Here is a 114,733-nt window from a genome sequence, read left to right on the forward strand (position 1 = left end):
TGTAAATAAAATCGCTACCGCGCTCTTGTTTTTGACGTTGCACAAACTCGCGCATACTATAACGATCTCCTTGATGATGACCGTATTCTTTTAAATACTCCCCTTTTAGCCAAGTACTATCAAAAAGCTGATAGCCATGTTCAACTTGGATTGCCTTAGATAGTTCAGACTTACCCGAACCGGGCAAACCAACAACTGCAATAATTGGAAACTCGTTCATAATAAATTATATAATATGTCAATAATCTATTCTGGTCAATTTCAAAGTTCGCTTAGAATTTGGCCTTTGGCAATAAATCGAAGAATCTCTTTGAAGTAATCGTAGGTATTATCAGGAAGTGACTGTTCATTAAACCAACCTATCTGCGTACACTTGTCTGGCTCGGCATTTACTACCTCGCCTTGCCAATTGGTGATTTCATAAAATAAGTCCAGTCGGTCTTCGTCAGAATCATCTACTAATCTATGCGAGACATGAACAAGGGTGATGTCGTCTTTGTTGACGCTTACACCGACTTCTTCTTGTAACTCGCGAACAACGGCATCGCTAAAATGTTCGTCTTTTTCAACATGGCCTGACGGAACAATATATTCGTTGTCTTTATAGCCAGTATTTTGACGCAGCAACATAGGAAATGTACCGTCTTCGCGCCGTAAAATCATATACACAGCAGCTATATGTGAGTGTCGTTTTGTCATTCTAATCTCGTTTCTAACTTAAACTATTTAGTTCTGTGCCTATATCACTTGGGCCTAAATTATCTAGACCGTTTTGATGAGAACTGCCTACCTGCTGTCTTCTTTCTCGGCGATTTTGTTGTTCCATGCCCACAGCCGCACTAAGCGCTCGTAAATCTCCGTCCGACAAATCTGGCACTGCCTCTATCGCGTCTGAAACCGACAGTATGTTTTTGTTTTGTGGTTCACCCATATTGCTTGAATTGTAGCAAAGCCCACAACCGCATAGCCAGGGTTTTTTTATATATGCCCTGCACCCAAAACAAATAGCTTTTTCCGCAGCTGTTATTCAATTATAATTAAGCTAAGCAATCATCCTCCGGGCCCTGTGCGCTTTTAAAACAAGCTTTAGTTTGTCTGTTTACGATAGTTCTAGCGGCGGACGGCCACGCTATCTACCAGCAAGCTCTTTTCTAAAAAATCCGTTCACCTCTACCAATCAATTCCTTGGAGCTTGTTTTAATGGATCCGACAATAGTTATTAATGAACGTGTTGATGTGATCGCCCTGTACCGTAAGGGCGGTGATATCAGTGCGCTCGCGTTCCCAGCCAAAATGCGCTACAACGGCCAAGATATAGTTTTTACGAAACTCGGCATGCGCCACCCTACAAGCAAAGGCAAGCGCATGATTCATGTGTTTGACGTGTCAGACGGAGTAAACGACTACCGCCTAGAATTTGATGCCGAAAACCTAACCTGGACGCTGGTAGCTATGATCGGGGGTGCATAGCTATGACACAACTTGATCTTAATACCGAAAAGCCAGCCGTAATGTGGATTGATTTAAATAGCGCGTTTGCCAGCGCCGAACAGCAAGCCCATCCGTCACTACGCGGTAAGCCCATGGGCGTGACCAATCGGCTGTCTAAAGAATGTTGCGTAATCGCTGCCTCATACGAAGCTAAGGCTTTGGGCATAAAAGTTGGTGTGCGTCGCAGTGAAGCGCTGGCTTTGTGTCCTGAATTTATTATGCTCGAAACCGACCCGCCCAAGTACCACAACGTCTATAAAAAATTACTTAACATCCTGCTCGATTATTCGCCTCATGTAAAAATGAAAAGTATCGATGAAGGTATTATTGATTTCCATGGCATGGAGAGCTTCAACAAAGGCCAGTCGCTTCAAGACATTGGCCATGAAATTAAACAGCGTGTGTACCGCGAAATTGGCGACTACACTCGCATAAATGTTGGTATTGCACCCAACAGGTTTTTAGCTAAAACTGCCGCTGGTCTACATAAACCAGACGGGCTTGATACCATTGACCACACTAATTTATTAGACGTCTACGGCCAGCTTGAATTGCAGGACCTAAATGGCATTGCCGACGGTTACGGCAGTCGGCTGCGTGCCTACGGAATCACTACGCCCTTGCAATTTTTAAATGCTCCTCAAAACCTTCTGCAAAAACGAGTATTTAAAAGTATTAATGGCCTGCACTGGTATCGTCGTCTGCGTGGCTATGAAGTTGACGACTACGACACGAACCTTGGCATGATTGGCCGGCAATGGGTGGTGGGAAATGTCACAAATAACGAAACGTACCTGCGCTCTTGTTTACATTTCTTAACCGAAACTACCGGCATGAAACTGCGGTTCAGAAACGTAGAGGCTCGTGGTGTTTGCGTCTGGCTGGCCTTTAATAATGGTGAGAGTTTTTACGACAAAAAAACCTATAAAACCACCTGTTATTCCAACCAAGACATTTGGCTAAGGGTATTGCGATTATTTGAAAAGCGCCCCACTCATCTTAAGGTGCGCACCATGGGGTTGTATTTGTATAATTTAGAGCCCTCTACGCGCAGTCAATTGAGCTTGTTCGAAGAGGACGCTAAAAAGGAATTTTTAACCAAAGCCGTCGATGAAATTAATGATTTTTACGGCACGTTCACGGTGTTTTCAGCCGACACGTTAACTGGTACCAAACATATTAAACAAAAAATACCGTTTGGCGGAACAGAGTATTTTAACTTACTACTAAAACGACAGTAATTGGACGCATTTTGCTAAACTGTGGGCATGCAAATACATTTTGATTCATACTCGGATGACTTTAAAACTAAATTACAACAATGGGCGCCTGAATGCTGGAGCGAGCTTAGACAAATACTGCCTCAGCTTCCAGAAAATATTACGTTTCATTTTAATAATCAGTTTTTGATCGAAAGCATTGGAGTAGGCGGATTTGCACTCAGTGATAATGAAATAGTCCTCGCTGCTGCAGTCGACAAACCGTTTGAAGAATTACAAAAAGAGCTACGAGCAACAATATTTCATGAAGGTTATCACCTGGCCCAAGGCTTTATTGGTAGCGACAAAGACTATGACATGACAGCCTTGCAAAACGGAGTATGGGAAGGTGCCGCTACGGTATTTGAACGAGAGTTTGCGGGCGTGGACCATGTATGGGGCAAATACGACGATGAATTTGTGAAACTATGGCTGCCGCAGGTAATTAGCCTTGGGACTAACTGGCACGAGACTGCGGCGAAATGGAAGTTTTGGGACCCAGAAACTAATACGTCGAATATTTTATACAGACTTGGCACCTCTATTGTCGATGAAGCTATCAAAAAATCTGGCCTAAGCATATGTGAACTGGTTGATAAAAGTGCTCAAGAAATAATTGATATTTCTAAGGTAAACACCTGATATACTCAAATAGAATATGAAAATAAATTTCGATAATCGATATACCCGTTTGTTTGTTTTATGGCTTTGCGGTGTGGCAATTTTGATGATTCCTTTGTTTTACATCGGCAAAACTATTGATGCACCGATACTTGGTCTACTTGGTTTTTCTGCACTTGTTTCGGGCATTGCTGTAAACTGGATATCGTGGAAAATATTCTAAAATAACGTCTGTATATATGAAACGTTCTGTGCGAAAACTAATTCAAAAAACCAAACATATAACCGCTACTCATTTTCATTTATTGGTCGTATTTTTGTTCCGTCAGTAAATAGTGAACTAAATTTTGTATAATACGTACATAAAGAGGTGTTTTATATGGCGAAAAAACGTAACAAAAAATACCAAGGCAAAGATGCCAAGCTTGAAAAGCCAAAAATTGTGCGATACAAGGTTGAAGACAAATCTAAGTTTCAACGATGGAAAGAAGACAACAAGCCTGAGTTAATTTTACGTGCAGTGCAGTTGGGCGGTATCGGGTTGTTAGGGTTGGTTATTTGGGGTCTTGTTTCGTTGATTTTTTAGCTGCCCCAGCTGCCGCTAAGCTAAACCTAAATCCGAACGTCGAGCCTTTTCCTTCGGTAGACTCGTAAATCATTGATCCACCTTGGTCTTTGATGACTTTTTGTGCCATGTATAGCCCTAGTCCCGTGCCATCAGGTCGGGCACTTTTGGCATTTTCTGCACGATAAAATTTTGTAAACAATTTGTCTTTGGCGTCTTCCGGTACACCGATTCCATTGTCTGTTACTTTAAATTCAAAGCTGTCTTCATTTAAAATTAACTCTACCTCAACACGCCCCTCTGCCGGTGTGTAGTAAATTGCATTGTCGATCAAATTCATAATTACCTGCCTGGTTTTGGTTTCGTCTAGTTGCGCATCAGGGAAGCGGTCTGGGGTGCGCACAGTTAATGCCTGGCTTTTAGCCTCGGCTGCACGCTGCAACTGCTCTACCTCACTCTTAATAACCTTCGCAAGGTTTACTGTTGTTTTTTCGATGATAAATTTACCAGTAGCAATTCGTGAAACATTTAAAAGGTCGGCTATTAAATACACCATTCTCTCTGAACTAGTGTAGGCGAGCTCAATAATATTCTGTTGTTTTTCTTGTAGAGCCCCGAAGTCACCTTCTTGCAGCATCGAAAGATAGCCCTTTATAGTCGTCAAAGGGGTTCTGAGTTGATGTGAAGCCATAGAAATAAAGTCGTCTTTGGCTTGGTCGAGCTCTTTAAGTTTTAGATTCTTTAAACGAAGCTCCTGAGTGGCTTTTTCTATTTTTAGCTCAAGTGTTTTTGTGAATTGTTTTATTTCTTCATAGCGCAGAGAGTTCTGCAATGCGATCGCTATCTCATCGCTAATAATATCGATAATTTGTAGGTCGCGAGCGCTAAAAGCATTGCCGCTTTTTTTATCACCAAAAATCAATAACCCTAATATGTTATTGTCTTGGTCCTTTAGCTTAGAAACAACAGCTACATCAGCTTGAATGAATGCATGCTTAATGCCGTTGACTTGATCCTCGATAAGATCAAGTTCAACTACTTTTTGCTGGTCGGTAAGAAACGTTTTTAAAAGGCCCTGACTTTCGGCATCTGGCTTCACCGCCCGCAAAGGATACTGCTCTAATTCTAAAAACCTAAGCTTTAACTGCGATTTCACCAGATCTATAACACCACGCTTTAACTCAACTACATCAAGTGACGAAACTAAGATATCATTCAATTTGTCGAACAGCTCTTGAGTGTCATAGGCGTCCTGATAGAAAAGTCTATTCGTACACTTATCGAAGAAAGAGCGCAGAGGCTGGAAAATTACAGCGCTTATAACAGCAAGTGCACCGTAGAGAATGTGGGGTGTTCTTGCAGTGTCATTAGCGTCAAAGAATAGGCTACCCAGAATAATCACTACAGCGATGTAGCCACCAAGCAACGTCACTAACAGCAAAGCATATGCAATTGACCTCGCTACAATTGCTCGGATTTCAAGCAAGCGATGCTTAATGATGGCGTATGCGGCAAAACTCGTAAATATAAGGGTGAAGCCGGGCCCAAAATTTATGAAGAAGGTAGTATTAAATATTAGAACTGCAATCAGATTTGTGGCTAGAATTGCACTAAGAGACAGCACTATGCCGAGCAATAAATAGCGCAGTTGCAGGCGGGTCAGTCCTCGGGATTTTCTGAATTTACTAAATAATTTAAACGAGCCAAAGCCGATTAGTACCACTGTTTGTAGAAGAAAAAGCACTATGCCAGGACCGGGAATTGGCGATACTGTCTCGGTATTTGTAGCATCAATGCCGCTAAAAACCAGCGGCGTTAATGTCAGGATCGACACAAAAACTGTAAAATACAGAGCCCATTTATACTTAAACGATGTGGCGGTAGTTTTATCCGGGAAAACACTCAATGTAAAAAAAGCCATAAAGTTCAGCCAGGCTGCAGAAAACATTACTATCCGAATAGTCGTAATTTGACTAAAAATTTCGAGAGACTGAACGGATAAGTAATTTGCGATGGACCATGCGGCGAATGCAATTGTAAGTCCAAAAAAAGATTTGTTAGTTACACTGCGTGGGTTCTTTATGAAAACACCGTAGCCTAGTATTAGGTTTACGAAAGCAGCTATAAAAAGTGATACAAGTTGTATGGTCATGCTTATGGTTCTTCCCAGTTATCATAGCATGCTGATATGCTAATAGCGTGACTGAAAAAATTGAAAAACTTATACAACTCGCGCGTCTTGCTCCATCGGTGCATAACACTCAACCGTGGCGCGTATTGGTCAAGGATAATACTTTGAATGTATCCGTTCATGAGCCAAGTGTCTTAGATCACGGAGACCCGACGCTACGGGAGCTGTGGTTAAGTGTTGGTTGTTTTATGTACTGTTTAGAGCAAATTAGCCCAGAATGCGGCCTCCAACTCACGCCGCTGGAAACACAAACTAGCAACCTAAGTTCTGTAGTTTGCACCTACACAATCAAGCAAATTGAGCCCACCGCACCGAAGATAAGCATACTATTGCAAACCCGCCGTAGTGATCGACGTTTATATGCCAAAGATCCACTTTCGAAAAAAAATAAATCTTTACTACAATCGCTTATTTGCCCTGAAGGCACGGCTGTTTCAGTCGTGGATGATAAAGTCATTCTCGCTAAAGCTGCTAGCCTTACAGCCACCGGACTTAGAATGGCCTTTTCCATGCCTGACTTTCGAAAAGAACTGTCAGATTTAATTATCGCTACTAATAGTCGGCAAAATACCGGCCTCTACTACTACGCCCTCAACCGTACTAGAGTAGGTGGGTGGATGGAAAAGCTCTCTATCCGAACAGGGATCAATACCCAAAAACTCGTCCAAAATGACTATGATCGAATCCTCAACAGTTCGGCTTTGGTGTTTATTTTAAGTGATGGTGACACCCCGAAATATTGGACTTCAGCCGGCAAGACATATATGGCAGCTAGTATCAAAATAGAGGATCTCGGTCTCGCCCAGTCAACTACAGCTGCACTGGTAGAAGCTGGAGATTTACATGAAGAAATTGAAAATTTGATCGGAACCAAAAATCGAATTCAGGCAGTAATTCGTATAGGAACACCTCGACATAACGGTAGACCTAAAAGGACTCCTCGTTTAAGTGTCAGCGAAATTTCTACATAGAATCAAGTGTGTCCTGGACCAGCTTAGTGTGTTTCTTGTGCTCTTTTCTATTCTTGCGCGAAGTAGCACCTGCGAGGAGTAGATCATCGAGATTGATCGAATACCTTCCAGTTTTTAGTGGTTGCCCAAGACAGATCATGCGGACAGCGTAAGCAAGAACGCCACCAGCTCGTATAGCTGTCACCCCAAGCTGTGGCTGAGTTACAAGTTTAGTGCCAATTTTGAGTAATGACTGCTGCATTCGGAGTGGTACATTTTTTGTATTGATAATACTGGTTGCGAACTTTAACCATTCGCGCTGTGTCATGTCTTTTCTTTCAAGCACTTTCTCAATATCACCAGCAAGGCCATGAAATAGCGGTAGATTTTCGTCAGTATCGAATCGTTCAACATCTAGCATAACTGAATCACCTAAATCAGTTACCATAAGCACAGGAATGCCTCGGCGACGAGCCTCAATACGCAAACGAATTTTTGTCTCTAAATCATCTACCTCATCGACAACCACATCTAAACTCCATGGATCTTCGAAAAATGATTTGAGATTTTTTTCTGTAATGCTTGGGTAAATAATAAGCTCTTGGTATGGATTCATTTCATAGAGTTGTCGCGCAATCACTTTTGACTTAACTTCTCCAATATCATGGACAGCGGCACGAATGCGATTAAGATTAGAACCACTAATAACAGCCCCATCTGCAATTTTAAGCTTATTAGATGTACCTTCGATAGCAATTGAGGTTGCCGCATTGCTGCCAACACTCATTCCCAGACACCCTACGCGGATATCGCTGAGTTGTTTCTGTTCATCTTGAGTTATTAAGTCCTTGTTTCTAATTGTCCTCATTTCGCCAAATAGTTCTTTGTTTAAAATATGTATGAGCTTCCCATTCCATGGAAAATACACCCAACTACCTTTTTTCCAGGAATCGACGCCATCATAGTGCTTATCGACATATTCTTTAACTGATGCTCGTTTCACTTGGATATTCGCTCGATAAACCTGAGGATTTCTACTGATCACAAGCTCTGCAAGCTGCTCATCGTAGTTATCATGAATAGATGTTATAGGCGTGGATGCCACAAATTTTAACAACTTTTTTTGATTTGCTTTGTCTGACACATCAAAGACGATCGGCTCACATGATGAAGTGTTTAAGGCTGATGCTGCAGCCTTTTGCAGCTCAGACGGCCATTCTTGATAATAATCAGTTTGAGTTATTTTTTGACTACCCACTACTACTCACCTCTCTTTAGCCAGCTATGTTTCACTGTACCGGAAAAAAAATCCGAATCACCATACGGTTTTAAAATAATATGCAGGTCAGCTTTATTACCGATCGCAGTTCTTAATTTCCTATATTCAGCATTTAGTTCTACTAACCGATCAGTAACTGCACGCTTAATTAAAACCGATGTTGATTCGTTAGGGGTAGAATTCGGGGCTAGCTCTACGACCACCTCTAAGTATTGATCTTGTTGAGGTGTGGTTTTTGTTATCATGCTAAATTTTCCGGTGGTTTGCCGTGCAATTGTATTGTCGAGCAAACCAGCTTTTATATTTTCTGGGTAAATATTGACTGCATAGATAGTAGCTGTAAAGTCTTTTCGGCCATTAATTGTTACATAAGGAAGATCTGACCAATCTTGAATATGACGCGGACTAATTTCGTTGAGTCGTGGCCCTAGCTCGGTCGCTAGCTCTTCGAAGTCAGTAAAAACCTTTCCTTTATCATGAATATTGTATCGAATAAGCGGAATTCCAGAATTAGTCGTAAACACTAATTCTTCGTTCACCTCCTCTATAAAACGCTTCTGGGGGTAAAAATTTACTAATGTCGGTTGAATATCAGTGCCGAATACTTGTCTGCTTGTCTGTAAGTCACTTGCAACTGCTTGTCGAATGTTTACCGACAACGGTGTTTCGTGCCCGATAATCGCCGCATCTGCGGTGCCATATATATTCACACTAAACTTTTGGATATTAGTTGCTCCAACCAGCTCTGCCATATGCGATCTCCAGTCTTCACTAAAGGATTCACCTGCAAATAAAAATTTTATTACATGATCGGTCCACTGTATGTGTTCTTGACCTTCCAAAACAATATCTCGAACAAACGGTGGATAACCAGCAATAATTATCTGGTCAAAGTTGTGCGCTAATTTACTAATTGCGCGGATTGCATCTTTTTTGTCGATCCCAGGAGTGATAACCATAAGGTCATTGGAGTTTTTTTCTGCTATTTTCATTGCTGAAAATAAAGTAAAAGATCCAGCAATCCACGTTCCCATTGAAAAACAAATTACAACCAGAGTACTTTTTTGATGAATATCTAGTATTTTTGTAAAGATCTGCTCATGAATCTCGGCTCCCTCTGCATGATGCTCCGCTCCACGTGGCCAAAAAAACGGCTCCCCTGAAGAACCCGAACTAACAGATATTATTTGGTTAGTGAAAAGCTCACCGTTCCAGCACAAATCTTTTAAAGGATATTGGCGTAAATAATTATCTTTATCAACTGGTGGGACGTTTTTGAAATCTTTAAATGTCTTAATTTTTTGCGGGACTATACTCTCCCTTGAAAGAAAATCTTTGTATGCGGGTATATTGTGGGCCGCTTTGTGGAATAACTCGACGGCCTTGGCGGAAGCGATTGTATAACGTGTATTTGTTTTCATGCCAGTGTTAAACTTATGTTTAAAGTATAGTAAAAACTAGCACAATACAATTAAAGCTATATAATCAAAGCTATAATTATGACTAAAATCGCTATAATCGAAGATGATATCGCAATAGTGCAGATGTATTTAATGAAGTTCGAGTCCGAAGGGTTCGAAGTCTATACGGCTGGCGATGGCGAACAAGGTTTAACGCTTATAAAAGACAAAAAACCAGATATTGTTTTGCTGGACCTTATGATGCCAGTTATGCGCGGTGACGAAATGCTGAGCCAGCTCCGAGCAGAAGACTGGGGCAAGGATGTTCCGGTGATCGTCCTTACGAATATGGGCGAAAGTGAAGCACCTGATTCAATCAAGAAAAACGGCGTATCTGGGTTTATTGTTAAGGCCCATATGACCCCTAAAGAGGTAGCAAATCTCGTTAAAGAAAAACTAAATATTACCTAGTATGGCAGACGATAAAGTTCAAAAACTTGAAAACTCTTCACCTGGCGGACTGAAAGGCTTGATCGGTTTGATACTGCTTGGGATTTTTGTCTTTATAATTTATTTTGCTTTTGTAAGTTCAAACGAACTACCGGCGGAAGAGTCACTAACACGTAGCCAGGCAGAAATCGCAGCAATCGCCGAGTTCAAAGAACTAACTACTGAAGAAACCACTGCCACTATAGAAACAAGCGAAGAACAGACCTGGCCAGATGGTTGTCTTGGACTGCCAGATGTTGACCAGATATGTACCCAGGCGCTGGTTGAGGGATACAGGATAACAGTAGTAAGCGATGAACATACAGCAGTATTTAGAACTAATTTAACTGGCTCAAACATAGCGCTGGAGTCCTTCGACGAAGCAAACTAATGGAACTTGCGTTTCTGCGAAAAAGCCAAGAAGCCGAGTCAATTTGGAGTTTCTATTTTACAAAACCGCCGGCGCTGCAATTTGAAGCTGGTGATTACGTAGACGTAGAGATCGAAACCAGCTCAGTCCTTGGCGACCGTCGGTGGCTAACCATATCGTCTAGTCCAACCGCCGACCATATTCGGTTTAGTCTTAAAGTTCCGGTTTCTACAAGCGAATTTAAGCGTGCATTAATGAACCTCAAAAAAGACGACACCATTCAGGTATCGCCGCCAATTGGTACCTTCCATCTACCTAGACGTAAAGACGCACCGATTGTTTGGGTAGCCGGCGGCATTGGTATAACCCCATTTTTATCACAATCCCAATGGTTAATTGACACTAATCAAAATCGAACTATTGAATGCCTTTATGTAGCAAAACCGAACGAACATGTTTTTGTCGATCAGTTAGTTAAAGTTAGTGAATTGACAACTACCACAGAACGACCAGCGCAGTTAGACCACCTTTATACTAATCTAGTAAACAAACAAATATTTTTAAGCGGACCCCAGCCATTTTGCATGCATTACTATGATCAGCTCCAAAAAATGGGGCTATCTCGGCAGCAATTACACCTTGATTATTTTCCAGGTTACCAAACTATCTAACTTGGTATACTAAGCGAATGAACATTGCAGTATTACGCGGCGGCCACCATAGCGAGCACGACGTTTCTATCAAATCTGGACAGACAATCATAGATGCTTTAGTAAGCAACAACACTGTCATCGATGTAGTTATTTCAAAAGATCTCAAAAGCTGGAATATTGATAATCAAAAACTCAGCGCCACTGAAGCCCTGCAACTGTTAACAAAGCAATGCGACATAGTCGTGCCAGTGCTTCATGGGCCATTCGGAGAAGACGGCACCATTCAAGGGGCGCTGGAGGCTGCTGGTTTGCCATATATCGGCTCTGGTGTACGGGCGAGCGCAATCGCCATGGACAAATTCACCACTAACCATATGTTTTCTAGCTTAAACGAATTTAATATCCCAGATTTCTGCGCCATCAATGCCGCCGATCCATTAGGATCGTATCAAAATAGTATGGAGTCGATTGGGTTTCCATTAGTACTTAAGCCAGCACGCGGTGGCTCTTCGTTTGAGACCCAGTTTGTAAATACTGCTGCCGAGGCTGCGGAATTTTTGAAAGACGCCAAAAGTGATTTTTTTATTGCGCAAAAAGCAATTAGTGGCATGGAATTAACCTGTGGAGTTGTAGAAATTAGCGGCAAAGTAACAGCCCTCGAGGTCATTGAAATTGTTCCGCCACATGGGTCGTTTTTTGACTACGATGCAAAATATACGCCAGGGGCAAGCCAAGAAATAATCCCCGCTCGTATAGAAAAAAACACTGCAAACAGTGTTAAGCAACTGTCAGTAGCTGCTCACAAATATCTTGGCTGCAGCGGCATCACCAGGAGTGATTTTATTGTCGATGACCAGGACGTCGTGTGGTACTTAGAAACAAACACAGCTCCAGGTATGACGGCAACTAGCTTGGTGCCCCAAGAACTTGCATATGCAAACATTGAGCTAGCTGACACAGTACAACAACTATGCGCTGAAAGGTTGGCACAATGAAAAATAAATTTAATACATTGATTACCTACGTGCTTCGCACTCTTGCTCGTTCGCTGCTAAAAAAGCACTCCCCTAAAGTAATTGCCATAACCGGCAGTGTCGGAAAAACCAGTACTAAGCGTGCAGTCGCTGCGGTAGTCGAGCAAACCTACAGAACGCAGTACCACAGCGGGAACTACAACACGTCCATTGGTTTACCTTTAGCAATTTATGAGATCGAACTGCCTAAAAATATTTTTAACCCGTTGGCCTGGGTATCGGTGCTAGCGCGTATGGTTATTAAACGATTCACTTGGCGCTACCCGTATGAGTTATTAGTCTTAGAATATGGTATCGACACAGTTGGCGAAATGGACTTTTACTTAGGCATAGCAAAACCAGACATTGGCGTAGTAACGGCTATTCAGGGTGCCCACTTAGGGGCGGGCCTCGGTGATATAGACACAGTCTATGTAGAAAAAACAAAACTCGCCAAAGCCGCCAAGGTTGCCATTGCAAACGGCGATGATAAACGACTGCAAACAACCCTACTCAAAGAACTACCGCAACTAGTTTTATATGGGCAAAACTCCGCCGCTACATACCCTGCTCACTTCTCTCAAGACTCGTCTGGCTATCTAGTAATAACGTTTGAGTCGGCAATAACAGTAAAAACTCAGTTTGTTGGTATGCATAGCGGTAGCGCGTTTGCAGCCGCTTGGTCTGTTGGTCGAGAGCTGGGCATTGATGAAACAATTATGGCGACGGCTCTAGAAAATCTACAACCTTACAGTGGTCGCATGAACCTGTTGACTGGCAAAAAATCGAGCATTATTCTGGACGACTCGTACAACAACGTCAGTGTGACTGCCGCAAAAACAGCAATAGATTCCCTGGTCGCCTTCCCGGCAACTAAGAGCGGTCGAAAAATTGTAGTTTTTGGCATGATGAATGAAATGGGTCAGGCTTCGGCCGCAAATCACAAAGAACTCGCCCGCTATCTTGTTAGCCAATTAAAAAATAAGTCGCTTGATCAAGTGCTACTGTTAGGTGATCATCCAAAGAAATATATGCTGCCAATACTTGCCCAGTACGACTCCTCAACCAAAGCATTCTTGTCACCGTACGAGCTCGGTAATTTCTTGAGTCATACATTAAAAAAAGGCGATGTGGTATTGATTAAGGGCAGTCAAAATGGAGTGTTTTCAGAAGAAGTAACCGCCCTGCTCCTTAAAAACGAATCGGACCGATCAAAGCTAGTGCGTCAAACTGCCCAATGGCAAAAAATAAAACACCAACAGTTTTCTTAATGGCGCTCTAATGCCTCGTATTTACTTATAAGGATTTCGCCAAGCTCGCCTAGAACTTTCTGCCATTGAGCCATATCAAGCTCTCTCACAGATTCATCAACGGCATTGTTGTATGCTTCGTTTACTTCTTCGATTGTTTTTGCATTGCGCAAGTCTGATGCATAACGCGCATACGGCGACCAGTATAATTCGTCATTCATAGATTAATGACAATATGGTAAATGAAAATATTAGTCAATAAATTCTGCAGTTTTTAAAACATTCTCGAATAACGAGCACACGGTTAACGGCCCGAGCCCGCCCTTAGCAGGTGTAATTGTTAAGTCATCTCGCAGCAAGGCTGTTTGTTCAATGTCGCCCACTAGTTTGCCTTTTTCGCCAGCTACACCGGCGTCAACCACAACCGTACCAGACTGTATCCAAGCATTTTTTATTAATTCAGGTTGCCCAGTAGCTGAAATTATTACTTCAGCAGCCTCTACTTCGGCCTGTAAATTTTTGGTGCTCTCATCCACTCGCACGACGTGTAAGCCAGATGATTCTAGCGCATCTGCGACTGGTCGGCCAACTAATCGCCCCTGACCGACAACAACAATTGATTTCCCAGCTAGATTGACGTTGTAGCCAGCCAAAAGCCATAGAATTGCATTCGCGGTTGCTGACTCGTAGCTACTTGCAGGATTTAAGCCGTCAACATCTTTTTTAGGCTCAACGGCACTCAGCAAAACATCTGTTTGCGTAGAGTCCGCTAGCGGTAACTGAATAATTATCGCATCTGTTGCTAAGTCACTATTGAGTTGTTTTATGACTTTTTCCGCTTGGTTTTGCTCTATGTCATATATCTCAACCTCTACGCCAATATCACTGCCGTAGCGTTTTTTTAAATTTACGTATGTTTCAATAGTTGGGTCATCGCTGGTTTTAACAATTGCCAATCGAGGGGATCGTTTATGTTCAGCAAAAAACCGACGCGTCTGCTTAGCGTGGCGTTCTTTAATAAAACCCGCTAGTTCAGACCCGTTTAGTTGTTTTCCTTTTTTACTGATTTCAAATCCTTTACTGCAGTTATCTACATTGTTTCGTATCTACGATAGCACAATATTTCTGACCGTATCGCCGCTAGGTACGGCGTCGAGGACCTCTTACATTATTTTCGACTGAAACTAAGGCATTACGCACTCGTGCTTGATCGCTAATAAATTTCTTACCTTCTTCTAGAAGTATTTCAGTAAGGTCAGGGTCGTCTTCATCAAGATATAGTAATGACGAAACCAATATCTCAGCAGCATGCTTGAATGGGTCGCTCAGACTATAAAGAAAATTAACCCTATCTGTCATGCGTGGATGCCTGTCTCGCACATGGGGAATTCGCATTACATCACCTTGGTCGCAGATGCGGTTTAGCGCCAGTACAATAAGACGACGTTGCTCATGCGCTTGCTTGCCGGAAAATCTAGCATCTTTAATATGGGCTTTTGCTAGCTGCTCGATGTCCTCTAATGTAAATTCATTCTGTTCAAATGGCAGGGTATTGATAGCTTCTCTGACGGCAGTGCTAATGGCTCCACTCGAAGGGTGGACTTCCAATGACGAGCCTGTACGTAGGTATTTTCTTGGTGGCATTGGTTTTTTTGTTAGCACTCCTTTACGAACAAGAAAGTCAAAGTCTTGAGCGGACGCAGAGTCCTTGCTGGACTCATCTGGTTCAACAGCTTCAACTTTAGCAATACCTTCTTTATAGCGGTCTGTAAGCAGTTCTGCATACAGTCCTATCCGGCGCATGGCCACTCCGCTAGTACTTGTACCTAAAAAATCTTTATTAGATATTCCAGAGATTTCTGCTGTCCGCAGCATTAACGCTGCGACAGCACTCGCCTTTGCAAGATCTGCCGAGGGTTGTTTTTGAACTGATTGAAGACCTTCTTCACTACCGCTAACTGCGGCTAGGCCCAGTTCTGCTGCGCGTCGATAAAACGAAAGAACTGTCTCTGGTTTTGGTATATATCCATCATAGCCTTCCCCCACCACTGCTTTGTATCTTTCAATGGTTTCAGAAGCAATGTAACTTGCTCCAGAATCGTCAGCCAACATTAACCAGAAAATAGGTTTGTGTTCACCGCCTGTAAATAACTCAACTCTCTCTCTAGTGCCGGTATTTTCAGGCATAGGTAACTCGGGAATATTCTTCACTAAACTAGAACCTATATTTGTCATATTATATATTATATTGTAAAAGTGAGTTATTTGCATAACTTCTTACACAATTTCATACATTCTGCTAGTATATTTTCACGCACCCGTAGCTCAGCTGGATAGAGCGCCTGTCTTCGGAACAGGAGGTCATAGGTTCGAATCCTATCGGGTGTACCATATTGCAAGTCGTCAATCGAGACGACTTTTTTTAATGGTTATACCTAGATCACACTTAACCCGTCATGGGAGTAAACTAAATAAACTGCAGTTTCAATTTTTTACTACGTTTTTACCCCGCTTATAATTCACGCTAACTGTAGTATGATTACTACTACCGTGAAGCGATATCTTAATAAACTGGTTAAACTATTAACCGACACCTACCGTGACCCTCGATTTATTATTACGAGTTTATTTGCGCTCGTTGGGTTTTTAATAACTACTGCACAGGTTGTAGAAGCTGATGAACTCGATAATTTTGAGAAGTATATATTTGAACTGATCAACCAACTGGGCGATGGGTTATATTCATTTTTTTATATAATTACTCAGTTTGGCTCATTATTATCACTAGTGGTCTGGGCGGCTGCTATAGCTTTTTATTTTAGAAAACGAGCAGCGCTAGCCGCTGTTGTATCAGGTTTTTTAGGTTGGCTAATCGCAAAGCCTTTAAAAGCGTATATCGGGCGAGCCAGACCAGGCGAAATTCTTGACAGCTTGAATATCTTTACAGATGAAAAATTTAGTGGATTGGGATACCCTTCGGGTCACGCCACCTTATCTGCCGCTGTTGCAACAGCAGTTTTTTTGTACCTTAAGCCAAAAAATCGCAAGTACTTGCTTATATTTGTAGCGCTAATCGGCATAAGCCGAGTTTATCTCGGTGGCCACTTCCCTCGTGACATTATAGGTGGCTGGTTCCTTGGTGTTCTCGCAGGCTGTATTGGTTCATTTTTAATCGGCAGCTCTAGAGACGCTGCCTCTAACAAGTACATCAAAAATGTATTAAATAAGAATGGTATAAAGGCTGCAGCAATTAAAGAGTTCAGCGGGGATGCTCGTGGGTCAAGACCTATTTTTATTACACTTGAAGATAAAACTAAACTGTTTGGCAAAATAGTAACTAGCCAAGAGCAGGCTGCCGACTGGTTGTTTAAAACGTTTCGTTTTTTTAAATACAAGAACTTCAAAGACGAGGACCCCTACCTTAACCCAAAACGACACACCGAACATGAAGCGTTCGTAGCAGAATGGGCTCGTAAATTTGGCGTCAACACACCTCAAGTTATTAAGATCGTTCATGTCAAAGATAGCCAGTGGTTATTAGTACAAGACATGGTAGACGCTGAGCCACTCGACAAGCAAAAAAAAGTAAGTCAAAAAACTTTAGAGCAAACCTGGCGACAAATTTTAAAACTTCATGATGCAGATATTGCTCACCGTGATTTACGAGCAAGCAACGTACTTGTCGATAAAGACAAGCAGCCATGGATTATAGACTTTGGTTTTGCAGAAGTGGCTGGTGATGAGATGAGGAAAAGAGTTGATATTGCCGAATTCTTAACAACCACCAGTATGCTATTTGGTGTTAAAAAATCTCTTGCTGCTGCTCTGGCAGTTTTAGAGAAACAAAAACTGCAAGAAGCTGCTCCGTATGTTCAGCCGGCAGCTCTCAGTGGAGCCACTACTAGTGCTATTAAAAACGACAAGCAAACTTTCGAGCAACTACAAACTGCCTTAAAAGACATGCATGATAATCAGGAAGTTTTTGAACATCAAGCCCTATTACGAATAACAAAGAAACAAATTATAAACCTGGCCTTGGTCGCAGTGTTATTCTTCATAATTATTCCTCAATTTAATGTATTTAAAGACTCGTTCGCATCGCTATCTGATATAAATTTTATTTACATACCAGCGGTCATAGTAGCTTCCATGACAACATATATCTTTGCAGCAGGCACCATAACTACCATTCCCTCTGTACCTGTTAGCTACCGCAAGGCAGTTATGGCGCAGTTGGCCGGTTCGTATGCAAGTAAGTTAGCGCCTCGTGGGCTTGGTTCGAGTGCGGTTAATTTACAATTTTTGCGCAAACAAGGCATGTCGCTGTCGCGTGCTACGTCTGTTATGCTAACCGACAAATTTCTTGGCTTCTTGCTGTTTGTTATTCCGTTTGGTTCGGTTGTAGTAATTAGCGGTCAATCATCACTTTCACAGCTACTACCGGATATGAAAACGTACTACGTTTATATAGCGCTGGGGATAATTTTGGCCGGCATTACTGTATTGGTCGCAAAACGAACCTGGCAAGAAAAAATTATTCAATCGCTAAAAAAGAGCTACTTTGAAATAAAGCAACTTGCCTATAGACCGCGATCGTTGCTGCTTGCTGCTTTATTTTCTCTCGGGGTAACGGTAAGCTACCTCCTCACTTTATATTTGTGTTTCACAGCATTACAAGTCGACATATCGATACTACAAATAATCGTCACGTATGCTGCCGCTACCTTCGCGAGTTCGGTCACACCGACGCCAGGTGGCTTAGGTGGTTTCGAAGCTGGATTAATTGCAGCAATGGTAAGTTTTGGCGTGGAACAGTCTGCGGCTTACTCGGTGGCTATCCTCTATCGTTTAGCTACCTTTTGGCTACCTATTCCTTTAGCTCTAGCCGCTTTTAAGTTTGCTAGGTCTAAAGACATTATTTGACCTTTTTATAGGTTCTCTTGAGATGTTTCATAATTTTAATCTCAATAAAACTAAAAAATTTGTCAATCCCCGTTACTGGTCCAAATTTTTCAACTGCTAAAGTTGTCATGCCTGCCTTGTTAGCTCCGTAAATGTCTTGAATGAATCTGTCGCCTACCATAATGAGTTCCGACGGAGTGTACCCTGTTTCAGCTTCAGATCGCCGGTAATAGGCGGGGAGAGGTTTTCCTTTAAGTCCTTCGGGCTGCATGGCGCCCTGAGCGCCGAGAGCCTTAACTATTACTGACACGTCTTTCGACTTCGGCCTGTTCGTGGCAACGAAAAAAGGCAATGGTTGGTTTTTCAAGGCTTCAAACACCCAGTCTTCAACAGTTTCGGTTCCGTAATGAACGACAGTGTGGTCAAGGTCTACTAGAAAGGCTTTGATGCCGGTTGACTGTAAATACGTAAAATCTACCTTCGAAATATTCTCTGCAATGTAATCTGGGAGTAGATTATTGGATCTCTTGCTGCTGGGTTTTTTGTACATGTTGTGGGTGGTGACCTTTCGTAACGCATATCTCTTGACTGTATAAATAATATCAGCTGTATAGAGCGCCTGTCTTGAGCAACTGTTAAGGCCATAGGGGCGAAATGACTAAAAATCACTTCGCAAGCCTGCCTGGCGGTAGGCAGGGAAATTTTCTTCTAAAAGCTGGTTTTCAATAATGAAATTTAGGGTGAGACGAGCCAGTGGCTCGTTGCAAGGAGACTTTCTTCATCAAATTTTGTTTGATAGAAGGAAATCGCGGGCTCGCAGGATGTGAGTGCAGAATGTGACCGAATCCTATCGGGTGTACCACAAAGTTATCATGAGTGAGACGACTTTTTTAATTTGCGATATGATTTGATCAGAAACACAAACCACAACGCAATATATACTGACATTTATCCCAAGTAAAAATATATAATCTTGACTTTTAATCCAAAAAACTAGTGCTATTATATAAACATGATAAGAGCCCTAGTCGGTGTTTTCACCGTAATAATTGGTGTAGTAGCGTTATGTGTCTACTTATACCAACCAGCTGGGGTGCCCGCTCAGATTGGAATCCTGCAAATCGACGACCAGTATGGATGGGAGAAAATAACCGGCCAAGGCAACCATAGCGAAGTTGGTAAACTGATTCACAGCAAAGCAGTTCTTGACTATGACTACGGCGAATCCGTTCGGACTGATCCTTCTGGTGATTTTGCATTAATTAGCGAAATACCGGTCGAAGGCGAAAACGGCTATACGGCACGTGTGTATGAATTTGACGACAATATTGAATTAGTTGTAAACGTTGACAGTGTAGATACTCGACTGGATGTACTGCCCCGGACCCTCTACGCTTTTGGTCATTGCGAAGACGCACAGTGCAAACAAGCAATTATTACGCTGGCAACCAACTTAAAAGAGATCTAAAAAGTAAAACGCCAGCTTGTTGTTTCGTTCCAAAAGGAACGGGTAAGCTGGCGTAGGCCCAAGAATTTCCCGGGGCTTAAATTTGAACGATTGAACTACATCACTTCCTTTCGATCGTATATCGACTCTAGCAAGGCTCGCCGTTGGGGCGAGTGCAGGGTGCCGGAGCAGCGCCGCAACCTCCGAGGGCACAATCGCCCGTCGAACAGCCGCGTGGGTTTGAATGTGGCCCGTACAGTCCGTATACTTCCTGCGCCGTATCAGTACGCGTTGCTGCACCAACCGTCAGGATCCACATCGAATCAGGGTTAGAACTTCCAGCTTGAATGTGGTAGTAAATGTCGAGCGTTGCCTCTGGCGATATCTCGTTACCGAGTATATCGATGCGGCGAGCTCCACTTGCGATCAAGTCGCGCTCCATGTCTTCCGACACGTCAAAGGTGCCTGAAGCTGGACCGTCCTCGTAGGTCAGCATCCAGACCTGGCAACCGGTAGCCTGGTAGTTGGTCAAGCTCGCATAGTCTGGCCCGGAGTTGTCCTGGCCTCCATGGAGGTTCACGACAACGTGCGACGGCACGTAGGACTCGATGCTCGGATCAGATCCGAAGCCAACGAGCTTGCCGTCGTCATCGTCCCTGCAAAGCAAGCTCTGGTCGAACTCGCAGTAGTAGTAATCGCCGTCGATGGCGTTGGCCGCCCCAGCGTTACCCCAAAGGGCAAGGAACACCAGAGACAACACAACCAAGATCGGAATGAAGTAGTTCCTGTAAACGTTCAACATGTTACCTCCTAAAGGTAAAGTGAATGAGAATTTCCCATTCAATAAACATGCTGACATTAAATTAACACGATTATGCTTATTTGTCAATATAAGTATATAATCGGTAATCTGTTTATTGACAATAAAAAGAGCAGACTAGCTGTCTTTATTCATTATCCACCTCACATCTTTTGGATAATAACGATTACACCCAATCCGCTCATGTCTATTTTACCAAGCCGTTATATAAAATCAACAACGCTTGTGGATAACTGCTTTGCTAGACTAGAGTAATGAACGTCCATTTTATATGCCGCGGTAATGCATTTCGAAGCTTTATTGCCGAGACTTACCTTCGGTCTTTGCAATTGCCAGACGTATCAGTTTCGTCGTCTGGTACCATCGCCGCCGACTACAAGCAGCCCAACGAAAAGTATCATGCACTTGTTGTGGCAGAGCTCGAAACCCTAGGCTACTCAGACTTTATTAACCCCAAATGGGCCAAAACAACAACCCAAGCCATGCTTGATACCGCAGACATATGCATTTTAGTTAATAGCATTGTTTTAGAAGAATTACACGGCAAACACTTTGCGGTCAGCAATTACCACGTTTGGGATATTGACGATTACGACGAGGGGGCGAACCGCACCGACCAGTCGCGAACACATTTGTCGGTCATTAAAAAAACAATTCCCAAAATCATTCAAAGAGTTGATGATTTTGTAGCAGATCAGCTTTAAAGACTACAAGCTAAAACGCTCTGAATGTATTCGTGAGTCTGGAATTCCTGCCTGTCGCAATCCGTTTTCGACTGTATTCATCATCACTGGTGGCCCGCAAATAAAATATTGAGCTTTTTTAAAAGTTTTACCGGTTTGCTTTTTTATGAGCTCTGTCTTTATGTAGCCCTGCTCGTAGTTGGTGCTTTCTTCGTCGCTCAACACATGAGTAAGATTTGCTATATTTTTTTCGAGCACATCCTTAAATGCAATGTCGTTTAGTGTTCTGTTGCCATAGAATAAATAGTCGATTTTACCCTGTTTTGCCCACCGTAAAAACGGCGTAATACCTATACCACCAGCCACTACCACAACCGGCCTGCGAGTGTTGGCTATTTCGGTAGTAAAAACTCCGTACGGACCATCAATAAACACCTTATCACCTACTGCAAGCTCGCTATGCAACTGCCGGGTCCAATCACCCGAGGCTTTTATTGAAAAACTTAACTGTTTGGTTTGTTTGTTAACATGCGACACAGTAAATGGATGCGCTTGACCAAAGCGCTTAGCCTGCAAGTATGCAAATTGCCCGTTATTTGGCGTGATGTTCTTGCCGTTAGGCTGTAGTGTGACCAGTTTTACGTCGTTGCTTATTGACTTAATGTCTACCACTTTGTGCGAATGCTTAAGTAAGCCAGCCCAGCGTGCAATGCGCATAATTACGATACTCAAGAACGTAAAAATCATTAGGCTACGCATGTAGGTAACAGACTCATAAATCTGATGACTCGTGCCAATGATATTGCTATGCAGGATGGCGAGCAAAAATATTGGGTAGGCAATAAAATGAAGTCGCTTCCACCAATCCCAACTAAATTTTTTACGAAAAATGGCACTTGTCAGCCACAGGCCGAAAGTTAAATAAAAAGCGATGGCGCCGTATTTTACGCCAAGCGAAAATCCACTAAAACTGCGGTCGGTAATGAGCGTTATTCCGTGAACTGCTAAAACTAATATGTAGTGAGTAACAAGTAGAAAAAACCCATATATTCCCATGAATTTATGAATTTTATTGATCCCAACAAGATCGACGCTTACGTATTTAGTTATAAAACGATTACCCAGAACTATCTGCCACCAGATCAAAAGCAGCGACATATACCCAAAAAATAACGCCAGACTATACTTCTCCAGCCCAAAAATAGGAACAAACGGCAAAACCGAAACAGCTATGAGTGCAATAATCTTTTTCACTACAAATACTATAGCCTACTCTGATTATTGATTTATAATGCTTTTGGTTGTATAATATATGTATGAAAGAAGCGCGCTTTTCAAGCTTAGAAGCTGACACCCTGTACGACACAGGCATTAAGCACATGGAAGACGTTGATCGTTCTTTAGAAGAAGCGATAACTGCAGCCAATAATATGCCTGCAATAAGTGCCGTCCTAGAAGCTGTCAGCAACTCGAAGCATCCGTCTGAAAAAATCGTAGCATTCCCTACATCTGAATACACTCTAATAGACGGTTTTTTTGAAAGTACAGACGAACGGGTTGAGAGGGTTAAAATACTCAAAAGCATAAGCAACCCTGACGATTCAATTACGCTTACTCCTGGCAGTTGCGCATTAAACCCTTATGAGTACATGGTTAATGGTATTGAAAGCATACTGCAGCGCGGTGAAACCGCTCATCAGGAAGAAACTGCGACTAGACTAGTTAGCGTCTATGGTCCACGGATCGACCCGTCAAAACTAGGAAACTTGCATTACAGAGGTGAAGGTGACAAAGATTTAAAAAATATCTACTTGGTTTTTAGTGGTGGCTACTTGGTTGAACCAGTAAAAAACACAGAAAGTCCAGAAATGAGAAAACTAAGAATTGCTATGCTGCGAGCTGCTGAAGAAGAGAGAGCCCAACAACAGAGCGTGAGTGAGACTACATTGAAATTGTTCTAAGCTTGCCACAACAGAGGTAAAATGATAGGATTTTCAAAGTTAATATTGCTTTTCCTAGTTTTTTAAACCAAGGAGCTTACCTGCATACAGCACAAGTGACTGTTTAAGAAACTGAGAGAAGGAATAGTGATAGGCTGAAGCTTTTTAAAACTAAAAACTAAAGCCGATAACATATTCCGACGAGGGCCAGTAGCTCAGCTGGTTAGAGCACCTGCCTCTTAAGCAGGGTGTCGAGGGTTCGAGTCCCTCCTGGCCCTCCAATTAGACAGCCCCACTTTCATGTGGGGTTTTCTAATTGAATAGCTAGGGGGAATCGAAACCAAGACACACTTGGTGTTGAGGGTGAAGATTGCCGGTGGCAATCTGCAAGGGAATCTTCACCGAGCAACTAGTTGCTCAAGCAGAAGTTCCGGGCCCGCAGAATGTGGGCGAGTCCCTCCCTGCCTAAATTTGGCTGGATCAACCTTCCCTTAGTGGAACTTAAGTCATATCTGTTAGACTTCTTGAATGCTACTTGATATAACTATCCGCTCTAAAGCTTTTGGTCCAGAGGAACTGTATTCAGACCTGTCTGTGAGTATTGAGTCTGGTGAAAAAGTTGGCTTAGTGGGTCGCAACGGCGTAGGAAAATCTACCTTGCTAGACATAATTTCTGGTCAGGATTTGGACTATGACGGTGATGTGATGATAGGTAAAAATATTATTATGATCAGCTCCCGCCAAGAACATCACGATCATGCAAATATGGTTGTTCTAGAATATATCCTTGGTGATTTACCGGAATACAAAAAACTTAAACATATACTCGACACCTACCCAGAAACTATGGGCGATAGTAACAAAAAAATGCACGAATACTCGGAGTCGATCGAACGCTTTACCACACTGGGCTATTTTGAAATTGAAAATTCAATAGAACGTATTATTGATGTTTATCAGTTGCCGAACGATATTTTGCAAAGAAAAATGGACAGCCTAAGTGGCGGTCAGCTAAGGCTGGTTGAACTAACCAAAGTCCAGGCTGCTAATGCTCATTTAGCGTTAATTGACGAGCCAACCAACCACATGGACTATGTCGCCAAAGAAGATTTTATCAAGTGGCTGCAGGCGTTTTCGGGTGCGGCGTTTATTATTACTCACGACCGCGATGTGCTTGGGGCGGTAGATAGAATTATTGAAATCATCGACGGCAAAGCGCAGTCATTTAGCGGAAATTACGACAAATACTTAAAAATTAACAGCGACCGCATGAGCGGCGCGGTAAACGAGTATGAAATAACCAAAGCCCGCATACGAAGAACCAAAGACGACATTGTCCGCTACCGCAGATTAAAAGAACGCGCTCGTAACCCCGGTACAATACGACGGTTTAAAGGATTGGAAGAAAAAGCTGTCAAAGAGTTGTCTGATCTAGAAGCTCTAGATAAACCGAGCTTTTGGATAGACCAAGGCTCCACGCAAAACCTTAGCACCAAATTACAATCTGCCTACCAGGAGCATAAAGCTAAAACAATTACGTTGCGAATAAAATCAAAAACCGACAGCGAACGAAAACTATTGAGCATTGATCAGCTCAGCCTCGGCTACGACTCTGCCCTGTTTACGCCTGTAACATTCGAGATTTATAGTGGTGGCAGGATCGAGCTGAAAGGCAGAAACGGTATCGGCAAAACAACGCTAGTTTCTGCAATTATTAATCATTTACAGGGTGAACAAATCCAGTCTAGCGTTTTTAGCGGCACCATAGATATTGATAATGCTGTGCCAATCGGAGTGTATTCTCAGACATTTGACGACAAATATCTTGACCGTAGCTTAAGTCAAGCCATAGAGGCCGTGCACCGTGAAAAAAATATAGACATAAACGACCAAAAAATACGTGGCATAATGAGTGATTTTTTATTTAACCCTGCAGCAGATAAGGACAAGAAAGTTCGGCTTTTGAGCGGCGGCCAAAAAGCTCGATTGCAACTAATTGCTATGCTTGCCAACGAACCACAAATTATATTTTTAGACGAACCGACCAATCACCTTGATCTACCAAGTATCGAAGAACTTGAGACAGCATTAAAGCAATATCGTGGGGCTATCGTGTATGTGAGTCATGACAGCCGTTTTGTAAACGCTATTGGCGGAACCACGGTTGAGCTGAGCCCTGCTACTCAATAATTTCCTGAGTAACTAATTAAAAACCATACCTCTGTGCTATTTACGGACAGCAAGCCTGCTGGTCTATACCTAATTTGATACAATCAATAACGTGAATGCAATTGAAATAAAAAATGTCAGCCTACAAATTGATGCCGATTTTATCCTCAACAACATTGAGGTTGTAATAAAAAAAGGTAAAATTACTGGCTTACTTGGACCCTCGGGTGCCGGTAAGACAACTCTCTATAAATCAATCCTCGGACTGCGTAAAATTACGTCTGGAGATATTCAGGTATTTGGAAAAACCAGCGGCGACAAGAGCCTACACGAAAATGTTGGCTATATGACTCAGTCTCCGTCGATATACTTTGACTTAACGGTAGCTGAAAATCTTAAATATTTTTCGCAAATAAGCGGTGCTCCAAAGGGTCAAATTAATGAACTTATTGACGTTGTTGGCTTAGGTCATCGAAAACACACAGTCATAAAAAATCTATCAGGCGGAGAAAAAACGCGCGTTTCATTGATTACTGCCATGCTTGGTGATCCTGACATTCTGCTGTTAGACGAGCCCACGGTAGGGCTCGACCCAGTACTACGAGAAACATTATGGTCACTATTTAAAGACTACGTAAAAAATGGGAAGACGATAGTAGTAACCAGTCACATTATGGACGAGGCTGATAATTGTGACGATATTATCTTTATTCGTGACGGAGAGCTTATTGCTCATGGGTCAAAAAAAGATATCTTGAAACTAGGTCATGCCAAAAGCATGGAAAAGGCTTTCTTGCATTTAGCCCGTGGGGAGAATAAACAATGAATTCACGGCTAATTCTGCATACAGCGTCACGAGTATTGCAACAATTAAGACACGACCGACGATCGGTCGCGCTTGTTATGTTTGTGCCGACACTGTTGCTTGTGATTCTCAATTACGTGTTTTATGATAACTTCGCTTTATATAACTCTGTAGCTCCTCTGCTACTAGGCTTAGTTCCGTTTACAATAATGTTTATCATCACGTCTGTTGCCATGCTGCGAGAACGAACAAGCGGAACACTAGAGCGATTGCTTGTTTCTAAGTTGAGTCGGTTAGACATTATTCTGGGGTACGCCGTAGCTTTTGCCTTGCTGGCATTTTTGCAGTCAGCGCTTGCATCGTTTGTTGTGTTGTTCTTATTTAATGTCGTGGTTGCGGGTGATGTTGCAGTTTTACTGCTTATAGCCGTAATTTCAGGTATTACTGGGATGGCCTTAGGTTTATTTTTTAGTGCCTTTGCTAAAAATGAATTCCAAGCCGTTCAATTCATGCCAGCATTTGTGCTACCGCAATACTTAGCCTGTGGTTTATTTATTGCTAGAGACCAAATGGTCGATGCATTGTACTACGCCTCTAACTTCATGCCTTTGTCTTACATCGTAGAAGCCATGCGATCAATTCAACTTAGCGAGTCCATGACAGGAGAGCTAGCTAAAGACATGATAATACTCTTTAGTTTTACCATTGTGTCTCTAATTGCTGGTGCCCTGACGCTGCGGACTGATTAAGTTTTCATGCTAGTTTATAAACGGCCTGACTAAGCAGTTAGTCCTGATTCTCAGCCGCTAGCTTAATATCTTCTAGATCTTTTTGGATGGTCTTTTTTAGACTTCCTTTTAACATCCAGCCTGTTAGGGCGTTCATAACTTTGGCCCCTAACGAAACTGCTTCGCCTTCAAAGAATTGAGTTAATTGCGTTTCATCGCCGTGCTTGCTTACGCTCAGGCCAGATTGATAAATAGAGCCGTGGCTTTCGGCACGAGTTCGATACGATTCCCCGTCAACGACATCTGTAATCCACATCACTTCAGTTGCTTCTTTGCCCCATAGTTTTCGGGTTTCTTTCCATTTAAAATCCACGAGCCCACTTTTTGGCGTTTTTAGAACTTCAATTTTTTCAATGGCACTAATATGTTGAGCTGAATTTTTAATATCGGTAATAATTCCCCAAACCCTATCAACTGGTGCGTCTATGTCGATGCTAACTTCTACTCTCACGGCTATACTCCTAATTCTTAGGTTAAAGTATACGCTAGTATTTTTGGGCATTGATGAGTCAGCCATACGTAAGGAGTTACAGATAGCAAAAACAGTCCATAGTTTGGCAGTGCAGTAACAATAAGCGTATTATTTATATAAACAATAAGGAGATCTTTAAATGAGCGATAAAAATTTTGACTTCGATAAAACTGTAGAAAGCATTAAAAAAGACAGAAACTTAATGCTATTAGTGGGAGGCGCTGCGGCATTAATTGTGGGGTTGTTCTTGCCATGGGCTTCTGCCAGTGCTGGGTTTATATCGTTTAGCGTAAATGGGTTCGACGCCAATGGCGCTCTTCCACTTATCCTTGCAGCCCTAGCCGTAGTTGCAGGGTTGAACCTTATGAACCAAAAAACTAAAACCATGTGGGCAGTTGCACTTGGTGCGTCTGCGCTTGCATTACTAATGGTGCTGGTTGACTGGCCAAGCGACGACGGCCTCGGGGTAGTCAGTATTGGTGTTGGCTATTACTTGAGCCTTGCTGGTTCATTAGCAATGACTGCAGGGAGCGGAATGAAGTTTAAAGAACTGCAAGACTCAAAATCTACACCATCAAATAAAAAATAAGGCTATACTAGTACGCGTATGAATATACGCAAAAATGTAGAGTTAGCTCCATATACTTCTTTTGATGTTGGCGGACCAGCCGAACAGCTTATAGAACTAAGTAGTAGCGATCAAATAAAAAACTTGGACTCAGGTTCTATTGCGACTGTGCTAGGTTTTGGGGCCAATGTATTAATTTCTGATAATGGACTACTGGGTTTAACAGTGATCCTAAAGAATGCACAGTGCAAACCAACTGTAAAAAACCAGACCATCCTTACCGTCGACGCAGCCTGTAACTGGGATAGTTTTGTAACATATGCCATAGAAAATGGTTTATGGGGTGTAGAGCTTATGAGCGGCATTCCAGGTGGAGTAGGTGCCGCAGTCGCTGGCAATATTGCCGCCTATGGCCAGGCGGTAGCCGACTGCTTAGTTTCGGTTACGGTATACGACTACGCAACAAACAAAACTAAAACTCTGCACACAGCGGATTTGGGCTTGAGTTATCGTCATTCTAATTTTCACACCCAAGATTTTTCGACTCTGATAATTTTAGACGCAACGTTTAAACTAAGTCATGAAAAAACAACCGACCTTAACTATGCTGGCGCCCTGGCGGTTGCCACTGAATCTGGCCAAGACACAAATAGTTTGCTGGCGCGGCGCCATATTATTATGGAAACTCGGCGCCGAGCTGGCTCCCTACTTGAGCCAAATGGCCTTAAAACAGCTGGGTCGTTTTTTAAAAACCCTGTTGTTTCTGTCGATCAGGCCGACACCTTAATTAGCTTTGACGAAACCGGCAGAACTAAAGATCAAATTAATAAAATGAATCAACAGCACGGCGGCAGCGCTTTGCGAGTTTCTGCTGCCCACGTCCTGCTGGCAGCTGGATTCAAACGCGGTCAAACGTGGGGATCGGTGCGTTTGCATCCAAGTCATGTATTAAAAATCGAAAATACCGGCCAGGCTACCGCTCAAGACATAAAAAACGTCGCTGATGAAATTATAAATACTGTTAAAACTAAGCTCGACATTACCATTGAACCAGAGGTGCGATTTTTAGGAGATTTTAAATGACCGGCGAACCAGATCCATTTGCGCTAATTGTAGAGAGCTTAGACGATGTTGCGCCGGAGGACGCAGCCGCTGAAACTTTAGTTCCAATTTTTAGACGTAATGCTCATGCAGCCTGGAAATTGTGTGAATACGCTCACGAAATAGAGCGCGGTGTTCAGGATTCACTGATTTTTGAAGCACTCGATGCTGCTATTAGCGCTAATACAAAACAGCTGATCGACGACATAAGTACTACACAGAGAATTCTAGGTTCATTTGATCATTCTGCAGCTTTACCAACTATTTTGGCTAGGATGTATGGCGAAGACAACTACCCTGTTATTGCTCCCCTTAATTCTCGTACAGCCGCACTAACACTGGTTGCTACTCAGCGCTCAATCTTGCTACCTCAACAACCCCATGGCCACCTTGCACAAGTTCTAGCTGACTACCACCAAGCTTTAGAGGAAAAAGCCATCCAGGCAAGAAAAACATATTTTCATGCCAGTGTTGACCCAGACCAGCACTTTGGCGCTATCAGCGCTGATATTGTAGAGGCTACTATTGCAGAATTTAGAGCCCGAATACCAACCAGCGACTAGCTGTCGCTTGGTAGGCTAAATTGCTTACAGAATTCTTTTACTTCTAAATGGATCGACGCCAGTTTTTTGTCGTCAGAATAATTATCTAATGCTCGCTTCATCCAGTCGGCTATTTGTTCCATGTGTTCTTCTTTCATGCCACGACTGGTAAGTGCTGGTGTGCCGAGGCGAATACCACTTGGTCTAAATGGCGGGTTTGGGTCTTCGGGGATGGCATTTTTATTAAGAGTTAAGCCAATTTTATCTAAAGCTTGTTCGGCTACACCGCCGTGCATGTCAAAGCTTGCTTGAACGTCAGCCAAAATTAAATGGTTGTCGGTGCCATTGGTTACTAATTTAAACCCACGATTCATTAACTCGTCTGCAAGTTTTTTAGCGTTAACAACAACTTGCTTTGCATACTGCTTAAATTCTGGCTGCATTGCTTCACCCAAGGCAACAGCTTTAGCCATGGTGTTGTTCATATGCGGACCACCTTGTAAGCCAGGGAAAATACTTCTATCAATTAGTGTCGGAAGGTTGTCTTTGGTGTGCTCAGGTTTTTTAAGAGGATTGCCAACTGTTCCTTTGCTTAAAATCATGCCACCGCGCGGCCCGCGCAGTGTCTTGTGGGTAGTGGTAGTCACAACGTGAAAGCCATGATCAAACGGATTAGCAGACACACCGCCCGCAATTAATCCAGCTATATGCGCTACATCGGCCATTGCTACTGCATCAACTTCGGCAGCGATTTCAGCAAACTTGGCATAGTCTAGTTCTCGCGGGTAGGCGCTAAAGCCAGCTAACAAAATTTTAGGTTTATGTTTATGCGCTAATTCCCGTACTTGATCAAAATCGATCTCGCCGGTTTCGATGTCTTTAATTTTGTAACGTACAAAATTAAAAATCTTTGCCATGTAGGTTACCGGGTGCCCATGGGTCAAATGGCCGCCGTGGCCTAAATCCATACCAAGTACGGTGTCGCCAGGCTTAAGCCACGCAAAATAGACTGCAATGTTGGCTGGCGCACCAGAGTGCGGTTGCACATTAGCATGGTCGGCTTTAAAAAGTTCTTTTGCTCTGTCGATGGCAAGCTGCTCAAGCGGGTCGGTAAATTCTTGGCCGCCATAATACCGTTTTCCTGGGTATCCTTCGCTGTATTTATTAGTAAATTCGCTGCCCAGCGCATCTAGCACAGCACGAGACACGTAATTTTCTGAAGGAATTAATTCCAATCCTTCTCGCTGCCGCTGAACCTCTTTTTTTAGTAAATCGAACACATTCTCATCCATAGTAAACTCCCTCGTTTGTATACAATACTTTTTAAAATAGATGAATGGAACTACAACATACCGCTAATTTTAGCACCTAATTGCGCTACTAATCTTTATGTTATATAATAAAGCTTATGTCAGAGCACCTAAGCAATGCCGAAACTACCAGAGAAGAATCAATGGGATTTTTAATTACTCAAATCAAAGAGACGGTTGGACTACCAACCGGCAGATACTACGATGTAATTTCACTTGATTCGACAGAACGCTGCATTATGTCTCACGAGAACGGTACTTTTAAGTACAAGGTAACCTCCATTCTTGACGAAGACTCTGAAGCCAGTCCGCATATTGTTTCTGCTTACTTTATCGATGCCACCACGCCTCGACCTTATATTGAAACTGAGGGCCACAAACTAACAACACTCGATCAGCTGAGCCCAGCTGACTTTAATTTATTGTCAGACGGATTGAAGCTTCTCGTCAGAGCCGCTAAAGAAAAAGCAGCTATGGCCGAAGAACCAGAGAAATCACCACCAAGCAATCCAGGGCGCATAAGCAAGCTGGCTAAGAAGATACGCGGGATGTTTGTTTACTAAATAAATCATAAACGATATAATATTGGTATGAAAACATCCGATATAGCTGCTTCAATTCGAAAAATTAGAAAAAGCCAAAAACTAACCCAAGCTGAATTTGCCGAGAAACTAGGCACCAGTCAGAGTGCCGTTACTCGAATGGAGCAAGGAAAACAAAACTTTAGCTTAGAAATGCTTGATCGCATTAGCGAGGTATTGGGCAAGGAACTAATTTCCCTGTCAGACGGTTCGACAAACTTTGTGATTGAAGGCGGCAATAAGCTCAAAGGCGCTATTACGGTTAATACGTCCAAGAACGCTGCAGTTGGATTAATGTGTGCCGCTCTGCTTAACAAAGGCCAAACTACTCTAAAAAATGCCCCTAAAATTGAAGAAGTCTACCGCATAATTGAGGTGCTTGAAAGCATTGGTGTTGAGATTGAGTGGGTTAATCACGACCTCACTATCAAACCGCCACGACGCCTAAAGATCGATCAAATGGATAAAAAGGCTGCCAGCCGAACCCGAACAATTATTATGTTTTTAGCACCACTAATGCACGCTATGCGTGAATTTACCATACCGGCGCCAGGTGGCTGCGACTTAGGAAGTCGAACGATAATGCCGCATATATATGCACTGGAGAATTTTGGTCTTGAAGTTAGTGAAAACAGAGGTAATTTTCACTGCACCGTACGCCGAAAAAAACCAAAACAGGTGATTTTGTACGAACCAGGCGATACGGTTACTGAAAATGCAATAATGGCTGCGGCACTAACTGAAGGCACGACAACTCTTAAATACATTAGCGCTAACTATATGGGTCAAGATGTCTGCGCATTCTTGCAGGCCTGCGGAGTACGTATCGACGGCATAGGCTCAACCACGCTTACTATCCACGGCGTTAAAGAAATAAATAAAGATATAGAATTCCACATTGGCGAAGACCCGATTGAAGCAATGACGTTCATTGCGGCTGGAGTTTTAACAGAATCAACATTAACTATCAAACGAGCGCCGATCGAATTCGTTGAAAAAGAACTGTATATTTTAGAAAAAATGGGTCTTAAATACTCGATCGACAAAGAATACAAATCAAAAAATAAGGTTATGAAATTAGCCGACATAACCGTTCGACCGTCAAAGTTATATGCCTCACCAGTCAAGCTACATTCTATTCCCTATCCTGGCGTTAACATGGACAATCTGCCGTTTATGGCGTTAATAGCAGCTACAGCTCACGGACGTACACTCGTACATGACTGGAGCTACGAAAACCGCGCAATTTACTTTACTGAGCTCAACAAGCTTGGGGCAAGTTTCGACCTTGCCGACCAACACCGAGTGTTTGTGACAGGGCCGACCAAATGGGAACCAGCCCACATAGCCTCACCACCAGCACTTCGTCCGAGTATGATGATATTCTTAGCCATGCTCGCGGCTCCTGGTAAGTCAATTCTTCGAAATGTCTACTCAATTAACCGAGGATATGCCGATCTTGCCAATCGACTTAATGCAGTTGGTGCCAAGATATCGATGACATAGGCTGATTTTAGTCTGATATACTGTAGTTACAAAAACTACAACACATGAAAACAATTGCAGAATACATTTTTATAGGGCTACTGTTTTTAACATACCCCACCCAATCGACCGATATACTTCTGCCGGTATCACCACCCGGAGAGCCAGCCAACACAGAACGCCAACAAATTCTAGAAGAAAATTCACAAAAAAACGCCGACGACGCAGACAATTCGACGTCGAAATCTACCACTGAAAACTCATCGCCAAGCACTAACAGCTCAGATTCAACAGCTCTACAGCCTGACGCCGAGACCGAACGAATTGTCGGCAATACCATAGTTACCGATGACGGAAAAGAATACCCACTTGTAACCTATAAACCCCTGTTAGCACCCAACGACCCAAACTACAATCAGTGGTGGGTGCAAAACATTAATATGGACGAGGCCTGGGATACTCCAGTAGGATCAAACCAAACGCTGCTAGCGATTATCGACACTGGCTATGCCTTGGCTCACGAAGAATTTTCAGGACGATGGTTTGCCAATAGCGGTGAGTCGGGTCTGGTAGCCAGCGAAAACCCGAGTGATTTAAATTGCAGCGATCAAACACTGCCACTAACAGAAGCCTGCAATAACATCGACGACGATGGCGATGGCATAAGTGACAATGAACCAGCTCTTACAACAACCTTCGAAAACCCAAGTTTCCTCAACTGTAGTGACCAATTTCTTACGCTCGATAAATCATGTAACTTAATCGACGATGACGGCAATGGCTATGTTGATGACTACAGGGGTTGGGACTTCATTAACCACGACCGTTCTGTCCAAGCTGGCGAAATGAACCCAGACGGGTCTGGCACCCACCATGGTAGCTACGTTGCAGGGGTAGCAGCTGCAACTGGCAACAATAATGTTGGTATGGCCGGTGCGGACTGGAATTCGCAAATTCTACCCCTACAAGCGCTGGATGATAATAAATTCGGGCATACTCTAAGCGTCGCTCGATCGATTCGCTACGCCGCTGACATGGGCGCAGACGTGATATCAATTAGTCTTGGTGCTACCGTCAATGATAGTTATCTACGGGCAGCTGTTGCATACGCAATTGAGGCTGGTAGCATTATTGTCGCAGCCAGCGGCAACGATTCGTGCGACTGTATTAACTACCCCGCTAATTTCCCAGAAGTCGTGGCAGTCGGTGCTTCAACAGCGTCTAACCAACGGGCAAGCTTTAGTAACTGGGGGGCCAATCTCGATGTTGTGGCGCCAGGTGTAAGCATCTACACAACCGATTGGTCAGTCGGTGACCCTACAAGCGACTACGCCACCGTAAGTGGTACAAGCCTATCTACGCCAATCGTTGCCGGACTACTCAGCCGAATGCGAAGCTACCAACCCGAAGCCAGTGCTCAGCAAATGATTGCAGCCCTGCAAGAACAAAATAATAAGCTCACTATACCAAGCAGCCAGTCACGCGATGACACATTTGGGTTTGGAAAAATAGTCGCTGATGCAGCTATGCAACGCGTGGCTAGTGTTCTTAATTTAGAGCAAAAAACTGGATTTGATAGCGTTAGTTATGGGTCAAATTACCGACCGATTGGCACAAACGAATTTGCCTATGACTGCACGCCAGACGGTCGACAACCCACATCGCCAATTTATACGCTAACTAAAAATACAATCCGGCTCTTTACCACCAGTGAGGTAGAGCGTGCCGAGCTTGAGGATGATGGCTACAGCTCGAGTCTGCTTGCCTATACCTGTCTCACCCTTCCTGACGACACCGTGACCACTAAGAGATCTATTAATCCGCATAAAGAATTTTTTAATAGTAATTACAAAGACTAAAAGAATTTTTAGTCGAACTTTATTCGCCCCATGCTCGGGCTGTTGAATCTATTATTTCTACTTCTTTTTCTGGCCCTGGCTAAGCTGGCGCGCGTTATTGCGGCAGGATCGCCGGTAGCTTGTTGTTCATCTTTTTGTGTTTGTTCTGCATCTATTTGACCTTCTAGTTTAGCTAAATCCACAATAGTTAACGCTGCGTTTAGGACTTGGTTGAATTTTTTATACCCAAGCATCTTTAACGTTTGTTCAGCTAATTGAGAGCTAGGAAGGATTAATTTCATGAAACGACCATTAGGCTCTTCGTCAGAAGACCGATCTCTAAAATCATGCACGACATGGTTGGCTCCTGCAAATTGCGGTATTACAGTCGCTGTAGCCACTGTAATTTCAGTTTGAAATTTTCTCACTGAGGGAGAAGTAACAGCGACAGCCGCGAAAGCGCGGCGAGCTGCATATGCTTCTTCTGTGCCGGGATCAGGGTTCTCTGTGTTATAGCGTCCTGTAAGTTGCTCATCGAGCTCGCAGGCTAGCAATGACACTTTTCCAGCTAAATTATAGTGCCCTATAAACGGATGGTCAGGGCTAATTATTTCGCCATAGGCGTCAAAATGCGCCCCTTTAGATTCTTCTCTGTCTTCAATAAGTGCGTACGTTTCTTCTAGGTCATCGCCAAAGAGCATGCGTCCGAAATCATAAACGTTAGGAAATTGAGTTGAGGTAAGTACTGGACCAGTCGTAAAAGGACTTCCGTCTCGTAATCTATCTAGTTCAGAACTAAAGGCTGTTCTGGGTAAATCGGGTAATTCCCCGATAAGATTCCGTGGCATATGTGCTGTCCTCCGTTGCTAATACTTCAACTATATAATTATTATCTATAACTTTCAAAATTCTAAAACAGCTACCGTAAAAATACTAATGTAAACGTAGAGCCTTTATTTACTTCGCTATTAACTTTGATTTTTCCATTTTGCTGATTCATAAGCCGCTTGGCCAGCGATAAACCTAAGCCAAAACCTTCAACATGCTGATCACTTCTAGATTGATCGGCACGATAAAAAGTATCAAAAATATGTTGCTGATCGACAGCTTTAATGCCAATACCATTGTCTATAACTGATATTTCTAAACTGTGTTTGTGCTCTGACGCATCCACAGCAACTTCGCTTCCAGAAACAGAATACTTAACTGCATTGTCGAGCAGAATCACCAAGGCTTCTTCGGCAGAGAAACTGTCACCCTTGAATATAAAATCGGTATCTCTTAGTTGTTTTATAGTGATCTGTTTAGCCGTAGCTTGTATAGCAACGCGCTCAACCGCTTTGCGAATAACCTGCGTAGACAATAATTCTTGATTTTCGGTCATTTTGTCAGCCCGTGTCAGTTGCAATAAGGCCTCGGATAAATCACGTAGTGTGGCTACCTCTTCGAGGTTGCTTGTTAAAAGTTCCTTTGCCTGTGCAGCGGTCAACTTTTTTTCACGCAAGGCAACTTCAATTTCAGACTGCATGATGGCCAGAGGAGTCCTAAGCTCGTGGCTGGCATCAGAGACAAACCTACCTTGTGCTTCGTGCGCTTGCTCAATAGGCCTTAGAGTTCGGCGTGCCAAATAATAACTCGCAGCTCCGCCTGCCACGATGATCCCGATATTTACCACTACAAGTTGCCTGCGCAAAGTGCTTTTTGCACTATTTGCCTGTTCGGTCAGAATTTCCTGCAACTCTAGTGAGTCAATCCGGTTGAAACGACCAGCAATTTGCTCTGGTGCGTTTATTCGTCGATCAAACTGCGTAGATGAAATATTAAAAACTACCAAACTAAAGCCGATAGAAATACCGATTAGAATTGCTAAATAAATAGCGGTTAGTTTAATGGTTGCTGAATGAAACATGGTTACTCTTCTATTGTATACCCGTGGCCACGTACGGTCTTGATTAGCTGAATGTTATAGTTTTTATCAATTTTTTTACGAATAGAATTAATAAACGCTTCGACAGTATTTGGCAGTACATCGGCATCAAAGTCCCAAACGTGGTTAAGTAATGTTTCTTTGGAAACGACCTTCCCTTTATTGCGAAGTAAATATTCAAGCACGTTAAACTCTTTTTTAGTTAAGTCGATAACCTGATTGTTGTAGGTAGTGGTTTTTTTATACGAATCAAGCACAACACCTCGAGCGCTAAGAGCGGTTGCTTGTGGACTGTCTGGTCTTCGCAATAGTGCGTAAACACGAGCCAAAAGCTCGTCAAACGAAAACGGTTTAACTAAATAGTCATCTGCACCACTATTTAAGCCTTCAACGCGCGCTTCAACCTGACTTTTTGCAGTTAGCATTATGCACGGTGTTGTTCGTTGGTTCTCGCGCAACCAACGAACGATATCTAAACCGTCGCCGCCGGGCATCATTCTGTCAAGAATAATTAAGTCGTGTTCGCTACCTGCAACCATCTGTAAGCCTGACTCGTAGTCTCTTGCCACCTCAACAACAAACCTATCTTGCTCGAGCCCTCGCTTGAGGCTTCGCGCTAACTTAAACTGATCTTCTACAACTAAAATTTTCATGTGGTTCTCATTAATATTAGCAATCCCCGGACTAATCCGAGGATTGCTAATAGGTTTCTTGGTTACCTAAGACTCGTCTACTGCTCCGTCCATTGAGCCAGGGCCGCCAAAGCCGCCACGTCGGCCGCGTCCTCGTCGACCTTCTCCATCTTCAGGCTTTAGCTCGTCAAACGGAATATCGCTATTCTCTTCTTTAAAGGCCTGCTGTGCTTCACGCAGAGCTTCGTGAGCTTCGCGACGCTGGTCTTCATCTTCGATATCTTTTAGGGCTTCACGCGCCACTTGCTGCTCGCTCCTGAAGTCGAGTAGCGTATTTTTTTGCTCTTCTGTTATGGTTCCTGCTTCAACCGCTTCTTCAAGATGCGTCGCATAGGCTGCTTCGCGCTCTGCTTGTCGTTCTTCGCTAACTTCATCTTGAGTTGCTTCTATTAAGCTTTGAATCTTTGTTTGGTCGAGGTTATATTCTTCAGCTATTTTTTCACTTAATGTCGCTGCCAACGTTTCGCCGCTTTGAGCCGACACGCCAGCTACAGTTGCAAGACCAAATGTCCCGACAAATCCAGCTGCTAATAATGATCGTTTAATTACCATTTTATTCTCCTTTTAGTTACTTCCCACACGTGGTGGTAGCTATTACTTTAGGTTTGCAAACTGAAAAAAAGCTGAAGATTAGAATTTTATTATTTGTAACAGTAGTAATAGGCTGTTAAAATGAGTGCGATTCGAAATTTTTCGAACCATGCCACAGACGTGGCTGTTTGAAGGATTTAGAAGCAAGAATAACGGAAGGCTAAAGTTATTTTGATACATCAAAATACGACAGTCTGTAGTTCACTCTGAAGCGGCGGCCGTAGTTCAATGGTTAGAACGTCGGTTTGTGGTACCGGATACGAGGGTTCAATTCCCTTCGGCCGCCCCATATATTTTTTACACGCTAAAGAATGTGTTTTTATGCTTATTTTTCATATAGTAGCCGGCGCAACATCGATCATTTGCTATATGTTCGCGGTAATTAGATCATCTACAAATGTGCGATTAGCAAATTCTGCGCTGCTTATGACTGTGCTGAGCGGGCTGGGTCTTGCTGTCTCGTCAAACAGCATTCTAAAAAGCTGTGTTCGATTAAGCGTCTACCTAGCAATTATTGGATTTCTGCATATACTGCGTCTTCATCAAATCAAAGTTTCATCAGAAAAAAATTCTAATTTAGTTTAATCAATTACTGAAATCATTGTATATTATTGAAACGGCACCCATGCCCCGGTAGCTCAGTGGATTAGAGCGACGGGCTTCTATCCCGCAGGTCGGGGGTTCGAATCCCTCCCGGGGTGCCAAATAAAAAACTGGCCGGTTAGGTCAGTTTTTTATTTGGTCAATCTGGCGATCGATTCGAACCCGTGAAGGCGTAATATGCCAGCGGCATGTTACGTAATCTTTGCTTGGCCGACGAGCGTTTAGAATCTAGTAGATTCTAAACTAGCCGAGGAGCAAAACATGAAAACGAATCCTCTACCTAACGGCAAACTAGCCCCGGGCTACCAAACAATCTGCTAAAATACCACTAACGCTTAGGAGGGAAAATGAACGACGATCAAGTCGATACATCTAAATCATTAGACGAGTTATTAGGTGAATCAGAAAATGAGGACCACCAAGACAAAAAAAGCGAGAGCACGCCCCCGAAAAAACCACAAAAAAAATCAATGAATAAAAAGATTATTGCACTGATCGCTGTAGTCATACTGTTACTTGGCGCGGGTTATGCGTACATGCGAACAGGTAACAATCAAGAAACAAGCGATGCAGAAACTACAGAGACTGACCAGTCAGATAGCAGTGATGCAGAGCCTTCTGCAGACCAAGTTGAATCACCATTTCTGTCGTATTCAACGGTCGATAGCTACTCTGCCCTTAACCAAGATGGCACCAGTGAAACTTTGTTTGATATTGCTTCCAACCACATTGTGCTTGATACCAGTGGCGCTCAAGTTGCAGTAGCTCAGTTAAATGCAAATGAATACGATATTATTGGAGTTGAATTTTACGAAGGAAGCGAAGAAACAATAAGCTTCACTATCGATGAGTCAATCAGCGCAAGCTTCACTGTGGTAGATTTTGAATCGCAGACTTTAATTGGACTAGTTTTTGATATTGATGGGATAAGTATCAAAAGATTCAGTGAAGTAAATACAAGCGGAGAGACACTATACAGCATGGCTCCAGCAGGAGGAGATTTACCACTCGCACCCATCCTTGCGCAGAACGGCTCAGTCTTAGCGCAACGACATACGTGTTTTGATTGTGATGGTCCGCAACTTGGTGAGATATGGGAGATTACCGATCAACAGACTGAACCAAAACAATTATTTAAAGTTCCAAATTCTGAAATTTTTACAGCCATCGACATTGATCTCACCGCTGCGAAGGAGACTATTTATTTAACAGTAAGTGATGGACCGTTCTTTGGTGATATTGACTCGAGCGTTGCGGAGATTTCTCCAGAAAACTTTATATTTAAAATATATTCTTACGACATAGATTCGGGTGAATCAAAAGAAGTCTACTCAGTCACCGGTCCGTATACTCATGTAGCTGGAGAATCAACTAATAACAACGAGATCTTAATTTCTATCGCACAACTAAGTGAAGTAGAGAATCCTGACGAAATACGTTACACAGGCCGATCAAACTATGACGCGCCTGTTATCAATCGGCTCAACACGTCAACCCAAACCGTACGCCCGCTAAACCTTACCCTGCGTAAACTTATAAGTGGAACTACGGTTAGCGAAGCTCTATCTATTGGAGAGCAGCTTTACTTTGCTTTATCCAATCCGTCTTCGAGCAATACCGAGAAAATTCTATACAGACTAGACCTGGGTGAAACAGGCTCTGGGCAGATTGAAGATATTACAACTGGCTCATCATCAAATCGCCACAAGCTACCACAGCTCTTCCCTACTTCATTGCAATAAAAAAACGCCCAACAAGGCGCTTGCATTTGGTGCGGGATACCGGAATCGAACCGGTGTCTCCTGCTTGGAAGGCAGGCATACTAGCCGCTGTACTAATCCCGCATGTTTGCTGATTATAGCAAACTATTTGCTAAGTTATAACACCTTCGAGCACAGACCCAAGCCCGAATGAAATAATCGCTGCAGCAAGCCCAAGCCCTAAAGTTTCCAGCGTAGATTTTATTTTATCAATATGAGTTACCACGGCTCGTAAATAACCAATACCAGCAAAGGCGATAAGCGTTAAAGTAATTGAGTAATTTAGAGCAGCGTTACTGTCCGACAAGCCAAGACTAAATATATAGTCGACAATATAAACACTAAGCGGCACAAATCCAACTAATACAAATGATATAAATGTCGCTATTGATGCCTCGATAGGTGATTCGTATTCTTTGGCCTCATCGCTATTTTTCGCTTCAAGCTCTTGGTCTGCCTTATCACTTAAGTAGGCTCCGACTGCCATAGAAAAAGCATCAGCAAAAACATTAGCTAGCCCCAAAATTAGTATTACTTTTGCGCTAAAATTAGCACCTGCAGCACCGGTTACAATTGCAAAAGTTGTAACGGCTCCGTCCATGCCTCCATAGACAAATTCTCGTAAGTTGTTTTCAATTCGTTTAATCATAGAGACAAGTATAACAGCATGATTTGGATATATTGATAGATAGAATGCAGAATATAGTTTTAGCACAACCATTAACAGTAGTAATCACGATTTACAGCAACTGCTTTTGAGGATATAATTAAGCAAATTCATTGGGGGCATATGCGTTACGCATCTGTATTTGCAACAATTCTAATTATCTGGGTGGCGATAGTAATTATCGCCGCTATTGCTAATGACACCGAAACCACCTATCGACTGTACCAACTCACGACAGGCTTCATCCTTATCATGTTCATATTTGGCTTCAATCGCAGGAAATAACCCCGCAATATGGCACGTAGACGGCGGTTCCGCACCACTATAAAAACTGTATCCAAGATTATGTATCATGGCTTTAAGGGTGACGAGCAAAGCATGAACGGCGCAATCTTAGACGGGTTCTCGGACCTTGGAGGTGTCTATGTTAAATTCCTACAAATACTGAGCATGAAAAGCGATTTTTTCGTTGGCGTCGACCAAACTAAACTACTCGCAGTCTTCGATAATGTTGAGGTTGATGAACTTGATAAAGACTTTATTTTACAGTTTGAGCTAAAAGAAAATATTCAACATTTTAAGCATATTGACCCGGAGCCATTCGCGGCTGGCTCATTTGGTCAGGTTTACAAAGCCGAATTAACCGATGGTAGTAAGGTAGCAATAAAAATTCTTCGTCCGAGTCTTATGCAAAACCTAAAGTTCGACCTACGGCTACTTAATTTTTTCACCGGCCTTATTAAGTTTGTTATTCCAAGCGCTGTGTACGATGTTAATGAGGTGTACAAGGACTTCAAAAAAATTGTTAAACAAGAAACAAACTATTTTAAAGAAGCCGACAATGCCTTGTATTTTTTTGAACGCTACAAGGATCATCCACATATTGATATTCCTTACACCTATAAACACCTCAGTAGTAAATATGTTTTAACGCAGAGTTTTTTAGATGGCATACCTTTTACTAAGCTGATTGATTTAAAAAACAACGGCGTCAATGTTGAAGAACTAGTACAGTCAAAATATGGCTGCGACCTTGCGTTTTTAGTAAGAATGTTCGGCGAAGAAATTCTGCGCAGCGTACTAACAGCCGACTTTATTCAAGGTGATCCGCACCCCGGAAATGTGATTTTGTTACCAAATAATAAAATTGGCATTATGGATTTTGGAATCACTGCTCCGCCGCCAGCCGACCGCAAAGCCTTTGTGGCAATTATCGAAAACTACATCGACATGTTTTATGGTCGCGCGGATATGGGTAAGTTTTTCATGGATGCTCTGCGTTTTTACGTTAGCGACCTCTACCGAGCACTTACAACATTGCACCGAATGTACGAAAAAGACGAGTCTCGCGACGTCAACATAAAACAAGAGGTAAAAAACGTCGCCAACAAAGCTTTCGAAGAAACTAAGGACCGAGTCGACGTTAAGCAAATGCTCATGAAAGGCCAAATATCATCACTATTTGATAAAACCCTAAACGAAGACAACCGCTTTGGCATAAAAGCTAACTTTGATGGAGCAGTTATGTTGCGAGCCGCCGCAACATACATGAGTATTATCGAGGGTCTTGGCTACCGCGAAGAAATGCTTCCGAGTGTATTTGAAGATGTCCTAAAAGGTATCAAGAAAGACGGCGTGGAGATAACCGGTGTCTCAGAAACCATGCAAGTTGACCGGGCAGTCGAAATTGTCAGTAACTGGATCGAAGATATAACCGAACGGGATCCATTTTTATTTCGTGATTTAATTATAAAAATGAGAAGGAGGCTCAGTGTTTAGTGAAATTATTCTGTTCGTAAAACACCCGTACGCCGCTGGCGTTATTGCAGTTCAATGGATCGCAAGCACAATCCTGTTCGCACTCGACCGCGACCTACCAATAATCCGTATTGTAATGTTTAACATGGCTACTAGTTTTATTGTTGCCATGTTTGGCTTTCGTAGTAAGCGCTAGGCTACCACAGCTCTGGAGTTTGCCAGACATCAGGATCGTACTCTACAGGCAGACAGTATGGCACCCGATAGGATTCTTCGAAATGGTAGCCCATAGTTGCTGCTACTAAAGGAGCGTGCGCCACTAGTAAAACATCGTCCGCTTCTCGGGTAGTCATGCTATCCATGTCTAGTTCAACTTCTGCTTCTTCGAGGATGGTCGATAGCATATCCTCGAAACTGCCACAGCCTTCTGGGTGATTACCATATGCATTAAGTTTTTTATTCCGCATAAAATGTTCCGCATCTAGATTGAGTTTTTCCGCTACAATCTCGCCTGTCTCTGTTGCTCTTGGAGCACTCGATGCAATTAAAATTATACCTCTCCCGAGTTTAGTTTTGATCGTATCCGCAGCAACTTCAGCTTGTCGTTTGCCTTCAGGTGTTAATCTTTCTGGATCATGTTCATATTTTCCGTGCCGCATTACAAATAACATAATGGTATCCCTCTTTTTTATATAAATAATAATCAAGGGAAAACCTGCTCTTTGCAAGCATGTGCTTTATGCTTATATTTATTGTTCTATGTTTGGATTTCGTAGTAAGCGCTAGGTGTTGCAATTTTAATATCTAACAACTAACTGTCAAATATGCTCAAAATACGATTTTATAAACTGCTTTATGCTCTCACCGTGTAACTCAGAATAATCAATTGTATGGTAACTTACCCATTTGACGGCAAGTACGTCATCGCCAATTTCGAACTCATTTATTTCGTCGGCTAACGTAACGATAAAACAAGAATCGAGTATTGGGTAGGTTACGCCTTCGTACTCGTACGTTGTATGAGCGCTGCCAAAATACTTCAATCGAGCTACGGCTACACCAAGCTCTTCGTTCAATTCACGCTTTAAGCCTAGTTCAATAGTTTCATTTAAATCAAGAAAGCCCCCAGGTAAATCCCACATTTCTTTGCCGGGTTCATATTTGCGCTGCGCAAGTAAGATCTGCTTGTTGCCGTCTTCGATTATGGCCGCAGCAGTCGGCTTAGGGTTTAAATAAACGCTTTGTCCTGTTACAGAATCTTTAAAATGTCCATCTGCTTGTGGAATAAGCTGATTGCCTGTATACGGACTGTAGTGAAATTGAAACGGGTTATTCATTTAAAGCATTATAGCGTGCATTAGAAATTAATTATTAGCTTTTTGCGCTTGCAGCGTTGCGCGATAATACAGCACAAAAATCATCGAAGATGTAAATAACGATATCGCCATCCCGATAAGTACCAGCATGCTTCCAGAACTAATAAACAGATTGTAGAAAGTGTGAAGCAATACTGCGGCCATGAAACTGGCTGCCAACTGCCATGCTTTGTGGCTACCAAAGGTGTATTTAGCAAAACTGTACCCAGCAATAGCGGTTGTGCCGGCATGCAAAAATAGAACGAACACAAGCCGCAACAGCACAATACCCGTCCCGCCGTAGCTCAGGCCGTAAAAGAATGTTTCAAAAACTCCAAACGCCAACCCTGCTAACGCGAAGTAAATCACCCCGTCGATAACATCGTTAAAATAAGACTTACCATATATATGCAACGCCATTGGAATAAACTTCAGCAATTCTTCAGACAGCGCAAAAAAGAAAATATAACTTAGGCCTTGTATAGAAATATCGATAAATAAAGCCTCTTCCGAGCTAGCAAAGCCAAGAGCTCGCGCTATTATCTCGTTTGCTGGCCCTGCTAAAAGCAATACGAGCAAGCCGATTATTATCGCTTCTCGGACCGCTTTTTTTGGCTCTCTGCCAGTGGAGTCATTGTCTAGCAAAAACTTCGCGACCCAATATGACGGGGCAAGCAACAGGAACAGAAAGAAAGTCACAAACTAACCTTTAGTTGAAATTAAAGGAATCTATAATTTCGTTAATCTCTACGACATCAGCGTCAAGATCGTCGGCAACACCTACAAACACCACAGCCATTTTGCCGTCATTTAGCATAAACACATCCGCATACAAACTAATTTCGGTATCGTCAGTTGTATCAGTAGCTTGCATTTCCATCGACAATTTAATTTGCTCGGTGCTGAATTCGTCGATTGTGACTGTAGGATCGCCCTTAAGTTCGACGTTGTTGTTTGAAGTAAATCCGCCTACAAAGCCTTCGACAAAGCTGTCAATCAACTGCTCTTCGTCCTCACCCGATTCTTTTAATATGGTAATTGTGCCTTCGGGGTACACATTTTCTTCAGTTGCTACCATAACAGCTGCCGCTTTAAACCCAACAGCAGATTCTTTGGTGTAGTAAACTTGGGTGCCTTCTTCTTCACGCTCCCAACCAATTGGAACCTCTACCGAATAAGTATCTTCGGTAATAACTTCACGGTTAGCTAGATCTATGCCACCCATTTGGCCAATAACAAAGAAAGCTAACCCACCAATAACCGAAACACTCACTACCGCTAAAATTGCTTTTGTTATAGATTTCTTAAGCTTGGCTGGGTCTTGGTTTGGCTGATCAGCGTTCTGAACAGGTGTAAATGTTTGTGGGGGTGGGGTTTGAGGAGGTTGATCCGGTTGAGCTGGTTGTACGGGTGCTGCCTGGGTAGGCTCGACAGGCGCCGCAGATTGCTCTGCAGGTGGTGCCGCTGCTGGTGGTTGAGCTGCTTCCGGTGTAGTTGAACTCGGCTGCACTGGCTGGCCTGGCGCCGGCTGAGTAGTTTGCTGTTCAGGCTGTGCTGGCTGAACTGGTTGTGCCGCTTGTACTGGCTGTGTCTCTGGTGGCGTAGCTGGTTCTGGGCTTGGCGATGCGTCCGTCGGCGGATTAGTTTGTGGTTGATTGTCGTCCATAAGGGTACTTTCTGTTTATGTAATTTAGTCTAACTATACCGCACAAGCTAAAAATCAATAAAAAATTAGTCTAACATCGCCCACAGAGCACTCTTATGACCAGCAAAATTTGCCGATGAGTAGCTTGTTAATTCAACGATCATGCTTGGTATGCCTTTGTTGTCGACCGTCCACTCCTCGAAACTTCCGGTAACGTTGTAGTTAAAAGTAGACTGCGAGCTTTGACCAGTGGTGTTTCTGTAACCAGCTAGTTTAGCGTAGGTAGCGGCATAGGTTTCAGAAATATTCCCGACGTCGCCAATTACGACCCCGCCAACCGCGTGGAATGACAACAATAACCGTGGATTCATCTTTTCTACATAACTAGCTAATGCTTGTGCAGCTGGCTCGCTTAGCGGCTCTGTGCCGCCAGCGCCTTTCAGTATGCCGTTTTTACTTTCGGTGTCCGCCTGCCAATCTGCAGTCGGGAAATTACGGTTGAGGTCAACATTTGCCGAGTTATTGCGCGTGCCCGCAGCAAGGCCGTCTGCGTTTACATTAGGCACAATAACTACTCTTTTACCGCTATATCGACTTGGGTTAGCCTCTAGTTCATTCACCCACAAATCAAGTATTTTTCTAGAGCTACTTTCGTTACCATGCAGTCCGCCCACAAACATAGTTACGGGACCAGAGTTGCCAAAGCTATACGACAAAATAGAGCGGCCTTGTCGAGTGCTGCCGATCGTACTGACACTGTGGCAGGTCGTGCGGCCTGTAAAACTCCAGTCTTCAGTAGCTGCTATACCGTATTTGCTCACTATTCCCGGCTTTACTGTAATGGTAAATTGCTGACATTTTGGTAGGCTACGCAACTTCACGGTGGCTTGAGTGGCGTTCTTTTTATTAATAGTAGCAGTGCCACCACTAAACGAAATAAGGTCGCTTAACGCTACGTCATCACTAAGCTCTTGGTCAAATGTAAGGATAATAGTTTCATTAGAACCGACCTTAATGGTGCTGGCGCTAACACTCGCTACCGCAGGACCGCCAGACAACGTAAACCGTACTTGATATGGTTCTGCTAACGAACTGCCGTCCAAAGATTCTGCTTCAACAAGCCTAATAATGTAGTCGCTGTTACGTGTTAATTCTTCGCTGGGGGTAATAATAGCTTTGGTGTCTTTGTAGGTTAGGCTGCCTTTTACGGCCGTCTCTTCGTCGCCATCGACTTGCATTAAATAGGCCTCAGCTGCATGCAGCTCTTTATCAGTTTCAACTGTAAAGTTAGCTGGTTTATCATAAATTATTTGACCTTCGGAAACTGACGAACCGATAACTGCTATGGCTGGTAGGGTTTCGAGCTCGCCTTCGCTGACTCTTACTTTTTGCCCCGAAAAACCACGCAGTAATTTGTAGTCATATTCCGCGCCTTGATCGAGGCTAAGCGTTGAGACATCACACACCACAGCTGACGACGTTGGCGTACATTCAGTTGCTTTGTCATCGACCACGATTTCATATTCATGCAAGTTGTCGGTTTGGCTAAGCGGTATTTTTATAGTCTTTTTGGTTGGAATTGGTTTTTTAAAAACAGACAAATTTGCCTGTGGTAGCCCAGGCACTTCAACTGCGAAGTTTTTTTGCGCAAAAAAGCCGCCCCACGGAGCACTCGCCACTGTGCTCGTACCAGGTTTTGGTGCTTGTTTAGGGCTTACGCATGTTTCGCTTGAAAAAATCGGGATACTTCCCAGCTGCTTATATTCACCATGGGTTACTTCAAAATAATCATCGTCAACTGTTTCATGGATAGTCGGAAAAAGCGTAAACTTTTCAATACAGTTACCGCCTGCATAGCTAAAATCAATTGTTTTTGCAGGTAAAAATATAACTAAATAGATACTCACAGCACATACTGCTGCAAACACTACGTACACCAACATAGGCAAGTCGGCAGCCCAAAAATAGGCGTCCTTTATTTTTTGTCTCACAACGTTTTCGTTTTTAAGTGTTAAACATTAGTATTTTAGCATTATCAATGTTTTGTAGCAAAATGATAAAAATTCATAATTGAGCCGGGGGTGAGAGCCTGCCTGCCGCAGGTAGGGACTTGGTCGGGGTGAGAGGACTTGGTCACGTTCCGCGACCCCGAAACTTCACGTTTAAAAACTAGTTTTTAACGGAAGGTTTCCTTGCGAAATGACATTTAGTCATTTCTCACCTCCGACTCACTCCGTGAGTTAGGAGTCACAAGTCTTCTCAAGCATTAAAAAAACTGCCCAAATGGACAGTTTTTTTAATGGTCGGGGTGAGAGGACTTGAACCTCCGACCTCACGGTCCCAAACCGCGCGCGCTAGCCAACTGCGCCACACCCCGATAAACAGAGGTTATTTTACATTTTAAACGATCATATTACAAGAAAAGCGTTAAAGACTAGTTTTTTGATCTTTCAATGAGACTTGTTAAACCGCCCATTACAGCTTGCTGCTCTAAGTCTTCGTCTGGTTTTTCGTAGTAGCTTTCTGCTACTGCCAAACATTGATCAAGTAGGTTTATGAGTTTGTTAAACATATTCTCATCAATGGACTCAATTGGGTAGCGCCTATCAGAACTCAATGCTTCCTGTGTTTGATCTCCTACAAATTGAAGGCCAATTCCCTCTTCCCAGATTGGAAATAAGCTATATTTACCCGATTTAAGATCCCCTTTGAATATATCTTTAGCCGTCGGTATTTCAACGAAATCTACATCAAATTCTTCCTCAAGATCCACCGTGCCCTCATTAATAGTGTATCGCTCTAAGCATGCTGTCCAGCCGTCAAATCTAGAGATTTTTTGTGAACCCTTTTCTTTAGTTTGCTGAAAAAGAGTTATGAAAATCTCCTCATCTGAGTCCGACCAAATAACAACGTCTAGATGAAATTCTTCATGTCGTAAGGTGTCTGGGTTTGGCACAGGGCTATTAAACTTTTCTATAATGTGCACTACACGAGCGCTTTCAAAATCGAGAGAATCAGAGGCCCATAGGGCGGCCTCGCTCGCCACACCAACATCATCGCTTAAAAGGTGAGCAAAATCGTCAAAAAGTGCGCCAATTCGGGCCTTTCTCGCCATCGGCTGAGTGTCCTCTTCAAATTGCTCCTTGGCATAGCCCTCAGCTAATAGTGCGTTTACCCAGTCGTCTGCAGTACTTTCACTCATTAGGTAGAGTAAATCATCATTTTGTTCAAATTCTGACCAAGACCGAGGCTGCATTCATCTCCCATGCCCACCGCTTTTACTTTAACTTTTACTTCGCGTATTCGATTGCTCGGGTTTCGCGGATTACGTTCACCTTGATTGTACCAGGGTAGCTTAAGGTAGATTCGATTTTGTTTGCCACGTCGCGGGCTAGGCGGATTGCGCTTAGGTCGTCGATGCTTTCTGGGCGGACAAATACTCGAATTTCGCGTCCTGCGCTAATGGCGTAGCTTTTTTGTATACCGTCAAAACTGTTAGCAACGTTTTCAAGCTCTTTCATTCGCTTCACAAAGTCTTCTGCAGAAATATTGCGCGCGCCTGGTCGAGCGGCTGAGATAGCGTCAACTACCCGAATAATCATTGCTTCTGGTGTCGCGGCCTCAACGTCATCGTGGTGAGCGTGAATAGCGTGAACAATTTCTTCTTTCATGCCAGCTTTTTGAGCGAGGTCTGCTCCAATGTGGTGGTGCTTACCTTCAATTTTATGAGTAACAGCTTTACCAATGTCATGTAGCAAGGCGGCTGTTTTGGTAATTTGAATATCGGCTCCAATTTCACCAGCTATCATTCCAGCTAAGTGAGACATTTCGGTGCTGTGCTTAAGTACATTTTGACCGTAACTAGTGCGGAACTTCAATTCACCAAGTAGACGCTTAATGTCTTTTGGCAAGCTCGGTACACCAACTTCACGCATGGCGTCTGTGGCTGCTTGTTCAATTTCTTTATCAAGTTGTTTGCCGGCTTTTTCGACAACTTCTTCGATGCGTCCGGGATGTACTCGCCCATCTTTAATCAATGTTTCCATAACAATCCGTCCAACTTGTCGACGGATAGGATCGAAACAACTCAATACGACAACACCAGGGGTTTCGTCAACCATAACGTCAACACCAGTTAAACGCTGAATGGCTTGAATATTACGGCCTTCTTTGCCAATTATTCGGCCTTTCATGTCGTCAGGAAGTGGTACAGCAACAATTGTTCGCTCTGCTGTCACATCACTGGCTAGCCGTTCCATGGCGGTTAAAATAGCTTTTTGAGCTGTTTCTTCGGCGTCCTCGACAGCTGTTTCTTTAAGCTTTTCAGTAAGACTGACTAAGTCGTCTTTAATGGTTTTTTCGGTCATCTTCATTAGCTTTTCAGCAGCGTCAGCTTTTTTAAGCTTCGCTATTTTTTCAAGCTGCTCTAGTTGTCGGTCTTTAATTTCGTGGATCTTGCCTTTTAAGTCTTCTAGCTCTTCTTCGGTTTTGCGTAACGACTCTTGCCGTTTATCGACTTCTTCTAGCTTTTTTTCTAGTGATTCTTCGCGTTTTACTACGCGCTTTTCTGTTTCGGCCAACTCGTGGCGTAACTCTTTTTGCTCTTTGCGAGTTTCGTCAGCAATTTTATTAGCTTCTTCTTTTGCTTTTAACACAATGTCTGCAGCTTCGTTTTTTGCTTTCGAGAGCTTTTCGTCAGCTCTTTTTTCTACGTCACCAATTTTTCGTTTTGTTAATACACCTGAACCACCAAAGCCAATACCAATACCAGCCAAAGCGGCAATAATTGCAGCTACTTCCATAGAAGTACTTCTCCCTTTTTTGTTGCAGGACCACAATCTAAACTGTTGTAACGTGCTTTACCGCGTGAGGGTTTAAGCAAATACTATCCGGGCCGATTGCTCCCACAACACCTAAATGTTGTTTTCTCTCAAGGAATAAATCCTTGCAATAATTGTACGCTGATTGTGTTTGAAGGGCAAAGACGATGTTTTTACCTGAATTCAGCAAGCTGCCGTTTGCATTCATTTCCACCATTTTGAGTGATCAAAACGGTGGAGCCAAAAGATCACCCTGTTCACATCTCTTGATATACTCACTGCTTGTTTAACAACAGCCTGTGGAATGGCTAAAGCCAGTCTGAAAGTTATCTATAAGAGTCTCAGACACGTCCTCGGCTTAATTGTTGTTAAGCCAAGCATTCCTATTCAGGATCTGCTCAAAAGGGATTGGCGAGCGAAGCTCGCTGGGTCTGGGCATAAAAGACAGCTTTTCCTGATTAGATGTTGTAATTCAAATTGTGTGAACCTTAACCTGCCTACCGGCAGGCAGGCGAGTGAAGTGTGCTTCCCAAGAAAACTTATTTTCTAGGTTTGGTAATATTCGCTTCCCCGCCATACACTGGCAAAACTACTTTTTGATTTTCGCCACTTTTAAGTTTTTCTATTCCCTGAGCAAACCAAATGTCACCTGCGGCTGCGACCACTGGAACGTCGAGCGAATAGCTTAGGGTGTTTGCAAGTGTCACGCCAATTCTCAACCCAGTAAAACTACCCGGCCCTTCAAACGCGACTATGCCTTCAATTTGGTCAAACTTACTGTTGGCTGCGTCGAACAATTCATCAAGCTTATAAAAAATAGTGCTCGATAATTGCTTGTGGCCTTCCCATTCTACTTTTTGTATGTCATCGCCGATTTGTAGCCACAGCTCTGCTTGGGGTTTGTCTGTGCGAATTCCTAAGATATTCATGGTTGTTTATCGAAATTTATAAAATGCAATATTCGATCATTTTCTGATGTGGCGGTAATTTCTATCTTCTTTGTGTTAGCCGGCAATACCTCTCGTACCGAATCAGCCCATTCTATAAGCACTACATCGCCATCTTGTATGGCTTCGGTAAGTTCGTCTTGCATAATTCCCGCATTGTCTAGCCGATGAAAATCGTAATGACGAATTAAATAATCAGAGCACTGGTACTGCCTCTCGACAGTAAAGCTTGGGCTTTGTACGTCATCGGTACTGCCAGCACCAGCCGCAATTCCTCGAACTAGCTGGGTCTTCCCCGCCCCTAGATCGCCAACCAACTCAATAACATCACCAGGAACTAAAACCTTAGCTATCTTTTCGCCGACCTGAAACGTAATTTCGGGCCCGATGGAACGTACTTGAAATGTCACGCCTGAACTCATATAAACCATAGAATAACGTGCCAACACCTGCGGCTGCAACTACTGATAGATTCGCACTCTCAATTGGTATAGCAGCTGGTTGCGCTAGCGGGTTGCTGGAACTAACAGTCAGCCCAGATTCAGAAGACTGATTATTGGCAGCCTGCTCTTGGGCAATTTTGTCTTGCTTAGTCTGCAATACATTTTTGGCCGCTGGCGTAGGCTTTGCCGTCCACTGCCATTTACTACCTATAAAAGCCCACGCTAAGCCATCCTCGGCTTTTGAATATTCACCAGCCGTGCTCTTGCTGTCGCCATTTGGATCGAGCAACTGTGCCTGACCGCCGCTATTGCCAAGGCTCATTTTGCTGTCAGCAGAAAAAATAGCTACGTACTGGCCAGGTTGCAAAATAATGTCATCAAGCGTTTGTGTTGTGGCCAAAGATTTACCGGTTTTTAACTTGTAGTCTTTAACGTTTACAGCAAATGTATTTGGGTTATACAGTTCTACAAATTCATCGTTTTTGTCTAGCAGCGGACTGGCAGGGTTTGGCAGCAGCTCGGTAATTACCACTTTGGCATAGCTGCGTTTTTTCGGTGTTTGCGAAGAAGATGATGCACTGGCGACGCTGGCTGTGTCTTCATGTGGCGATAAGTTCTGCTGGCCAGGTGTTACCCGGTTCGTAAAAACATAGGTAGTGCCAATTTTCGACCAACTTTCACCAATGGGAGCTTTTTCGTACGCAACCAACTCTGAAACTATTGAACCGTCGGGTGCCAGCACTTGAGCTTTGCCACCAGAGTTAGCGAGCACCAAACCACTGTCGCGTGATTCAAACGCAATATAGCTTTTAGCCGGCAAAACTATGTCGGTAATTTCAAATCTGTACTGTAATTTCGACCCTGTTTGAATTACATAGCCATCTAAATCAATTTCAAGAGCGCTAGGATTATACAATTCCACAAATTCATCGTCGGCATCTGTTTGCGGGCTTTTGGGATCGATAAATAATTCTGAAATTTCTACACTCAAATAGTCTTGATCGTTGCCTGTTCCCTCGTCGGGCAATGGCTGTTCTTCTGGGTCTGGTTCTTCGACTGGCTCAGCCTCTTCTACACTGGGAGTACGAGTAGGCGTCGGGTCGTCCGACACTTCAAAATCAAGGGAGTTGTCATTAGTGTCTATAAACAGCCCGTCTTCATCAACGATTCGCTTTAAACTTTGGCCAGCTGCTGGCTCGGTTGCTGGCACAGTCTCTGGGCTGTCAGCTGCAACACCGTAGCCAAGTACATCATGAACCTTTTCTTCTTCGCTCAGTTCCCCGGTGTCGGTGTCTTCAACTTCAACAAGCTGAATAAGTCGTATGTGTCCGGCGCTCGCTGCCAGGCCACTATTAAATTCAAAATCAAATTCTTCTGGCTCAAGATTTAGTTCTTCGGTCGCCAATAACACAAATCCTCGGGGCTGTGCTTCAAATTCATCAAATGTCAATTTGGTCTGCCATTGTTCGCCAGTAGCAGACTTATACTGGACCTTCCAGTCGGTTAGGTCTATTGGATAGTCGTTAGGATTATAAAGTTCTATAAATTCTGCTTTAGAGTCATCGGTGCTGGCGGAGAAAATTTCAGTTATGAGTAGATTTTTTTGTTCATCTACGGCACTCAAAGGCACACCCACCAGCAAAACGCACAATATGGTTACTACCCTCCACGTAATACGCACTAAATCTATATAATCACGACGCTGTTAACTTCCAAAGCATGAGCAAAATATTTTGTTGTTCGCTACACTGTTAGTATGCTGATTTTAAATACACAACTTTTGCCACGGAGCATTATTAGTATTCATGCAAGTTCGCCCGTAGCATTTGCCAAACACGTCGTTATTAATCCCCATAACTTAACAATATCGGGCTTTTTTGTGGACTACGCCCGCCTTGCTGGGCAACACCCGGTTTTAATTAGCCAAGATATTCGACAAATTACTCCAAAGTCGTTTGTGATTAACCATGAAGAAGACATAACGCCCGTGGAAGAACTTATACGGTTTTCAAAGGTGGCAGAACTTAACTACGAACTACTGGGTAAAGAAGTCCGAACAGAGTCAAAAAAGAAAGTCGGCAGCGTAGACGAGTACGTTATTCAAGCTGATGGCATGGTCATTTACAACCTGCACGTTAACAAGCCTGTCTGGAAAAGCCTCACTGGTGGTGCTCGTATTATTAACCGTAGTCAAATAGTCGAAGTAACTGACAGCACTATTATTGTTAAAGACGCTGTCATAACTGAAAAACAAGTTGCGCCACAAGCTATTCCTGCGAGCTAGCATCCTCCAGCGCCTTTTTAACATCGCCGTAACTAAAACCATTCCGACACAAATATGCAATTAGCTTTGTGTCGTCTTGATAGCGTTTTTGTTTACGTTTGCTGATAATAATTCGTTTTAAACTAGTTGATTCTTGGTTAAGTTCGTCTAAAACTCGCTCAATAACAGAACCTTCAATGCCTTTTTGTTTCAGTTCAAAAAACAACTTACGTCGCGAAGTTGGCTTAAAGTCATTGCGGTCAACCACCCACGATCGGGCAAAATCTTCGTCATTTAAATATTTCAAGTCCAGAAGTTTGCGGATAATCAGCTCACTATCTTCTGCTGCGGCGTCCTTGCGCATTAAATAGTCACGCATTTCTTTTATGCTGCGTTTTCGTCGCGCTAAGTAATCGAGAGCTTTGGCATACAGTTTGCCATAATCGGATTGTTTTTTAAGCTCGTCGATACGCTGAGGGCTGATCGTGTCGCCAATTTTTAAGTTGCTGTCCTGCCACTGCGATATCGTTAACGAAAAAGAATAGCTGCCGTCTATAAAAAATGAAGCCCGATTTTTGTCTTTTTGTTGTTGCTTGATATTTGTAATCTTCACATTTATATACTACAGTATGAAATCTATGAATTTAGCAGATGAAAAAGCAGACAAAGCCGGCTGTTTAAGGCACGAAGAAGAATTATGCTTATTAGACGCTGAAGCAGCTGAATGGTGTGGTGAGGCAGAACTAGTTTGGTGTGGCAAGGATAAGCAACAAAGCCCCGGAGCATTTTTGACTGAGATTATAGTCGATAAAGACGAAGAGCTGAGAGCAAAGGGCTGGCACCACACCGACATCGCTGACCTACTTTAGGCAGTGCTAGCTTCGCGAATTTTCTTTTCGATTGTAGCCATATCTTTAGGGTGATCAGCCAGCCACTGTTTCGCAGCTTCCTTGCCCTGGCCAATCTTTTGATCGTTGTAGTCAAACCATGCACCAGCTTTCCCAATAATGTCGCATTTGACACCTAAATCCACTATATCGCCAGTTTTTGAAATGCCTTGGTTATACATTATGTCGAATTCAGCAATTTTAAACGGTGGGGCAATTTTATTTTTTACCACTTTAACTTTTGTTCGATTTCCTATTACTTCATCGCCAGATTTAATTTGGCCAATACGCCTGATATCTAGCCGGACAGAGCTATAAAATTTTAGTGCGTTGCCGCCGGTTGTGGTTTCTGGATTACCGAACATGACGCCGATTTTCATTCGTATTTGGTTAATGAATATAACCGTACAATTTGTGCGATTAATTACACCTGTTAATTTACGCAGCGCTTGGCTCATAAGACGAGCTTGCAAGCCCATGTGACTGTCACCCATTTCGCCTTCAATTTCTGCTCGTGGCACTAATGCGGCAACAGAGTCGATCACCACAAGGTCAACGGCATTAGACCGCACTAATGTCTCGGCGATTTCCAAAGCTTGTTCGCCAGTATCAGGTTGCGAAATAAGTAAATTGTCGAGGTCAACGCCAATTTTTTTAGCGTATTCAGGGTCAAGGGCGTGTTCGGCGTCAACAAATGCAGCTGTGCCACCTTGTTTTTGAATTTCGGCAACAGCGTGCAAGGTTAGTGTGGTTTTACCAGAACTTTCTGGGCCGTAAATTTCGATAATCCTCCCCCGTGGCAAGCCACTGCCAAGTGCAAGGTCAATGCTTAAACTGCCACTTGAAAACGTTTCAACATTTTTAGCAGTATTTTCACCTAAATTCATAATAGAACCACTGCCAAATTGCTTTTCGATCTGCTCCATCGCCAGCTTTAGTGCTTGTTTTTTACCGTCGTTTGATCCACCCTTGTCAGCCTTTGCCGCCATGTACCCCTCGCTTTCTTGATTACTCTAGTATACAAACAAATATTGACTAAATAAAATACAGATTATCTAAAGTGATTATGCTTATAGGTAGAAAAACTAAAGATGGAAAGCTATAATACAGCTAATGATTAAAAATAGACATGGGTGGCGCAGCGAATGAGAATCCCTGATGCAATGGTGCAGCAGCTACTGCTGGAGGCCAAAAAAACCACAACCGACCAGATTGACGAGCTGGCTAAGCTTGGCAAACAACAAAATAAACCACTGCAAGATATGGTTATCGAAAAGCAGGTCATTAATGAAGCTGAGCTGGCTCAGCTCTACTCCAAAGAAATCGACGTATCCTTTATTGACCTGAGCGAACTAAAAATCGACAAAGAAATTTTAAAGCAAATTCCAGAACGAATTGCTAAAGAGTACCGAGCTGTTTTATTTGAAGTAAAAGGCGACACAAAAAAACTAGCCCTCGCCGATCCAGACGACTTACAAGCAATCGATTTTTTAACCAAACAACTTGGTGGCAATATCGAAATTTATCTTGCGACCAACAAAGACGTGTCGGTCGCGCTCGATGACTACAAAGGCAGTCTTTCCAGCGAATTAAGCTCTGTTGTTACTGGTGAAGGTGACGAAGAAGAGGCAGTAAAAGAAGCTGTTAAAGAAGAAGATTTAGCCGAAGACTCGCCAATAGCCCAAACCGTAAACTTAATTATTGAATACGCTATTAAAGCCAAGGCCTCCGACATTCATATTGAACCACGCGAGCAATTTGTGCAGGTGCGCTATCGGGTCGACGGCGTTTTGCGTGAGGCCAATAAGCTGCCGCGTAAAGTAATGGCCGCATTAGTGTCACGTATAAAAATCCTGGCTAACTTAAAGATCGACGAACACCGTGCTCCCCAAGACGGCCGATTTAAAATTTCACTTGGTGAAGCCATTTATGCAATGCGGGTGTCTACCCTGCCAGTAGTTGACGGCGAAAAAGTTGTTATGCGTATTTTAGACGAAACCACACAGGCTCTTAGCCTTGAAGAGCTCGGCTTTTGGGGTGTGAGCCTAAAAAACATTCACGATGCAATAAGCCAACCACATGGCATTATGCTAGTGACCGGCCCGACTGGATCTGGTAAGTCGACTACTTTGTTCTCGGTACTAAACCTGCTTAATAACCCTGGTGTTAATATTTCTACCATCGAAGACCCAGTTGAATACCGCATTCCGGGTGTTAACCAAACTCAAGTAAACGTAAAAGCTGGCATGACTTTCGCAGGTGGTTTGCGGGCGCTACTGCGACAAGACCCAAACGTTATCATGATCGGTGAGATCCGTGATGGCGAAACAGCTGATCTAGCTATACAAGCTGCTCTAACTGGCCACTTAGTGTTTGCCACTCTGCACACCAACAACGCTGCAACGGCTATCCCGCGGCTTCTGGACATGGGTGCAGAGCCATTTTTGATAGCTTCTACCGTACGAGCGGTGATTGGTCAGCGACTTGTACGTCGCCTTAGTCCCGAAGCACGCGAAAGCTATCACCCAACTCAAGCCGAATTAAAAGACATAAAAGATAATTTTGAAATTAAAGAGGCGATCGCTCAAGTTAAACAAGCCGAAAAGATTAAAATCGACAAAGAGGAGCTTGAAAAAGAGTCCAAAAAAGTCATAAAACCCGTTAATGCTGACGTTAAAGACAAAAGTATCATGGATAAAATTAAAGAAGATCCGAATATACTAGATCGGTCTGCGGCTGAAGCCGTGGCTGAAAAAGCTGTTAAAGAGGCGGTTAAAAAGCAAGAAGAAAAAGAGTCCAAGCCGAACGACACAAAAGATGACGATGAGGCTGAAAAAATTCAAACTTCTGAAAGCAAGCTAACGCTGTGGCGAGTTAAAGAAGGTGCTGAAGGCACTGGCTATAAAGGTCGAGTAGGAATTTATGAAGTTCTATCAATTTCCCAAAAAGTTCAACAGTTGATTTCTGCTCGAGCAACCGCCGACGAAATTCAAGACCAGGCTATTAAAGAAGGCATGATGACCATGCAGCAAGACGGATTTGTTAAAGCTATGCAAGGTCGAACCACTGTCGAAGAAATCCTAAGAGTGACACGAGAATAATATGGCTAAGTTTGAATACACCGCAAAATCAGCCGAAGGCCAAGTTAGTAAGGGTGTTATTGAGGCCAGCGACCGAGCGGCCGCCCAAAAGGTATTAGTAGACCGTAAGCTTGAAATGCTGCTTTTAAAAGAAGCTGAGAAACAATCTGCGCTTAACAAGTTTTTAAACTTCAATCTGTCTGACCCAAAAGTAAAACTTCAAGATAAAGTCGTCTTTACCCGGCAACTTGCTACCATGATAAACGCTGGAGTGCCACTTGCACGTTCTCTGTCTACGCTGTCGGCTCAAACTGACTCCAAAGCCCTAAAAATCTACCTGCCAAATATCGTCAAAGACGTCGAAGGCGGGTCAACCTTTGCCGACGCGTTGGCTAAATATCCTAAAGTGTTTAATGACATCTACGTAAACATGGTCCGTGCTGGTGAAGCTGGTGGTATTTTAGATTCTATTTTGGAGCGATTGGCAGAACAGCAAGAAAAAGACGCTGAGATCAAAGGTAAGCTCAAGAGTGCTATGACCTACCCAGGGGTGATATTAAGCATTACTATAATTGCATTTTTATTCCTAATGACTACTGTTGTACCTAAAATCGGCAATATTATTCAAGACTTAGCTGGTGAGGACTACACCCCGCCTGTCTATACAAAAGTTATGTTAGGCATTAGTGACTTTTTAGTTAATTACGGCATAAAATCTTTACCGTTTATAGCCATTGGAACAGTCTTACTTATACGCTTTATCCGTAGCCCCAAAGGCAAGCCACTGTTTCATAAATTTTTACTAAAAATCCCACTGATAAATAAGATTCTTATTAAAGTTGCCTTGGCCCGGTTTGCGCGTATATTTAGTTCGCTAAATGCGGCTGGCGTGAATATTCTTGAATCGCTCCATACTACTGGTGCGGCGGTTGGAAACTTAGCCATTAAAGAGAAGATCGACGCTGCTGCCGAGGCAGTAAAAAGCGGTAAACCACTCAGCGAACCGCTTAGTAAAGACCCAATGTTTCCACCAATTCTGGCGCAAATGATAGCTGTTGGCGAAGAATCTGGAGATATCGATACTATTTTGCAGAAATTAGCCAGCTTTTACGAACAAGAGGTGGACCAAGTTGCTGACGCCCTTACGTCCATATTGGAGCCGCTAATGATCGTTGTTTTAGGTGGAATCATTGGCATGATCGCCTTATCGGTCTTTGGCCCAATTAGCTCAATTACTCAATCAATTGGTGGTTAGGTAGTTGACCCCTTAACCGCTTATGCTTATAATTCCGTATAGATACGGCAAATAACGTATTCTTTATCAACAAATAAATAAATGAGGAGGGTGGACTCTCAATGAAAGTCTCATCACTACGAAAACAACAAGGTTTCACAATTATCGAACTTTTGATCGTAATTGTTGTAATCGGTATCCTAGCTGGTCTAGTGCTTAACGCTTTTGGAAATATCCAAGAACGAGCACGTGACACAGAACGACAAAATGACATTAACGCGTTGCACACAGCTCTTGAGTTGTACTACGCAGACAACGGGTACTACCCAGCTGCATTGTCTGACTTAAATGTTAACGCTGAAAGCTTAGAAGGTCCAAACGCAGAAACCTACAACTTTGCAACAACTGCTAGCTGTACAACACTTGCAGGTAACTGTGCAGAGTACACGCTTAACGCGACTATGGAAACCGACCAAGACGACGACGGTGACGTTGACGCAAGCGACGTGTTTGCTCGCGACAGTCTAAACGGAAACCCAGGCTCTCTATAACATAGAGTTGTCTGAGTCAGTAAAAAACCTCCTCTAAACCAGGAGGTTTTTTTAATTTAACTTATGCTTATGATACTGATATAATTCATGTATAACTTGCGTGGGCAAAAAATAAAAAATGAATACACCGTTATTTTATAAAAATAAACCAATCTTTGGCATGGATATTGGGCATAGTACGCTCAAAGTCGTTCAATTAACTAAAAATTCAGATTCATCTTTGCTGGTTCAAGGTTATGGATTTAATAATTTTTCTGGTTCGGCGATCGAGAATGGCATTATTACCGACCCAAGCGAAGTTGCTCAGGCAGCGTACAGCTTACTTACAGAGAAAGTCGTGGGTGGCATTACCACGAACCGTGTGGTCTCAGCTATACCGGTGTCAAAAACCTTTACGCGAGTACTTACTTTGCCGGCTGCTAGCGAAGACCAACTTGATGAAGCTGTAAAACTTGAAGTTGAACAATACGTCCCAGTACCAATTGACGACTTATATATCGACTACAAAATTACCTACCGAGACACGTCCAAAAAAGACGAAGAGCTTGAAATACTTATGGTAGCCGCACCAAAATTAATTGTAGACAGCTATATGGACTTATATGAAATGTTGGGATTGGAAGTCGCAGCCATCGAAACCAGCCTTATATCTTCGGTCCGTGGAGTAAAAAATTCGTTCAATAAAAAACCCGATCCAAAAAAAGGTAAATCAAAGTCTAAAAAAACCAAAACTCAAGCAACTTTACTAATCGACTTTGGAGCAAAATCCAGTGACTTGAGCATATTCGACAATACCATCCGAGTTACAGGCACTATACAAAAAGGCGGTGACGATATAACAAAAGCTATTGCCGACACCCTGAAACTTACCGAACGACAGGCTCATACTCTAAAAAGTCGACATGGCTTAAGTGATAGCAAGCATCAAAAGAAAATAAATGACGCCGCTAAGCCAGTATTGGCAGAGCTTGGCCGTGAAATTCGTAAGATGAAGCGTTATTACGAAGGACGCGCAACTGACGAAGGAGAGATTTCCCAATTAATTATTCTTGGTGGTGGCGCCAATCTACCAGGTTTGCCAGAATTTCTAAATAAAGAAACAGGGATAGAAACTAGCGTTTGTAACACCTGGAACAATGCTGATTTTGGCCGACTCCAAGAGCCGCATCGGCTCGAAACAACTATGTACACCACAGCCTTTGGGTTGGCGTTGGCCCAAATTAAGGGAGAATTGCGATGATAAATTTGCTCCCTCCAGATTACAAAGAACAAATAAAATATAGTCGCTATAACATTACTATGGTCGGATATGTAGTATTGGTGTTCTTAGTAGGTTTGGCTATGTCGGCAATATTATTTGGCTCTAGCCTTATCGCACAAAAACAACTAAATGACCTCGATGCCCAAATTACTGATCAACAGCAGCTTATAAACAACTTCGACGCTGTCCTGCAAGAAGCCAAAGAACTCGATGCTAAAATCGAAAAAGCCGGTGAAGTCATTGCTAACGAGAGTAATTTTATTGGCTTCTTAGAAGAACTGGAGGGTGTTATCCCTGACTTTGCTCGTATTGCTTCGATTAGCTTAAGCCATGCGTCTCAAACAACCGGACCGGATGCACCTGAAGAAGATTTATTGCAGTTGACTATGGCTGTGTCTAGCCGAGACCAAGTAGCTACCTTGCAAAAGACACTCGAAACTATGCAGCGCGTTGAGTCGATTGACGTTCAAGCCGTGCGACAAGACGAAAATGACACATCACAGTTCACAGTTGATATGTTATTAAAGCTAACGTCTCGTCCAGGTGAAAGACTGGAGGTAGCTGAATGAGACCTAAGGCACTTTTCGTAATCCTTTGTTTCGCACTGGTCGCTAGCACGCTTGCTGCCGGTAGCATTTATTACTTTGTTCAAAATGATCTCGAGTCTAACCTTGAGCTAATCCGAGAAAAAACCGCCGAGCTCGACACAATTGATGAAAAAGCTCGACTTCTAAATGACACAAAAATTGAACTGCAAACCCTTAAAGATCAGAATATAGATCAAAAAATTTCAACCATACTTCCTGATGTAAAGAATCAACCTCAGGCAATTCAAAATTTATATTCTATATTCGATCAAAACAAAATTGAGCTTACAGGAATTACGTTTGAAAGCACCGAAGATGAGCCAAACAATACCTCCCAGTCGACTGCGACCGATGTTACCGGTGTTCTCTCGCTGCCAGTTGAACTAACCTTCAATCCAGAAATGTCATATTCAAAAGCTAAAAATCTTATAAAAGATCTCCAGCAGTCGAGCCGACATTTGAGCATTTCGGAAATGCAGCTTACGCCAAATTTGGATTCTGGTAATGTACTGGTATCGATTAGTGTCGACATCCACTTCGAAGCCGAAGTAGCAGGAGCAACATCAGAATTGTCGCGCGAAGAAGTCCTTAAGCAGATTGAAGAAGGCAACCAACAATAATGAAAAAATATCTCGAAAAACTTTTACCACTCCTCCAAGCTTTATTGAAACTGAAGGTCATTATCCTTAGCTTAATTGTGTTTATTATACTTAGCTTAACGATTACGCAGGCCCAAAAAGTTGGTGATAGCATGCTTGACCGTGAATTAATCGACAAGAAGAGACTTGAAATTCAAGCCAATAAAGTAGAGTTCGATCAGGAAACGATTGATATCATCTACCAGCGCGTTAAAGAAGCTAATTTAGAAGCTCAGCCTGTAGACGATTCAACAAGCAACCCATTCTTTTACAACTAAATAACGTCGATGCCGTATTTTTTAATGAATTTTTCGTGCGCCTCGTTAATTTGTTTGGCTGCTACAACTGGGTCTTTAGCCAGGCGAAAAGCAAAATTTGCGGTTTCTCCAGCTGTTTCAACTTGAATCGTTCCAAAGTTAAATACTGACGCAAAAAAGCCCCGCTTAATTGCGGTTACATCTTGAACTTTTTCTAAACTTAATTGCGATACTGCTGAGCTAAACAAGCTGGTTTGCAATATTTGCACCAAGTTTTCTGACGTGACTATTAATTCGTTTGTCCGATATATTCTTGCGGCAATGTAGGTGCCAATTGCTACTAACACTGACACAGCAAAGACAACCATTAAAAACATAGCCCCTTTAAAAAAATCCGGGAAATCAGCACCAAGACCACTGCTGCGTGCAAGCAATGCAATTCCAATTAAAAGAGCTATGATAAATACCCCTGATCCATAAATTGGTATAAGACCAACTGGGTGACGCCGAACTTCAAAGTCAACTGTTTCGCTTGGGTCAATATTTAATATTGTGGATCTCATAATGGTAGTGCTTACTAGTAGTTTTAGTTATACTCTAATTAGTATACACATTATTATGCTTAAAGATGACAACGGCTTCACCCTAACTGAACTTATAGTTGCAATCGTGGTTGCGGTTATTTTGCTGACTGTTGCTAGTAATGCAATTATCAATCTAAATCGACTTAGCGCCCGATCAAGAGCCTTAGCGATTGCAAATGCTGCTGCCGAAAACAAGACCGAGGAAATTCGGAGTATTGGCTATTTGAATCTGGATAGCGCTGGGGACGGCACTTTCAGTATAGACACCAGTGACCTCCCTGATGAGTTAATAAATCCAGTGGCAAGCTACACGGTGTCCACACCTGAGACCGGCCTGAAACAAGTCGAGATTAACCTTGCATATGATGTAAATGGCGACACAGAAAACCTCAACTACACCACGTACATATCGGAGCTTGGCGTTGGACAATAACGACAGCACTCACCAAGCTGGCTTTACTATTTCAGAGCTACTGGTAGCTCTGGTGGTGACGAGTGTAGTGATCGTAGCGATATTTCAGCTTTTTACGAGTTATTTTGGCGCAACCTTAAACAATGGTGCTCAGGTTAATCTAACTAATGAATCGCAAACTATTCTTAGAAAAATCGTTGAAGAAATACGGACAGGTTCAGCCATCCGTCAACAAAATTTAGTCCCTGACAGTAATGCACCAGGAGGCAATTGGCAAACATCTGAATCAGATGTAGTAATCATAATTGCTACCCCGACAATGAATGCCGATGGTGATTTTATAATCGACCCAAACACCGGCTCACCATACCAAACAGAGTATGTGTATTTTGTAGAAGACACCACGCTTTTCAGAAGAACGTTAGTGCCAGGCGGTGCATCCAGCAGCTCTCCTGCCGAAGAAACAAGCTGCCCTGAAGCTGTTAGTTCACCAAGTTGTCCGCCCGATCAAGTCATTACGTCCCATTATGCAGCAATGAATTTCGACTTCTTTGACCAGAACAACGACGAGACGCCATCTCCGAGCTTAGCTCGTTCGTTAGTAATCAATATTACTCTACAAAGAAGCGGATTTGGTGAACCACGAACGGCCGAAAACCAAATACGAATGACATTAAGAAACAACGAGGATTTTTGATGCCACACACCCTACATAACACGACCGAAAAAGGCTTTATTCTTCCGAGTATTGTCGTTCTTATTACGTTCTTAATTGTGGTGGCTGCATCGTTTTTGCAGCTTGCTTCAAGTAGTTATTCTACTGCTATTGCTGATAAAACCATCGTCCTCGCCCAATTAGCAGCAGACGGAGGCATTGACTATTCAATGAACAAAATCAGCCAAGACCCAACCTGGCTTGGAACCGATGGTTTGGATGCAGATACCGATCCTGACGAAATAGAGCTCCACAATGACGGAACGTTTAGAACCACCTTCACTTCGCAAGTGTACAACCCTGCAGTTGATGAAAAATACTTTGAAATTACCGGCCGTTCCTACCGGCTAAGCGACAATAGCTTGCAAGCTACTCGCAGTTTTAGGGTTGACCTAAGCCCCGTTGTCTTCGGTGATGCCTCTATCATTACTGGCAATGGTGGCTTGGTTATGGACAACAGCTCAAAAGTAGTTGCTGGAAGTGTATTTATTAACGGCACCTTAACCATGAACAATAGTTCGCAAATTGGGCTTAGCGTTAATCCTGTCAGTGTAGAAGTAGCTCATTTCTCATGCCCAAACCCACCCGATGCAACATACCCACAACAATGTGCAGATGGTGAAAACGGTGAACCCATTACTATGAATAACTCAGCCCATATATACGGTGATGTCCGGGCCACAAACCAAACAGACGGATCTGGCATGAGTGATGGCGGCCTGGTTCCAAACCAGACAGTCGCAGACAGAGAGTTACCGCCCCACGAGCGAGATACCCAAATAGCGGCTATTACTACCGAGCGCTCTGGCAACGATGCCTCGTGCACCAGTAACAACGGAGTGGAAATCTGGGAAGCTAATACAAAAATCAATGGCAATGTTACTGTTTCAAAAAAATGCACAGTAATTATCGAGGGCGATATTTGGATAACAGGCGATTTCACGATGCGTAATCAAGGGAAAATTATTGTTGACGATCTAGTATCAACTACTCCCTACATCATGATCGATGGTGACGACATAGATTTTATGAATAGCACAGAAATTATAGCCAACAACTTCGATGTAGGAGCTAATATCATTGGCTACTACAGTACTGCTCCTTGTTCACCAGACTGTAGTAACGTCACTGGCCCAGATTTTGAATCCTCTAAAGACCTCGAAACTATTACGATCAATAATTCTCTGAGCGCGCCAAATACCTTGTTTTATGCTCGATGGACAAAACTTACTGTTTTTAACAGTGGGTCAATTGGCGCACTAGTTGGACAGACAATTCATCTTAGAAACTCAGCTGCTGTCACTTTTGGTACAGACATAAGTGGTACTGGTACTCAAATATGGGTAATCCGGACCTATAAGCGTATTTAAAGTAAAGAATTTTGCCCGTCATCAGATTGATCTGATTGCTGTTGTCCGCTTAAGCTATCTATAATTGGTCGGTTTAGGTGCTTATATGCCTTGTGAGTGACTTGTCTTCCTCGGGGTGTTCGCTGCAGCATACCGATTTGCATTAAAAATGGCTCATAAAAGTCTTCAATTGTTGAACGCTCGTCGGCGGTCAGCGCAGCAATCGTGTCGAGTCCAACAGGCTTCATGCCGTAGTTATCAATAATTGCTTCCAACACACGCCGATCGGCTGGGTCTAAGCCAAGCTCATCAACTTCAAGCAGGTTTAAACCATCGACGGCAACCTGATGGGTTATAATTCCCTGCCCTTCAACCTGAGCATAGTCGCGCGTTCGTTTAAGCAGCCTATTCGCGATTCTCGGCGTTAGGCGAGCTCGTTGAGCTAAAATTACTGCTGCTTCTCTAGCCAGCTCCACCTCTAAAATTCCGGCCGCTCGTTGAATGATTTGTACCATTTCCGCAATTTCGTAAAATTCTAAGCGGTGCACTATGCCAAACCTATCACGGAGCGGTGCGCTAAGCGCTCCGGCACGGGTCGTTGCTCCAATTACCGTAAACTTAGGCAGATCTAATCGCAAACTTCGAGCTGACGGCCCCTTACCGAGCATAATGTCCAATTTAAAATCTTCCATTGCCGAATATAAAACTTCTTCCACGGTACGATTTAGCCGATGTATTTCATCTATAAACAGGATGTCGTTTTCCTGTAGATTCGTCAGCATACTAGCCAAATCACCAGCTCGTTCAATGGCCGGACCGCTGGTTGCTTTTAGCTGAACACCCATTTCGTTAGCTATCACCCAAGCCATGGTCGTCTTGCCTAGACCCGGTGGGCCAAACAACAAAACATGGTCAACGGCATCACCACGTTGCTTAGCAGCTTTTATAGCCAGTTGAAGGTTTTTCTTTAGTCGTTCTTGGCCAATATAGCTCGCAAAATCTTGCGGCCGCAGACTGTTTTCTACAGCGACTTCTTCGTTGTCTTCTGGTTCGTCGCTGGTGGCATTAACTATTCTGTCGATACTCATGCTAGCTCCTTCAAAGCCGCTCGTATTCGGGCCTCGGTACCTTCAGCGTCAACATTAGCTAGGGCTTGCAAGGCCTGCTGAGAACTATAGCCAAGTGCGATCAACGCTTGCAGCGCTTCGTCGTTTCCTTGCGAGTTCCCCATTGTAGCTTTTTCGTACAAGACATCTTGGCCTAATTTATCGCGCAACTCTACAACAACACGCTCGGCGGTTTTTTTGCCAACTCCGCTGGCGCCAGAAATGTAGGCATTATTACCGCTCGCAATAGCTTGCTTGATTGAGGCAACAGGACCTAAGTCAAGGATAGCTAACCCTGCTTTTGGGCCAATTCCGTTAATACTAATTAAATCTTCGAACAAATTAAGGGCATCGGTGCTGCTAAACCCATATAAATCATGCGCTTTTTCTTGTATATGCTCGTAAATAAACACCTCAAGTGATTGGGCAAGTTTAATGTGATCAAGGTCTTCTCGGCTGACATGCACGCCGTAACCAACCCCATTAACATTAATGGTAACTTTTGATTTTCCAACAAAAACAACAGAGCCTGAAAGATACGAAATCATGCCCAAAGTATAACAAATATACACTTTTTAACGATCGTAAAAATTTGTATACTCTAATCATGTCAACGCGAGCAGCAGACCAAGCCAGTGCTCAAATCCTAAAAACATGCCTTCAGCTATTAAAAGATGCTGGTGGCTTAAGCCGAGACACGTTAAAAAACACCCTCACAAAACTCGATTTTGACCTATCTAACCGTCTCGTTAATTTACGCGTAAATTCTGTAATTTTGCGGGCTCGATCATCGCAGTTTATCGAAGAAGAAAATGGTCAATTAACGGTAACCTCTGCCGGTGTACTGCAGCTACAAAAACTAATACGGATCACTGACTTTAAGTTTCTTAAAAGCCAGCCATGGGACAATAAATGGAGGCTACTAAGTTACGATGTTCCAGAAACCGAACGTCAACTTCGCAATGAACTACGTGCCCTTATTAAGCAAGCGGACTTTACTTTATTGCAGCGAAGTCTATGGATTACGCCGTACGCCTGCGAAAAACTCTTAGAAGATTTACTAGACAACTACCCAGATTACGTACAGCTATTTATCGTCAGCTCCATTAAGGGCGACATGAATTTTAGCGCAAATTTCAAAAACTACATCGACTAACTATACAAAAATTAACGATCGTAAAATTTTGTATAGTCCGAGCGCTGCACCGGTATTGATAATTCAGCGACTGGTTAATTTAGATTGTAAATCCGTGAGTTAGGGCTACGGCTAGGCCATCGGCTGCGTCGTCGGGTCGAGGAATGTCTTTTAGTTTCAACAGAGTTTTTACCATTTCTTGAACTTGAATTTTTTCCGCCTTACCATAACCGGTCATAGCCTGTTTAATCTGCAGCGGTGTGTACTCTGCTATCTGTAAATTCGCTTTGGCAGCGGCAAGTAAAACAACTCCACGGGCTTCGCTTACTGTCATTGCTGTCGTTATATTTGTGTTAAAAAATAGCTTTTCGATCGCCAGGGTGCTTGGTGTATGCTCTTGAATTAATTCCGTTACACAATCAAAAATAATTTGCAGTCGCTCGCCTTGGGGCTGATGGGCTTTGGTTCGAATCACTCCTGCATCAAGCATTTTTGGCTTAGCTTTAATAACTTCGATCACGCCAAAACCAGTTATACCGGTGCCTGGATCTATGCCGAGGATTTTCATTAAATTACGTATTTTCGCCAGTCAACACTACTAGCAATTCTTATGTTGTTCAAATCTTTTAGATTCACCCATTCCGGAAATTTAGCATATTCCTTTTCGTCCTCATCAAAACCATCAACTGAAAGTTCACCACCGACGTAATTGCATTTGCAATAAATCATTAACGAATGAAATGGAGGGCTGCCTGGTTTATGAGGTTTATAGAAACTAGTTTCAAAACCAACAAAACTCTGAAACGTGGCCTCTATACCGGTTTCTTCTTTTACTTCTCGCTCTACAGCTTGAATGTGGGTTTCGCCAAGCTCAATCCCGCCGCCTGGCAAGTCGTAACCTTCAAATTGAGGCGAAAGCAAAATCTTTCCCTCATGAATTACAATGCCATAAATTGACGGCCTAAACTCTAGGTCTGTTGAATCTACTTTATGCTGTTTGCCGTTGACGTCCTTAGCGATTACTTTCATTAGGCTATGTCAAAATTAGTATAAGTCTCGACAACATCATCAAGCTCATCAAGTGCGTCCATAAGCTTCATCACTTTTTGTTGTTTTTCTTCGTCGTCAATTAGCATTGTTGCTTTTGGTTCGTAGCTGGCAGTGGCATCGGTCACGGTAAAGCCTTCGGATTTTAGAGTGTCTCGCACTTTGCCAAGATCTTGGAGCTCGGTGTACACAATCCATGAGTCGTCAGAGTCAGCAATGTCGCTTGCGCCTGCTTCAATTGCCGTTAATTGGTCGCTGTCGTCATCGCCAGTCTTTTTGATTGTTATTACACCTTTTCTGTCGAATAAATAGCTAACGGCGCCACTTTCGGCCAAATTACCGCCGTTTTTGGTAAAGGCAGTTTTTACAAATGTAAGTGTACGGTTAGTGTTATCGGTTGCGCATTCGATCAACACAGCCACACCTGCGGGGCCGTAGCCTTCATACATTACTTCTTCTACTTGGGCTCCGCCAAGTTCGCCGGCACCACGTTTAATAGCCCGCTCAATATTAGCGTTTGGCATATTTGATTGTTTGGCTTTTTCAATTGCAAGCGCCAGTGTCGGGTTCATGTCGGGGTCTTTGCCGCCAGACTTAACAGCAATTGCTATGCCGTTACCGAGCTTAGTAAATATAGCGCCGCGCTTAGCGTCGTTAGCGCCTTTGTCTCGTTTGATTTTTGCCCATTTAGAATGTCCAGCCATGCAAATTAGTATAAAGGTGAAAGGTCAAAGGTGAAAGGCTTACCTACTCAATCACTTCGCTGGCGTTTAGTTGGCTACCAGATTTTTTATAAAGAATTAAAATGACACCCAGGATTGATGCATAAACACCAATCATGCCAACTGTCGATAAATTAATGGTTACCAGCGCATAAGGAATTTGCGCTAACAATGTCACCAGCGAAGTTATGAGTTCTAAAATAAATCGAGCTGGCCAAGCAAACCAACCAGCGAGTGGGGTTATGAGCCAACCGCTAAGACCGGCAATAAATGTCAAAAGCATGGCCAACGGAATTAACGGCAAAATAATCGCATTGGCCAAAATTGCAATTAACGAAAATTCTCCAAAAATAGCGCCAATTAGCGGCATAGTTAATAACTGGGCGCATGATGTTTCAAGCACTATTTGCATAATTGTGTTTGGTTTTTTGTCGCCGTACAGGCGTTTTGTAACCAGTGGCGCCAATATAAGCACGCCAATAAATGCCAGAAACGACAGCCACCAACCAAGATCACTCCATAAAAATTGCGGATTTAACCCAGCTGTGATTGCGCCGGACAATAACAGCAGCATAGTCGGGCTGACTTTTCGCCCCCAATACCACGCCAGCAAGGCCAGACTGGTCACCACCCCAGCACGAGCAATTGACGGACTTATACCTGTTATGGCGATAAAACTAATAATTAACGCAAAAGAGCCACTGACAGCCCAGTACTTAGAAAATTTTGCCAAGCTACGCCGCATCAAACGCACTAAAATAGTAAGGTTGTAACCACTAACCGCAACAATATGAGTTAGCCCCGTAACACTAAGTGCACTCAATAAATCATCTGGCAGCAAGGTTCTGCCACCAACTAAAAAACCGAGGCCTAAACTGCTCTCGGGTTCTGGTAATGAGCTGTACGTGCCGGCAAAAAAGTTCTTACGAACTGAGTTTATTGGGCTGTCTGTTCTGGCTAGAACATCTACTTGTGCAAACGAAATATCAGCATTATCGCTTCCATAGCCCGATTTAATCGTGCCGCGCACCTGCACCCTGTCGCCGCGCTGTAGACTCGTTATACCAAAACCAGAAACTTCTACCCTACCCGGCAACTTATTTTCTTCGAACACAACCTGCCCTATGTGAAATTCTCTTTGAAAAAATCTATTGTAGACAGGATCATCTTCGACCACTCCCTCTATAATCACCGATTGTCCCACTAGTTTTTCGTATACGTTAGTGGCACTAATTTCCTGTTGTCCGCGAATAAAACCAAGGCTCAATCCCAGTAACAGCGCTGCTACTATTGCTGGCAATTTCTTTGTAAAAACTAAAGGCCCGCTCACTATTCCAAGTAATAGGATCGTTGCCGAAATAGTCGGCCAGTGCGCCGCCCACCACAGTCCAAGCAAAAATGTTAATAAAAATATCTGAATTTTTGTAGTTCGCCGAAAGCGAACTTGACCCAGGCGTAACAGATAAGGCATAGTAATGGCAGGTTAGCAAAATAAAAAACACAAGCCCAAACAAATGCATCACGATCTATTTACAGAACTTAGTTTAATTCTCGTTGTAGCGGGAACTGTTTCTGCTGTCATGAAGTTACTGAAGCAACCATTAATTATCGGTCATATTTTTACCGGACTACTGCTAGGACCTTATTTACTTAACGCTATAAACTCACCAGACCAAATTAATGAATTATCGTCGTTTGGCATTACCTTGCTGCTGTTTATTATTGGCCTGGGCCTAAACCCAAGAGTTATACGCGAAATCGGTAAAGCCGCAATAATTATTGGTCTTGGGCAGGTAATTTTTACGGCCCTTTTTGGATATGCGATTAGCAATCTACTTGGCTTTACCCCCAAAGAAAGCTTTTATATTGCTATCGCCTTGACCATGAGCAGCACCATTATTGCGCTTAAAATAATTTCTGACAAACGCGACACCCCCCAGTTATACGCCAAAATAACCACTGGTATTTTGTTAGTTCAAGACCTTGTGGCAACCATGTTATTAATCGCAGTTGCTGGTATGGGTTCCGGCTCGCTGCCGCTACCTGAGCTTTCAAGAACACTAGGCTGGGCAATTCTGCTTGGTGTTGGTGTGTACTGTGCTGGGACCTATTTGCTGCCGCGAATTGAAAAATTTATTAGCGATAGTCAAGAATATTTATTTATTTTCTCTGTGGCTTGGGGTTTTGGTATCGCCAGCTTGTTTTCAATGGCTGGGCTATCAATTGAAGTCGGTGCCTTGTTTGCCGGCGTAGCCCTTGCCGCTCAGCCATATGCCCAGCAAATGAGCTCTCGCCTCAAGCCACTCCGTGACTTCTTTATTATTATTTTCTTTATTGTTCTTGGCGCTCGACTAGAATTTACAAACCCTGGTGCATTACTTCTTCCGGGGGTATCGCTTGCGCTATTCGTTCTGTTTGGCAACCCGCTAATTATCATGATAATCATGGGCTTTTTGGGCTACACCAAGAAAACCAGTTTTCGAGCTGGCCTGAACTTAGCTCAAATCAGCGAGTTTTCATTAGTCCTAATACTTTTGGCACTCGAATATAACCAAATCAGTCAAGAAATTGTTTCAGTTGTAACCATTGTAGGCCTTATTACAATTGCTGGCAGCACATACATGATGCTCTACGACAACAAACTCTATAGCGTGCTAGAAAAACGTCTTAGCATGTTTGAGCGCAAAAAAGTACCACTCAAGCAAAAAGAACTTGGCAAATCTCCAGAAATTATATTATTTGGCTATGCGCGTGGCGGGCATGAATTCGTCCGTGGATTTAAAAAGCTCAAGAAAGACTTTTTAGTTGTTGACTACGACCCAGAAGCGGCCGATGCGCTAAAGAATGCTGGCCTACCACACGCCTACGGCGATGCGTCTGACGCAGAATTTTTAGAAGAAATCGATATAGCCCACGCAAAATTAGTTATTTCAACGGTTTTGGACTTTCAAACAAACTTGTTTTTGACCGAATATACTCATAGCCAGAACAAACAGGCTATTATTATTGCCCGCAGCGAAAACCCCGAAGAAGCCGCAGAGCTATACGAAATGGGAGCAACGTATGTGATGATGCCGCACTACATCGGCAGCGAACGAGTCAGCAAAATGATTAGCCGCAATGGTCTGCGAAAAGGAGACTTTACCCCAGCCCGTGAAAAGCACTTACGATATGTGCAACGGCATTTAGTCTAGGAAGTTAAAACTATAGGATAAGGGGTGTGGTGGGACTCGCCAAAAGTATTTTTCTGGTGAAAAATCTTTTCGATCGTACTCTAGCGCCGGCGCACTCCGGTCTTGCGAGAAGCAGACATGCATTTCTCACCCAACTGGGTTCGAGTCATTAAAACTGTCCAATTTAAAACCCGCCAAAAGGCGGGCGTTAAATTGGAGGGACGTATGTATCGTTATTGCAACTAAAATAAATCTGCAACTACTCAACGTTAAAAGTTAGAATGTTCGATTCGAAACCTTGCCATTGGAGTTTTGCTTGATGTTCGCCCGGTGGCAATTTTAATTCGTCACTAAATCCGATGTAATCACTGCTTATATCGTGAGAAAAGTCATCTACCAGCGTAAAAGGGTATTCATACGTGATGGTTTTGTTTGAGCCGATATTTATATCTGTAAGCGCATCACCACAGGCATAGTACAGACCAATTGGTTGTTCATTTATATAAAACGTACCCTCGGTACATGTGGAAGAAAACGTATATGTTTTTGCACTTGTTGTTGGGTTGTTAATGAATGACTTGAAGGTAATTGATTCACCTATTGAATAGATGCTTTTGTGTAATCCTAGTTGTATATTCAACTCCCCATTCGTAGGTTCAGATACATTCTCATGTTTGACAAGCTTAGTCATTACTAAAAATAAACCAACTCCAGCTACTATTGCAATCAATAAAGCAATGATAGTAATTTTAACTTTTTTACTCATGACTTAACTATAACAAAAATGCTACAACATTAGTTGCGGCATTCTCATTTGAGTTATGATTTTGACCATATAAAAACACCTACGGCGAGATAGGTGTTTTTATATGGAGGGTCCAGTGGGACTCGCCCACATTCTGCGGGCCCGAAACTACGTCTTTCAAAACAAGTTTTGAAGAGTAAGTTTCCTTGCAAACTGCTCCCAGCAGTTTTCACCCCCGACACTACGTGTCGTGGCTTCGACCCAGTAAAACTCTCCAATTTAAAAACCCGCCATTCGGCGGATTCATAAATTGGAGGGTCCAGTGGGACTCGAACCCACGACACCCTGCTTAAAAGGCAGGTGCTCTAACCAGCTGAGCTATGGACCCTCGTATGTAAAAAGCTACGAGAATAAGAGAATGTAACTTTTACTCACAAAATGCTAGCATGCCACCTCTGTTTTTTCAACTCTATTATTTTTTTGCTCTTGATCGACGACGACTCTTTCGTGCTCGTAGTAGTCCTGGGTTTGTTTGACTCATCACCTCAAAGAAGGCAACACCAAACGACATAAGAGTCACTAAACCACTGAATCTATTAAGTTGGTTCGCAAAATAAGAGTTTCTAAACGGATCTTCAAAGCCGGCAAGTATAAACGTATTAGTGGTCGCCACAATCAACATAAACGCAAAGAAGGCCGATACAATTATGCGCTCCACTGGATTAAATCGACCCCCGCCACGAAAATGCCAGTATGCATAAAAGGTCGGCCCAAAAACTAACAGGCTATACACCAGCAACTTAGCATTGTCTGTCTCAAAGATAGATGCTTGAGAAGATAAAAAATTCAATAAATCTGGTCCAAAACTGATACCGAGTAACATGCTGCTCAGCAACACCAGTAGAACTGTTTGGACCGATACGCGTTTTATTATTGAAACGCCTGTAAAAAATAAAACTACAAATAGTGATAAAAAATCAGATGACATATCTAAGCATCAGTATAAACGATTATGCTTTTTTAGTTTTCACTGGAGTGACTTCGATTTTTACGGCCTGTTCAAGCCGGCGAATATCTGCCAGTAGATCCGATCGTGATTTATTGTGCAACGTAATGTTAAAGACGCTCTTGCCGCCGTTTTTAGCAAATTTACACATGTCACCCTTGGTTTTATTTATTTTTAAATTATAAAACGAGGTTAAAGCACGTGCTTTGTTCATTCCATTAATCTTTTCAAGTCGGCCCTCTTTGTTTGAGAAAAACTTCATGCTAGCTGTATAGCCTTGTCGTTTCTTTTTAATTATTGGCTTTCGACCAGTCCGAACCAAAAGGTCGTTATAGGCATGGTCAAATCCGTATGATAATTGATACAGGTTCTGACGAAATCCACCCATCCGGCACGCTATTTCGACTATTTTAAAGCCCGTTAGTTCAGTCTTTATTACCTCAACATGAACTATTGTGTTGCGTAGTCCTAAAGCGTGAACGCCTTTTGCAGCCACCTGTTCCATGTCTTTAATTTTACGCGCCAGCAACTTAACTGGGGTCATTTGCTTGTAGCCAAAGAAATCATCAAAACCAATCGCCCGGCCTGTCTTTATGTGTACCGGCGGCACAAAATCTACACGACCAGTATTATCAACGTAGCCATCTATTGAATACATAGTGCCTTCTAGAAACTGTTCGATTAGTACTTTTGGTTCACCACGCCCAGCATATGACTTATGTGCTGCCTTAACCTGTCGTAGGGTACGTTTTAAATTAGATACTAACTCTTCTTCGTGGTAGCAAATACTCACCAATACACTGGCGGCTAACCCGCTTGGCTTAATTACCAGCGGAAAACCAACTTTTCGTTTGATTTTTGAAATAGTCTTGTCGCTAATGTCGGTAGCAATGGTATAAGCCGGTGTAATTTTTTTATCGTATTCGGTAAAACGTCGACGCATCAGTAATTTGTCGGTCGACCAGTTAATCGACGTTTCAGTCGGCGTTAATGTATATGGGACATGGGGTATAACCCGCTTAAAATTCTCCAACAAGTCCTCTGACCGACAAGTGATAGCAATTACGCGGTGTAAGTATGGTAGAAGTGCTTCATGAATTTGTTTTGGTGATTTAAGATTTATTTCAATTTTTGTAAAATCTTTTTGAAAAACACTCTTATTAGCTTTTTGTGACTTATCAATAAGCCAAACACGTTGCAAAGGACGGCGGAGTTTTTTTTCAAGCTTATCAATGGCAATACTTAATGAATCACCCACATCTTTGCTGTCGGTGGCTAGTACAATGACGGTGTCTCTCGAAAATTGCTTCTCCATATCTTGCTCAACATAGGCGTCTTTATCTGTTATGTCAAGTATTGTTTATCCTAAAAACTGCAAAAAATCATCATATTTAATGCAATCATTTTTATATTCTGTAAAAGGTTATTTATTTTACAACGATTAACAGTTTAAAAAGCAGCTGATTTTGTTACGCTTAAGGTAACTAAAGGTCAAACATGCGCTTACCAAAAAATGTAATATCACCACTTGGGTTGTCTCGTTACCAAGAACATGCCGCTCTGGTATATTCGTCAAAGCGCCGAGGCCACGGAAAATTAGGTCTAGCTCTCAGTGAAGACGGTCTTCATTTTAACGAGTCCGTTGATGCTCCGGTAATATTCACCGGTCAAAACAAAACGGAATCAATTGCTGACACCAGCGACTACCGTTTTGCAAAAGTGGCTCACGACCACCTGCTTACCTACACCAAAAATGGCCGCTTAGTCATTGCACGAGAAGAAGAATCCGGCGACCTCTGGGACTTAGCAATCTGGAAAACACTACGAACAGGTAACCCACGTGCTACTAACGGCATGTTTGTGCCAGAGTATAAATACAACAATCAATACGTCTTGTTCTACAACACCAGCAGCATTAACTTTGCAGTCACAAAAGACTTTAAAGACTGGCACTCGCCATACCGCCCAGTTTTAGAGCCACGCCGACATAACTTTGATAACAAGTCTCTAAAAATAGTTTCAGTTGCAAACATTAGTAGTGGAATTGCTGTGTTGTACGAGTCGCAGTCAATGCGTAAGCGACAGCAAACTATTCATGTTGGGTTTGCTGTATTTTCGCGCCAAAACCCTGGTAAGTTAATCTGGCGCAGCGAAGGGCCGTTATGGGCTGCCACAAACGCCGGTAGGTCAAAAATTGAACTCCTTGGTGCAGACATACAAAACGATTCTATTCGTTTATACGGTAGCTCTGTCTCCAACGGTCTATTTACCGTCGACCTCCAACAACCGCTTAAGCTAGACGAAGTTAGCCGACCAAAATTCGAACTAGAGCGTCATCATAAAAACCCGTTGCTTAGCCCAGAAGGTGGCGAACACTGGGAGTCGTCAGGGGTATTTAACCCAAGCGTCGTCCACCACGAAGGCAAGGTGCATATTTTGTACCGTGCTGTTGACCCGTACGGCGTTAGTCATGTCGGTTATGCCAGCACAACCGACGGGTCAGAAATAGACTATCGGCACAACGAACCTTGCTACTGGCCACGCGCATGGTTTGAAGCTGGTAGAGGCAAACGGCCATATAAAGAATGGAATAAAGCCTTTGGTTCCGGCGGCGGCTGGGGCGGTTGCGAAGACCCTAAGGCAACACTTATGGATGACAAAGTCTACATGACCTATGTTGCCCACGACGGCAGCCCCTATTTGCGTTTATGTATAACATCAATTGATATAGATGATTTTGTAAATCATCGGTGGGATAAATGGGCATGGCCAAAAGTAATTAGTAACCCTCAATTTGGCCCACACGTTAATCCACCATTTGGAGTTCGTGTTATAAAAAGTGGAATAATCTTGCCAGAGAAAATTAACGATAAATATGTGATTTTCTTCAAAGAACCGCCACATGTTGGCATTCATTATATTGACGATATCGAACGACTTGGTATTGATGAAGAGCTCGAAGCTCATGACTTCATATACACTCGCCCCGGTCATTGGGACAGTCAAAAACTCTCGATGGGATCGACTCCGATTTTAGTAAATGAAGGTTGGCTGGTTATATACCACGCCGTCGATAAACGCGAAGGTCACAAATATAAAATTGGCGCTATGTTACTTGATAAGAACGATCCAAGTAAGGTATTGCGGCGCACCAATACCCCAATTCTTGAACCTGATGCTGACTATGAAAACAACTGGAAACCTGGCGTTGCCTACCCATCTGGTGCGGCTATCATCGGTGATCAACTTCATGTGTATTACGGCGGTGGAGACCGACACGTCTGCGTTGCAACAACTCCCCTGCAAGAGTTCATGGACCATCTAATGAACGAAGAAGAAATTCACCTAACTGCAGAAGTCACGGTTAGTTAGCCGGTTGTATTGTCTTCCATAGTTTTACTTGCAACCAATACGTTGCTAGTCCTCCAAAAGTTACAATCGCCCACACAGTACGCAAAAATAGCTCACTGTTGTCTAAGATATGAATAAGCCCAATAAAGAAGCCTAAGCCAACTAGTCGTGTAGAAAACTTAATCACCTCAAGAAGATAATTAAGTTGAAGTGTATTTCTTTGAACATCACTACCAAGCACAGCCTCGCGTAAGCTAATGTCTAAATCGTCATCTATGGGCTTCTCTATTGTCTGTGCGCCTTTTTCAATAACAGCTCTGCCAATCAGGGCAGGCGCTTGCCAGGACGCCACTAAACCAAGTGTTGCTGCCACCCTAATTGAATGTAAGTAATACCCAAGCCGCAAGTTACCTTTTAGCTCCACATGGCGCCGTACATAGACAACTATCGCTGCAATTAAGGCAACTCCACTTACAAAAACACCGTAGCCAAAAATGCTACCTAGTATTAAAAACGGAGCAATCTTCCAAAAATGACTTTGTAATTCATCCTGTAATGTATCAATGAAATAAATTCGCAAAAAGCGTTTCCATTCTGGGTGATTTTTTAGGCTATTGAGGAAGGATTTTGATAAAAGCGGCGCTTTTGGTGGAATAGTATTGTTTTGATACGTCTTAAATAGACTCAGGAAGCTTAACAGGGCGGCAACAATCAAGAACGCTCGGTAGCCCACGACAAAATCCAGCAAAAACCCAATTATCAGTGGCAAAAATACACTCATGATTGTTTCGTAGCTTCCAGAAACTTGAAATATATAGCTGCGCTGTTTGCTTTTCATTTCTTTTACAGCAACATAGTGTGAGCTTGTGTGATAAAAACCTGAGTCTATTCCTCGCATCACAGACAGCACCCAAAACCATGTAAACGGGTCTTGCTCAAGTAGTGGCCAGATTAAAATAGAAATAAATATAAGTACTGTTCGAAGATACCGCCCGTATACCCAAACGACACCATAGCCTTTTTTGCGAAGTAGAACATTGGCAACAGTAATGCCTACCATGGTTGCACACGCTATAACTAATTTGTCTAAAAATACTAAAGTTAAAGAACCGCTCAAGACAAATAGAACAACACTGTAGAGTTCTCCCAAAATACCCCATATAAACAAGGCTGTCATTCTGTTATAAAAAAATTGCCGAACGACGTCGGCTTGAGACTTTAGCTCTAAAAACATGACATTAGCATAGCAGCATCACATCATAGAAGCTGCTACAATAGTGTTTATGTTTACAGTAACCAGAAATAAAAAGAATCCAATCATAAAAAGTAATAACGACGAGCCGTGGCGTGCGTTGGCAGCGTTTAACTGTTCGCCGGCTAAAGTAGGCGACTCGCTTCATTTAGTATTTCGGGCAATGACCGACGAAGCCCTGTACAAGGGTCACAACGTCGAGCTATCGACCATAGGACATGTAATGGTTGACCCTCAGACACACCATTCCATCGGAGAATACAAAGTCCTTATACAGCCCGAAGAAGACTGGGAGATGTATGGCTGCGAAGACCCGCGGGTAACTAAAATTGATGACACATACTATATTTTCTACACCGCTCTGAGTGGTTTTCCATATTCGGCTGAAAATATTAAATGTGCCGTGGCGACCACCAAAGACTTTAAGACAATCGACAGCCGGCAACTGGTAACACCGTTTAATGCTAAGGCCATGGCGCTTTTTCCAGAAAAAGTCGACGGTAAATGGACTGTTATTTTGACTGCAGATAGCGACAAGCCACCTTCTAAAATGGCTATAGCTCAAAGTGACAATTTTGATGATTTTTTAAATCATGACTGGTGGGCAAATTGGTATGAAGAAGTTGAACACCATAATATTGACCTGCGCCGCGTGGATACTGACCACTGCGAAGTTGGCGCACCTCCAATAAAAACTGATGCGGGCTGGCTCCTTATCTACAGCCACATCCAAGATTACTTTACCGACGACAAGGTTTTTGGAATCGAAGCTGTTTTATTAGACAAAGACAACCCACGAAAAATTATCGGCCGTACTCGCTACCCATTTATGGTGCCAGAAGAAAGCTACGAACAATATGGACAACTGCCAGACATCGTTTTTCCAAGCGGAGCTATGTTGGATGGCGACATCCTAACAGTTTTTTATGGAGCTGCCGACACAACTTGCGCCTCTGCTAAATTGCGGCTGTCACACCTGCTTGAATCTATGCAGATGGAAGGAAAAAGTTACGCGAAACGCTACAGTGGCAATCCGATTCTACTCGCTAAAGAAGAAAATTACTGGGAAAGCAGCTATGTCCTAAATCCTTCAGCAATAGAAATTGACGGCGAAATAAATATTCTTTACCGAGCGCTTGGGCCTGACAACACATCTGTTTGCGGCCTAGCAATTACAAAAGATGGCTACACAATTGACGAGCGTCTTGATGAGCCAATCTACATACCGCGGGCTAAATTTGAGTCAAAGCTTAAACCACCAGACGGCATATCTGGCTGCGAAGACTTGCGGGCCCAAATTATCGGTGATCGAATTTTTGTAACCTACACAGGCTACAATGGCGTTGACCCTCCGGCTGTCGCAGCAAGTTCGATTTCTATTGAAGAATTTAAAAACCGCAAGTTTCAATCTTGGACCGAGCCTCACCTAATTAGTCCGGTTGGCATCGACGACAAAGATGCTGCAATTTTTAGTGAAAAAATAAACGATCAGTACCTTGTATTTCATAGAATTGACCACCATATATGCGCCGACACCCTACCAGAACTAGATTTTGAAAAGCATCAGCTTGACCGCTGTATCCAGGTTATGGGACCGCGTAAAGGCATGTGGGACAGTCTAAAAATTGGAATCAATGGTCCGCCGATAAAAACCGAAAAGGGTTGGTTGCAGTTCTACCACGGCATTAACGAGCATCACCACTACCTTATGGGGGCCGCGTTGCTAGATCTTAAAGATCCAACAAAAATCATTGGGCGATCTGCTATGCCAATAATGGAACCTGAAACCCAGTGGGAACTTGAAGGTTGGATAGACAATGTTATTTTTAGTTGCGGTCAAGTTGTTCGCGACGACACAATTTTTATTTATTATGGTGGCGCTGACACAGTTGTGGCTGTGGCAACATTAAGCTTGTCGGAGCTTTTGAGCCAACTCAACGAGGCTTAGACCGTGCCACGGGCAAAGAAAAAACAACCAACATCGACGACCACTACGAAAACAATTGAACAAGCTAAAAAAGTCTTAGACATAAATTTTAAAGATGGCTACACTATGCCATCAAAAGTACTCTACCCGCACCAATGGTTATGGGATTCGTGTTTTCATGCAATTGGCCTACGGCACCACCGTCCAGATCGTGCACTGGAAGAAATCAAACTGTTACTACGGGGCCAATGGCCAAATGGTATGGTGCCGCATATGATTTTTAGTGGCGCCAAGCACGGACATCAACGCTACAATATTTGGAAGTCACATGTCTGTGACGACTGTGTTGTCGGCCTGAGGACCAGTGCAATCACGCAACCGCCTGTCATTGCTTGGGCGTTCGAAAAGGTAGTAAATAGCCTGCCCAAAAAAGATCAAAAAGCAGCTATCGAAAAATACCTGCCGCAGATAATTCGCTATCATCAGTGGCTGTATGCAGACCGTGACCCTGACCAAACAGGTCGCATTGTAATTATTCACCCGTGGGAAAGTGGCCTCGACAACAACCCAGCACTAATGGCAGCACTGCGTGAATGTTTCCCTGTGAATACCAGTGAAAAAATATTTTTGACCAACCCTTTTGTACGCGGTGTATACCACAAGCTTCGTAAAGACATTCAAGTCACGAGCGCTGCCGAGCGAAGTCGAACTGTTGAAAACTGGATGTTTGCACGACTTATTGCCCGGTATCGTCGCAAGCTCTATAAAACCGAAGCCATCTTATATGATAAAAATAGCTTCGTTGTTGAGGATGTTAGCTTTAACGCAATATTTATTCGGTCTAATGCCGCTATAAAAACTCTGGCGAAAAAAATAAAACTCACACTGCCAGACGACTTAACTCAAGCAATGGACCGTAGCGACGCAGCGTTTGCTGATTTCTGGAACGACGACAAACAAGCATATTTATCGCGCAACTGGCACACCAAACAATCAATTCCAATTGAAACGATCGAAGAATTACTGCCACTCATAACTTCTATTATCCCCAAATCAAATGCTAAAAAAATTGTCACAAAACTTGAATCAAATAACTTTTTCACACCTAAGCCGGTATCCACAAACAACACAGCGCGCGACGACTACGACCCTATTCGTTATTGGCAAGGCCCAGTATGGGTAAATATGAACTGGATGATTATCGAAGGACTAAAGAACTACGGCTATACCAAAAAAGCTAAAGACCTCGCCAATTCAACAATTAAATTAGTCGAAGAAAATGGCATATGGGAGTACTACAATTCGCAGACTGGCATGGGCCACGGAATCAGCAGTTTTTCCTGGACCGCAGCTTTGTATTTAGACTTAATTAATTCCTAACTCAACTTCTTCCGCTCTAAATTCTACAAGTTCTCGGATGCGATCATCAACATACTGACTTCTTTCAAGAAAGTTCATTCCGCCTAAAATTTGGTCACGTTCACTGACATCGCCAGTCAACCCAGCAGCAATGTCGTCCCTAATTGCAGATTCTCTACAAGCCTTGCGCACTAATACTGGGCAAGTGTCGCATATAGCCTTTGCTATTTCTTCCCTGCTTCGACGTGCATTTATGCCTTCAGGTCTCAAATCGTCAGGAGGAAAAAATAAGTCACCCTCTCCGACACATGGTTTTGCTGTTAATGACATCTTTTTATCTAAATCTACAAACACTGCCTTGCTCCTTTTATATAAAAACTACTCTTTGCTTTTGTAATCTGTCAAGTTCGTTGTTTATTTAAGTGGCACGAAAATGGACATAGTAGTGTTCTATGTATCGTTTATCAACAAGTTAATCTGACTACTGTCTGCTGGCATATCCCATCTACTCCACTCATCACGGTATCTCTGAAACTCTTCGTCGGGAACCTTATGTAAATGTTTTGGATTAAAGACTCGTTGGAACCAACGGATTCCATTCAAGTGATCGACTTCATGCTGTACGATCCGTGCAACAAATCCACTGAATTTATTTATGACAACTTCACCGTATTCATTGTGCCAACGAACCTCTACCGCCTCAGAACGTTTAACAACACCGCCATAGCCTGGTAACGAAAAACACCCTTCTCGATCTTCTGCTTGATTGCTACTAGCCCAAGTTATTACAGGATTTATCATAAAAATATTATTTGGCGTCGGATTAACAGCTTTTGGGTCTGCATCAATATCAACTAAAATCACCCGAGCGTTCCAACCAATTTGCGGGGCAGCCAGTCCGACCATAGTTTTTGTGCCGGGTGTTGGGTCTTGTATAACTCCAGCAATTTTTTGCATTTGCAGGAGCGCATTTTTAAATGCAATCGACTTATAATCAATGATCTCTGCAGTTACTTTTTTCAATAGGGGATTGCTTGGTTCTAAGATACTAAATTTATCTTTTTCCCCATCTTCCATCTTCTAACTACCAGCTTCTAAATCTACAGCCATTTCTTGCCTTTTTTGGTTCTAAATTCTTCGAGTATTTTCTTTTGTTTTTTGCTCAGTTTGGTTGGCGTGTCTACAAGTACGCGTACAATGTGGTCGCCACGTGATTTACCGCGTAAACTCGGCACACCTTTGTTGGCAATTTTAAAATCTGTACCACTTTGGGTCCCAGCAGGAATTTTTAGCTTTTCTTTCCCATCAACGGTTTCTAGTTCAATTTCTGTTCCTAGCGCTGCGTCTACCATTGGCACGTGTTCGTCGCTTAAGATTAAATTACCTTCTCTCGTGAAGTGCTTATGTGCTTTAACGCGCACATTTACATATAAGTCGCCAGCGTTTCCGTTTGAGGCAACTTCACCGCGGCCAGTAAGCCGAATCGTAGCTCCATCATAAATACCAGCAGGGACTTTAAGCGTAGTTTTTTTACTCTGTCGAGTAACACCACTGCCACCACATACGCTACATTTTTTCTCTGGAATTTTCCCTTCACCCTTACATGTCCGACAGGTTCTGGCTTGCTGAAAATTACCAAGCGGCGTTTGCATTACTTGTACTTCTTGACCGCTCCCTTTGCAGGTGTCACATGTTTTTACATCGTGACCAGGCTCTGCTTTTGTCCCTTTACAATGCTCACATACATCTAGAAGGCTTAGTTCAACTTCTTTTTCGGTACCAAAAATTGATTCTTCAAATGTTAACTGGACGTTTGTCTCAACATCGCGGCCACGTTCGGTTTGTGTCCTAGTTCGCCGGCCACCACCGCCGCCACCAAAAAATCCTTCAAAAATATCACCAAGTCCAAGGTCGCCTAAGTCAACATGTACTCGCTGGCCAGACCCGCCACCAAACCCACCAAAAATGTCTTCAAAACCACTAAAACCAGCTCCGCCGCCACCGCTCGCTCCGCCAACACCAGCATGTCCGAACTGGTCGTAGCGTTGGCGCTTGCTTTCATCTTTTAATACTTCATAGGCTTCAGAGGCTTCTTTAAATTTAGCCTCGTCACCGCCTTCTTTATCTGGGTGATGCTTAATAGCCAATTTTCTAAAAGCCTTTTTTATCTCGTCTGCGCTGGCGGATTTACTAACTCCTAAAATTTCGTAGTAATCTCGTTTAGCCATTTAATTTGCCTTTTTGAATGCCTTTATAATCAAATCACTCGGTATTAACCGCGTTTCGCTGGCGCTACCTGTCATTACATCGTTAACGCGCTCTTCGTGCGTAAGGTAAATTACCTTTGCGCCATTTTTTTCCGCTGCAAGCATGGCTGGTTTTAGGTCTTGGTCACTACTCCACAGTACAACAGTATCTACGTTATTGGTTGCTGCCGCTTCCGTCATATCTACCGCTAAGCTAACATCTACACCTTTTTCGTTAAACGACAGCTCATCCTTTTTAGTAATTGGATTAATACTTGGTCGAATAACTAATTTACCAGCTGCAACAAACTCAACTCCACTATTTGATAAATAGCCTATCCAGCGTCGTTTATGATCTATCATCTTTAGCGTGCGTTTTTTAAGCTCTGGGTCATCATGTTCTTCGTGTAATTTTGCGCCGTAATACCTGTCTTCGCGCGGGCCTAGGTCGCCCAACATGTGATTCAGTAACATTTCCATGTCAAACTTCACTAAATCGTCGCGGAATTTTATCAGCTTGGCTTTTCGAAGCTCGTCAAACAGTTGAAAAAACGTATTTTCACCGTCAATATACACAACTGTTCGGCCACTTTCTGCCTTGGCCGGTGGTGTTGATTGCGCCTTAGTTTGGGGTTTACGCCTACTCGTAGAATCGTTCTTTTTTGATGCTGGATTTTTTGCGTTATTGCCGCCTGAATTTGATCGGCTAGACGGTTTTTTGCCCGCCTTGTCTTCTGCCTCATACACATCGTCCAATGCACTCAGCAAGTCTTGTTCTTTTCGTTCTTTAAAACTTAATTTTTTCTTCATTAGCTACAGTCTATCTTACTTATCGGTAATTTTTTGCTTAATTTCTTCAACATCACTAGCAATTTTCTCTAAATTTGCGTTCATTTTACTTAGTGCTGCTTGTAAATCTTCAACTAATTCACGTGGGTTCATTGTCTCTAACCCTTATCAAAATCTGCTTTGCAGAGTTGGCAATATGATTTCAGTGATCCATACTTAATGAGAGGTGATCTAACTTGGTCTTTGTCATAACAGGCGATACAAAACCTCAGATTTCCAAAATTTAAATTACCAGTCGCTACTAGCCAAGCCCTGCCGCTGGAGTCAACCTGTAGTTTACCTTTTGATGTAATCTTATCAATTTCGTCTTTTAGTTTCTTATTTTCGAGCTGCAAATCAAAGATTTTTTGCTGCGCTTCAAGAATCATATTAAATTCGTCAATTTTATCTGCAGCGCGTAACGTAGCGCCTGCTTGTTTTAGCCCTTCTAAAACACTAACCATTGCTACTTGTCTTCTCTCTTCTCATTCACAACTTCACCCTCTACAGGTTCATCAGACTCTTTGTCGTCTTTCTTGTCGTCGTCACTAGACTCACTACTCTCTTCTCCGTCCTCTGAAGCTGTTTTAGCTGCTTCTTTATACATCTTCGCACCAATCGGAGATACCTTATCAAGTAGTGTCTTAGCAGCTTCTTCGAGCTTCTCTTTATCCGTTTCTTCTTGAGATTTCTTAGCTTCCTCAATTGCTTCTTCAACTGTCTTCTTATCTTCGTCGGACAATTTGTCGCCGTTTTCGTCGATCAGTTTCTGGCCAGTATATATAGCGTTTTCTAATGCGTTTTTAGCTTCTACTGCTTCGCGTTTTTTCTTGTCTTCTTCAGCGTGAGCTTCGGCATCTTTTTGAGCTTTTTCAATCTCGTCTTTATCTAAGTTGCCGCTGTCTTTAATAGTAATCGACTGTTCTTTGCCAGTACCTTTGTCTTTGGCCGTAACATTCAAAATTCCGTTAGCGTCAAGATTAAAAGTTACTTCAACTTGCGGAACACCGCGTGGCGCTGGGGCGATGCCGTCTAAAACAAATCTACCGAGTGATTTGTTATCGGCTACCATTTCTCGTTCACCTTGAACAACATGAACTTCAACACTTGGCTGGTTGTCTGCTGCTGTTGAAAAAATTTCGCTCTTACTAGTCGGGATAGTAGTGTTTCGTTCAATCAACTTGGTTGTAACGCCACCTAAGGTTTCTATACCAAGGCTTAGTGGAGTGACGTCTAGAAGCAGCACGTCTTTAACGTCACCTGCTAGTACGCCACCTTGAATCGCAGCACCTACAGCTACAACTTCGTCAGGGTTTACACCTTTAAGCGGTTCTTTGCCAAAGATCTCCTTAACTTTAGCTTGCACTGCTGGCATTCGGGTCATACCACCAACCAAAATGACTTCGTCGATTTCGCTGGCTTTAAGCTTGGCGTCTTTTAACGCGTCGAGACACGGCTTAGCAGTTTTTTCGATGAGCTTACTTACTAGCTGCTCAAGCTTGCTACGAGTAAGTTCGTATTCGAAGTTAAGTGGTCCTTCTGCTAAGAACGGTAAGTTAATTTCACTGCTTTGTGCACTCGAAAGCTCAATTTTAGCTTTTTCAGCAGCCTCTTTAAGCCGCTGCATTGCTTGTGCGTCACCTTTAAGGTCTTTGTCGTGGTCTTTTTTAATTACGTCAAGTAAGTGATTAACAATGACAAGGTCGAAGTCTTCACCACCAAGGTGAGTATCGCCGTTGGTAGACTTAACTTCAAACACGCCGTCACCTAGCTCCAAGATTGATACGTCAAATGTTCCACCGCCAAGGTCAAACACGGCAATTTTTTCATCTTTTTGCTTATCAAGACCGTAGGCTAAGGCTGCTGCGGTTGGTTCGTTAATGATTCGCTTAACTTCCAAGCCAGCAATTTTACCAGCGTCTTTTGTTGCCTGACGCTGGCTGTCGTCAAAGTACGCTGGAACCGTAATTACAGCTTGAGTAACTTTGTCACCTAAATATGCCTCTGCGTCAGCCTTGAGCTTGCTCAAAATCATTGCTGAAATTTCTTCTGGACTTTGTTCTTTGCCGTCGAGCATTACTCTAGGTTGGTCGTTTTTACCCTTAACAATCTTATACGGCATAATGTCGATGTCGCGTTGCACTTCTTCGTCTTTAAACTTACGACCAATAAGTCGCTTAACACCAAAAACAGTGTTTTCTGGGTTGGTGACCCGTTGTCGGTAAGCAACCTTACCAACTAAGCGATTTTTATCTTTACCAATAGCTACAACGCTTGGTGTAGTTCTATCACCTTCGCTGTTAGCGATAATTTGCGGGCTACCGCCTTCCATAACAGCCATAGCGCTGTTGGTTGTTCCTAAATCTATTCCAATTATCTTTGACACTTTTTCCTCCTAAGTTTTGCAACGTAGCTCTCTGCCCGCGAACAAATTTCGCTGCTCCAGAGCTACTTAAAGCGCATTACTTCGTCAAAACCTACATCACTCGTTCGAAGTACTATTTGTACATCTCACTCGTTTTTTGGCTTTTCCTTGTACTGCATCTTTATGCAAAGCTTAGGAGCTAAAAAGCTAGTTACCTGAAAATCTTCTTGCTTGAATTTATTAAATTACTTTTTACGAATCACTAGTTACCAAATACGAACTACTGATTCCTAGCAGTTACCTGCCACCAGTGCTAGTTTAGCAGAATTAGCACTCACGGTGCAAGAGTGCTAGTGCCTAAAAATCACCGCTCTAAGTAACCTTCCATGACATGTGACCTGCCTATACTTAGTTCAATTCCATCCAGACATTTATTCAGCTCTTCCGCTTGGTCAGCTACGGACGGATTGCCAAGCACATGCAGTTTATACGCCTCCTCAAGCACTTTTAATGATTCTGTGTACTTTTTACGCAAATATGCTCGTTTTGTTTTTGATTTCACGGAGTGTAGCCGCTTAGTGTTTTTATATGTATCGATTATTTTAAGGGCTACGGCTTTACCAAACAGCTCTGGGTCATACTCTTGCTCTGACACATCACCTATAAATTTTTGCCGCAAATTATCAGCATAAAACCGTATTTTATTTTCTTCTGTTGGTTCAATGTCATCTGGAAACGGTCTATTGCTTACCATTTGCACAAACAATGCAACTTTTTCAGATTTAGTTATTTTTTCTAGGGCTTCAGTTACGCTCACATCGCCGCTGCCGTTACCCGACCCTACAAATTGCAATAGTTGTTCAGGGACATCTTCAAACGAATCATGATATAAGCCAGCGATTATAAGGTCAGCATGCTGGTCTGACGCAAATCCCACGTGCACCAGTCCTTCTGCTACTTCAAGCAAGTGCAGGTCATAGCTAACGCTGGCATACAGCTTGTCTCTGTGCAGGTCAGAAGCGATATTATGAGCGGATCTTATGCGCTCCGCTTCATCAGCACTAAAACTATTCTCAATAATTCCAAAAAACTGGTCTTTTAAATCTTCTACTTCAGGATAGTGCATGTTTTCCATGTCTTATTATGGCATGAAAAAGCAATAACTACGAAGACGGCTGTTATTTGTTAATTACTTTAACCATGGCATGGCGAACCACTTCACCATTTAACGAATAGCCAGTTTGCAGCACCTCTTTAACAAACTCCGTCTCACCATCACCTTCAACGGCCACGGCTTCGTGGTATTCAGGATTGAACAGCTCGTCTTCTACCCCAATTTTTTCGACTCCTAAGTTTTGGAGTTCTTTTTCTAGTTGTTGTGCAACCTTCGAAACACCTTGGGCCCAGTCATTATTTTGTAAATCCTCGGGTAAATGAGCCAGCGCACGGTGAACATTATCCAGTGTTGGCAATAAACTCAGTAAAATCTGTTTTGCTCCAAATGCAATTGAACTAGCGCGGTCTTCTTCGGCGCGTCGCTTAAAGTTTACAAAGTCAGCTTGGGTGCGCTTTAAGTCACCGGTCAGTGTCTCTACTTCTTGCTCCAAATCGGCAATTTTCTGATCTTTTTTGTTTGGTTTTTTAGCATTTGAATCTTCTGATTTATTCTTCATGTTTACCCTTTCAACATTTAGCTGTATTTACAGCACACCTTCCAGTGCTCTGCCTGCGTGGCTAACGAGCGCCATAGTTTCTTTGTAACTTTGTCTGGTTGGACCCAACACCCCTATGTAGCTATTGTCTGAATACGGCGACCTGAACCTGCTAATGACCAGCGTACATTCGCTGTTTTTGCCAATTGGGTTCTCTTGGCCAATAAACACACTGAGTGGTTTATTTGGGGCGGCTTCACGTAGCCATGGCTCTAAATTGTCGAGTAGCTGCGCTACTTGTCGAACACCGCCATGAGCAAACTCAGGCTGTCCAAATAGTTGGCTTAAGCCGCTCATGTACAACGTGCCACCGATTGTTGCTAGGCCCAGATTATCTGTCATTTCAACCAAGCTGTCTACAGCAGATTTTATAGCTTGCTTTGGTTCGCCAGCATGTTCAACACGCCGATCTAAAACTTGGGTACTGCGTGTACTAGCAGCTTGCTCCAGCTTGCCGTGACTGCGAAGATCTTGTAGCTCATTAACATACAGTCTGTAGCCCTTGTCGGTTGGAATTCTGCCGGCACTGGTGTGGGGGTGTGTAATAAAACCGAGTTTTTCTAGCACTGCCATATCAGCGCGAATTGTCGCAGAACTAACACCAAACACTTTCGCTAAGGTAACCGACCCAACAGGTGAAGCTACTTCAGCATACTGCTCTACAATTGCTTCCAATATCTTTTTTTGTCGGGGTGTCATAGTAGCTAAATTATAGATTTTTAGCACTCAAATGTCCAGAGTGCTAAATTACTACGTAACCAGCGCTTTTAGCGGCTATGCAGTGCGATTATTCAGGTGTGCTTTTAAGTCGTTCAGTAACCGTTCGGCCTTTTTCTGGCTCCGTTCTTTTCGTTCATCTGGGTCAAGTTTGCCAGTTATTATGTCATCTACGTATCGGGCTGTGTCGGCTAGGTCATCGTTAACCACAAAAATATACCCGCCACTGGTTAAAACATGTTCTATTTCCTCGACAGCAGTCTGTAGGCGATCCATTGTTTCGTCTTCACTTAAGTCTCCGCGCCGTTGCATGCGTTGCTGCCAGGTGTCAAAGTCGGGCGGTAAGACAAAAAAGCACAATAGCTCGGGGTAGAAAGCTCTGATCGCTTCCACACCTTGAACATCAATTTCATTAATCGGTTTTTTATTAGATCGAATAGCTCGCTCTAATTCGTCGACGCTAACGCCAGACACTTGCCGGTTATGTATGACTTTTGCTTCCAGCATTTCACCGCGGTCGAGCTTGTTAACCATTTCTGCTTCCTTCACAAACCAATATTCGCGCCCGTCCTGCTCCATAACACCATTATTGGCGCGTGGCTGTCGTGTTGTGTGTGACACCACAGACATATAGTTGCCGGTATTAATCAGTTCAGTTATTAAGGTGTTTTTACCGGCGGCAGTTATACCTACCATAACTACAAAACCAGACGATCGCACGGTGTCTTGTGCGCTTTTTGGCATTGTGTAGTTAGTTACAGCTGTCTTTAGCTCGGTAGAAATCATTTAATTTAATCTATCATATAACGAGCCAGTTAGTATTAAGGCGCCGAGTCCGACTCCAAGTAGTATTAGCGGGTTGTCTCTAAAAAGGTCCACCTTATCAATCAGACCTTCAAAACCGTACAGCGTTGCAACAAGACCAAACACCCCAAGTAACGTAAAGACTATCGGGAATCGATCAAAGGCTGATTCTTTTGTGCCTTTTATTTTTTCGGAAACAGCTTTTTCGGTGTCTAATAGCGCTTTTAAAAATCTACTTACTCTTTTAATCATAGTTTTAGTAGTATATACCACTAAAACACTAGGCGACTCTGTCTTCTGGGCTGTTTTCTACTAATCGTTTTAATTGAATAAGGTTTTTCTTAACGAATCGTCTAATCGTTAAAGACAGTACCGGCATCAAGAAGAACCCCACTAGATTAGCTGGTTCAATATTTTGGGTAAAAGTCAGTCGCGTAGTGTTCGGGGTTTTCCCTTCCTGGAGTTCGTAATGGCCCTTGCCAGTTATTGGGCCTTTTGAAGGTGCAGTAATCCACGATACTTTAGTAGGGGCAGTGTAGGTTATTTCGCTTACGATTTCGTCTTTGAAAAATAAAAAACGCATTAATGTTCGGTACGTGGCTTTTGCGTTATTGTTTTCGTTGTCTTCAAGTTTAACTATTTCACGAATCCATTTGTTTCTCTTTTGCTGCAAATTATCGTCACTAGTAACAACTCGCCAGACTTCTTCGAGTGGCCGGGTTACTGTAACAGATGTTTTTACAGTGCGTGGCATGTTTATATTCTGATTTAAACCTGGCTCATAAGCAATATGTTATTTACTCGTTTGCTTCATAAAACTGTGTGATGCAGTAACAGTCGACTACGTGCCGAGCGGGCGGTCGCAAACGCTATACTATTTTAATTTTTCGTACAGCTTACCTGTAAACCACAGCGTAGAAATACCTAAGAACAAAATTAGTGTTGGATGGTCGGCCAAAATGTCTACACTGCTAATAATTTCTTGCAATCCGTAAAATGTTGCCACTGCCCCAAAGCTAACTAAAAATGTGAACAGCAACGGATAGCGCTCAAACACCGTGCGTCGGTGCTTTTCGATCCGTTCGTTCATGGCTCGCTCAGCCTCTTTTGCAGTTTGAGAAACTTTTTTAAGTATTTTCATTATTCTTTAGTAGTATATCAGCCTATTCTTCTTCATCTCTTTGATATTTATGCAAAACTCTTTGTGCACCCTTAAGCCTTAGCATAAGTAAGCTAACCATTCGATCACCGCTCGGGCTGGCGTCAGGGCTGATAGCTATGTGTTCGTGCTGCTCAATACTCATTTGAACTTTCTGTGCTTCCTCTTCAATGTAGGCTTGCATTACAGCCGACCGTGGTTCGTGTGGATTATCGTGCACAGCCATATTTGCCCGAATCATATAATCTATTGATGTCAGATCAACATATCGTTTTTCTAAAAATTGTTTTAAACCAATGGCTTTATGAAGCAATCCACCATCAGATATTCTAGCCAGCGCATGCTCGATATCTGCCATATTTTCGGTAATCGAAAGCAGCACGCCACGTTCGACTCTTTCTACTTGGTCGAGTGGGTCGGCGCTAGATTCGGTCATCGCTTAGTCCTTTTTAAGTAACACTGTGAAAGCTTCGGGCGGTATTTCTACTTTACCGAATTTTTTCATTCGTTGTTTACCAGCTTTTTGCTTGGCCCATAATTTCTTTTTACGAGACACGTCGCCGCCGTATAAATGACCGGTAACATTTTTGCCCAAGGCTTTAATATCTTCACGAGCGAGTATTTTACTGCCAACCGCTGCTTGCAAAGCAACTTCAAATAGCTGACGCGGAATAACGTCTTTGAGTTTTTCCAACATTTTACGGCCGGTACTTTCTGCTTCTGATTTATGAGTCATAATACTTAAACTGTCCATGCGCTCACCACCTACTAAAATATCTAAACGTACTAAATCCTGGGCTCTATAATCAGCAATTTCATAGCTTAGTGTGCCGTAGCCGCTGGTAGTGCTTTTTAGTTGGTCATAAAAATCTGTTAGCACATTTGCCAGTGGTGCCTCAAAGCTTACTGTGGCTAAATGCTCGTCGACATAGCTAATATTTTTCTGGTGGCCCCGAGTTGAAACAATTAACTGCACAACATTCCCAACATAATCTACGGGTACAATAATTTCACCGCGAATCCACGGCTCACGAATTTCTGCGATATGCGTCGGATCAGGCAGGTTGCTGGCCGAACGAATGGTTTGCTCTTCGCCACTGGCCATTACAACGTGGTAGTCGGTCGACGGATTAGTCACAATCACCTCAACCCCTTGGTGGCGCTCAATTCGTTCTTGCACAATTTCAAGATGCAACAGACCTAAAAACCCAACCCTAAACCCAAAGCCAAGAATTTGTGAATTTTCTGGTTCATACACTAAAGCTGCATCATTTAAACTAACTTTTTCTAGTGCGTCTTTGAGGTTTGGGTAGTCGTCGGCGCTAGCTGGAAACACTCCAGCATACACAAATGGTATAGCTTGTTTATAGCCAGGCAAAGCCTCTGCAGTGGTTCCGTGTAATACAACTGTGTCGCCAACGCGAGCGTCGGCAACTGTTTTAAAGTTGGTAACAATATAGCCAATTTCGCCCGCCTTGAGGCTTGGTGTTGGCACTTGTTTCGGACTAAAAAAGCCAGTAATTAACGCCCGTCCGTCAGCTTTTGTGCCCAGCATGGTTATGTCGGCGTTCTTTTTAATCTCGCCAGCCACGACTTTTACATACAGCACTACACCTTGATATTCATCCAAAAACGAATCAAAAACCAATGCTTTGGCGGTTTCGTCTTTTAGTGGTTGTGGCGGCGGAACGCGCTCAACAACAGCCTTTAAAACGGCCTCAACATTTTGGCCAGTCTTTGCGCTAATTTCTATAATTTCTTCCCGCTTGCATCCCAGTAAACTAATAACTTCTTTACTAACGCGGTCAACATCGGCCGCAGGCAAGTCTACTTTGTTTAGTACCGGAATAATCTCTAGATCTTGTTCAAGCGCTAAATACACATTCGCCAGTGTCTGAGCCTGTATACCTTGACTCGCGTCTACGACAAGGATTGCACCTTCCACAGCTGCCAAGCTACGACTAACTTCGTAACTAAAGTCGACATGGCCGGGAGTGTCAATCAAGTTGAGTTGATACTCAATTTGATTGACGCCATCTTCCATCTTCTTTCTTCCATCTTCCGAATGACGGTACGTCATTCTAACCGGCTGCAATTTTATGGTAATACCTTTTTCCCGCTCCAGATCCATCTGGTCAAGTAGCTGTTCTTTCATTTCACGCTTGGTAACCGTCCCAGTAATTTCCATAAGCCGATCCGCCAAGGTCGACTTACCGTGGTCAATGTGGGCAATAATGCAGAAATTTCTAATATTTTCCATGACTAGTAGTGTAACAGAGGTCATTAAATATTACTTTATAGTAGAATAAGTTCATGAACAAAGATGTCGCCTTAGATTCACTAGAAGTTGTAATTGATAATTCAATAGTGAATCGAATAACTGAAAGTGAAGCCATAAAAGAACTCCCACAAATTCAGTTAGTTTTGGCTAGCTACAGAGTTTTGTCATCTTATCGCGACAAAAGATTATTAGAAAAGATTTTGGTATTACTCAATAAAACTAGCTCGCACCAAAAGGAACTTTTTGAAATTTTTGCAAAAACTCATAACCAAAACCTGTTGCTGGATTATCTCGATCAAGCTGAGGATGAATACAAAGTAAAAGTCACTGGTTCTATATTTAATAATTGGGTAACAGAAAAGCATGATCAAAATATACTTATGAGATGCCTTGAGATTTTGCAGAATTTATCCCCAGTGGAAATACGTCAAATAATTAGTAATGATACTTTCGGAAGGTACTTAGGCGAGAAATTATGTTTGCTTGGTATTTGTACCAGAAATTCAAGAGTTGGACAGTGGGACGGCGGAGATCAAGTAGACTTTCCATTAACAAATTTTGGGAAAACATTTATCAATTTATCTAAAAATTATACTGAATAAATAAACTTGGGTCTGGGCATAAAGTGCACTTTTCCTGAGAAGGCTGTTGTTCAAAAAGATGTGGGTACCACACCGAGTGAAGCGTGCTTCATAAAGCTGCTGGGTGCAGCTTTATAGAATGCACTCTGAGCGAGAACATCTTTTTAACAACTGATTCTAAAGAAAAGTACACCCCGCCCAGTGGTTTTGGCTACTTTTGGCAGCAAAAGTAGCGACTTATGGTTGGTGAATCTTCAACGGCTTATAAAGCAGCTTCAAGAATCCCTTAACAACTGGCTGGGATTCTTTAATTTTTAATAGATGACTAAAGAATACGTAACTGGCAAGAGTAACAACCACAATCACTCCAAATTTAGGTGCAAGGGCGAAAAAGCCAACATCGCCAGCTTTAAGCGGGAAAATGTAGCGAACAAAAACATAATTAACGACTGACATTCCAAACACTGCAACAAGCATTTTAGAGGTAGAAATAAAGCTTTCTTTTGTAAAAACGGTGCCGATTCGTTTGGTTAACACGATAACTAAAAACAATACCTCAAAAATGGCGACTGCAGTTTGCGCCATCGCTAGTCCAACAACGTCATACAGATTTACAAAAACGACTGCTAAACCAATGTTAAGAAGAATTGAGTACACCGAAATTTTTAAGGGGGTAGAAGTGTCTTGCTGAGCGTAAAAAGCCCGGGTAGCGGCCTGAAACAACGCACGGAAAATTATTGACAGTGTAAACCAGCCTAAAATAGAAACTATTAAGGTGTTTCCTTGGCCGACCAAAAACCGCACCAAATAACCACGCATAAAGAACGCAATGGCAGCCGCGGGGATCGACAGCCATAGCAAGACATTAAAAACTGACTCAATGTCTTTTCTAAACAAATCGGTTCGTTTACTGGCAGCGCGGGCGCTAATTTTAGGAAAAGCCGCGGTTGAAATTGCCACGCCGATAAGCGTAATGGGCACGCTGCGCAAAACGTAGGCTGTGTTGTAAGCAGCTATCGACCCAACGACCAAAAACGACGCCAAAAAACGCTCAACAATTGAATTTAAATAGTCGATACTTTGGTCTAACGACCGTGCCGGCAATAGCTTGAGCACTTTTCTAAAGCCACGATTTCGCCAAAATATTTTGCGATCATATTTAAATCCAAGGCCGGCCAAACCAATAGTTTGAATAATAAGTTGCAATATTGCACCCAATCCCACACCAAGAGCAACACCAACAATCGCCGGATTGTCTTGCGTGCCAATTGCAGGGGCGAACCAAACAATTCCAGTAATTATGCCGATGTTGTAAACAACGGGGGCCAGCGAGTTAAAAAAGAACCGACCAAAAGCCTGCTGCATGCTGGCAAGCACACTACTAATAGAAAACAGGAACGGATTAACGGCAATTATTCGCATTAAGTTTGCAGCTGTGTCTTGAACCTCTTTAGGCGAGCCAGCAGCAATGAGTTTTACCAGTGGTGGTGCAAAAATAAAAATAACTATACTGGTAATTGCCGTACCAATAGCAAACAGATTCATCAAACTTGCAGAAATTTGCCAAGCAGACTCTTTGTTACCAGTCTGCAAGCGTTGAGACAATACCGGTATCAGGGTAACGCTGAGCGCCCCAGACACCAATAAATAAAACATAAAGTCTGGTATAGAAAAGGCAATAATGTAGGCATCGAGTGTCGGGCCCAGACCAAATTTGGCAATTAAAAGCTTTTCGCGCAACAGACCAAGTACCGCACTAACTGCAAAGCTTCCTGACAAAATCCAGGCAGCTTTACCAACTGTTAGGGAACTATTCGCTCTGCTGATTATGTTTTTCATCGTTACTACTAGTATCGCACCCCAAATCAAATCAAACCAGTCAAAAACCGCCAAACGCATATGCACACGAACAAACAGCAAACATGCTCTATAGCCCGCCACACAGCCAAAATTATTTTAAAACTATTTTTTATCTATTTTAAAATTATTTTAAAATAATTTTTTCATAATAGGGCAGTAGAGCACTTTACTGCCGTATTAGTCCTAAGCTCTAAGCCTACTCGTTGCTATTGGTGGGTTCTGTTTTGCTGCCGTGTTTTAGAATCGAATCTTTGTGGTGCCACCAATACCACGCTATGTACCCCATCCCTGCCAATCCAATAACACTACTACCAATGATAAGAGCTTTGTTTAATCCATCGTCAGAACTGTTCTGGGTGTCTACTTGTTGAGCCCCATCCTCTTCTACTACTGTATTTTCATCAACACTAAACTGCGCTACAACAGCTGGTTCACTTTCTTGACCGGTTTCAGTATCTACTACTGCAACTTCAACATGATGATCGCCTGGCTCTAGATTTGTTATGGTGTACTCCCAGTAGCCTTCTTCATCTGTTTGTACGGTTGCCTCTTGCGGTTCCGAGAAAATATATAGTTTTATTGTTGTATTTGGGTCTGCTTGGCCAGAAATTTTTACAGGTTGATCTTTTGCAAATTTCGGCTTTGCATCGGCGACGGTAGTATCGTGTTCTTCGTCGTTAAGCTTCACTGACTCAAATACAGTTTCTTTCTCGTCTCCACTGCTGTCTTCGTCTTCTTGGGTATTGGTTTCTTGCGCTGTGTCAGCTGATGTATCAGTAGCAGACGTTGTGGATGAGGATGCAGAAGAAGTCTTATTGTCGGGGGTTGTACTGGTTGTAGGTTTTGTATCAAAATATGCTACTGCTACAACGCTACCAACTGCAGAATTTACGTAGGCATTTGAGCAAGTTGAACTTGTAAGCCTTCCAGAAGACGCACCTTTGCCGCCTCCAGACAAACATGTTCCCCCGCCTTCTGACTGCGTACCCCAGCCTGCGAATACCGAATTAGAACTTGGCGTGGCTGTTAGTTTATAATTTGTTGATGTCGGGATAACTTCCGAACAATCACTCGGGCAATTAATGCCCGCAGGAGTGCTTTTAACTGTTCCCGATCCAGAACCTTTTATTACTGTGCTCAACGGGCCATGAGTGTAGCCAAAATACATTGAAATATCTGCTCCTGCAGCTAATCGGGAGTCGGCCAAATCAACAGTACAGGAACTACTATAGTTGCCTTCTATACACGAAATAATAGATGTGTCATCTGCTGGGCTAACAGTCCATTTGCCTACATCCCTATGTGTAGATGGTGCTGCAGTTAATACAACTTGAGTATTCTCTGGAAACTGAGCGGTACATGCACCAGGGCAATTAATACCAGCTGGTGAACTGGAAATAGCCCCACCCTCTCCGCCTTTGTCAATCACAATCTCTATTGTTTGTGTGCCAGTAGCCGTCACGTCAAGCGCGCTTGTAAAAAGATAGCCTAATGATAAAAATACTGCAGCGAAAGATATGAAAAATCCTGCATGCTTTATATGGTGTTTTTGTAACCTCATGTTTGTGTCCTGTTTATGCTTACTTTGCATTATATAACACAACTAACACAAACCATCACCAACACCCCAATGAGGTAAATTCCAACTTGATATTAAACACCCTTATGCAAAATCACCGTTCTAGTTTTCAACCCCCCTTACGAGGAAAGCGGTCAATGTCGCGGTGCATCATTTTAGCTATGCCCTGCTCAATTCCTTTACTTAAGTCAATATTTTGTGAGTTTGCTAAACAAATAAGGGCAATTAAAATATCTCCTAATTCCTCTTGTAGATGAGAAATATCCTCACCGGGTTTTGGTGGCTTTGGGCCAAATTCTCTATTTAATATCCGGCCGACCTCTCCAAGCTCTTCAATTAAACGAGCAAGGTTTTCGTGTGGTGACCAGTATTTTGGTTCGTATTGTTGTTCTTCTAAAAAAGTATCAATTATCGACTGGTAGTCGCTTAAAGTTTTCATGGTGTCTCCTTATTTTATTATGTATGGGTAAATAGTTGACGCTTTTCATCTTCGCTTAGGTAGGTTTTACCGCCGTTAAAATAGCAGTGCAGCCCAACTTTACTCGGTTCAAAATGTGGTTCTGGTACTTCGTGCCATGGCAACCACCAGTAACCTTCGTTTTTATCTGGTTCACGGTTTTGCAGGGTGCCGTTAAAGTGTATTGTGTGAAGAATTATCGAGATCGTATGTATTCCGGCCGCTTCAACTAGACTCAAGTTATTCACCACGCCCATAACGCGCCAAGCTTTTTCGTCTACCCTTAGACCGGCTTCTTCATACAATTCTCTGCTGGCAGCTTTTTCAAACTCTTCGCCATAATCAAGCTTGCCGCCCGGTATTGAATACTGGCCGGCAGCATGGCTGCCTATTCTACGACCTATTAAAACGGCGTCGTCGTCAATACTTTCAACAATCAAGCCCACCCCAACAATTGGAGGGGTTTCGCTCATACGCTAAATCGCAGCAGTTTTCGGCATCTTTGTGCCTTCAAAGACTTCTTCTACCTGTTTTTCGTCAACAGTTTCGATATCGAGCAGTTTGTCGGCTAAGGCTTTAAGGTACTTTTTATTGGCTTTAATTACTTCCTCGGCACGGTGAGCAGCTTCGGCAATAAGACCTTCTACCTGGAAGTCGATTTCTCTAGCAGTTTCTTCACTATACGGACGGTCATGCACCATGCGGTCAAACATCATGCCGCTCTGTTGGTCGGCGGTAAAGACCATGTTACGCAGTTTCTTAGTTCCCATTCCCTGCTCGATCACCATTTCACGAGCTAGTTCTGCAGCCTTTTTAAGGTCGCTGCCAGCACCAGTCGTAACGTTGTCGACGCCGTAAATGATCTTTTCTGCAATACGTCCGCCCAGTATTCGAGCCAGTACATCTTTGTATTCATTGATTGAATGGTAAGACTTGTCTTCTGGTGGGATAGCCCATGTAACACCACCTGTACCACCACGAGGAATAATAGTCACCTTGTGAATAGGGTCGCTCAGCGGCAGTACGTGGCCGACCAAAGCGTGCCCCGCTTCGTGATAGGCAGTTAGTTCTTTGTCTTTTTCGTTCATAATTTTGTTTTTGCGCTCTGGACCAATTGCTACACGCTCAAAAGCATTAGTTACGTCATCATTACTAATTGTTTTGCTGTTACGACGGGCAGCTAAAATAGCTGACTCGTTAGCAATGTTCATCAGATCAGCTCCAGATGAACCAGCTGTTTTAGCAGCAAGAGCATCAAGATTTACTGATTTGTCGGTTGGCTTCTTTTTAAAGTGAACGTTTAGAATTGCTTCGCGGTCTTTTCTATCTGGTAGTGGTATGGTTACTCGTCGGTCAAAACGGCCCGGTCGCAATAGAGCTGGGTCAAGAACGTCAGGACGGTTAGTAGCAGCGATAACAATTACATTCGTGCCTTGTTCAAAGCCATCCATTTCTACAAGAATCTGGTTGAGGGTTTGCTCTCGTTCGTCATGTCCACCACCCATTCCAGAGCCTCGTCGACGACCGACTGCATCAATTTCGTCAATAAAGATAATGCAGGGGCTATTCTTCTTAGCCTTAGCAAACAAGTCACGTACTCGGCTGGCGCCTACACCAACAAACATTTCTACAAATTCTGAGCCACTGATACTAAAGAACGGCACGCCTGCCTCACCAGCTACGGCTCGAGCCATTAAGGTTTTACCAGTACCCGGGCTACCAACCAGCAATACTCCTTTAGGAATTTTTGCGCCAACTTCGCGGAACTTTTTAGGGAATTTTAAAAACTCTACGACTTCTTGCAGCTCTTCTTTAGACTCTTCGTTACCTGCAACTTCACTAAAAGTAACTTTTTCTTTGGTGTCACCAAAAACTTTTGCACGTGACTTACCAAAGTTCATAGCTTGGTTGCCTTGGCCCTGAGCTTGTTTCATGAAATAGAACAAAATAAACACAAATAGTACCAGCGGACCGAAGGCAAACAGTACTTGCGTCCACACCTGGCCAGAATCATTTACGTCTTCGCTTTTTACCGAAACAGTTCCTTCTTCGATACCACGTTCACGTAGTTCGGTAGAAACTGACAAGCCATCCTCTTTTTGAGAAACAAAATCCGGCTCTACACTTCCATCTACATCGGCGACTTCTTCGTCGTATAGCTCTAGGTCGTTACCTTTAACGATAATGGTATTTACTTCGTTGTTGCGGACTTTATTAACAACCTCGGTAAATGATATTTCAGGAATATTAGACGGTTGATTAAATACGGCCACCACCAGTAAACCGATTACTATCAGTAGTGCTGCGAAGCCGAAATTCTTCTGCTGTTTTTTGTTATTCTTCATTTTATCCATAATATGGTTTGTTCCTCTCTGTAGTGTCTCACTATTTTAGCACTTCCATACGTGGAGTGCTAATCCGCACAATTGATGAAATTTGCTTCTGGTGCTTGAGCTCTATTCTACTGCCAAGTTCGGTAATTTTACTAGGTAAAGACGCATTAATCGAGTCTGCTCCCCTCGTAATTTGCTCTGTATTGAGCTCGGCATCGCTATTTAATCGCAACACCAAAAACCTCAGTAGCTCATGTTGTATTTTTTGATCGAGACTTGAAAAAGCCTGCCTGTCGACGTTAATGCGTGCACCCTGTTTATCAGAAACCGCTTTTTCGATACCACCTAACAACTCGTCGATTTCTGCATTAATTGTAAGCATGCGGCTGTATATTTTTTGTAGTTTTTTAGACGTATTTTGAGCCCGCCCCAGCTTTGCTCGAATTGCATTACGGGTATAGGTGTTGTCTTTGTTGGTTGAATCCTCGACAAACTCTATATTATGCGCAACACAGTACTCATAAATTTGATTTTTAGTTACGTTTAATAACGGCCGTTTTATATGCAGCGTTTCTTTTAGTGACGTCAACCCACTCCGCCCCGTTCCCCGTTGAAGGTTAATAAGAATTGTTTCCGCAATATCGTCGGCATGGTGGGCGGTAATAATTGCAGTGGCATCATGCTTTACGCGAAGGTCGTGCAAAAACTCCCACCGACCGGCACGGGCAGCTGCTTCACTTTTTTTAGGCAGTGTGAGTTTAGTTGATACGTAGTTGAGCTTATATTTTTGCGCAAGTTCGCGCACAAAGCGCTCATCGTCGCTGCTGTCGGTACGCCAACCATGGTCAACATGCGCTACGATAAGTTCGTATCTATTTTTTATTTTTCTTTTTTCACCTTTCATTGATTTTTCATTATTCGGTTGATCATTGGTAGATTCTAAATTATTCCGAACCAGCCTGTCTGTGGGCAAGACTGCGAACTGCGAACTGCGAACTGCTAGCCTGTGCAGCAGCACAACCGAATCTACCCCACCAGACACTGCCACAATGTACTTCCCTGGTTTCGGCCATAAAATTTCCATGCCATAATGATAACAATGAATGAACATGACCTGTTAGATAAACTAGACCACGTATTCAAAGAGCTGATTTACCCTTTTCATGTGTTGGAACGTGATATACCTTTTCAGTTAAACGGCCAAAGTAACTACAGAAACGAAACCGATACCGAACATTCGTTTACTCTGGCACTTGTGTCGATTTTACTCGCACCACACATTGATCCCGCATTAGATATTGGCAAGTGCTGCCAGCTAAGCATAGTGCATGACTTAATCGAGGTTTACGCAGGCGATACGTCGTTTTGGGCCAACAAAGATTTGCAAGATTCTAAAAAAGAACGTGAAGCGGAAGCTGTTGGTATCATCAAGTCTAAGTTTGGGTCTAGTTTCCCTAATTTACCTGAACTCATAGATGAATATGAACTAAAAAGCACTAAAGAGGCTCAGTTTATAAGCGCGTTAGATAAGTTTTTAGCTTTAGCTGTACTGCAAACAAGCAAAAGTAACTATTTTAAAAAGAATAAACTCACTAAAACACAGGTAGAAAAGGAGGTTCTGCTTCGTCACCGTGGTAGAGGCTTAGCCTATGAGCCTTTTAATTCAGTCTACTTGGCGCAGTTAGAGCGATTTATGAAACAAACTGACTATTTTCATGATGACGAAGCCTCGTCCTCATGAAATACTAGTTACTATGGCTTTACCGAATATAAAGAAACTCATTGAACTCCAAGCATTTATTCAGCAACTTAGAGCCGTAAAACGAACGGCGTATATTCCGGGAACTGACGAGAAAGAAAACGATGTTGATCATAGCTTTAGCCTAGCTGTTACCGCATGGTATATAGCGTCCGGATCTGACAATAACTATGATACCGAGAAAATTCTTCAGTATGCGCTGGTGCATGACATGGTAGAAGTTCATGCTGGTGATACCTACTTTTTGGCAGACATATCGACTTTAAACGCCAAAAAAGAAAAAGAAGCAGCTGCTCTGCGTCAACTAGAGGCGGATTGGCGAGACCAGTTCCCTGAAATGATTCAACGAATTAAGGAATATGAAAATAAACAAACTAAAGAAGCTCGATTTGTATATGCGGTTGATAAAATAATGCCCTTAACCATACACGCTAATGACAACTGGCGAACGTGGCGAGAAATGGATGTTGACCCGCACGCAGCGTTTAAAATTAAGAAAGAAAAACTACCAGTTTCAGAAGAAATTGCTAAATATTTAACTGAAATCGAAGAGCTAATGATGAGCTACGAGAAATAACATCCTAAGCCTTGTTTAAAATGGCTTAGGTAAAACCCCGACACTAAACTGATCTGGCTCTGCTTTTAAGCAGGTGACAGCTACCTGATCGTGCAATGTCACTAAGTCGACTACGCCTTCGGCCCCAGGTAAATACAGATCGTCGTGAGTTTTTGGATGTTGAATCTCAATTACTGATTTTTCTGGATCAACAACCGTTATTTTTGAGCTACAAACGTACAAACCTTCATCGATTGGATTAATACCAAAGTGTTGCGTGAAATAGTTTATGATTTTTTCAGTTCTAAATCGTTCATTAAAAGTAACAATTACAGGTCGTGTCTCGCCAGCTTCAAGCTGGCCGTCAAGTAGTCGCAGAGCCTTCACCGTTCTTTGTCCTCTATTTTCACGCCACTGTTGTTCTCGGGCAGAGCGATTAGTGCCTAAAAAAATACCGCCTTCGCGGCGGTTTTGGGGTTCGATAACTGGTGGGTCTAGTATATCACTCATACTAGGCTTTAATTATATATTAAACGGTTCGAAATTGGTAGCGGCAGGTGGAATTGAACCACCGACCTCAGGCTTATGAGTCCTGCGCTCTAACCATCTGAGCTATGCCGCCGCAAAAAATTTTATACAGAATAATCTGCTGAGATACAACTATACCAGATGTCTATCTTATTGATAAGAATCAATTTAACGACTAACCTAATAGCATAAGGTATATAAAAAAGGACGAGGTTATGAGCAACAATACACAAGAGACGCAAAATATTAATGTGGTTTTGGGGGTAGTGATTGCCTTGTTGCTAGCTTTTCCGCTTGGCTATGTAGCTGGTAATGCTCAATCAAATAATGCTGATACTACTACCGTAATGGACGAAGCTCATAGCGAAACAGAATCAGATGAACATACTCACGACCACGTACTGTTTGATGTAGACGCAGCCGACGCCCCAATGGTTATGAACGTACGCGTCACACCAGATGCAATGGCTGGCTGGAACATTAGCTTTGATACCGAAAACTTTACGTTCGCCCCAGAGAACGCCAGTAGCAGCCATGTTGCTGGCCAAGGCCACGCCCACTTATATATTGACGGCGAAAAAATTACGCGACTATACGCCAACAACTACTACATTAGTGAACTCGGCGATGTTGGTGAACATGAAATAGAAGTAACACTAAATACCAACGACCATCAAACATACAGTGTTAACGGCGAAGAAATTGCGGCACTCACTACTGTTACCGTTACAGAAGAATCAAGTCATTCACACGATGAAACCGACCACGGTTCTGATATGGAAATGAACTAACGTGTTCCAGCTTTTCGCACACGGCGGTGAAGACCATAGCGACTCAGCTGAAGCCGCTCAACATGTACTAGCGCTTAATCCGTTTATTGCCACAATGTTCGTAGTTGGTTTTGTCATACTTTCGACCACACTTATTTACAAAGTTACTAAATCTTCAACCGCAGCTTCATACTCTTTGCTTGCTCAACTACTGGGGCTTGGCGTGTTTAGTTACTCTGTTCTGCCTCTTTTAAGTGGTTTGTGCATTGTTGTCGGTTTTGCTTTGTCGATGCTACTGGCTTTTGGGGGCCTTCATGACACGAAATAATCTCAAAAAAGTATTCCCTTTTATCCTCGTTATTGGCGGGCTGATTGGGTTAGTAGCCTCCGGTGTATTGGTGATCGAAAAACTTAATATAGCTGCCAATCCTGACTATGTACCAAGCTGCAGCCTAAACCCAATTCTAGCCTGTGGCTCTGTGATGGAAACTGATCAAGCAGAAGCCTTTGGTTTTCCTAATATGTTGATTGGTGTTGCCAGTTTTAGCGTACTTATTACCGTTGGTATGGCCTTGTTTGCTGGCGCACGATTTAAAAAATGGTTTTGGCAGGGACTACTAGCTGGTTCAATTTTTGGCGCTGGATTCATAACATGGCTGTTCTACCACAGCGTGTATGTTATTGGGGCATTATGTTTGTATTGCATTATCGTTTGGGCGGCAGTTATCCCTATTTTTATCTTTACATTGCAACAATACGCAGAACGATATGCTGCAAAGTCCAAACTAACTAAGTTCTTCACCTACGTTAAACCTTATCAATTGGTCGTTGTCTGGTACCTGCTAATCGCTGTAGCGATATTGATTGAATTTTGGTTCTACTGGAAAACAACGAGTTTATTCAGCTAAATTTGACTAAAGTTTTATACTATTCTATAGTAGTGTAATTATGTGTAACGATAAGCATAACAACCGATCACAGATTCTACCAACAACTGCAATGTTTGCAGGTGTCTATCCTGCTGTGGCTTATCGCGGAACAAACTTTTAGAAAATTAATACATTTCACTAGGATCCAGATAAGCCCTCAAGCAAAAGAGGGCTTTTTAATTTGCAACAACAACTCTTTTAAAAACAATGCTTGAGAGCTGATTTGGTCTTAGGGGGATCTAAGATTAGCACCTAATTAGATAAGGAGATACATTATGAACAGTAAACTAGAACAAAAAATGAAGCGAAACCTGAAACTGCTGTATATTTTGCGAGCCATACGGTCATTTGGTGTGTTTGCTCCTGTAATTGTTCTGTTCTTTCAAGAAAACGGGCTTAGCCAGACCGAAGTGTTTGCGCTGCAGTCTATCTTTGCAGCAGCGATCGTACTGCTAGAGGTGCCGAGCGGCTACTTCGCAGATGTCTTTGGGCGCCGAATAAGCGTGGTGCTTGGAGGACTGTTTACTGCACTTGGTTTTGGAGGTTACGCGCTAGCGAGTGGCTTTGCGCAATTTTTGCCGATGGAAATACTTATCGGAATTGGCCTCAGTTTCCTAAGTGGAGCAGACCAAGCACTAGCCAGAGATAGTTTGATCGCTTTGAGCCGCGAGAGCTACTACCGCAAGTTTGAATCCAGAGCGCACGAGCTGAGTAGCTGGTCATCTGCTCTAGCAGCACTTACCGGCGGCTTTATTGCTCTTATTAGCCTGCAATCGGTTATTGTTGCTCAAGCAATTGTTACAGCTTTGTTAGTTCCGTTTAGTCTACTCATTATCGAGCCTCCTCGGACAAAGCCAACCGGCAAGAATCCGTGGAAGCAAGTCAAAAAGATAGTTCGATATAGTCTGCGCGAGCACCAACAGCTGAAGTGGCTCATCGCCTATGGAGCGGTGGTTACTACACTCACACACACTATGTTTTGGCTTACTCAGCCACTGTTTGAGCAAGTCGGAGTACCCCTTGGCTGGTTTGGAGCGCTGACAGCCTTGTTGTTTGTTAGCCAAGGCCTCTCTGCCAAAGTAAGCATTTGGTATGAACAAAAGCTTGGCAAACGACGGGCCCTGAAGAGCTTTGTACTTATAGGCACAGTTAGCTACGTGCTGATTGGAGCGTTCACTCTAGTGTGGATGCTGCCTGTACTACTGGGCTTTCAGTTCATACGTGGCGCTGCCATGCCAGTCATGAGCGACTATGTTCATGAACATGTTGAGTCTGATATTCGAGCTACGGTGATGAGTGTTAATAGCTTAGCTAGTAAGCTTTTCTATACCTTCGCCGGCCCTGTTGTTGGTTTGGTTGTAGACAACTACTCGCTCAGTGCCGGTTTATGGTTTTCCGCTTTACTTTACGGTACCCTTGGTTGGTTCGTGTTGTCACGAATGAACCGCAATGGTGACCTTTGAAGTTCTTCTTATCAAAATAAGCAAGACCAGCTCTAGGGAACGTCCCTACGATGAGCTGGTCTTTAAATTTTTACGTTTAAGATAACCTAATGCGATCCCAAGACTGATACGCGTCATTCAATACAAATGAAACAAGCTCTTTCGTTGCTGGTGACAGATCAACACTATTACTGCTAATTTCATCAATACTAAACAAGCCAACTGTTCCGGACTCCCCTTGTTGCGGGGATAATTGTGGTTTTTGATCAGTAACGAAGCCGTATGCTAGGTCAGTGTGAAAATGTTTGGTATCGCCTATTTGGTGAGTATTTACCGCAAGCGGCTGGGGATGCCACGCAACACCCTTACTTTGTGGAACAAAGCGCTGTGGCGGCTGCAGCAACTGAAGCTGACTCATCTTGTAACCGGATTCTTCTAGAACTTCATGTGTTAATGCCTGCCACGGATTTTCATTTAATTCCACGTGTCCACCAAATTGTAGCCACATTTTTAGTTTTTTGTGCATGTGCAGCATTACTTTAGGTGCGTTCGTTTCAATTTTGACGATGTAGGCACTAACCGTCAGGTCATGCTCGTCATCATTAGTGTGTATGTGTGCCATTTATAAGTCCAATCATAACAAAAGCCCCTGCTTTAGAGGGGCTTTTATCTACGCGTTCCGTTTATTTTTAGCAGAAGGCGCAATCTTCAGAGTCGCTTTTTTCTTTAGCGTTTATTTCGTCCAAAACTGCTTGAGCGCTAGCCGCCGCGTCATCTTGGTCGTCTGCCTTTGAAGACTTTGACTGTTTATCATCGTTTAAACCAAAAACCATGTTTGTTTTTCTTTCTTGGCCTTTGACGTTATGTTTTAGCCAAAGGCCTTTTTTGTTTTAGTTGATGATGACTATAATATATACCGCTTTTGCTTATTTGTCAATAACTTTTTGTAGAATATGTTGTTATACCTTCCGACTCCACGAAGTCATCCATGGGTGCTGATGTAAGCCGCACCGTCCGTCGTTTTTTTGTGATTCCTGTTCACGCCCAGAACACGAACCATCAGCAAACGCTTGATCACGTGTACCTGTTTTGCGTATATAAAAAGCATTTAAAAACTCGTCGCGTTCTTCTTGCGTTTTTGTTGCAAATTGTTCTAAGGCATTGATTCTTCGTAATGGATCGCCCATAAAATATTCTATTGACCCTTGTTCTCGTTGGCTTACTTCTAAAAACCGCGAATTCTCAGGAGCTATTAGGCCTCTGTCGTGTCTATCGCTGCGTTGTTGGTGTACGGTTCTGCTCAGTCCGATCCAGCACAACAGTTCAGAATTAATTTCTGGAAGCTGCTCAAGTTCGGTGACCAAAGAAGTGTTTTCTGGAGCATCGGCAAAATCAATTACTAAGCGTATACCTCTTTTTCGGTTGCCTACCAGATATCTTTCGAGGTGAAATGCACGTGCGACGCGTGAATCGTCCGCTCGACCATGTAAGCAATTAAGTGGCACGCCATCGGCGCGTCGTAATGCTGTATCGGCATCTGCGTAAAAATCCACTCCACTATATAATTCGTTCATTACAAATATTTTATAATGAAACGAGTAAAACTCAAATTACGATGGTTACGAGCTGGGCACGTCGGGCATAATCCGGTCTAAAATCGGGTTGGCGATTTTCATGGCTGCAAATAATACTACCGAAACAATTCCGATAGCTATCCAGTGCACAGCACCGACTGGTACTAGTCCAAATAAGTCGGCCAGTGGTTGGACGTACACAACCGCTGCAAGTAACGCAAAGCTACCCGCAATAGCTACGCTAAGCCACGGGTTAGAAAACCAGCGTATGTTGTAGTCAGTGCGTATATCTATAAGTCGAACCATTTCATAGACAACCATTCCAATAAAGGCCACCGATTTAGCTAGTGCGTCTGACTGAGGACCATCGAAGACAAATCCGAAATGAATCAACAAAGCAATCGACATCATGCTGCCAAACAAGAACATCTCTGTCCAGACGCGCTTATTTAAGATTGACCCCTGGAAACGCCATGGCTTAAAGCGCATTATGCCTTTTTCTGCTGGGTCTGAACCCAAAGCTACAGCCGGCAGACCGTCGGTGACTATATTAATAAATAGAAGTTGAGCGGCCGTTAACAATAGGTCTTGGAAAATTAACACACCAAACAGTATTGAAATAACTTCGGCGATATTGGCGCTTAGTAGATAATTTACGAATTTACGGACATTATCAAAAATGCCGCGGCCTTCTTCTATGGCGTTGATGATTGTCAGGAACTGATCATCAAGCAATATCATGTCGCTGGCTTCTTTAGCGGCGTCAGTACCAGTTATGCCCATTGCTATGCCGATATCGGCCGCTTTGATAGCTGGTGCGTCGTTCACGCCGTCACCGGTCATAGCAACTTGGTGGCCGTGGCTCTTTAGAGCTTGGACAATACGTATCTTGTGCTCTGGGTTAACCCGAGCGTAAACACGAATTTTTTCTACACGTTTTTCAAATTCTTCCTGGCTCATTTTATCGAGCTCTAGTCCTGTCACTGTGTCACCATGAATACCAATTTCGGCCGCTACAGCACTCGCCGTTTCTGCATGGTCACCAGTTATCATAATCACGTCCATGCCTGCTTCGCTGGTGACTCGTTTTATAACTTCGGTAACTTCCACCCGCGGTGGGTCCATCATGCCCTGCAAGCCAACAAATACCAGGTCACTTTCGATTTCTTGGTCTTTATGAAGCGGTTTACGTGACTGTTTGTAAGCAAAACCTAAAACCCGTAAAGCTTGCGATGCTAATTCAGTATTTGCCTCCATAATGTGTTTTTTATGGGCAGCTGTAAGTTTTACTTTTTTGCCGTTGAGGTAAATGTGACTACACGCATCTAACACTGCTTCGGCGGCTCCTTTAGTAGCCACAAAATAGCCCGACTTTACTTTATGAACAGTGCTCATGCGCTTTCGGTCAGAGCTAAATGGCACTTCTTCGATTCTTTTGGCAAGTTTATTTATTTTTTCTTTTTCTATGCCAGCTTTACCTGCACTTGCAAGCAAGGCCGCCTCGGTAGGATCGCCGATTATGTCATGTTCATTCTTTAATTGTGAGTTATTGCACAGTGCTCCAATGCGCAGTAACGAGTCTAGCTCGCTAGCTTTTACCTCTGCCCCATTTTGACTGAATGATCCTTTTACTCCGTAGCCTGTACCGCTTACTTCGTAATAGCTGTCGTCGTACCACAATTTCCTAACTGTCATCTCACCCTTTGTCAGCGTGCCTGTTTTGTCGGAACAAATTGTGTCAGTACTGCCAAGTGCCTCTACAGCAGATAGCTTGCGCACCAACGCATTTTTACCGGCCATACGACGCGCTCCGAGCGCTAAACTAATTCGAACCACAAATGCCAAGCCTTCCGGTATGGCTGCAACTGCTAGGGCTACGGCCGCTGTAAATGCAAAGATTAACCGTGCCACAAGACTGGCGTCGATTGCTTCTTTGTCAAAGAAGAAAATGACAACAAAAACAATTGCACATATCGCTATTACTCCAATGCCAAGTTGCTTGCCAAGAGCGTCAAGTTTTTTCTGCATTGGTGTTTCTTCGGTCTCAACTTCGTTGACAAGCTTAGCGATTTTGCCGATTTCTGTGCTGCTCCCCGTCGCCACCACAACACCAGTACCAACACCGCTGCTTACAAAAGTGCCAGAAAATACCATGTTCTTTTGGTCGCCCAGGGCTGAATCTTCTTCAATGGCGTCGGTGGTTTTTTTAACGGCTTCAGATTCACCCGTTAGTGACGCCTCGTTTATAAGCAAACTCTTTGCTTCAATTAAACGGACATCGGCCGGTATTTTTTGGCCTTCTTCTAATAGTACAATGTCGCCCGGTACTAATTGGCTGGAAGGGATTTCAATAACTTTACCCTCACGCAAAACCTTGGTGTTTTGTGAAACTAACTTCCTTAACGCCTCAACAGTTTTTTCGGCGCGGTATTCATTTAAAAAACCAGTGATTGCAATAGCGATTACGATGGCGAATATAAGGAGCGCTTCGGTGTAGCCTTCTGACTCATGTTCTTGATGAAGTGGAGAACATTCTTGGCTTAAGTCATAGGTTTCGACAAAATTGGTATCACATATTTGTTGGGTTGGCAGACCCAAACAATACTGCGATACGGTACTTGTTCCCTGCTGATCAATAACATCACAACCGATTTTTTCTTGAATTTGCACAAGAGTTGTAGCTGAAAGCTTAACTTCTTCACTGTTTTCGTTTGTAGTACTTATAGTATTTACAGCACCCGAAACTACCGCAGCGATTAACAAAATAATTACCAATACATCTTTAAACTGGTTAAAAAACAGTTTAAATGGCGAAATTGTTGAGCCGCTTTCTAATTCGTTAAGCCCAAATTTCTCTTGACGTTTTTTTACTTCTGACTCTGACAGCCCCTTAGCATCCCAGACATCAAGTTGTTTGGTTGCCTCGTGGCTATCAAGTTTATATGCCGGCGTCTTTAAAATATCCCCACCTTATTGATTTTTTACTATTCTTATTCGAATTATATGCTATATTACGTCTAAAGCATAAGCGAAAATATGAAAAATTTATTACAAAATCTAGCACAAAACATTTCAGCGGGCGGGTACGTACCACCGGCAGAGGACTTAGAGGCAACAACCTCAAACTTGTCGTATAACAGCGTTTTAATTGGGTCTGCTGTACTTATCATACTGTTAATTGTATCTGCATTAGTGCGTGACCGAGTACCAAAACTAAAGACCCCTCTATTTATATCGATTATCGTAAATACGCTTGTTGTTACACTTCTTTTAATTGGGTCAACAATTTACCTAAACACCCAAAGTGTAAGCGGTGGACCAGTTCACTGGCACGCTGACTTTGAAATTTGGGCTTGTGGCCAAGAACTCGAATTACGTGATCCAACCGCTTTTTTGTCTAACAAAATTGGCACAGCAACCTTCCACGAGCATGACGACCGCAGAATTCACCTTGAAGGAGTTGTGGTTGAAGAACGTGACGCTAGCTTAGGAAAGTTCTTCCACGTTATTGATGGTGGCCTGACTAGTAATTCTCTCATTTTACCATTGAACAATGCCTCACTAGATGAAGAACGCGGTACAGATAGCTATTTTGAAGACGAAACATCCGGAGAAGCTGACCCAGCTGAGCGTGCATACCTAATCGACAAATATTTTAATACAAGGGCTGATAGAGACCAGAAAGACAACACGTTTGCCAGTTTTATTAACGGTCAAACGTGTAGCGATGGTCAGCAAGCACAAGTCCAAGTTTTTGCTTACTCACTATTAGAAGACGCGGACGGTAATTATATAGAACAAAACATAGACGGCAAAACAAGAACAGTTTATACGCAAGCAAAACTAGAAAACCCAGTAGAGTTCCTTATTAATAGCGAGTCTGTTGTTCCTCCTGGTGACTGTTTAATAGTTGAATTTGATGAACCTAAAGATTTTACAGATAAACGATGTTTGCAATTTGAAGTCCAGGACGATGAGCTAGAAAAATACTTCTACCAAGACCCTACTGCAATTGATCCATTAGGAGAAGACAATGCTTGATTTACCTACACTAACGGTTGTCATCGGTACTGCTGCAATCGACTCAATTAATCCATGTGCAATTGGAGTGCTGATACTTATGATTTCAGTTGTGTTAAGTGGGGGCGGTAGCACTAAGCGCCTACTAGGTCTTGGATTAGCCTATATTTCTGCTATTTTCTTTACTTACTTAATCGCCGGCTTAGGGCTAGTTTACTTTTTCTCTAACATCCCGATTGTATTAGCAGAATACCTTTCTTTAGCTGTTGGATTTTTGGTGATCATTGCTGGTTTACTAGAAATGAAAGATTACTTTTGGTACGGCCAAGGCTTTAGTTTGCAAATTCCAGCAAAATACGCAAAAAAAATCCAAGAGTATTCTACACAGAAAAAATCTTACGGTGGTGTCATGTTCCTTGGTGCATTCGTTGCGGCAGTTGAGCTACCATGTACCGGCGCACCATACATCGCTATTATCACTATCCTGAGTATTAACTTTAACTTTGCCGCCTTTATGTTGATGATTCTATACAACATCATCTTCGTGCTGCCTCTAATAATTATTCTGTTTATGGTTGCTGGCGGCACTAAAGTAACGAACGTTAAAAAGTGGAAAGAAGAAAACAAGGGTGCAATGCGCTTGTTCATCGGACTAACCCTTATCGGTTTAGGGTGGCTACTGATACTAATTGCAAACGGAACCATCAACTTCGGTTAGGGACGATTTTACGCTACAATAATGCTAATGATTAACGGTGGGAACTAATGACAAAAACAGTCGTAAAACGAGCAGGTCATAGCGAAGATTTTGATGAACGAAAACTGTACGCCAGTGTTTATGCGTCGCTAATTGCTCTTCGGCATACAGACCAAGAAGCCGAATTGGTAGCCGACAAAGTAGTTACATATGTTAAGAAATGGCTCGAAAAGAAGCACGAAGTAACATCTAGGGATCTACTTCACAAAGCTGCCAACGTTCTTATTTCGTATAACGAAGACGCGGCCTACCTATACCAACATCACAGGAGTATTAGTTAATGGTAAGAACCCATACAGCACCTCGCATTTTGGCTACAAGTACAGAGTTTTGTGCTGCAAACCCATCATCGCTCTTCAATGTAATTCCAGTTACATTTCTTCACACTGCTGAATTTACGCATGCAAAATCTGCAATTTCGCTACAAAAAGGAGGCACGGATGGGTTCTAGAAACAAAGGCTACGATTACGATTTAATAGTTATAGGGTCTGGTTCTGGCGGGAATGTCGCTGCCAGCATTGTTGCAAAAACAGGTAAACGAGTGGCAATAGCCGACGAAGCACCAAAGCTTGGCGGTGAGTGCCCTAATTGGGCATGCGTACCAACAAAAGCTTTACTTCGCGCCGGAGAATTCTTAGAAATGG

At 42.9% G+C, this 114,733-nt stretch carries 121 protein-coding genes, 8 tRNA genes and 1 pseudogene (2 of these 130 only partly in view); 59 read left to right on the plus strand and 71 right to left on the minus strand.

The genetic code is table 11. The features are described from left to right. The 3 genes in view from EYO12_02750 to EYO12_02760 are tightly spaced (at most 41 nt apart) and all read right to left on the minus strand, a layout consistent with a single transcriptional unit that may run on beyond the window. Positions 1–220, minus strand: the 5' portion of a protein-coding gene (locus EYO12_02750) for a hypothetical protein (GenBank protein ID HIA92013.1). It extends 377 nt beyond the left edge of the window; 220 of the gene's 597 nt are visible here — the first part of the coding sequence; the start codon lies at positions 218–220; the stop codon falls past the left edge of the window. Positions 221–261: 41 nt separating this feature from the next. Continuing rightward, entirely contained in the window at positions 262–699 is a 438-nt protein-coding gene (locus EYO12_02755) for an NUDIX domain-containing protein (GenBank protein ID HIA92014.1), read from the minus strand. Positions 700–712: 13 nt separating this feature from the next. After that, positions 713–931 carry a hypothetical protein gene (locus EYO12_02760; GenBank protein ID HIA92015.1) on the minus strand — a complete coding sequence of 73 codons (219 nt, stop codon included), beginning with the start codon at positions 929–931 and terminating at the stop codon, positions 713–715. A gap of 269 nt (positions 932–1,200) precedes the next feature. Here EYO12_02760 and EYO12_02765 point away from each other — a divergent pair, with 269 nt between their 5' ends. From EYO12_02765 to EYO12_02785, 5 genes are all read left to right on the plus strand, one after another. Beyond that, positions 1,201–1,470, plus strand: coding sequence for a hypothetical protein (locus EYO12_02765; GenBank protein HIA92016.1), 270 nt, complete (start codon positions 1,201–1,203; stop codon positions 1,468–1,470). Positions 1,471–1,472: 2 nt separating this feature from the next. Continuing rightward, positions 1,473–2,732 (plus strand): hypothetical protein, encoded by a 1,260-nt coding sequence (locus EYO12_02770; protein HIA92017.1) that lies wholly within the window; start codon positions 1,473–1,475, stop codon positions 2,730–2,732. 27 nt (positions 2,733–2,759) lie between these two features. Beyond that, a complete protein-coding gene (locus tag EYO12_02775; protein ID HIA92018.1) occupies positions 2,760–3,392 on the plus strand; it encodes a hypothetical protein in 633 nt (210 codons plus the stop codon). 16 nt (positions 3,393–3,408) lie between these two features. After that, positions 3,409–3,594, plus strand: a complete 186-nt coding sequence (locus tag EYO12_02780; GenBank protein ID HIA92019.1) for a hypothetical protein — start codon at positions 3,409–3,411, stop codon at positions 3,592–3,594. 156 nt (positions 3,595–3,750) lie between these two features. Next, positions 3,751–3,957: a hypothetical protein gene (locus tag EYO12_02785; protein ID HIA92020.1), complete on the plus strand. Its 207-nt coding sequence runs from the start codon at positions 3,751–3,753 to the stop codon at positions 3,955–3,957. On the opposite strand, the gene EYO12_02790 is transcribed toward EYO12_02785, so the two are convergent. Further along, complete coding sequence (locus EYO12_02790; protein HIA92021.1) at positions 3,926–6,088, minus strand: hypothetical protein; 2,163 nt, start codon at positions 6,086–6,088, stop codon at positions 3,926–3,928. The genes EYO12_02785 and EYO12_02790 overlap by 32 nt on opposite strands. A 47-nt stretch (positions 6,089–6,135) precedes the next feature. Here EYO12_02790 and EYO12_02795 point away from each other — a divergent pair, with 47 nt between their 5' ends. Further along, on the plus strand, positions 6,136–7,098 hold the full coding sequence (locus EYO12_02795) for a hypothetical protein (protein ID HIA92022.1): 963 nt from the start codon (positions 6,136–6,138) through the stop codon (positions 7,096–7,098). Here EYO12_02795 and EYO12_02800 read toward each other — a convergent pair. Next, positions 7,091–8,335, minus strand: a complete 1,245-nt coding sequence (locus tag EYO12_02800; protein HIA92023.1) for a hypothetical protein — start codon at positions 8,333–8,335, stop codon at positions 7,091–7,093. The two genes, EYO12_02795 and EYO12_02800, sit on opposite strands and share 8 nt — an antisense overlap. Before the next feature lie 2 nt (positions 8,336–8,337). Then, a complete protein-coding gene (locus EYO12_02805) occupies positions 8,338–9,777 on the minus strand; it encodes a phenylacetate--CoA ligase family protein (GenBank protein HIA92024.1) in 1,440 nt (479 codons plus the stop codon). 78 nt (positions 9,778–9,855) lie between these two features. Here EYO12_02805 and EYO12_02810 point away from each other — a divergent pair, with 78 nt between their 5' ends. From EYO12_02810 to EYO12_02830, 5 genes are read left to right on the plus strand one after another with little or no spacing between them, the layout of a single operon-like run. Continuing rightward, complete coding sequence (locus EYO12_02810; protein HIA92025.1) at positions 9,856–10,227, plus strand: response regulator; 372 nt, start codon at positions 9,856–9,858, stop codon at positions 10,225–10,227. 1 nt (position 10,228) lies between these two features. Beyond that, positions 10,229–10,636: a hypothetical protein gene (locus EYO12_02815; protein HIA92026.1), complete on the plus strand. Its 408-nt coding sequence runs from the start codon at positions 10,229–10,231 to the stop codon at positions 10,634–10,636. Further along, positions 10,636–11,286, plus strand: coding sequence for a hypothetical protein (locus EYO12_02820; protein HIA92027.1), 651 nt, complete (start codon positions 10,636–10,638; stop codon positions 11,284–11,286). The genes EYO12_02815 and EYO12_02820 overlap by 1 nt, the downstream gene beginning before the upstream one ends. A 17-nt stretch (positions 11,287–11,303) precedes the next feature. Continuing rightward, the gene (locus EYO12_02825; GenBank protein HIA92028.1) at positions 11,304–12,263 is read left to right on the plus strand and encodes a D-alanine--D-alanine ligase; all 960 of its coding nucleotides are present in this window, start codon (positions 11,304–11,306) and stop codon (positions 12,261–12,263) included. Continuing rightward, complete coding sequence (locus EYO12_02830) at positions 12,260–13,552, plus strand: hypothetical protein (protein ID HIA92029.1); 1,293 nt, start codon at positions 12,260–12,262, stop codon at positions 13,550–13,552. The genes EYO12_02825 and EYO12_02830 overlap by 4 nt, the downstream gene beginning before the upstream one ends. On the opposite strand, the gene EYO12_02835 is transcribed toward EYO12_02830, so the two are convergent. From EYO12_02835 to EYO12_02845, 3 genes are all read right to left on the minus strand, one after another. Beyond that, complete coding sequence (locus EYO12_02835; GenBank protein ID HIA92030.1) at positions 13,549–13,752, minus strand: hypothetical protein; 204 nt, start codon at positions 13,750–13,752, stop codon at positions 13,549–13,551. The genes EYO12_02830 and EYO12_02835 overlap by 4 nt on opposite strands. A 30-nt stretch (positions 13,753–13,782) precedes the next feature. Beyond that, entirely contained in the window at positions 13,783–14,487 is a 705-nt protein-coding gene (locus EYO12_02840; GenBank protein ID HIA92031.1) for a bifunctional 5,10-methylenetetrahydrofolate dehydrogenase/5,10-methenyltetrahydrofolate cyclohydrolase, read from the minus strand. Positions 14,488–14,671: 184 nt separating this feature from the next. Then, entirely contained in the window at positions 14,672–15,766 is a 1,095-nt protein-coding gene (locus EYO12_02845; GenBank protein HIA92032.1) for a hypothetical protein, read from the minus strand. Between the two features lie 79 nt (positions 15,767–15,845). Between EYO12_02845 and EYO12_02850 the strand changes: the two genes are divergently transcribed. Next, positions 15,846–15,922: transfer RNA gene (locus EYO12_02850), tRNA-Arg, on the plus strand. 144 nt (positions 15,923–16,066) lie between these two features. Continuing rightward, positions 16,067–18,454 (plus strand): flippase-like domain-containing protein, encoded by a 2,388-nt coding sequence (locus EYO12_02855; protein HIA92033.1) that lies wholly within the window; start codon positions 16,067–16,069, stop codon positions 18,452–18,454. On the opposite strand, the gene EYO12_02860 is transcribed toward EYO12_02855, so the two are convergent. Continuing rightward, on the minus strand, positions 18,447–19,034 hold the full coding sequence (locus EYO12_02860) for a hypothetical protein (protein ID HIA92034.1): 588 nt from the start codon (positions 19,032–19,034) through the stop codon (positions 18,447–18,449). The two genes, EYO12_02855 and EYO12_02860, sit on opposite strands and share 8 nt — an antisense overlap. 411 nt (positions 19,035–19,445) lie before the next feature. Between EYO12_02860 and EYO12_02865 the strand changes: the two genes are divergently transcribed. Then, a complete protein-coding gene (locus EYO12_02865; protein ID HIA92035.1) occupies positions 19,446–19,901 on the plus strand; it encodes a hypothetical protein in 456 nt (151 codons plus the stop codon). Between the two features lie 127 nt (positions 19,902–20,028). Here the strand turns inward: EYO12_02865 and EYO12_02870 are convergent, their stop codons facing one another. After that, positions 20,029–20,376 carry a hypothetical protein gene (locus EYO12_02870; protein ID HIA92036.1) on the minus strand — a complete coding sequence of 116 codons (348 nt, stop codon included), beginning with the start codon at positions 20,374–20,376 and terminating at the stop codon, positions 20,029–20,031. Positions 20,377–20,954: 578 nt separating this feature from the next. Here EYO12_02870 and EYO12_02875 point away from each other — a divergent pair. Further along, positions 20,955–21,404 (plus strand): hypothetical protein, encoded by a 450-nt coding sequence (locus EYO12_02875; GenBank protein ID HIA92037.1) that lies wholly within the window; start codon positions 20,955–20,957, stop codon positions 21,402–21,404. Between the two features lie 3 nt (positions 21,405–21,407). On the opposite strand, the gene EYO12_02880 is transcribed toward EYO12_02875, so the two are convergent. Continuing rightward, positions 21,408–22,637 carry a hypothetical protein gene (locus tag EYO12_02880; GenBank protein HIA92038.1) on the minus strand — a complete coding sequence of 410 codons (1,230 nt, stop codon included), beginning with the start codon at positions 22,635–22,637 and terminating at the stop codon, positions 21,408–21,410. Positions 22,638–22,699: 62 nt separating this feature from the next. Between EYO12_02880 and EYO12_02885 the strand changes: the two genes are divergently transcribed. The 5 genes from EYO12_02885 to EYO12_02905 all read left to right on the plus strand — a co-directional run bounded on the left by EYO12_02885 (position 22,700) and on the right by EYO12_02905 (position 27,046). Next, entirely contained in the window at positions 22,700–23,344 is a 645-nt protein-coding gene (locus EYO12_02885) for a hypothetical protein (protein HIA92039.1), read from the plus strand. A 183-nt stretch (positions 23,345–23,527) separates the two neighbouring features. Then, positions 23,528–23,604 (plus strand) — tRNA-Lys (locus tag EYO12_02890). 247 nt (positions 23,605–23,851) lie between these two features. Further along, complete coding sequence (locus EYO12_02895; GenBank protein HIA92040.1) at positions 23,852–25,513, plus strand: ABC-F family ATP-binding cassette domain-containing protein; 1,662 nt, start codon at positions 23,852–23,854, stop codon at positions 25,511–25,513. Between the two features lie 82 nt (positions 25,514–25,595). Beyond that, positions 25,596–26,318 carry an ABC transporter ATP-binding protein gene (locus EYO12_02900; protein HIA92041.1) on the plus strand — a complete coding sequence of 241 codons (723 nt, stop codon included), beginning with the start codon at positions 25,596–25,598 and terminating at the stop codon, positions 26,316–26,318. Continuing rightward, the gene (locus tag EYO12_02905; GenBank protein ID HIA92042.1) at positions 26,315–27,046 is read left to right on the plus strand and encodes an ABC transporter permease; all 732 of its coding nucleotides are present in this window, start codon (positions 26,315–26,317) and stop codon (positions 27,044–27,046) included. Before EYO12_02900 ends, EYO12_02905 begins: the two co-directional genes overlap by 4 nt. Positions 27,047–27,083: 37 nt before the next feature. Here the strand turns inward: EYO12_02905 and EYO12_02910 are convergent, their stop codons facing one another. Further along, positions 27,084–27,536 (minus strand): SRPBCC family protein, encoded by a 453-nt coding sequence (locus tag EYO12_02910; GenBank protein HIA92043.1) that lies wholly within the window; start codon positions 27,534–27,536, stop codon positions 27,084–27,086. 160 nt (positions 27,537–27,696) lie between these two features. Here EYO12_02910 and EYO12_02915 point away from each other — a divergent pair, with 160 nt between their 5' ends. The 3 genes from EYO12_02915 to EYO12_02925 are packed head-to-tail and all read left to right on the plus strand — an operon-like array spanning position 27,697 to position 29,789. After that, complete coding sequence (locus EYO12_02915) at positions 27,697–28,146, plus strand: hypothetical protein (GenBank protein ID HIA92044.1); 450 nt, start codon at positions 27,697–27,699, stop codon at positions 28,144–28,146. A gap of 18 nt (positions 28,147–28,164) precedes the next feature. Beyond that, complete coding sequence (murB, locus tag EYO12_02920; protein HIA92045.1) at positions 28,165–29,208, plus strand: UDP-N-acetylmuramate dehydrogenase; 1,044 nt, start codon at positions 28,165–28,167, stop codon at positions 29,206–29,208. Then, positions 29,205–29,789 (plus strand): hypothetical protein, encoded by a 585-nt coding sequence (locus EYO12_02925; GenBank protein HIA92046.1) that lies wholly within the window; start codon positions 29,205–29,207, stop codon positions 29,787–29,789. Before murB ends, EYO12_02925 begins: the two co-directional genes overlap by 4 nt. On the opposite strand, the gene EYO12_02930 is transcribed toward EYO12_02925, so the two are convergent. Beyond that, on the minus strand, positions 29,786–31,060 hold the full coding sequence (locus EYO12_02930; GenBank protein HIA92047.1) for a serine hydroxymethyltransferase: 1,275 nt from the start codon (positions 31,058–31,060) through the stop codon (positions 29,786–29,788). The two genes, EYO12_02925 and EYO12_02930, sit on opposite strands and share 4 nt — an antisense overlap. A 116-nt stretch (positions 31,061–31,176) precedes the next feature. Here EYO12_02930 and EYO12_02935 point away from each other — a divergent pair, with 116 nt between their 5' ends. From EYO12_02935 to EYO12_02945, 3 genes are read left to right on the plus strand one after another with little or no spacing between them, the layout of a single operon-like run. Continuing rightward, positions 31,177–31,641, plus strand: a complete 465-nt coding sequence (locus tag EYO12_02935) for a hypothetical protein (protein HIA92048.1) — start codon at positions 31,177–31,179, stop codon at positions 31,639–31,641. 27 nt (positions 31,642–31,668) lie between these two features. After that, positions 31,669–33,165 (plus strand): UDP-N-acetylglucosamine 1-carboxyvinyltransferase, encoded by a 1,497-nt coding sequence (locus tag EYO12_02940; GenBank protein ID HIA92049.1) that lies wholly within the window; start codon positions 31,669–31,671, stop codon positions 33,163–33,165. A 44-nt stretch (positions 33,166–33,209) separates the two neighbouring features. Next, positions 33,210–35,003 carry a hypothetical protein gene (locus EYO12_02945; protein ID HIA92050.1) on the plus strand — a complete coding sequence of 598 codons (1,794 nt, stop codon included), beginning with the start codon at positions 33,210–33,212 and terminating at the stop codon, positions 35,001–35,003. Between the two features lie 8 nt (positions 35,004–35,011). On the opposite strand, the gene EYO12_02950 is transcribed toward EYO12_02945, so the two are convergent. From EYO12_02950 to EYO12_02965, 4 genes are all read right to left on the minus strand, one after another. Beyond that, entirely contained in the window at positions 35,012–35,830 is an 819-nt protein-coding gene (locus EYO12_02950) for a hypothetical protein (GenBank protein HIA92051.1), read from the minus strand. Positions 35,831–35,901: 71 nt separating this feature from the next. Then, positions 35,902–36,891, minus strand: a complete 990-nt coding sequence (locus EYO12_02955; GenBank protein ID HIA92052.1) for a HAMP domain-containing histidine kinase — start codon at positions 36,889–36,891, stop codon at positions 35,902–35,904. Positions 36,892–36,893: 2 nt separating this feature from the next. Then, positions 36,894–37,562: a response regulator transcription factor gene (locus EYO12_02960; protein ID HIA92053.1), complete on the minus strand. Its 669-nt coding sequence runs from the start codon at positions 37,560–37,562 to the stop codon at positions 36,894–36,896. A 66-nt stretch (positions 37,563–37,628) separates the two neighbouring features. After that, entirely contained in the window at positions 37,629–38,153 is a 525-nt protein-coding gene (locus tag EYO12_02965) for a hypothetical protein (GenBank protein HIA92054.1), read from the minus strand. 253 nt (positions 38,154–38,406) lie between these two features. Here EYO12_02965 and EYO12_02970 point away from each other — a divergent pair. From EYO12_02970 to EYO12_02980, 3 genes are all read left to right on the plus strand, one after another. Continuing rightward, a tRNA-His gene (locus tag EYO12_02970) sits at positions 38,407–38,481 on the plus strand. A gap of 338 nt (positions 38,482–38,819) precedes the next feature. Then, positions 38,820–38,896, plus strand: a tRNA-Arg gene (locus EYO12_02975). 246 nt (positions 38,897–39,142) lie between these two features. Continuing rightward, positions 39,143–40,537: a hypothetical protein gene (locus tag EYO12_02980; GenBank protein ID HIA92055.1), complete on the plus strand. Its 1,395-nt coding sequence runs from the start codon at positions 39,143–39,145 to the stop codon at positions 40,535–40,537. 27 nt (positions 40,538–40,564) lie between these two features. Here the strand turns inward: EYO12_02980 and EYO12_02985 are convergent. Both EYO12_02985 and EYO12_02990 read right to left on the minus strand, forming a co-directional pair. Beyond that, positions 40,565–40,639 (minus strand) — tRNA-Gly (locus tag EYO12_02985). Positions 40,640–40,667: 28 nt separating this feature from the next. Further along, positions 40,668–41,276 carry a hypothetical protein gene (locus EYO12_02990; protein ID HIA92056.1) on the minus strand — a complete coding sequence of 203 codons (609 nt, stop codon included), beginning with the start codon at positions 41,274–41,276 and terminating at the stop codon, positions 40,668–40,670. Positions 41,277–41,516: 240 nt separating this feature from the next. Between EYO12_02990 and EYO12_02995 the strand changes: the two genes are divergently transcribed. Together EYO12_02995 and EYO12_03000 are read left to right on the plus strand one after the other, a co-directional pair. Beyond that, positions 41,517–43,001, plus strand: coding sequence for an AarF/ABC1/UbiB kinase family protein (locus tag EYO12_02995; GenBank protein ID HIA92057.1), 1,485 nt, complete (start codon positions 41,517–41,519; stop codon positions 42,999–43,001). Continuing rightward, positions 42,994–43,176 (plus strand): hypothetical protein, encoded by a 183-nt coding sequence (locus EYO12_03000; protein HIA92058.1) that lies wholly within the window; start codon positions 42,994–42,996, stop codon positions 43,174–43,176. Before EYO12_02995 ends, EYO12_03000 begins: the two co-directional genes overlap by 8 nt. A 1-nt stretch (position 43,177) precedes the next feature. Here the strand turns inward: EYO12_03000 and EYO12_03005 are convergent, their stop codons facing one another. The 11 genes from EYO12_03005 to EYO12_03055 all read right to left on the minus strand — a co-directional run bounded on the left by EYO12_03005 (position 43,178) and on the right by EYO12_03055 (position 53,820). Beyond that, the gene (locus EYO12_03005) at positions 43,178–43,651 is read right to left on the minus strand and encodes a hypothetical protein (GenBank protein ID HIA92059.1); all 474 of its coding nucleotides are present in this window, start codon (positions 43,649–43,651) and stop codon (positions 43,178–43,180) included. A 147-nt stretch (positions 43,652–43,798) separates the two neighbouring features. Next, positions 43,799–44,317 (minus strand): NUDIX domain-containing protein, encoded by a 519-nt coding sequence (locus EYO12_03010; protein HIA92060.1) that lies wholly within the window; start codon positions 44,315–44,317, stop codon positions 43,799–43,801. 27 nt (positions 44,318–44,344) lie between these two features. After that, positions 44,345–45,034 (minus strand): PrsW family intramembrane metalloprotease, encoded by a 690-nt coding sequence (locus tag EYO12_03015; protein ID HIA92061.1) that lies wholly within the window; start codon positions 45,032–45,034, stop codon positions 44,345–44,347. 10 nt (positions 45,035–45,044) lie between these two features. Continuing rightward, on the minus strand, positions 45,045–46,001 hold the full coding sequence (locus tag EYO12_03020; protein ID HIA92062.1) for a hypothetical protein: 957 nt from the start codon (positions 45,999–46,001) through the stop codon (positions 45,045–45,047). Between the two features lie 65 nt (positions 46,002–46,066). Further along, the gene (locus tag EYO12_03025; protein HIA92063.1) at positions 46,067–47,971 is read right to left on the minus strand and encodes a DUF2817 domain-containing protein; all 1,905 of its coding nucleotides are present in this window, start codon (positions 47,969–47,971) and stop codon (positions 46,067–46,069) included. Positions 47,972–48,280: 309 nt separating this feature from the next. Continuing rightward, a tRNA-Pro gene (locus EYO12_03030) sits at positions 48,281–48,357 on the minus strand. A 57-nt stretch (positions 48,358–48,414) separates the two neighbouring features. Then, positions 48,415–49,236 carry a hypothetical protein gene (locus EYO12_03035; protein HIA92064.1) on the minus strand — a complete coding sequence of 274 codons (822 nt, stop codon included), beginning with the start codon at positions 49,234–49,236 and terminating at the stop codon, positions 48,415–48,417. A gap of 34 nt (positions 49,237–49,270) precedes the next feature. Next, positions 49,271–50,782, minus strand: coding sequence for a ribonuclease Y (gene rny, locus EYO12_03040; protein ID HIA92065.1), 1,512 nt, complete (start codon positions 50,780–50,782; stop codon positions 49,271–49,273). A 557-nt stretch (positions 50,783–51,339) separates the two neighbouring features. Then, positions 51,340–51,729: a tRNA (adenosine(37)-N6)-threonylcarbamoyltransferase complex dimerization subunit type 1 TsaB gene (gene tsaB / locus EYO12_03045; protein HIA92066.1), complete on the minus strand. Its 390-nt coding sequence runs from the start codon at positions 51,727–51,729 to the stop codon at positions 51,340–51,342. Then, a complete protein-coding gene (gene tsaE, locus EYO12_03050; GenBank protein ID HIA92067.1) occupies positions 51,726–52,178 on the minus strand; it encodes a tRNA (adenosine(37)-N6)-threonylcarbamoyltransferase complex ATPase subunit type 1 TsaE in 453 nt (150 codons plus the stop codon). The genes tsaB and tsaE overlap by 4 nt, the downstream gene beginning before the upstream one ends. Continuing rightward, entirely contained in the window at positions 52,093–53,820 is a 1,728-nt protein-coding gene (locus EYO12_03055) for a lamin tail domain-containing protein (protein HIA92068.1), read from the minus strand. Before EYO12_03055 ends, tsaE begins: the two co-directional genes overlap by 86 nt. Positions 53,821–53,946: 126 nt before the next feature. On the opposite strand from EYO12_03055, the gene EYO12_03060 reads away from it, so the two are divergent. Beyond that, positions 53,947–54,474 carry a hypothetical protein gene (locus EYO12_03060; protein HIA92069.1) on the plus strand — a complete coding sequence of 176 codons (528 nt, stop codon included), beginning with the start codon at positions 53,947–53,949 and terminating at the stop codon, positions 54,472–54,474. Here the strand turns inward: EYO12_03060 and EYO12_03065 are convergent. After that, positions 54,458–55,066 carry a hypothetical protein gene (locus tag EYO12_03065; GenBank protein ID HIA92070.1) on the minus strand — a complete coding sequence of 203 codons (609 nt, stop codon included), beginning with the start codon at positions 55,064–55,066 and terminating at the stop codon, positions 54,458–54,460. The two genes, EYO12_03060 and EYO12_03065, sit on opposite strands and share 17 nt — an antisense overlap. A gap of 25 nt (positions 55,067–55,091) precedes the next feature. On the opposite strand from EYO12_03065, the gene EYO12_03070 reads away from it, so the two are divergent. Beyond that, on the plus strand, positions 55,092–55,322 hold the full coding sequence (locus EYO12_03070; GenBank protein HIA92071.1) for a hypothetical protein: 231 nt from the start codon (positions 55,092–55,094) through the stop codon (positions 55,320–55,322). On the opposite strand, the gene recA is transcribed toward EYO12_03070, so the two are convergent. Then, on the minus strand, positions 55,319–56,329 hold the full coding sequence (gene recA / locus EYO12_03075; GenBank protein HIA92072.1) for a recombinase RecA: 1,011 nt from the start codon (positions 56,327–56,329) through the stop codon (positions 55,319–55,321). The genes EYO12_03070 and recA overlap by 4 nt on opposite strands. A 156-nt stretch (positions 56,330–56,485) precedes the next feature. Here recA and EYO12_03080 point away from each other — a divergent pair. From EYO12_03080 to EYO12_03110, 7 genes and pseudogenes are all read left to right on the plus strand, one after another. Beyond that, positions 56,486–57,838: pseudogene (locus EYO12_03080) on the plus strand (type II/IV secretion system protein). Positions 57,839–58,442: 604 nt separating this feature from the next. Continuing rightward, positions 58,443–59,675, plus strand: coding sequence for a type II secretion system F family protein (locus EYO12_03085; protein HIA92073.1), 1,233 nt, complete (start codon positions 58,443–58,445; stop codon positions 59,673–59,675). A 101-nt stretch (positions 59,676–59,776) separates the two neighbouring features. Continuing rightward, entirely contained in the window at positions 59,777–60,205 is a 429-nt protein-coding gene (locus EYO12_03090; protein ID HIA92074.1) for a type II secretion system protein, read from the plus strand. 118 nt (positions 60,206–60,323) lie between these two features. Beyond that, on the plus strand, positions 60,324–61,445 hold the full coding sequence (gene pilM / locus EYO12_03095) for a type IV pilus assembly protein PilM (GenBank protein HIA92075.1): 1,122 nt from the start codon (positions 60,324–60,326) through the stop codon (positions 61,443–61,445). Beyond that, positions 61,442–62,035 carry a hypothetical protein gene (locus tag EYO12_03100; GenBank protein ID HIA92076.1) on the plus strand — a complete coding sequence of 198 codons (594 nt, stop codon included), beginning with the start codon at positions 61,442–61,444 and terminating at the stop codon, positions 62,033–62,035. Before pilM ends, EYO12_03100 begins: the two co-directional genes overlap by 4 nt. Continuing rightward, positions 62,032–62,673, plus strand: a complete 642-nt coding sequence (locus tag EYO12_03105; GenBank protein ID HIA92077.1) for a hypothetical protein — start codon at positions 62,032–62,034, stop codon at positions 62,671–62,673. The genes EYO12_03100 and EYO12_03105 overlap by 4 nt, the downstream gene beginning before the upstream one ends. After that, positions 62,673–62,969, plus strand: coding sequence for a hypothetical protein (locus EYO12_03110; GenBank protein HIA92078.1), 297 nt, complete (start codon positions 62,673–62,675; stop codon positions 62,967–62,969). Before EYO12_03105 ends, EYO12_03110 begins: the two co-directional genes overlap by 1 nt. Here EYO12_03110 and EYO12_03115 read toward each other — a convergent pair. Further along, positions 62,966–63,511, minus strand: coding sequence for a hypothetical protein (locus EYO12_03115; GenBank protein HIA92079.1), 546 nt, complete (start codon positions 63,509–63,511; stop codon positions 62,966–62,968). The two genes, EYO12_03110 and EYO12_03115, sit on opposite strands and share 4 nt — an antisense overlap. A 1-nt stretch (position 63,512) precedes the next feature. Between EYO12_03115 and EYO12_03120 the strand changes: the two genes are divergently transcribed. The 3 genes from EYO12_03120 to EYO12_03130 are packed head-to-tail and all read left to right on the plus strand — an operon-like array spanning position 63,513 to position 66,029. Then, positions 63,513–63,965 carry a prepilin-type N-terminal cleavage/methylation domain-containing protein gene (locus EYO12_03120; GenBank protein HIA92080.1) on the plus strand — a complete coding sequence of 151 codons (453 nt, stop codon included), beginning with the start codon at positions 63,513–63,515 and terminating at the stop codon, positions 63,963–63,965. Beyond that, positions 63,904–64,641 carry a prepilin-type N-terminal cleavage/methylation domain-containing protein gene (locus EYO12_03125; GenBank protein ID HIA92081.1) on the plus strand — a complete coding sequence of 246 codons (738 nt, stop codon included), beginning with the start codon at positions 63,904–63,906 and terminating at the stop codon, positions 64,639–64,641. Before EYO12_03120 ends, EYO12_03125 begins: the two co-directional genes overlap by 62 nt. Next, positions 64,641–66,029 carry a hypothetical protein gene (locus tag EYO12_03130; GenBank protein ID HIA92082.1) on the plus strand — a complete coding sequence of 463 codons (1,389 nt, stop codon included), beginning with the start codon at positions 64,641–64,643 and terminating at the stop codon, positions 66,027–66,029. Before EYO12_03125 ends, EYO12_03130 begins: the two co-directional genes overlap by 1 nt. On the opposite strand, the gene ruvB is transcribed toward EYO12_03130, so the two are convergent. Together ruvB and ruvA are read right to left on the minus strand one after the other, a co-directional pair. Continuing rightward, positions 66,026–67,096: a Holliday junction branch migration DNA helicase RuvB gene (gene ruvB / locus EYO12_03135; protein ID HIA92083.1), complete on the minus strand. Its 1,071-nt coding sequence runs from the start codon at positions 67,094–67,096 to the stop codon at positions 66,026–66,028. The genes EYO12_03130 and ruvB overlap by 4 nt on opposite strands. Next, positions 67,093–67,662: a Holliday junction branch migration protein RuvA gene (gene ruvA / locus EYO12_03140; protein HIA92084.1), complete on the minus strand. Its 570-nt coding sequence runs from the start codon at positions 67,660–67,662 to the stop codon at positions 67,093–67,095. The genes ruvB and ruvA overlap by 4 nt, the downstream gene beginning before the upstream one ends. 59 nt (positions 67,663–67,721) lie before the next feature. On the opposite strand from ruvA, the gene EYO12_03145 reads away from it, so the two are divergent. Continuing rightward, positions 67,722–68,270, plus strand: a complete 549-nt coding sequence (locus EYO12_03145; protein HIA92085.1) for a hypothetical protein — start codon at positions 67,722–67,724, stop codon at positions 68,268–68,270. A gap of 79 nt (positions 68,271–68,349) precedes the next feature. Here the strand turns inward: EYO12_03145 and ruvC are convergent, their stop codons facing one another. Genes ruvC through EYO12_03165 form a run of 4 tightly spaced genes read right to left on the minus strand, consistent with a single transcriptional unit; the run spans position 68,350 to position 71,489 of the window. After that, positions 68,350–68,817 carry a crossover junction endodeoxyribonuclease RuvC gene (gene ruvC / locus EYO12_03150; protein HIA92086.1) on the minus strand — a complete coding sequence of 156 codons (468 nt, stop codon included), beginning with the start codon at positions 68,815–68,817 and terminating at the stop codon, positions 68,350–68,352. After that, entirely contained in the window at positions 68,817–69,278 is a 462-nt protein-coding gene (locus EYO12_03155; GenBank protein ID HIA92087.1) for an NUDIX domain-containing protein, read from the minus strand. The genes ruvC and EYO12_03155 overlap by 1 nt, the downstream gene beginning before the upstream one ends. Beyond that, positions 69,278–70,000: a YebC/PmpR family DNA-binding transcriptional regulator gene (locus tag EYO12_03160; GenBank protein HIA92088.1), complete on the minus strand. Its 723-nt coding sequence runs from the start codon at positions 69,998–70,000 to the stop codon at positions 69,278–69,280. Before EYO12_03160 ends, EYO12_03155 begins: the two co-directional genes overlap by 1 nt. A gap of 43 nt (positions 70,001–70,043) precedes the next feature. Then, a complete protein-coding gene (locus tag EYO12_03165; GenBank protein ID HIA92089.1) occupies positions 70,044–71,489 on the minus strand; it encodes a ComEC family competence protein in 1,446 nt (481 codons plus the stop codon). Between the two features lie 43 nt (positions 71,490–71,532). Here EYO12_03165 and EYO12_03170 point away from each other — a divergent pair, with 43 nt between their 5' ends. Beyond that, positions 71,533–73,212 (plus strand): sodium:proton exchanger, encoded by a 1,680-nt coding sequence (locus tag EYO12_03170; protein HIA92090.1) that lies wholly within the window; start codon positions 71,533–71,535, stop codon positions 73,210–73,212. Between the two features lie 238 nt (positions 73,213–73,450). Here EYO12_03170 and EYO12_03175 read toward each other — a convergent pair whose 3' ends face one another. From EYO12_03175 to EYO12_03190, 4 genes are all read right to left on the minus strand, one after another. Next, positions 73,451–73,957 (minus strand): hypothetical protein, encoded by a 507-nt coding sequence (locus EYO12_03175; protein ID HIA92091.1) that lies wholly within the window; start codon positions 73,955–73,957, stop codon positions 73,451–73,453. 290 nt (positions 73,958–74,247) lie between these two features. After that, positions 74,248–74,324, minus strand: a tRNA-Lys gene (locus tag EYO12_03180). 84 nt (positions 74,325–74,408) lie between these two features. After that, entirely contained in the window at positions 74,409–74,924 is a 516-nt protein-coding gene (locus EYO12_03185) for a hypothetical protein (GenBank protein HIA92092.1), read from the minus strand. Between the two features lie 22 nt (positions 74,925–74,946). Beyond that, complete coding sequence (locus EYO12_03190; protein HIA92093.1) at positions 74,947–76,257, minus strand: ATP-grasp domain-containing protein; 1,311 nt, start codon at positions 76,255–76,257, stop codon at positions 74,947–74,949. Between the two features lie 182 nt (positions 76,258–76,439). Between EYO12_03190 and EYO12_03195 the strand changes: the two genes are divergently transcribed. Next, complete coding sequence (locus EYO12_03195) at positions 76,440–78,314, plus strand: hypothetical protein (protein HIA92094.1); 1,875 nt, start codon at positions 76,440–76,442, stop codon at positions 78,312–78,314. Here EYO12_03195 and EYO12_03200 read toward each other — a convergent pair. Further along, complete coding sequence (locus tag EYO12_03200; GenBank protein ID HIA92095.1) at positions 78,307–79,527, minus strand: hypothetical protein; 1,221 nt, start codon at positions 79,525–79,527, stop codon at positions 78,307–78,309. The two genes, EYO12_03195 and EYO12_03200, sit on opposite strands and share 8 nt — an antisense overlap. A 49-nt stretch (positions 79,528–79,576) precedes the next feature. On the opposite strand from EYO12_03200, the gene EYO12_03205 reads away from it, so the two are divergent. Together EYO12_03205 and EYO12_03210 are read left to right on the plus strand one after the other, a co-directional pair. Beyond that, positions 79,577–81,493 (plus strand): hypothetical protein, encoded by a 1,917-nt coding sequence (locus EYO12_03205; GenBank protein HIA92096.1) that lies wholly within the window; start codon positions 79,577–79,579, stop codon positions 81,491–81,493. Between the two features lie 3 nt (positions 81,494–81,496). Further along, positions 81,497–82,852 carry a hypothetical protein gene (locus EYO12_03210; GenBank protein HIA92097.1) on the plus strand — a complete coding sequence of 452 codons (1,356 nt, stop codon included), beginning with the start codon at positions 81,497–81,499 and terminating at the stop codon, positions 82,850–82,852. Here the strand turns inward: EYO12_03210 and EYO12_03215 are convergent. From EYO12_03215 to lepA, 15 genes are all read right to left on the minus strand, one after another. Then, positions 82,838–83,185: a WhiB family transcriptional regulator gene (locus EYO12_03215; GenBank protein ID HIA92098.1), complete on the minus strand. Its 348-nt coding sequence runs from the start codon at positions 83,183–83,185 to the stop codon at positions 82,838–82,840. The genes EYO12_03210 and EYO12_03215 overlap by 15 nt on opposite strands. Before the next feature lie 96 nt (positions 83,186–83,281). After that, positions 83,282–83,908: a peptide deformylase gene (locus tag EYO12_03220; protein HIA92099.1), complete on the minus strand. Its 627-nt coding sequence runs from the start codon at positions 83,906–83,908 to the stop codon at positions 83,282–83,284. 23 nt (positions 83,909–83,931) lie between these two features. Further along, on the minus strand, positions 83,932–85,059 hold the full coding sequence (dnaJ, locus tag EYO12_03225) for a molecular chaperone DnaJ (GenBank protein ID HIA92100.1): 1,128 nt from the start codon (positions 85,057–85,059) through the stop codon (positions 83,932–83,934). Then, positions 85,060–85,887: an NYN domain-containing protein gene (locus EYO12_03230; GenBank protein ID HIA92101.1), complete on the minus strand. Its 828-nt coding sequence runs from the start codon at positions 85,885–85,887 to the stop codon at positions 85,060–85,062. A 137-nt stretch (positions 85,888–86,024) separates the two neighbouring features. Beyond that, positions 86,025–86,369, minus strand: a complete 345-nt coding sequence (locus tag EYO12_03235; GenBank protein HIA92102.1) for a hypothetical protein — start codon at positions 86,367–86,369, stop codon at positions 86,025–86,027. A 2-nt stretch (positions 86,370–86,371) separates the two neighbouring features. Beyond that, complete coding sequence (dnaK, locus tag EYO12_03240; protein HIA92103.1) at positions 86,372–88,291, minus strand: molecular chaperone DnaK; 1,920 nt, start codon at positions 88,289–88,291, stop codon at positions 86,372–86,374. A gap of 343 nt (positions 88,292–88,634) precedes the next feature. After that, positions 88,635–89,405 carry a hypothetical protein gene (locus EYO12_03245; protein HIA92104.1) on the minus strand — a complete coding sequence of 257 codons (771 nt, stop codon included), beginning with the start codon at positions 89,403–89,405 and terminating at the stop codon, positions 88,635–88,637. A 43-nt stretch (positions 89,406–89,448) separates the two neighbouring features. After that, a complete protein-coding gene (locus tag EYO12_03250) occupies positions 89,449–89,943 on the minus strand; it encodes a nucleotide exchange factor GrpE (protein ID HIA92105.1) in 495 nt (164 codons plus the stop codon). Between the two features lie 27 nt (positions 89,944–89,970). Next, positions 89,971–90,681 carry a DeoR family transcriptional regulator gene (locus EYO12_03255; protein HIA92106.1) on the minus strand — a complete coding sequence of 237 codons (711 nt, stop codon included), beginning with the start codon at positions 90,679–90,681 and terminating at the stop codon, positions 89,971–89,973. 75 nt (positions 90,682–90,756) lie between these two features. Then, positions 90,757–91,485 carry a hypothetical protein gene (locus EYO12_03260; protein HIA92107.1) on the minus strand — a complete coding sequence of 243 codons (729 nt, stop codon included), beginning with the start codon at positions 91,483–91,485 and terminating at the stop codon, positions 90,757–90,759. Further along, a complete protein-coding gene (locus EYO12_03265) occupies positions 91,486–91,755 on the minus strand; it encodes a hypothetical protein (protein ID HIA92108.1) in 270 nt (89 codons plus the stop codon). A 28-nt stretch (positions 91,756–91,783) separates the two neighbouring features. Next, positions 91,784–92,257, minus strand: coding sequence for a hypothetical protein (locus tag EYO12_03270; protein ID HIA92109.1), 474 nt, complete (start codon positions 92,255–92,257; stop codon positions 91,784–91,786). Positions 92,258–92,377: 120 nt separating this feature from the next. Continuing rightward, positions 92,378–92,644, minus strand: a complete 267-nt coding sequence (locus EYO12_03275; GenBank protein HIA92110.1) for a hypothetical protein — start codon at positions 92,642–92,644, stop codon at positions 92,378–92,380. A gap of 22 nt (positions 92,645–92,666) precedes the next feature. After that, entirely contained in the window at positions 92,667–93,098 is a 432-nt protein-coding gene (locus EYO12_03280) for a hypothetical protein (protein ID HIA92111.1), read from the minus strand. Between the two features lie 3 nt (positions 93,099–93,101). Continuing rightward, the gene (gene lepA / locus EYO12_03285; protein ID HIA92112.1) at positions 93,102–94,946 is read right to left on the minus strand and encodes an elongation factor 4; all 1,845 of its coding nucleotides are present in this window, start codon (positions 94,944–94,946) and stop codon (positions 93,102–93,104) included. A 29-nt stretch (positions 94,947–94,975) separates the two neighbouring features. On the opposite strand from lepA, the gene EYO12_03290 reads away from it, so the two are divergent. Beyond that, positions 94,976–95,545 carry a hypothetical protein gene (locus EYO12_03290; GenBank protein ID HIA92113.1) on the plus strand — a complete coding sequence of 190 codons (570 nt, stop codon included), beginning with the start codon at positions 94,976–94,978 and terminating at the stop codon, positions 95,543–95,545. A gap of 216 nt (positions 95,546–95,761) precedes the next feature. On the opposite strand, the gene murJ is transcribed toward EYO12_03290, so the two are convergent. The 6 genes from murJ to tilS form a co-directional block, all read right to left on the minus strand. Continuing rightward, positions 95,762–97,363: a murein biosynthesis integral membrane protein MurJ gene (gene murJ / locus EYO12_03295; protein HIA92114.1), complete on the minus strand. Its 1,602-nt coding sequence runs from the start codon at positions 97,361–97,363 to the stop codon at positions 95,762–95,764. Between the two features lie 217 nt (positions 97,364–97,580). Then, complete coding sequence (locus tag EYO12_03300) at positions 97,581–98,945, minus strand: carboxypeptidase regulatory-like domain-containing protein (protein ID HIA92115.1); 1,365 nt, start codon at positions 98,943–98,945, stop codon at positions 97,581–97,583. A gap of 127 nt (positions 98,946–99,072) precedes the next feature. Next, positions 99,073–99,402, minus strand: a complete 330-nt coding sequence (locus tag EYO12_03305) for a nucleotide pyrophosphohydrolase (GenBank protein ID HIA92116.1) — start codon at positions 99,400–99,402, stop codon at positions 99,073–99,075. 17 nt (positions 99,403–99,419) lie between these two features. Further along, positions 99,420–99,893, minus strand: a complete 474-nt coding sequence (locus EYO12_03310; protein ID HIA92117.1) for an NUDIX domain-containing protein — start codon at positions 99,891–99,893, stop codon at positions 99,420–99,422. Positions 99,894–99,896: 3 nt separating this feature from the next. Then, positions 99,897–101,765 (minus strand): ATP-dependent zinc metalloprotease FtsH, encoded by a 1,869-nt coding sequence (gene hflB, locus EYO12_03315; GenBank protein HIA92118.1) that lies wholly within the window; start codon positions 101,763–101,765, stop codon positions 99,897–99,899. 40 nt (positions 101,766–101,805) lie between these two features. Continuing rightward, positions 101,806–102,864 (minus strand): tRNA lysidine(34) synthetase TilS, encoded by a 1,059-nt coding sequence (gene tilS / locus EYO12_03320; protein ID HIA92119.1) that lies wholly within the window; start codon positions 102,862–102,864, stop codon positions 101,806–101,808. Between tilS and EYO12_03325 the strand changes: the two genes are divergently transcribed. Together EYO12_03325 and EYO12_03330 are read left to right on the plus strand one after the other, a co-directional pair. Beyond that, positions 102,844–103,494, plus strand: a complete 651-nt coding sequence (locus EYO12_03325) for an HD domain-containing protein (GenBank protein HIA92120.1) — start codon at positions 102,844–102,846, stop codon at positions 103,492–103,494. The genes tilS and EYO12_03325 overlap by 21 nt on opposite strands. Beyond that, the gene (locus EYO12_03330; protein HIA92121.1) at positions 103,469–104,089 is read left to right on the plus strand and encodes an HD domain-containing protein; all 621 of its coding nucleotides are present in this window, start codon (positions 103,469–103,471) and stop codon (positions 104,087–104,089) included. The genes EYO12_03325 and EYO12_03330 overlap by 26 nt, the downstream gene beginning before the upstream one ends. Before the next feature lie 15 nt (positions 104,090–104,104). Here the strand turns inward: EYO12_03330 and EYO12_03335 are convergent, their stop codons facing one another. Together EYO12_03335 and EYO12_03340 are read right to left on the minus strand one after the other, a co-directional pair. Next, the gene (locus EYO12_03335) at positions 104,105–104,578 is read right to left on the minus strand and encodes a hypothetical protein (protein HIA92122.1); all 474 of its coding nucleotides are present in this window, start codon (positions 104,576–104,578) and stop codon (positions 104,105–104,107) included. Between the two features lie 35 nt (positions 104,579–104,613). Continuing rightward, positions 104,614–104,690: transfer RNA gene (locus EYO12_03340), tRNA-Met, on the minus strand. A gap of 121 nt (positions 104,691–104,811) precedes the next feature. On the opposite strand from EYO12_03340, the gene EYO12_03345 reads away from it, so the two are divergent. From EYO12_03345 to EYO12_03360, 4 genes are all read left to right on the plus strand, one after another. Continuing rightward, positions 104,812–105,387: a hypothetical protein gene (locus EYO12_03345; protein HIA92123.1), complete on the plus strand. Its 576-nt coding sequence runs from the start codon at positions 104,812–104,814 to the stop codon at positions 105,385–105,387. A 1-nt stretch (position 105,388) separates the two neighbouring features. Then, positions 105,389–105,694: a hypothetical protein gene (locus tag EYO12_03350; protein HIA92124.1), complete on the plus strand. Its 306-nt coding sequence runs from the start codon at positions 105,389–105,391 to the stop codon at positions 105,692–105,694. Then, a complete protein-coding gene (locus EYO12_03355) occupies positions 105,681–106,274 on the plus strand; it encodes a vitamin K epoxide reductase family protein (GenBank protein HIA92125.1) in 594 nt (197 codons plus the stop codon). The genes EYO12_03350 and EYO12_03355 overlap by 14 nt, the downstream gene beginning before the upstream one ends. Positions 106,275–106,570: 296 nt before the next feature. Continuing rightward, positions 106,571–107,758 carry an MFS transporter gene (locus EYO12_03360; protein ID HIA92126.1) on the plus strand — a complete coding sequence of 396 codons (1,188 nt, stop codon included), beginning with the start codon at positions 106,571–106,573 and terminating at the stop codon, positions 107,756–107,758. A gap of 76 nt (positions 107,759–107,834) precedes the next feature. Here EYO12_03360 and EYO12_03365 read toward each other — a convergent pair whose 3' ends face one another. The 3 genes from EYO12_03365 to EYO12_03375 all read right to left on the minus strand — a co-directional run bounded on the left by EYO12_03365 (position 107,835) and on the right by EYO12_03375 (position 112,086). Then, complete coding sequence (locus EYO12_03365) at positions 107,835–108,359, minus strand: hypothetical protein (GenBank protein ID HIA92127.1); 525 nt, start codon at positions 108,357–108,359, stop codon at positions 107,835–107,837. Positions 108,360–108,696: 337 nt separating this feature from the next. After that, complete coding sequence (locus tag EYO12_03370; protein ID HIA92128.1) at positions 108,697–109,311, minus strand: hypothetical protein; 615 nt, start codon at positions 109,309–109,311, stop codon at positions 108,697–108,699. Between the two features lie 45 nt (positions 109,312–109,356). Next, the gene (locus EYO12_03375; protein ID HIA92129.1) at positions 109,357–112,086 is read right to left on the minus strand and encodes a cation-translocating P-type ATPase; all 2,730 of its coding nucleotides are present in this window, start codon (positions 112,084–112,086) and stop codon (positions 109,357–109,359) included. Between the two features lie 261 nt (positions 112,087–112,347). On the opposite strand from EYO12_03375, the gene EYO12_03380 reads away from it, so the two are divergent. The 4 genes from EYO12_03380 to EYO12_03395 form a co-directional block, all read left to right on the plus strand. Then, positions 112,348–113,352, plus strand: coding sequence for a hypothetical protein (locus EYO12_03380; GenBank protein ID HIA92130.1), 1,005 nt, complete (start codon positions 112,348–112,350; stop codon positions 113,350–113,352). Next, positions 113,345–114,049 carry a hypothetical protein gene (locus EYO12_03385; protein HIA92131.1) on the plus strand — a complete coding sequence of 235 codons (705 nt, stop codon included), beginning with the start codon at positions 113,345–113,347 and terminating at the stop codon, positions 114,047–114,049. Before EYO12_03380 ends, EYO12_03385 begins: the two co-directional genes overlap by 8 nt. A 47-nt stretch (positions 114,050–114,096) precedes the next feature. Then, complete coding sequence (locus tag EYO12_03390) at positions 114,097–114,369, plus strand: hypothetical protein (GenBank protein ID HIA92132.1); 273 nt, start codon at positions 114,097–114,099, stop codon at positions 114,367–114,369. A 120-nt stretch (positions 114,370–114,489) separates the two neighbouring features. After that, on the plus strand, positions 114,490–114,733 hold the 5' portion of the coding sequence (locus tag EYO12_03395; GenBank protein HIA92133.1) for an NAD(P)/FAD-dependent oxidoreductase. The gene runs 1,178 nt beyond the window's last position; only the first 244 of its 1,422 coding nucleotides appear in the window; it begins with the start codon at positions 114,490–114,492; the stop codon falls past the right edge of the window.

The organism is Candidatus Saccharibacteria bacterium (genome assembly GCA_012965045.1).
Taxonomy (GTDB): Bacteria; Patescibacteriota; Saccharimonadia; order Saccharimonadales; family DTSZ01; genus DTSZ01.

Excerpts from the sequence above, each read along its gene's own strand:
- EYO12_02755 (HIA92014.1), bottom strand. The coding sequence starts at position 699 with ATGACAAAACGACACTCACATATAGCTGCTGTGTATATGATTTTACGG.
- EYO12_02760 (HIA92015.1), bottom strand. The coding sequence starts at position 931 with ATGGGTGAACCACAAAACAAAAACATACTGTCGGTTTCAGACGCGATA.
- EYO12_02765 (HIA92016.1), top strand. The coding sequence starts at position 1,201 with ATGGATCCGACAATAGTTATTAATGAACGTGTTGATGTGATCGCCCTG.
- EYO12_02770 (HIA92017.1), top strand. The coding sequence starts at position 1,473 with ATGACACAACTTGATCTTAATACCGAAAAGCCAGCCGTAATGTGGATT.
- EYO12_02775 (HIA92018.1), top strand. The coding sequence starts at position 2,760 with ATGCAAATACATTTTGATTCATACTCGGATGACTTTAAAACTAAATTA.
- EYO12_02780 (HIA92019.1), top strand. The coding sequence starts at position 3,409 with ATGAAAATAAATTTCGATAATCGATATACCCGTTTGTTTGTTTTATGG.
- EYO12_02785 (HIA92020.1), top strand. The coding sequence starts at position 3,751 with ATGGCGAAAAAACGTAACAAAAAATACCAAGGCAAAGATGCCAAGCTT.
- EYO12_02790 (HIA92021.1), bottom strand. The coding sequence starts at position 6,088 with ATGACCATACAACTTGTATCACTTTTTATAGCTGCTTTCGTAAACCTA.
- EYO12_02805 (HIA92024.1), bottom strand. The coding sequence starts at position 9,777 with ATGAAAACAAATACACGTTATACAATCGCTTCCGCCAAGGCCGTCGAG.
- EYO12_02810 (HIA92025.1), top strand. The coding sequence starts at position 9,856 with ATGACTAAAATCGCTATAATCGAAGATGATATCGCAATAGTGCAGATG.
- EYO12_02815 (HIA92026.1), top strand. The coding sequence starts at position 10,229 with ATGGCAGACGATAAAGTTCAAAAACTTGAAAACTCTTCACCTGGCGGA.
- EYO12_02820 (HIA92027.1), top strand. The coding sequence starts at position 10,636 with ATGGAACTTGCGTTTCTGCGAAAAAGCCAAGAAGCCGAGTCAATTTGG.
- EYO12_02825 (HIA92028.1), top strand. The coding sequence starts at position 11,304 with ATGAACATTGCAGTATTACGCGGCGGCCACCATAGCGAGCACGACGTT.
- EYO12_02830 (HIA92029.1), top strand. The coding sequence starts at position 12,260 with ATGAAAAATAAATTTAATACATTGATTACCTACGTGCTTCGCACTCTT.
- EYO12_02835 (HIA92030.1), bottom strand. The coding sequence starts at position 13,752 with ATGAATGACGAATTATACTGGTCGCCGTATGCGCGTTATGCATCAGAC.
- EYO12_02845 (HIA92032.1), bottom strand. The coding sequence starts at position 15,766 with ATGACAAATATAGGTTCTAGTTTAGTGAAGAATATTCCCGAGTTACCT.
- EYO12_02855 (HIA92033.1), top strand. The coding sequence starts at position 16,067 with ATGATTACTACTACCGTGAAGCGATATCTTAATAAACTGGTTAAACTA.
- EYO12_02865 (HIA92035.1), top strand. The coding sequence starts at position 19,446 with ATGATAAGAGCCCTAGTCGGTGTTTTCACCGTAATAATTGGTGTAGTA.
- EYO12_02870 (HIA92036.1), bottom strand. The coding sequence starts at position 20,376 with ATGCTGACCTACGAGGACGGTCCAGCTTCAGGCACCTTTGACGTGTCG.
- EYO12_02875 (HIA92037.1), top strand. The coding sequence starts at position 20,955 with ATGAACGTCCATTTTATATGCCGCGGTAATGCATTTCGAAGCTTTATT.
- EYO12_02885 (HIA92039.1), top strand. The coding sequence starts at position 22,700 with ATGAAAGAAGCGCGCTTTTCAAGCTTAGAAGCTGACACCCTGTACGAC.
- EYO12_02895 (HIA92040.1), top strand. The coding sequence starts at position 23,852 with ATGCTACTTGATATAACTATCCGCTCTAAAGCTTTTGGTCCAGAGGAA.
- EYO12_02905 (HIA92042.1), top strand. The coding sequence starts at position 26,315 with ATGAATTCACGGCTAATTCTGCATACAGCGTCACGAGTATTGCAACAA.
- EYO12_02915 (HIA92044.1), top strand. The coding sequence starts at position 27,697 with ATGAGCGATAAAAATTTTGACTTCGATAAAACTGTAGAAAGCATTAAA.
- murB (HIA92045.1), top strand. The coding sequence starts at position 28,165 with ATGAATATACGCAAAAATGTAGAGTTAGCTCCATATACTTCTTTTGAT.
- EYO12_02925 (HIA92046.1), top strand. The coding sequence starts at position 29,205 with ATGACCGGCGAACCAGATCCATTTGCGCTAATTGTAGAGAGCTTAGAC.
- EYO12_02930 (HIA92047.1), bottom strand. The coding sequence starts at position 31,060 with ATGGATGAGAATGTGTTCGATTTACTAAAAAAAGAGGTTCAGCGGCAG.
- EYO12_02935 (HIA92048.1), top strand. The coding sequence starts at position 31,177 with ATGTCAGAGCACCTAAGCAATGCCGAAACTACCAGAGAAGAATCAATG.
- EYO12_02940 (HIA92049.1), top strand. The coding sequence starts at position 31,669 with ATGAAAACATCCGATATAGCTGCTTCAATTCGAAAAATTAGAAAAAGC.
- EYO12_02945 (HIA92050.1), top strand. The coding sequence starts at position 33,210 with ATGAAAACAATTGCAGAATACATTTTTATAGGGCTACTGTTTTTAACA.
- EYO12_02950 (HIA92051.1), bottom strand. The coding sequence starts at position 35,830 with ATGCCACGGAATCTTATCGGGGAATTACCCGATTTACCCAGAACAGCC.
- EYO12_02955 (HIA92052.1), bottom strand. The coding sequence starts at position 36,891 with ATGTTTCATTCAGCAACCATTAAACTAACCGCTATTTATTTAGCAATT.
- EYO12_02960 (HIA92053.1), bottom strand. The coding sequence starts at position 37,562 with ATGAAAATTTTAGTTGTAGAAGATCAGTTTAAGTTAGCGCGAAGCCTC.
- EYO12_02965 (HIA92054.1), bottom strand. The coding sequence starts at position 38,153 with ATGGTAATTAAACGATCATTATTAGCAGCTGGATTTGTCGGGACATTT.
- EYO12_02980 (HIA92055.1), top strand. The coding sequence starts at position 39,143 with ATGAACGACGATCAAGTCGATACATCTAAATCATTAGACGAGTTATTA.
- EYO12_02990 (HIA92056.1), bottom strand. The coding sequence starts at position 41,276 with ATGGTTGTGCTAAAACTATATTCTGCATTCTATCTATCAATATATCCA.
- EYO12_02995 (HIA92057.1), top strand. The coding sequence starts at position 41,517 with ATGGCACGTAGACGGCGGTTCCGCACCACTATAAAAACTGTATCCAAG.
- EYO12_03005 (HIA92059.1), bottom strand. The coding sequence starts at position 43,651 with ATGTTATTTGTAATGCGGCACGGAAAATATGAACATGATCCAGAAAGA.
- EYO12_03010 (HIA92060.1), bottom strand. The coding sequence starts at position 44,317 with ATGAATAACCCGTTTCAATTTCACTACAGTCCGTATACAGGCAATCAG.
- EYO12_03020 (HIA92062.1), bottom strand. The coding sequence starts at position 46,001 with ATGGACGACAATCAACCACAAACTAATCCGCCGACGGACGCATCGCCA.
- EYO12_03035 (HIA92064.1), bottom strand. The coding sequence starts at position 49,236 with ATGCAGCCTCGGTCTTGGTCAGAATTTGAACAAAATGATGATTTACTC.
- rny (HIA92065.1), bottom strand. The coding sequence starts at position 50,782 with ATGGAAGTAGCTGCAATTATTGCCGCTTTGGCTGGTATTGGTATTGGC.
- tsaB (HIA92066.1), bottom strand. The coding sequence starts at position 51,729 with ATGAATATCTTAGGAATTCGCACAGACAAACCCCAAGCAGAGCTGTGG.
- tsaE (HIA92067.1), bottom strand. The coding sequence starts at position 52,178 with ATGGTTTATATGAGTTCAGGCGTGACATTTCAAGTACGTTCCATCGGG.
- EYO12_03060 (HIA92069.1), top strand. The coding sequence starts at position 53,947 with ATGCTGATTTTAAATACACAACTTTTGCCACGGAGCATTATTAGTATT.
- EYO12_03070 (HIA92071.1), top strand. The coding sequence starts at position 55,092 with ATGAATTTAGCAGATGAAAAAGCAGACAAAGCCGGCTGTTTAAGGCAC.
- recA (HIA92072.1), bottom strand. The coding sequence starts at position 56,329 with ATGGCGGCAAAGGCTGACAAGGGTGGATCAAACGACGGTAAAAAACAA.
- EYO12_03085 (HIA92073.1), top strand. The coding sequence starts at position 58,443 with ATGGCTAAGTTTGAATACACCGCAAAATCAGCCGAAGGCCAAGTTAGT.
- EYO12_03090 (HIA92074.1), top strand. The coding sequence starts at position 59,777 with ATGAAAGTCTCATCACTACGAAAACAACAAGGTTTCACAATTATCGAA.
- pilM (HIA92075.1), top strand. The coding sequence starts at position 60,324 with ATGAATACACCGTTATTTTATAAAAATAAACCAATCTTTGGCATGGAT.
- EYO12_03100 (HIA92076.1), top strand. The coding sequence starts at position 61,442 with ATGATAAATTTGCTCCCTCCAGATTACAAAGAACAAATAAAATATAGT.
- EYO12_03105 (HIA92077.1), top strand. The coding sequence starts at position 62,032 with ATGAGACCTAAGGCACTTTTCGTAATCCTTTGTTTCGCACTGGTCGCT.
- EYO12_03110 (HIA92078.1), top strand. The coding sequence starts at position 62,673 with ATGAAAAAATATCTCGAAAAACTTTTACCACTCCTCCAAGCTTTATTG.
- EYO12_03115 (HIA92079.1), bottom strand. The coding sequence starts at position 63,511 with ATGAGATCCACAATATTAAATATTGACCCAAGCGAAACAGTTGACTTT.
- EYO12_03120 (HIA92080.1), top strand. The coding sequence starts at position 63,513 with ATGGTAGTGCTTACTAGTAGTTTTAGTTATACTCTAATTAGTATACAC.
- EYO12_03125 (HIA92081.1), top strand. The coding sequence starts at position 63,904 with ATGGCGACACAGAAAACCTCAACTACACCACGTACATATCGGAGCTTG.
- EYO12_03130 (HIA92082.1), top strand. The coding sequence starts at position 64,641 with ATGCCACACACCCTACATAACACGACCGAAAAAGGCTTTATTCTTCCG.
- ruvB (HIA92083.1), bottom strand. The coding sequence starts at position 67,096 with ATGAGTATCGACAGAATAGTTAATGCCACCAGCGACGAACCAGAAGAC.
- ruvA (HIA92084.1), bottom strand. The coding sequence starts at position 67,662 with ATGATTTCGTATCTTTCAGGCTCTGTTGTTTTTGTTGGAAAATCAAAA.
- EYO12_03145 (HIA92085.1), top strand. The coding sequence starts at position 67,722 with ATGTCAACGCGAGCAGCAGACCAAGCCAGTGCTCAAATCCTAAAAACA.
- ruvC (HIA92086.1), bottom strand. The coding sequence starts at position 68,817 with ATGAAAATCCTCGGCATAGATCCAGGCACCGGTATAACTGGTTTTGGC.
- EYO12_03155 (HIA92087.1), bottom strand. The coding sequence starts at position 69,278 with ATGAAAGTAATCGCTAAGGACGTCAACGGCAAACAGCATAAAGTAGAT.
- EYO12_03160 (HIA92088.1), bottom strand. The coding sequence starts at position 70,000 with ATGGCTGGACATTCTAAATGGGCAAAAATCAAACGAGACAAAGGCGCT.
- EYO12_03165 (HIA92089.1), bottom strand. The coding sequence starts at position 71,489 with ATGCCTTATCTGTTACGCCTGGGTCAAGTTCGCTTTCGGCGAACTACA.
- EYO12_03170 (HIA92090.1), top strand. The coding sequence starts at position 71,533 with ATGCATCACGATCTATTTACAGAACTTAGTTTAATTCTCGTTGTAGCG.
- EYO12_03175 (HIA92091.1), bottom strand. The coding sequence starts at position 73,957 with ATGAGTAAAAAAGTTAAAATTACTATCATTGCTTTATTGATTGCAATA.
- EYO12_03185 (HIA92092.1), bottom strand. The coding sequence starts at position 74,924 with ATGTCATCTGATTTTTTATCACTATTTGTAGTTTTATTTTTTACAGGC.
- EYO12_03190 (HIA92093.1), bottom strand. The coding sequence starts at position 76,257 with ATGGAGAAGCAATTTTCGAGAGACACCGTCATTGTACTAGCCACCGAC.
- EYO12_03195 (HIA92094.1), top strand. The coding sequence starts at position 76,440 with ATGCGCTTACCAAAAAATGTAATATCACCACTTGGGTTGTCTCGTTAC.
- EYO12_03200 (HIA92095.1), bottom strand. The coding sequence starts at position 79,527 with ATGTTTTTAGAGCTAAAGTCTCAAGCCGACGTCGTTCGGCAATTTTTT.
- EYO12_03205 (HIA92096.1), top strand. The coding sequence starts at position 79,577 with ATGTTTACAGTAACCAGAAATAAAAAGAATCCAATCATAAAAAGTAAT.
- EYO12_03220 (HIA92099.1), bottom strand. The coding sequence starts at position 83,908 with ATGGAAGATGGGGAAAAAGATAAATTTAGTATCTTAGAACCAAGCAAT.
- dnaJ (HIA92100.1), bottom strand. The coding sequence starts at position 85,059 with ATGGCTAAACGAGATTACTACGAAATTTTAGGAGTTAGTAAATCCGCC.
- EYO12_03230 (HIA92101.1), bottom strand. The coding sequence starts at position 85,887 with ATGAAGAAAAAATTAAGTTTTAAAGAACGAAAAGAACAAGACTTGCTG.
- EYO12_03235 (HIA92102.1), bottom strand. The coding sequence starts at position 86,369 with ATGGTTAGTGTTTTAGAAGGGCTAAAACAAGCAGGCGCTACGTTACGC.
- EYO12_03245 (HIA92104.1), bottom strand. The coding sequence starts at position 89,405 with ATGGAAAACATGCACTATCCTGAAGTAGAAGATTTAAAAGACCAGTTT.
- EYO12_03250 (HIA92105.1), bottom strand. The coding sequence starts at position 89,943 with ATGAAGAATAAATCAGAAGATTCAAATGCTAAAAAACCAAACAAAAAA.
- EYO12_03255 (HIA92106.1), bottom strand. The coding sequence starts at position 90,681 with ATGACACCCCGACAAAAAAAGATATTGGAAGCAATTGTAGAGCAGTAT.
- EYO12_03260 (HIA92107.1), bottom strand. The coding sequence starts at position 91,485 with ATGATTTCTACCGAGCTAAAGACAGCTGTAACTAACTACACAATGCCA.
- EYO12_03265 (HIA92108.1), bottom strand. The coding sequence starts at position 91,755 with ATGATTAAAAGAGTAAGTAGATTTTTAAAAGCGCTATTAGACACCGAA.
- EYO12_03270 (HIA92109.1), bottom strand. The coding sequence starts at position 92,257 with ATGCCACGCACTGTAAAAACATCTGTTACAGTAACCCGGCCACTCGAA.
- EYO12_03275 (HIA92110.1), bottom strand. The coding sequence starts at position 92,644 with ATGAAAATACTTAAAAAAGTTTCTCAAACTGCAAAAGAGGCTGAGCGA.
- EYO12_03280 (HIA92111.1), bottom strand. The coding sequence starts at position 93,098 with ATGACCGAATCTAGCGCCGACCCACTCGACCAAGTAGAAAGAGTCGAA.
- lepA (HIA92112.1), bottom strand. The coding sequence starts at position 94,946 with ATGACCTCTGTTACACTACTAGTCATGGAAAATATTAGAAATTTCTGC.
- EYO12_03290 (HIA92113.1), top strand. The coding sequence starts at position 94,976 with ATGAACAAAGATGTCGCCTTAGATTCACTAGAAGTTGTAATTGATAAT.
- murJ (HIA92114.1), bottom strand. The coding sequence starts at position 97,363 with ATGAAAAACATAATCAGCAGAGCGAATAGTTCCCTAACAGTTGGTAAA.
- EYO12_03300 (HIA92115.1), bottom strand. The coding sequence starts at position 98,945 with ATGAGGTTACAAAAACACCATATAAAGCATGCAGGATTTTTCATATCT.
- EYO12_03305 (HIA92116.1), bottom strand. The coding sequence starts at position 99,402 with ATGAAAACTTTAAGCGACTACCAGTCGATAATTGATACTTTTTTAGAA.
- EYO12_03310 (HIA92117.1), bottom strand. The coding sequence starts at position 99,893 with ATGAGCGAAACCCCTCCAATTGTTGGGGTGGGCTTGATTGTTGAAAGT.
- hflB (HIA92118.1), bottom strand. The coding sequence starts at position 101,765 with ATGAAGAATAACAAAAAACAGCAGAAGAATTTCGGCTTCGCAGCACTA.
- EYO12_03325 (HIA92120.1), top strand. The coding sequence starts at position 102,844 with ATGATAACAATGAATGAACATGACCTGTTAGATAAACTAGACCACGTA.
- tilS (HIA92119.1), bottom strand. The coding sequence starts at position 102,864 with ATGTTCATTCATTGTTATCATTATGGCATGGAAATTTTATGGCCGAAA.
- EYO12_03330 (HIA92121.1), top strand. The coding sequence starts at position 103,469 with ATGATGACGAAGCCTCGTCCTCATGAAATACTAGTTACTATGGCTTTA.
- EYO12_03335 (HIA92122.1), bottom strand. The coding sequence starts at position 104,578 with ATGAGTGATATACTAGACCCACCAGTTATCGAACCCCAAAACCGCCGC.
- EYO12_03345 (HIA92123.1), top strand. The coding sequence starts at position 104,812 with ATGAGCAACAATACACAAGAGACGCAAAATATTAATGTGGTTTTGGGG.
- EYO12_03355 (HIA92125.1), top strand. The coding sequence starts at position 105,681 with ATGACACGAAATAATCTCAAAAAAGTATTCCCTTTTATCCTCGTTATT.
- EYO12_03360 (HIA92126.1), top strand. The coding sequence starts at position 106,571 with ATGAACAGTAAACTAGAACAAAAAATGAAGCGAAACCTGAAACTGCTG.
- EYO12_03365 (HIA92127.1), bottom strand. The coding sequence starts at position 108,359 with ATGGCACACATACACACTAATGATGACGAGCATGACCTGACGGTTAGT.
- EYO12_03370 (HIA92128.1), bottom strand. The coding sequence starts at position 109,311 with ATGAACGAATTATATAGTGGAGTGGATTTTTACGCAGATGCCGATACA.
- EYO12_03380 (HIA92130.1), top strand. The coding sequence starts at position 112,348 with ATGAAAAATTTATTACAAAATCTAGCACAAAACATTTCAGCGGGCGGG.
- EYO12_03385 (HIA92131.1), top strand. The coding sequence starts at position 113,345 with ATGCTTGATTTACCTACACTAACGGTTGTCATCGGTACTGCTGCAATC.
- EYO12_03390 (HIA92132.1), top strand. The coding sequence starts at position 114,097 with ATGACAAAAACAGTCGTAAAACGAGCAGGTCATAGCGAAGATTTTGAT.